The sequence below is a fragment of the Faecalibacterium hominis (ex Afrizal et al. 2022) genome (assembly GCF_049545105.1).
Taxonomy (GTDB): domain Bacteria; phylum Bacillota; class Clostridia; order Oscillospirales; family Ruminococcaceae; genus Faecalibacterium; species Faecalibacterium duncaniae.
In genome coordinates, this window is the sequence record NZ_CP186860.1 from 1828058 (window position 1) to 1942253 (window position 114196).

The 114196-nt window shown below is 55.5% G+C and carries 100 protein-coding genes, 5 tRNA genes, 3 rRNA genes, 2 pseudogenes and 1 riboswitch (2 of these 111 cut by a window edge); of the genes and pseudogenes, 50 read left to right on the top strand and 60 right to left on the bottom strand.

Translation table 11 applies throughout. The features are described from left to right. A protein-coding gene (locus ACKXGA_RS08915; protein WP_423729313.1) for a hypothetical protein crosses the window boundary here: on the top strand, nucleotides 1-286 show its final stretch. 626 nt of this gene lie to the left of the window's left edge; the window shows 286 of its 912 coding nt (coding positions 627-912); the start codon falls outside the window, past its left edge; it ends in the stop codon at nucleotides 284-286. Here the strand turns inward: ACKXGA_RS08915 and ACKXGA_RS08920 are convergent. Continuing rightward, nucleotides 193-1629, bottom strand: a complete 1437-nt coding sequence (locus ACKXGA_RS08920) for a PLP-dependent aminotransferase family protein (protein ID WP_423729314.1) — start codon at nucleotides 1627-1629, stop codon at nucleotides 193-195. The genes ACKXGA_RS08915 and ACKXGA_RS08920 overlap by 94 nt on opposite strands. A gap of 219 nt (nucleotides 1630-1848) precedes the next feature. Here ACKXGA_RS08920 and ACKXGA_RS08925 point away from each other — a divergent pair, with 219 nt between their 5' ends. Then, nucleotides 1849-2502 carry an ECF transporter S component gene (locus tag ACKXGA_RS08925; RefSeq protein WP_117533782.1) on the top strand — a complete coding sequence of 218 codons (654 nt, stop codon included), beginning with the start codon at nucleotides 1849-1851 and terminating at the stop codon, nucleotides 2500-2502. A 346-nt stretch (nucleotides 2503-2848) separates the two neighbouring features. On the opposite strand, the gene ACKXGA_RS08930 is transcribed toward ACKXGA_RS08925, so the two are convergent. From ACKXGA_RS08930 to ACKXGA_RS08950, 5 genes are all read right to left on the bottom strand, one after another. After that, the gene (locus ACKXGA_RS08930; RefSeq protein ID WP_117477067.1) at nucleotides 2849-3325 is read right to left on the bottom strand and encodes a peptidylprolyl isomerase; all 477 of its coding nucleotides are present in this window, start codon (nucleotides 3323-3325) and stop codon (nucleotides 2849-2851) included. Nucleotides 3326-3487: 162 nt separating this feature from the next. Beyond that, nucleotides 3488-4552, bottom strand: coding sequence for a hypothetical protein (locus ACKXGA_RS08935; protein WP_423729315.1), 1065 nt, complete (start codon nucleotides 4550-4552; stop codon nucleotides 3488-3490). Next, complete coding sequence (locus ACKXGA_RS08940; protein ID WP_423729316.1) at nucleotides 4549-5343, bottom strand: TIGR03915 family putative DNA repair protein; 795 nt, start codon at nucleotides 5341-5343, stop codon at nucleotides 4549-4551. Before ACKXGA_RS08940 ends, ACKXGA_RS08935 begins: the two co-directional genes overlap by 4 nt. Continuing rightward, nucleotides 5322-6680 (bottom strand): putative DNA modification/repair radical SAM protein, encoded by a 1359-nt coding sequence (locus ACKXGA_RS08945; RefSeq protein WP_035394627.1) that lies wholly within the window; start codon nucleotides 6678-6680, stop codon nucleotides 5322-5324. Before ACKXGA_RS08945 ends, ACKXGA_RS08940 begins: the two co-directional genes overlap by 22 nt. A gap of 79 nt (nucleotides 6681-6759) precedes the next feature. Continuing rightward, nucleotides 6760-7389, bottom strand: coding sequence for a LexA family protein (locus ACKXGA_RS08950; RefSeq protein WP_005934683.1), 630 nt, complete (start codon nucleotides 7387-7389; stop codon nucleotides 6760-6762). A gap of 230 nt (nucleotides 7390-7619) precedes the next feature. Between ACKXGA_RS08950 and ACKXGA_RS08955 the strand changes: the two genes are divergently transcribed. From ACKXGA_RS08955 to ACKXGA_RS08970, 4 genes are all read left to right on the top strand, one after another. Then, nucleotides 7620-7707, top strand: a tRNA-Ser gene (locus ACKXGA_RS08955). A gap of 33 nt (nucleotides 7708-7740) precedes the next feature. Continuing rightward, nucleotides 7741-7834, top strand: a tRNA-Ser gene (locus ACKXGA_RS08960). Nucleotides 7835-7960: 126 nt separating this feature from the next. Beyond that, nucleotides 7961-8107, top strand: coding sequence for a type II toxin-antitoxin system HicA family toxin (locus ACKXGA_RS08965; protein ID WP_423729317.1), 147 nt, complete (start codon nucleotides 7961-7963; stop codon nucleotides 8105-8107). A gap of 76 nt (nucleotides 8108-8183) precedes the next feature. Next, nucleotides 8184-8612, top strand: coding sequence for a type II toxin-antitoxin system HicB family antitoxin (locus ACKXGA_RS08970; RefSeq protein ID WP_423729318.1), 429 nt, complete (start codon nucleotides 8184-8186; stop codon nucleotides 8610-8612). 58 nt (nucleotides 8613-8670) lie between these two features. Here ACKXGA_RS08970 and ACKXGA_RS08975 read toward each other — a convergent pair whose 3' ends face one another. Further along, nucleotides 8671-9417: a TraX family protein gene (locus tag ACKXGA_RS08975; RefSeq protein ID WP_423729319.1), complete on the bottom strand. Its 747-nt coding sequence runs from the start codon at nucleotides 9415-9417 to the stop codon at nucleotides 8671-8673. Between the two features lie 248 nt (nucleotides 9418-9665). Between ACKXGA_RS08975 and ACKXGA_RS08980 the strand changes: the two genes are divergently transcribed. The 3 genes from ACKXGA_RS08980 to ACKXGA_RS08990 all read left to right on the top strand — a co-directional run bounded on the left by ACKXGA_RS08980 (nucleotide 9666) and on the right by ACKXGA_RS08990 (nucleotide 13715). Further along, complete coding sequence (locus ACKXGA_RS08980; protein ID WP_097773180.1) at nucleotides 9666-10541, top strand: LysR family transcriptional regulator; 876 nt, start codon at nucleotides 9666-9668, stop codon at nucleotides 10539-10541. 136 nt (nucleotides 10542-10677) lie between these two features. Continuing rightward, on the top strand, nucleotides 10678-12225 hold the full coding sequence (locus ACKXGA_RS08985; RefSeq protein WP_423729320.1) for a lipase family protein: 1548 nt from the start codon (nucleotides 10678-10680) through the stop codon (nucleotides 12223-12225). Nucleotides 12226-12344: 119 nt separating this feature from the next. Further along, on the top strand, nucleotides 12345-13715 hold the full coding sequence (locus tag ACKXGA_RS08990; RefSeq protein WP_156066703.1) for a sodium-dependent transporter: 1371 nt from the start codon (nucleotides 12345-12347) through the stop codon (nucleotides 13713-13715). Nucleotides 13716-13776: 61 nt separating this feature from the next. On the opposite strand, the gene ACKXGA_RS08995 is transcribed toward ACKXGA_RS08990, so the two are convergent. The 11 genes from ACKXGA_RS08995 to ACKXGA_RS09045 all read right to left on the bottom strand — a co-directional run bounded on the left by ACKXGA_RS08995 (nucleotide 13777) and on the right by ACKXGA_RS09045 (nucleotide 25874). After that, entirely contained in the window at nucleotides 13777-14622 is an 846-nt protein-coding gene (locus ACKXGA_RS08995; RefSeq protein ID WP_423729321.1) for a putative RNA methyltransferase, read from the bottom strand. Further along, nucleotides 14612-16537, bottom strand: coding sequence for a DEAD/DEAH box helicase (locus ACKXGA_RS09000; protein WP_423729322.1), 1926 nt, complete (start codon nucleotides 16535-16537; stop codon nucleotides 14612-14614). Before ACKXGA_RS09000 ends, ACKXGA_RS08995 begins: the two co-directional genes overlap by 11 nt. Further along, nucleotides 16534-17832: a DUF1015 domain-containing protein gene (locus ACKXGA_RS09005; protein WP_227622219.1), complete on the bottom strand. Its 1299-nt coding sequence runs from the start codon at nucleotides 17830-17832 to the stop codon at nucleotides 16534-16536. Before ACKXGA_RS09005 ends, ACKXGA_RS09000 begins: the two co-directional genes overlap by 4 nt. Nucleotides 17833-17865: 33 nt before the next feature. Continuing rightward, the gene (locus ACKXGA_RS09010) at nucleotides 17866-18975 is read right to left on the bottom strand and encodes a putative glycoside hydrolase (RefSeq protein WP_423729323.1); all 1110 of its coding nucleotides are present in this window, start codon (nucleotides 18973-18975) and stop codon (nucleotides 17866-17868) included. 26 nt (nucleotides 18976-19001) lie between these two features. After that, entirely contained in the window at nucleotides 19002-19610 is a 609-nt protein-coding gene (locus ACKXGA_RS09015) for an electron transport complex protein RnfA (RefSeq protein ID WP_227610946.1), read from the bottom strand. Next, nucleotides 19607-20326 carry an Rnf-Nqr domain containing protein gene (locus ACKXGA_RS09020; protein WP_097773173.1) on the bottom strand — a complete coding sequence of 240 codons (720 nt, stop codon included), beginning with the start codon at nucleotides 20324-20326 and terminating at the stop codon, nucleotides 19607-19609. The genes ACKXGA_RS09015 and ACKXGA_RS09020 overlap by 4 nt, the downstream gene beginning before the upstream one ends. Next, a complete protein-coding gene (locus tag ACKXGA_RS09025; RefSeq protein ID WP_154277106.1) occupies nucleotides 20323-21327 on the bottom strand; it encodes an RnfABCDGE type electron transport complex subunit D in 1005 nt (334 codons plus the stop codon). The genes ACKXGA_RS09020 and ACKXGA_RS09025 overlap by 4 nt, the downstream gene beginning before the upstream one ends. Nucleotides 21328-21340: 13 nt before the next feature. Continuing rightward, a complete protein-coding gene (gene rpe, locus ACKXGA_RS09030; RefSeq protein WP_005934699.1) occupies nucleotides 21341-21991 on the bottom strand; it encodes a ribulose-phosphate 3-epimerase in 651 nt (216 codons plus the stop codon). A 254-nt stretch (nucleotides 21992-22245) separates the two neighbouring features. Then, nucleotides 22246-23760, bottom strand: a complete 1515-nt coding sequence (locus ACKXGA_RS09035; RefSeq protein WP_423729324.1) for a HAMP domain-containing sensor histidine kinase — start codon at nucleotides 23758-23760, stop codon at nucleotides 22246-22248. Next, nucleotides 23760-24458, bottom strand: a complete 699-nt coding sequence (locus tag ACKXGA_RS09040) for a response regulator transcription factor (RefSeq protein WP_005934701.1) — start codon at nucleotides 24456-24458, stop codon at nucleotides 23760-23762. Before ACKXGA_RS09040 ends, ACKXGA_RS09035 begins: the two co-directional genes overlap by 1 nt. Nucleotides 24459-24593: 135 nt before the next feature. Beyond that, nucleotides 24594-25874, bottom strand: coding sequence for a serine dehydratase subunit alpha family protein (locus ACKXGA_RS09045; RefSeq protein ID WP_423729325.1), 1281 nt, complete (start codon nucleotides 25872-25874; stop codon nucleotides 24594-24596). Between the two features lie 176 nt (nucleotides 25875-26050). On the opposite strand from ACKXGA_RS09045, the gene ychF reads away from it, so the two are divergent. Together ychF and ACKXGA_RS09055 are read left to right on the top strand one after the other, a co-directional pair. Beyond that, nucleotides 26051-27184, top strand: coding sequence for a redox-regulated ATPase YchF (ychF, locus tag ACKXGA_RS09050; RefSeq protein ID WP_097771383.1), 1134 nt, complete (start codon nucleotides 26051-26053; stop codon nucleotides 27182-27184). Nucleotides 27185-27251: 67 nt separating this feature from the next. Further along, nucleotides 27252-27935, top strand: coding sequence for a 5'-methylthioadenosine/adenosylhomocysteine nucleosidase (locus tag ACKXGA_RS09055; RefSeq protein ID WP_098924142.1), 684 nt, complete (start codon nucleotides 27252-27254; stop codon nucleotides 27933-27935). 16 nt (nucleotides 27936-27951) lie between these two features. Here ACKXGA_RS09055 and ACKXGA_RS09060 read toward each other — a convergent pair whose 3' ends face one another. From ACKXGA_RS09060 to malQ, 3 genes are all read right to left on the bottom strand, one after another. Continuing rightward, entirely contained in the window at nucleotides 27952-28392 is a 441-nt protein-coding gene (locus ACKXGA_RS09060) for a hypothetical protein (RefSeq protein ID WP_423729326.1), read from the bottom strand. Between the two features lie 60 nt (nucleotides 28393-28452). Further along, nucleotides 28453-29247 (bottom strand): GGDEF domain-containing protein, encoded by a 795-nt coding sequence (locus ACKXGA_RS09065; RefSeq protein ID WP_005934708.1) that lies wholly within the window; start codon nucleotides 29245-29247, stop codon nucleotides 28453-28455. A gap of 194 nt (nucleotides 29248-29441) precedes the next feature. Further along, entirely contained in the window at nucleotides 29442-30983 is a 1542-nt protein-coding gene (gene malQ, locus ACKXGA_RS09070) for a 4-alpha-glucanotransferase (RefSeq protein ID WP_423729327.1), read from the bottom strand. A 124-nt stretch (nucleotides 30984-31107) separates the two neighbouring features. Here malQ and ACKXGA_RS09075 point away from each other — a divergent pair, with 124 nt between their 5' ends. The 4 genes from ACKXGA_RS09075 to ACKXGA_RS09090 all read left to right on the top strand — a co-directional run bounded on the left by ACKXGA_RS09075 (nucleotide 31108) and on the right by ACKXGA_RS09090 (nucleotide 36932). Next, the gene (locus ACKXGA_RS09075) at nucleotides 31108-32295 is read left to right on the top strand and encodes an alanyl-tRNA editing protein (RefSeq protein WP_423729328.1); all 1188 of its coding nucleotides are present in this window, start codon (nucleotides 31108-31110) and stop codon (nucleotides 32293-32295) included. A 177-nt stretch (nucleotides 32296-32472) separates the two neighbouring features. Further along, a complete protein-coding gene (gene trmB, locus ACKXGA_RS09080) occupies nucleotides 32473-33225 on the top strand; it encodes a tRNA (guanosine(46)-N7)-methyltransferase TrmB (protein ID WP_249257615.1) in 753 nt (250 codons plus the stop codon). A 1-nt stretch (nucleotide 33226) separates the two neighbouring features. Further along, nucleotides 33227-34276 carry a putative ABC transporter permease gene (locus tag ACKXGA_RS09085; RefSeq protein ID WP_423729329.1) on the top strand — a complete coding sequence of 350 codons (1050 nt, stop codon included), beginning with the start codon at nucleotides 33227-33229 and terminating at the stop codon, nucleotides 34274-34276. A 242-nt stretch (nucleotides 34277-34518) separates the two neighbouring features. Continuing rightward, a riboswitch (cyclic di-GMP riboswitch) is annotated at nucleotides 34519-34595 on the top strand. A 201-nt stretch (nucleotides 34596-34796) separates the two neighbouring features. Then, complete coding sequence (locus ACKXGA_RS09090) at nucleotides 34797-36932, top strand: leucine-rich repeat protein (RefSeq protein ID WP_423729330.1); 2136 nt, start codon at nucleotides 34797-34799, stop codon at nucleotides 36930-36932. 337 nt (nucleotides 36933-37269) lie between these two features. On the opposite strand, the gene ACKXGA_RS09095 is transcribed toward ACKXGA_RS09090, so the two are convergent. Continuing rightward, nucleotides 37270-38190, bottom strand: coding sequence for a nucleotidyltransferase family protein (locus ACKXGA_RS09095; RefSeq protein ID WP_423729331.1), 921 nt, complete (start codon nucleotides 38188-38190; stop codon nucleotides 37270-37272). Between the two features lie 162 nt (nucleotides 38191-38352). Here ACKXGA_RS09095 and ACKXGA_RS09100 point away from each other — a divergent pair, with 162 nt between their 5' ends. From ACKXGA_RS09100 to thrS, 6 genes are all read left to right on the top strand, one after another. After that, nucleotides 38353-39129, top strand: coding sequence for an SDR family NAD(P)-dependent oxidoreductase (locus ACKXGA_RS09100; protein ID WP_423729332.1), 777 nt, complete (start codon nucleotides 38353-38355; stop codon nucleotides 39127-39129). Between the two features lie 68 nt (nucleotides 39130-39197). After that, nucleotides 39198-39833: an RpiB/LacA/LacB family sugar-phosphate isomerase gene (locus ACKXGA_RS09105; protein WP_423729333.1), complete on the top strand. Its 636-nt coding sequence runs from the start codon at nucleotides 39198-39200 to the stop codon at nucleotides 39831-39833. Nucleotides 39834-39925: 92 nt separating this feature from the next. Continuing rightward, nucleotides 39926-40336, top strand: coding sequence for a DUF1622 domain-containing protein (locus tag ACKXGA_RS09110; protein ID WP_423729334.1), 411 nt, complete (start codon nucleotides 39926-39928; stop codon nucleotides 40334-40336). Between the two features lie 252 nt (nucleotides 40337-40588). Continuing rightward, complete coding sequence (locus tag ACKXGA_RS09115; protein WP_423729335.1) at nucleotides 40589-42331, top strand: ammonium transporter; 1743 nt, start codon at nucleotides 40589-40591, stop codon at nucleotides 42329-42331. Between the two features lie 244 nt (nucleotides 42332-42575). Continuing rightward, nucleotides 42576-43856, top strand: a complete 1281-nt coding sequence (locus tag ACKXGA_RS09120; RefSeq protein ID WP_423729336.1) for a chloride channel protein — start codon at nucleotides 42576-42578, stop codon at nucleotides 43854-43856. Nucleotides 43857-44223: 367 nt separating this feature from the next. Further along, nucleotides 44224-46014: a threonine--tRNA ligase gene (gene thrS, locus ACKXGA_RS09125; RefSeq protein ID WP_423729337.1), complete on the top strand. Its 1791-nt coding sequence runs from the start codon at nucleotides 44224-44226 to the stop codon at nucleotides 46012-46014. Between the two features lie 73 nt (nucleotides 46015-46087). Here the strand turns inward: thrS and ACKXGA_RS09130 are convergent, their stop codons facing one another. Next, nucleotides 46088-46468 carry a hypothetical protein gene (locus tag ACKXGA_RS09130; protein ID WP_238077818.1) on the bottom strand — a complete coding sequence of 127 codons (381 nt, stop codon included), beginning with the start codon at nucleotides 46466-46468 and terminating at the stop codon, nucleotides 46088-46090. Nucleotides 46469-46637: 169 nt separating this feature from the next. Between ACKXGA_RS09130 and ACKXGA_RS09135 the strand changes: the two genes are divergently transcribed. Together ACKXGA_RS09135 and ACKXGA_RS09140 are read left to right on the top strand one after the other, a co-directional pair. Beyond that, on the top strand, nucleotides 46638-46910 hold the full coding sequence (locus tag ACKXGA_RS09135; RefSeq protein WP_097773160.1) for a type II toxin-antitoxin system RelB/DinJ family antitoxin: 273 nt from the start codon (nucleotides 46638-46640) through the stop codon (nucleotides 46908-46910). Next, the gene (locus ACKXGA_RS09140; protein WP_097773159.1) at nucleotides 46907-47188 is read left to right on the top strand and encodes a type II toxin-antitoxin system YafQ family toxin; all 282 of its coding nucleotides are present in this window, start codon (nucleotides 46907-46909) and stop codon (nucleotides 47186-47188) included. Before ACKXGA_RS09135 ends, ACKXGA_RS09140 begins: the two co-directional genes overlap by 4 nt. Before the next feature lie 52 nt (nucleotides 47189-47240). Here ACKXGA_RS09140 and ACKXGA_RS09145 read toward each other — a convergent pair whose 3' ends face one another. The 9 genes from ACKXGA_RS09145 to ACKXGA_RS09185 form a co-directional block, all read right to left on the bottom strand. Further along, on the bottom strand, nucleotides 47241-48116 hold the full coding sequence (locus tag ACKXGA_RS09145) for a hypothetical protein (protein ID WP_005934731.1): 876 nt from the start codon (nucleotides 48114-48116) through the stop codon (nucleotides 47241-47243). Nucleotides 48117-48161: 45 nt separating this feature from the next. Then, on the bottom strand, nucleotides 48162-49784 hold the full coding sequence (locus ACKXGA_RS09150; protein ID WP_044946962.1) for a recombinase family protein: 1623 nt from the start codon (nucleotides 49782-49784) through the stop codon (nucleotides 48162-48164). A gap of 103 nt (nucleotides 49785-49887) precedes the next feature. Continuing rightward, nucleotides 49888-50073: a hypothetical protein gene (locus ACKXGA_RS09155; RefSeq protein WP_009322363.1), complete on the bottom strand. Its 186-nt coding sequence runs from the start codon at nucleotides 50071-50073 to the stop codon at nucleotides 49888-49890. 268 nt (nucleotides 50074-50341) lie between these two features. After that, nucleotides 50342-51610, bottom strand: coding sequence for a VapE domain-containing protein (locus tag ACKXGA_RS09160; RefSeq protein WP_423729338.1), 1269 nt, complete (start codon nucleotides 51608-51610; stop codon nucleotides 50342-50344). Further along, nucleotides 51516-52307, bottom strand: a complete 792-nt coding sequence (locus ACKXGA_RS09165; RefSeq protein ID WP_044946967.1) for a CHC2 zinc finger domain-containing protein — start codon at nucleotides 52305-52307, stop codon at nucleotides 51516-51518. The genes ACKXGA_RS09160 and ACKXGA_RS09165 overlap by 95 nt, the downstream gene beginning before the upstream one ends. Before the next feature lie 47 nt (nucleotides 52308-52354). Continuing rightward, the gene (gene mobQ / locus ACKXGA_RS09170; RefSeq protein ID WP_079746603.1) at nucleotides 52355-53827 is read right to left on the bottom strand and encodes a MobQ family relaxase; all 1473 of its coding nucleotides are present in this window, start codon (nucleotides 53825-53827) and stop codon (nucleotides 52355-52357) included. A gap of 2 nt (nucleotides 53828-53829) precedes the next feature. Beyond that, the gene (locus ACKXGA_RS09175) at nucleotides 53830-54186 is read right to left on the bottom strand and encodes a DUF3847 domain-containing protein (protein WP_004848574.1); all 357 of its coding nucleotides are present in this window, start codon (nucleotides 54184-54186) and stop codon (nucleotides 53830-53832) included. A 247-nt stretch (nucleotides 54187-54433) separates the two neighbouring features. Further along, complete coding sequence (locus ACKXGA_RS09180) at nucleotides 54434-54637, bottom strand: hypothetical protein (protein WP_004614949.1); 204 nt, start codon at nucleotides 54635-54637, stop codon at nucleotides 54434-54436. A gap of 146 nt (nucleotides 54638-54783) precedes the next feature. Continuing rightward, nucleotides 54784-55008 (bottom strand): helix-turn-helix domain-containing protein, encoded by a 225-nt coding sequence (locus tag ACKXGA_RS09185; RefSeq protein WP_005362423.1) that lies wholly within the window; start codon nucleotides 55006-55008, stop codon nucleotides 54784-54786. Nucleotides 55009-55310: 302 nt separating this feature from the next. Between ACKXGA_RS09185 and ACKXGA_RS09190 the strand changes: the two genes are divergently transcribed. The 5 genes from ACKXGA_RS09190 to ACKXGA_RS09210 all read left to right on the top strand — a co-directional run bounded on the left by ACKXGA_RS09190 (nucleotide 55311) and on the right by ACKXGA_RS09210 (nucleotide 61565). Continuing rightward, a complete protein-coding gene (locus ACKXGA_RS09190) occupies nucleotides 55311-56351 on the top strand; it encodes a DUF6076 domain-containing protein (RefSeq protein WP_044946981.1) in 1041 nt (346 codons plus the stop codon). Between the two features lie 69 nt (nucleotides 56352-56420). Beyond that, nucleotides 56421-57104 (top strand): response regulator transcription factor, encoded by a 684-nt coding sequence (locus ACKXGA_RS09195; protein WP_004849790.1) that lies wholly within the window; start codon nucleotides 56421-56423, stop codon nucleotides 57102-57104. Beyond that, nucleotides 57101-58132 carry a sensor histidine kinase gene (locus tag ACKXGA_RS09200; protein WP_004849789.1) on the top strand — a complete coding sequence of 344 codons (1032 nt, stop codon included), beginning with the start codon at nucleotides 57101-57103 and terminating at the stop codon, nucleotides 58130-58132. Before ACKXGA_RS09195 ends, ACKXGA_RS09200 begins: the two co-directional genes overlap by 4 nt. Before the next feature lie 123 nt (nucleotides 58133-58255). Then, a complete protein-coding gene (locus tag ACKXGA_RS09205; RefSeq protein WP_009896684.1) occupies nucleotides 58256-58921 on the top strand; it encodes an ABC transporter ATP-binding protein in 666 nt (221 codons plus the stop codon). 13 nt (nucleotides 58922-58934) lie between these two features. Next, a complete protein-coding gene (locus ACKXGA_RS09210) occupies nucleotides 58935-61565 on the top strand; it encodes an ABC transporter permease (RefSeq protein WP_044946984.1) in 2631 nt (876 codons plus the stop codon). A 143-nt stretch (nucleotides 61566-61708) separates the two neighbouring features. Here the strand turns inward: ACKXGA_RS09210 and ACKXGA_RS09215 are convergent. From ACKXGA_RS09215 to ACKXGA_RS09230, 4 genes and pseudogenes are all read right to left on the bottom strand, one after another. Beyond that, nucleotides 61709-61828, bottom strand: a pseudogene (locus ACKXGA_RS09215) (helix-turn-helix transcriptional regulator); the annotation flags it as partial. A gap of 198 nt (nucleotides 61829-62026) precedes the next feature. Further along, nucleotides 62027-63088, bottom strand: coding sequence for a tryptophan--tRNA ligase (gene trpS / locus ACKXGA_RS09220; RefSeq protein WP_005934814.1), 1062 nt, complete (start codon nucleotides 63086-63088; stop codon nucleotides 62027-62029). Nucleotides 63089-63309: 221 nt separating this feature from the next. Further along, nucleotides 63310-63386: transfer RNA gene (locus ACKXGA_RS09225), tRNA-Asn, on the bottom strand. 41 nt (nucleotides 63387-63427) lie between these two features. Then, nucleotides 63428-63502 (bottom strand) — tRNA-Glu (locus ACKXGA_RS09230). Between the two features lie 448 nt (nucleotides 63503-63950). On the opposite strand from ACKXGA_RS09230, the gene pckA reads away from it, so the two are divergent. Beyond that, on the top strand, nucleotides 63951-65555 hold the full coding sequence (gene pckA, locus ACKXGA_RS09235) for a phosphoenolpyruvate carboxykinase (ATP) (RefSeq protein WP_117477095.1): 1605 nt from the start codon (nucleotides 63951-63953) through the stop codon (nucleotides 65553-65555). 167 nt (nucleotides 65556-65722) lie between these two features. Further along, a complete protein-coding gene (locus ACKXGA_RS09240) occupies nucleotides 65723-65860 on the top strand; it encodes a helix-turn-helix domain-containing protein (protein WP_197037336.1) in 138 nt (45 codons plus the stop codon). A gap of 58 nt (nucleotides 65861-65918) precedes the next feature. Here ACKXGA_RS09240 and ACKXGA_RS09245 read toward each other — a convergent pair whose 3' ends face one another. From ACKXGA_RS09245 to ACKXGA_RS09265, 5 genes and pseudogenes are all read right to left on the bottom strand, one after another. Continuing rightward, entirely contained in the window at nucleotides 65919-67541 is a 1623-nt protein-coding gene (locus ACKXGA_RS09245) for a recombinase family protein (RefSeq protein ID WP_349152154.1), read from the bottom strand. Between the two features lie 96 nt (nucleotides 67542-67637). Beyond that, nucleotides 67638-67931 carry a hypothetical protein gene (locus tag ACKXGA_RS09250; RefSeq protein ID WP_097782879.1) on the bottom strand — a complete coding sequence of 98 codons (294 nt, stop codon included), beginning with the start codon at nucleotides 67929-67931 and terminating at the stop codon, nucleotides 67638-67640. Between the two features lie 17 nt (nucleotides 67932-67948). Next, nucleotides 67949-69214 carry a plasmid recombination protein gene (locus ACKXGA_RS09255; protein WP_349152153.1) on the bottom strand — a complete coding sequence of 422 codons (1266 nt, stop codon included), beginning with the start codon at nucleotides 69212-69214 and terminating at the stop codon, nucleotides 67949-67951. A gap of 375 nt (nucleotides 69215-69589) precedes the next feature. Further along, nucleotides 69590-70907, bottom strand: a pseudogene (locus tag ACKXGA_RS09260) (DNA primase family protein). 73 nt (nucleotides 70908-70980) lie between these two features. After that, a complete protein-coding gene (locus tag ACKXGA_RS09265; RefSeq protein WP_423730397.1) occupies nucleotides 70981-71622 on the bottom strand; it encodes a CHC2 zinc finger domain-containing protein in 642 nt (213 codons plus the stop codon). Between the two features lie 308 nt (nucleotides 71623-71930). Between ACKXGA_RS09265 and ACKXGA_RS09270 the strand changes: the two genes are divergently transcribed. Together ACKXGA_RS09270 and ACKXGA_RS09275 are read left to right on the top strand one after the other, a co-directional pair. Continuing rightward, nucleotides 71931-72761 (top strand): helix-turn-helix domain-containing protein, encoded by an 831-nt coding sequence (locus ACKXGA_RS09270; protein WP_423729339.1) that lies wholly within the window; start codon nucleotides 71931-71933, stop codon nucleotides 72759-72761. Then, nucleotides 72745-73410, top strand: a complete 666-nt coding sequence (locus tag ACKXGA_RS09275; RefSeq protein WP_423729340.1) for a sigma-70 family RNA polymerase sigma factor — start codon at nucleotides 72745-72747, stop codon at nucleotides 73408-73410. Before ACKXGA_RS09270 ends, ACKXGA_RS09275 begins: the two co-directional genes overlap by 17 nt. A 51-nt stretch (nucleotides 73411-73461) precedes the next feature. Here ACKXGA_RS09275 and ACKXGA_RS09280 read toward each other — a convergent pair whose 3' ends face one another. Further along, nucleotides 73462-74049 (bottom strand): DUF2812 domain-containing protein, encoded by a 588-nt coding sequence (locus ACKXGA_RS09280; RefSeq protein ID WP_097782884.1) that lies wholly within the window; start codon nucleotides 74047-74049, stop codon nucleotides 73462-73464. A gap of 1 nt (nucleotide 74050) precedes the next feature. After that, nucleotides 74051-74374, bottom strand: coding sequence for a PadR family transcriptional regulator (locus tag ACKXGA_RS09285; RefSeq protein WP_097782885.1), 324 nt, complete (start codon nucleotides 74372-74374; stop codon nucleotides 74051-74053). A gap of 468 nt (nucleotides 74375-74842) precedes the next feature. On the opposite strand from ACKXGA_RS09285, the gene ACKXGA_RS09290 reads away from it, so the two are divergent. Beyond that, complete coding sequence (locus tag ACKXGA_RS09290; protein ID WP_423729341.1) at nucleotides 74843-75313, top strand: XRE family transcriptional regulator; 471 nt, start codon at nucleotides 74843-74845, stop codon at nucleotides 75311-75313. 98 nt (nucleotides 75314-75411) lie between these two features. Here ACKXGA_RS09290 and ACKXGA_RS09295 read toward each other — a convergent pair whose 3' ends face one another. From ACKXGA_RS09295 to ACKXGA_RS09305, 3 genes are all read right to left on the bottom strand, one after another. Next, complete coding sequence (locus ACKXGA_RS09295) at nucleotides 75412-76824, bottom strand: MFS transporter (RefSeq protein ID WP_423729342.1); 1413 nt, start codon at nucleotides 76822-76824, stop codon at nucleotides 75412-75414. Nucleotides 76825-77162: 338 nt separating this feature from the next. After that, a complete protein-coding gene (locus tag ACKXGA_RS09300) occupies nucleotides 77163-78680 on the bottom strand; it encodes a sodium/proline symporter (RefSeq protein ID WP_423729343.1) in 1518 nt (505 codons plus the stop codon). Nucleotides 78681-78857: 177 nt separating this feature from the next. Continuing rightward, entirely contained in the window at nucleotides 78858-79865 is a 1008-nt protein-coding gene (locus tag ACKXGA_RS09305; RefSeq protein WP_423729344.1) for an asparaginase, read from the bottom strand. Between the two features lie 290 nt (nucleotides 79866-80155). On the opposite strand from ACKXGA_RS09305, the gene ACKXGA_RS09310 reads away from it, so the two are divergent. Next, nucleotides 80156-81010 (top strand): NAD(P)/FAD-dependent oxidoreductase, encoded by an 855-nt coding sequence (locus ACKXGA_RS09310; RefSeq protein ID WP_423729345.1) that lies wholly within the window; start codon nucleotides 80156-80158, stop codon nucleotides 81008-81010. A 56-nt stretch (nucleotides 81011-81066) separates the two neighbouring features. Here the strand turns inward: ACKXGA_RS09310 and ACKXGA_RS09315 are convergent, their stop codons facing one another. The 7 genes from ACKXGA_RS09315 to ACKXGA_RS09345 all read right to left on the bottom strand — a co-directional run bounded on the left by ACKXGA_RS09315 (nucleotide 81067) and on the right by ACKXGA_RS09345 (nucleotide 89200). Beyond that, entirely contained in the window at nucleotides 81067-81528 is a 462-nt protein-coding gene (locus tag ACKXGA_RS09315; RefSeq protein WP_186851183.1) for a hypothetical protein, read from the bottom strand. A gap of 29 nt (nucleotides 81529-81557) precedes the next feature. Next, complete coding sequence (locus ACKXGA_RS09320) at nucleotides 81558-82520, bottom strand: GTP-binding protein (protein ID WP_098924119.1); 963 nt, start codon at nucleotides 82518-82520, stop codon at nucleotides 81558-81560. Between the two features lie 31 nt (nucleotides 82521-82551). Then, entirely contained in the window at nucleotides 82552-83769 is a 1218-nt protein-coding gene (locus tag ACKXGA_RS09325) for a GTP-binding protein (RefSeq protein ID WP_423729346.1), read from the bottom strand. A gap of 318 nt (nucleotides 83770-84087) precedes the next feature. Then, entirely contained in the window at nucleotides 84088-85563 is a 1476-nt protein-coding gene (locus tag ACKXGA_RS09330) for a glycoside hydrolase family 32 protein (protein WP_423729347.1), read from the bottom strand. 24 nt (nucleotides 85564-85587) lie between these two features. Continuing rightward, entirely contained in the window at nucleotides 85588-87258 is a 1671-nt protein-coding gene (locus ACKXGA_RS09335) for an extracellular solute-binding protein (protein WP_423729348.1), read from the bottom strand. 75 nt (nucleotides 87259-87333) lie between these two features. Further along, nucleotides 87334-88269 (bottom strand): carbohydrate ABC transporter permease, encoded by a 936-nt coding sequence (locus tag ACKXGA_RS09340; protein WP_373274340.1) that lies wholly within the window; start codon nucleotides 88267-88269, stop codon nucleotides 87334-87336. Beyond that, nucleotides 88253-89200, bottom strand: coding sequence for an ABC transporter permease (locus ACKXGA_RS09345; protein WP_423729349.1), 948 nt, complete (start codon nucleotides 89198-89200; stop codon nucleotides 88253-88255). Before ACKXGA_RS09345 ends, ACKXGA_RS09340 begins: the two co-directional genes overlap by 17 nt. A 359-nt stretch (nucleotides 89201-89559) precedes the next feature. On the opposite strand from ACKXGA_RS09345, the gene ACKXGA_RS09350 reads away from it, so the two are divergent. The 11 genes from ACKXGA_RS09350 to ACKXGA_RS09400 all read left to right on the top strand — a co-directional run bounded on the left by ACKXGA_RS09350 (nucleotide 89560) and on the right by ACKXGA_RS09400 (nucleotide 101719). After that, nucleotides 89560-90615 carry a LacI family DNA-binding transcriptional regulator gene (locus ACKXGA_RS09350; protein ID WP_186851179.1) on the top strand — a complete coding sequence of 352 codons (1056 nt, stop codon included), beginning with the start codon at nucleotides 89560-89562 and terminating at the stop codon, nucleotides 90613-90615. Nucleotides 90616-90632: 17 nt separating this feature from the next. Next, nucleotides 90633-91283: a YesL family protein gene (locus ACKXGA_RS09355; RefSeq protein WP_005934839.1), complete on the top strand. Its 651-nt coding sequence runs from the start codon at nucleotides 90633-90635 to the stop codon at nucleotides 91281-91283. Next, a complete protein-coding gene (locus ACKXGA_RS09360) occupies nucleotides 91270-91887 on the top strand; it encodes a hypothetical protein (protein WP_423729350.1) in 618 nt (205 codons plus the stop codon). The genes ACKXGA_RS09355 and ACKXGA_RS09360 overlap by 14 nt, the downstream gene beginning before the upstream one ends. A gap of 36 nt (nucleotides 91888-91923) precedes the next feature. After that, nucleotides 91924-92856 (top strand): carbohydrate kinase family protein, encoded by a 933-nt coding sequence (locus ACKXGA_RS09365; protein WP_423729351.1) that lies wholly within the window; start codon nucleotides 91924-91926, stop codon nucleotides 92854-92856. A 3-nt stretch (nucleotides 92857-92859) separates the two neighbouring features. After that, nucleotides 92860-94689, top strand: coding sequence for an amylosucrase (locus ACKXGA_RS09370; RefSeq protein ID WP_423729352.1), 1830 nt, complete (start codon nucleotides 92860-92862; stop codon nucleotides 94687-94689). A 936-nt stretch (nucleotides 94690-95625) separates the two neighbouring features. Beyond that, nucleotides 95626-95961: a hypothetical protein gene (locus ACKXGA_RS09375; protein WP_423729353.1), complete on the top strand. Its 336-nt coding sequence runs from the start codon at nucleotides 95626-95628 to the stop codon at nucleotides 95959-95961. A gap of 763 nt (nucleotides 95962-96724) precedes the next feature. Then, nucleotides 96725-97717: a hypothetical protein gene (locus tag ACKXGA_RS09380; RefSeq protein ID WP_423729354.1), complete on the top strand. Its 993-nt coding sequence runs from the start codon at nucleotides 96725-96727 to the stop codon at nucleotides 97715-97717. A gap of 53 nt (nucleotides 97718-97770) precedes the next feature. Further along, on the top strand, nucleotides 97771-99063 hold the full coding sequence (locus tag ACKXGA_RS09385) for a VapE domain-containing protein (protein WP_423730398.1): 1293 nt from the start codon (nucleotides 97771-97773) through the stop codon (nucleotides 99061-99063). A gap of 212 nt (nucleotides 99064-99275) precedes the next feature. Next, nucleotides 99276-99590, top strand: coding sequence for a helix-turn-helix domain-containing protein (locus tag ACKXGA_RS09390; protein ID WP_423729355.1), 315 nt, complete (start codon nucleotides 99276-99278; stop codon nucleotides 99588-99590). 12 nt (nucleotides 99591-99602) lie between these two features. Continuing rightward, on the top strand, nucleotides 99603-101000 hold the full coding sequence (locus ACKXGA_RS09395; protein WP_423729356.1) for a site-specific integrase: 1398 nt from the start codon (nucleotides 99603-99605) through the stop codon (nucleotides 100998-101000). A 470-nt stretch (nucleotides 101001-101470) separates the two neighbouring features. Next, nucleotides 101471-101719 (top strand): DUF6061 family protein, encoded by a 249-nt coding sequence (locus ACKXGA_RS09400; protein WP_423729357.1) that lies wholly within the window; start codon nucleotides 101471-101473, stop codon nucleotides 101717-101719. A gap of 255 nt (nucleotides 101720-101974) precedes the next feature. Here ACKXGA_RS09400 and ACKXGA_RS09405 read toward each other — a convergent pair whose 3' ends face one another. The 3 genes from ACKXGA_RS09405 to ACKXGA_RS09415 all read right to left on the bottom strand — a co-directional run bounded on the left by ACKXGA_RS09405 (nucleotide 101975) and on the right by ACKXGA_RS09415 (nucleotide 104002). After that, complete coding sequence (locus ACKXGA_RS09405) at nucleotides 101975-102343, bottom strand: hypothetical protein (protein WP_423729358.1); 369 nt, start codon at nucleotides 102341-102343, stop codon at nucleotides 101975-101977. Between the two features lie 179 nt (nucleotides 102344-102522). After that, nucleotides 102523-103188, bottom strand: a complete 666-nt coding sequence (locus ACKXGA_RS09410) for a sigma-70 family RNA polymerase sigma factor (RefSeq protein WP_423729359.1) — start codon at nucleotides 103186-103188, stop codon at nucleotides 102523-102525. Then, nucleotides 103172-104002: a helix-turn-helix domain-containing protein gene (locus ACKXGA_RS09415; protein WP_423729360.1), complete on the bottom strand. Its 831-nt coding sequence runs from the start codon at nucleotides 104000-104002 to the stop codon at nucleotides 103172-103174. The genes ACKXGA_RS09410 and ACKXGA_RS09415 overlap by 17 nt, the downstream gene beginning before the upstream one ends. A 249-nt stretch (nucleotides 104003-104251) precedes the next feature. Between ACKXGA_RS09415 and ACKXGA_RS09420 the strand changes: the two genes are divergently transcribed. The 5 genes from ACKXGA_RS09420 (at nucleotide 104252) to ACKXGA_RS09440 (ending at nucleotide 109745) form a co-directional block, all read left to right on the top strand. After that, a complete protein-coding gene (locus ACKXGA_RS09420) occupies nucleotides 104252-104953 on the top strand; it encodes a CHC2 zinc finger domain-containing protein (RefSeq protein WP_423729361.1) in 702 nt (233 codons plus the stop codon). Between the two features lie 73 nt (nucleotides 104954-105026). Beyond that, a complete protein-coding gene (locus tag ACKXGA_RS09425; protein ID WP_423729362.1) occupies nucleotides 105027-106343 on the top strand; it encodes a DNA primase family protein in 1317 nt (438 codons plus the stop codon). A 374-nt stretch (nucleotides 106344-106717) separates the two neighbouring features. Continuing rightward, nucleotides 106718-107983, top strand: a complete 1266-nt coding sequence (locus tag ACKXGA_RS09430; protein WP_423729363.1) for a plasmid recombination protein — start codon at nucleotides 106718-106720, stop codon at nucleotides 107981-107983. 42 nt (nucleotides 107984-108025) lie between these two features. Beyond that, on the top strand, nucleotides 108026-108340 hold the full coding sequence (locus ACKXGA_RS09435) for a helix-turn-helix domain-containing protein (RefSeq protein ID WP_423729364.1): 315 nt from the start codon (nucleotides 108026-108028) through the stop codon (nucleotides 108338-108340). Between the two features lie 16 nt (nucleotides 108341-108356). Beyond that, on the top strand, nucleotides 108357-109745 hold the full coding sequence (locus ACKXGA_RS09440; RefSeq protein ID WP_423729365.1) for a site-specific integrase: 1389 nt from the start codon (nucleotides 108357-108359) through the stop codon (nucleotides 109743-109745). Between the two features lie 162 nt (nucleotides 109746-109907). Here ACKXGA_RS09440 and ACKXGA_RS09445 read toward each other — a convergent pair. The 4 genes from ACKXGA_RS09445 to ACKXGA_RS09460 all read right to left on the bottom strand — a co-directional run. After that, nucleotides 109908-109983, bottom strand: a tRNA-Lys gene (locus ACKXGA_RS09445). A 38-nt stretch (nucleotides 109984-110021) separates the two neighbouring features. Continuing rightward, a 5S ribosomal RNA gene (gene rrf / locus ACKXGA_RS09450) occupies nucleotides 110022-110138 on the bottom strand. Nucleotides 110139-110262: 124 nt separating this feature from the next. After that, nucleotides 110263-113099 (bottom strand): 23S ribosomal RNA (locus ACKXGA_RS09455). Nucleotides 113100-113370: 271 nt separating this feature from the next. After that, a 16S ribosomal RNA gene (locus ACKXGA_RS09460) occupies nucleotides 113371-114196 on the bottom strand (it continues 685 nt past the right edge of the window). Together the 16S, 23S and 5S rRNA genes with 1 tRNA gene alongside form the textbook arrangement of a ribosomal RNA operon.

Sequence of the window (114196 nt, forward strand, 5' to 3'; positions counted from 1 at the left end):
TTTCCGGCAGGACCTCGCCCTGCTGCCCGCCACCCTGCCGGATGCCCTGCGGGCCAGCAGCACGGCCCTGCTCACCGACTTTTCGGCGCAGGATTACACCCTGCTGGGCACAGTACTGGAGTTTCTGGCCAACAACAGCGCCCTCCCCCACGCCGAGGCCCTGCCCGGGGCGTGGGATGCAAAAGCGGGCACTTACACGGTCACAGACGCTTCCCGGGCGGCGGTGCAGACCTTCCTCAGCGTTTCGCCCGCCTCGGGGAATGATGCCTCGCTCAGGGAGCCATAGCCCAGCACAAACGTACCGGAAAAATCCTGTTCCCCGCCGGTCAGGTCATAATCGCTCAGCAGGCTCAGGGCCACGCCCTGCGCCTTTGCGGCGGCGTGAAGGGCGGCATCCGGCGGGGCATTTTTCAGCCTTGCCAACAGATGCAGGCCGGTGTGCAGGCCGGTCAGGGTCAGTTCGTCCGGCGCAAAGGCAGCGCGCAGAGAGGCAGCCAGAGCATCCCGCCGGGCCTTGTAGGCCACGCGCTCCCGGGCAAGATGCCGGGTAAAGTAGCCCTCGCGGATAAAGCGGGCCAGGGTCTGCTGCTCAAACCGGCTGACGGTGCAGGAATAGATCCGGTACTTTGCCCGCCAGGCGGGCAGCAGCTGCCGGGGCAGCACCATGTAGGCAATGCGGATACCGGGGGCCAGACTGCGAGAGCAGGTGGAGAGGTAGACCACCGGGCCGTCGGCCCCGGCCATGCCCTGCAGACTGGGCAGGGGGCGGGTATCAAAGCGGAACTCCGAATCGTAATCGTCCTCTATGATATACCGCTGGCCCGGGCAGCGGGAGGCCCAGTGGAGCAGCTCCGTGCGGCGGCCCGCCGGCATGGTCACGCCCGTGGGGAACTGATGGCTGGGCGTGACATAGCACACCGCCGCACCCGAGCCGGACAATGCCTCAACAGAAAGGCCGTCCGCATCCACAGGCAGGCAGCAGCACGCCACGCCGTTGTTTTCCAGCACCTGCTTCGCGCGCTGGTAGCCGGGATTCTCCACCGCCGTTTTGCCGGGCAGGAGCGGGGCCAGCAGGCTCAGCAGATACTCCATACCGGCACCCACCACCACCTGCTCGGCGGTGCACCGCACGCCCCGGTATTCCTCCAGATAGTCCGCCAGCGCCTGCCGCAGCTCCACATCCCCCTGCGCATCGCCATGGGTCAGCAGCTGGGGCGAGGAATAGAGCAGCTCTTTCTGCAGCCGGGCCCAGGTGCGGAACGGAAACAGCCCCGGGTCCACGCCCCGGGTGGACAGATCGAACCGGACGGGCGGCTCGGCGGCTTCCGGCGGAGCGGCAGACACCGGGGGCGGCACTTCCTCGGGCCGGGTGGGCAGGGCAAGATATTCCTGTACATAAAAGCCGCTGCGCTCCCGCGGCTCCATGTAGCCCTCGGTCGCCAGGATCTGATATGCCGCGTCCACCGTGTTGACAGACACCGACAGCTCTGCCGCCAGCCGCCGCTTGCCGGGCATCCGGGTGCCCGCCGGAATGGCCCCGCTGCGCATCTCGGCGGCAAGGCTTTCGTAGAGCTGCTCGTACAGCGGCACCCCGCTGGCGGCATCCAGTGCTGTTGTCAGATGAAACATAAGACCTCTCCCCTTTTTGGATGCTTTGCCAAACTGACCCCATAAAAAAACTTTATTCTGGGTATTTTCATGGTGCCAGTTTCGCGTATAATAGGAGCATACCAACCACACACCCAAATGTCAAGTAGTTTTATGGGTAAGTGGCTTTGAAACGGGCGAACGATCCTGCAAAACAGGATGGAGGGGGTTCGCCCCGAAAAAATTTGGAGGGAAAAAATCATGTCTACAACTGCAATGTGGCTGCTGCTTGCTGTGGTGATCGTCGTCATCCTGTTCGGCAGTGTGCTGTACAAGCGCACCTTTACCACCAAGGAGCTGGCCCTGACCGGCGTTATGGCCGCGCTGAGCCTGGTGGCATACCTGTTCTTCCGCGTGCCGTTCTACGGCGGCTCCTCGTTCCATCTGGGCAACACCTTCACCGCCCTGACCGCCCTGCTGCTGGACGGCGTTTCCGGCGGCCTGGCCGGTGCGATCGGTCTGGCTCTGGCCGATATTCTGGCCGGTGACCCGGGCTATGCCGTGACCACCTTTGTGCTGAAGTTCATCATCGGCATCACCTGCGGTGCCGTGGCCCACAAGGTGTTCAAGCTGCGCGATCTCGACCGCCACAGCAAGGGCTACCTGCTCAAGGTCATCGTGGCAGGCGGCTCCGGCCTGCTGCTGAACGTCATCACCGACCCGTTCCTGGGCTATTTCCGCAACATTTACATCTTTGGCCAGGAGTATACCGTGGCACAGGCCCTGTCCAAGATCGCCGGTGGTGTCACCTTTGTCAACAGCGTAGCCTCCACCATCTGCGTAGTCATCCTGTATCTGGCCCTGCGCCCGGCTCTGGAGCGCGCCGGTCTGCTGCCCAAGGGCGAAAAAAAGTAAGCCTCTCATCTCTTTCTGACGCATATATGGAAAGCCCCCGGCCTGTATCCTCAACATGATATGCTGCCCCTAGAGTAGACAGAGTAAAAAGAAAACTCTGCGTACTCTGGGGGTATTTTCATGTCAAGCAAGAACAATCACGATACAGCGGAGGTAAAATATCAAAAAAATGTCCCGTGTTGGACGCTGCAAGCTCACGTCCGTGCCATGAATCGAGCGTCCTAACGCCGATTTGTACAAAAAATTCGCCGTTCCCTTGTGGAAACGGCGAACAAAAATCTTATATTATTTTTTCTGTCTACCTGACGGAGCACTTCACGGGCAGGCGGGACAGAAGCGCAGAAGATCAGCCCTCGATGAGCTCAACGGTCTTCATCTTGACGGGGGTAGTGGGCTTATCGTTCCAGTCGGTGCGGACGGAAGCGATCTTGTCCACAACATCCATGCCGGAAACCACCTTGCCGAAAGCGGCATACTGGCCGTCCAGATGGGGAGCGTCCTTGTGCATGATGAAGAACTGGCTGCCGGCACTGTTGGGGTTCATGCTGCGGGCCATGCTGATCACGCCGCGGGTATGCTTGATGGGGTTGTTCACACCGTTTGCAGCGAACTCGCCCTTGATGTTCCAGCCCGGGCCGCCGGTGCCGTTGCCCAGCGGGCAGCCGCCCTGGATCATAAAGCCGGGGATGACACGGTGGAAGGTCAGGCCGTTATAGAAGCCCTCGCTGACCAGCTTCTTGAAATTCTCACAGGTGATGGGGGCAACTTCCTCATTCAGCTCAATGTCGATGATGCCGCCGTCTTCCATAGTAATGCGAACCATAACGCTACAATACTCCTTTTGTGTTGACCCCGCAGCGGGGGTGTGTGGGGCAGAAATTCCTGCCCGGATATCTCTTATAGTATACCATAGGTTTTACAGGTTGCAACTGCATGGTTGCAACCTTTTTGTAAATTCGGCAAAGTTCCGGGGCCGGGAGCCTGCTTATTCCATCTTCATCCGCTTTGTGATGAGTTGGCCGTTCTGTTCTGTGCCGTCCGAGATATAATACTTCCACTCGGTCGAGCCGTCGGACATCAGGTACTCCACAGCAAACACCTGCCCAGCCTGGATTTTTACAGGGTAGTTGTCGGCTGGCAGAATCTCACGGGGTGTCGGCAGCTCCTTGAAGTCCTCGTATGCGTCTTCCAACCGCCAGAACTTTCGGATCTTGTAGCCCTTTACCATCGAAATATCCTGCTCGCCGAAATAGGAGGCTGTGTAGGTCTTTCCGTTGACTTCCAGCGTGTCGATCCGTTCCGGTTCCTGCGTCAGATCTTTGGTATGGAGATGTTCCCCATAGTTCTCGCTCAACTGTTTTGCCATGCGAAAGTCCGAGTTCCGATACTCCGACTCCACAATATGTGTACTTCCATAGATACCCATGATATCGGTGCGGCGTACCGCTTCCAGTTCCTGATAGCTGCGCCGGAAGTTCTCCACCATCCGGTCCTCCCGGTATCGGACCGAAGAAGCTTCATCCGTCGCCTCGATCTCATAGTACCGTTTGCCCTGTTCCATGTTTTCCTGCGTACGTTTGTACTCTTCGGTATCCTTCTGCCCGTTGGCTTCCAGATAGGCCAGATACCGCGGCCCGGTGCTTTCCCAGGTATGGCCCACGTCGGTGCCGTGGAACACGGTTTCCGGGTACTGCTCCTTGATCTGTTTCAGAAAATTTTTCATGACCTCGGTGCCGCCTTCTGTGCCTCCCCAGTCCTTGAACTGCAGATCCAGCAATTCATCATCGTCGGCCTGCATCCACAGGTTCAGAAATTGTGCATCCGTATACGGGAATTCCACAAACAGATCCCGCATTCCTTTTTCGTAATACTCGCCCCAGATGGAAAGTTCCCGATTCAAAATCTTCTGATTACTGTGCGTTTCTCCGTAAAGATAGATTTCGCTCTTCGGCCCGTTTTTTACATAACTCCAGAACAGCCCCACCAGCAGGGTCACAATCAGCACGATGGCGGCATATTTCCAGCGTCCGGTCTTTGTTTCCTTTTTCATTCCAATTCCTCTTTCATCTCGGTCATATCCGCCCAGAAGCGTTTGGGGCAGTGGGTCATACGGCCTTTTTCGTTATGGCGGGCCCTGATCTCCAGCGTTTTGTAAAACTGCTTCCACAGGTCCTGAAACTGCTGCTCCCGCTCATCGGGCGGCGGAAGCGTCAGCGGTTCGGCCAGCTCCATGAGCTGAGCTTTGTGGTTCTGGTACAGCAGCACCGCCTGATGGACGGCATCATAGATCAGGAAGTTCTCCTCCGGGAAGCGGGCACAGAAATGCCCGCGCAGGAGGGGCAGAATATAGTTTTTGGGGTGGATGACTGCACCCAGCATCCCATCGTGCTCCTGAAAACGGACAAAGCCTTGAAACTTGTCCACTTCCCAGTCCAGGCTCTGCTTCATCTGGTGGAGCGGAGCCACCTCCGGATGACCCCGCCGCTTGACCGTACCCGGCCCCAGCGCAAAGGCCAGATGCAGAAATCGGATGAGCCGCAGCTCCTTATCCTCCCAGCCCGAGAGAAAATCCCGGGTGACGAGGGATTCCGTCTCTTCGCCCAGCTTGGCGCGGAAGCTGGCAAAGACCCGCCGGGCCTTTGCGTGGTCAGTGGGGATCTCCTTCACAGGGTAGAGGGTAGCCGTCTCCCGCTCCGGGGTCCAGACCGCAAAGGGCAGCTCATGCTGGGCAAAGCTCTCAAACACACAGCAGAGAAAGCCCTCGAAGCTGCCATCATAGAGGTAGACCACGTCGGCATCGTGGAGCTTCCGGGCGGGGCTTACAGGGCTCTGGCCAGACATTGCACTGCCTCCTCCCGCACCATTTTCTGGGCTGTGCGGGGCGGCACGCCCTGCTCCACCAGCCGATCCACGGCGGGCGGGCTGAACATGCTCAGCTGCTCCACCCCGCCGCTGAATACGTTGGGGTCGATAAGCGCCCGGGTGATGCGCTCCCGCCCGGCGCTGCCGCGGCCCGGGTGCGCCCCCGCAAAGCCCCGGCAGGTGATGAAATACTGTGCCCGCTTGAGCACCACGCCCATCCGCTTGAGCTCGTCCAGCCCCAGCGCGGCCTGTTTGCGGGCGTGCCAGATGCGCCGGGCGCTCTTGGGGCCGATGCCCGGCACCCGCAGCAGCATCTCAAAGGGGGCGCGGTTCACGTCCACCGGGAACAACCCGTAATGCTGCACTGCCCAGTTGCACTTGGGGTCCAGATAGGGGTTGAAGTTGGGGTTGTCCCTGTCCAGAAGTTCCTCTGCCTTGAACTCGTAAAAGCGGAGCAGCCAGTCTGCCTGATAGAGCCGATGCTCCCGCAGCAGCGGCGGCTTGGTGTCCAGCGCGGGCAGGCGGGTGTCCTCGGTCACAGGGATGTAGGCGGAGTAAAACACCCGTTTCAGGTGATACTTATTGTATAATCCTTCCGTTAATTGCAGAATGTGATAATCCGTTTCCGGGGAAGCACCCACGATCATCTGGGTGCTCTGGCCCGCCGGGGCAAATCTGGGGGCCTTGCGGTAGAGCGCCACCTCTTCCCGGTTGGCGGCCCCCTCCACCGCGATCTGCTTCATGGGCCGGAAAATGGAGTGCCGCCCTTTGTCCGGAGCCAGCAGGTTCAGGCTGCGTTCACTGGGCAGCTCGATGTTCACACTCAGGCGGTCGGCCAGAAAGCCCAGCTGTTCCAGCAGCTCCGGGCTGGTGCCGGGAATGGCCTTGGCGTGGATGTAGCCGCCGAAACGGTACTCCCCCCGCAGCAGGCGCAGAACCGCCAGCATCCGTTCGGTGGTATAGTCCGGGCTCACCAGCACGGCACTGGAAAGAAACAGACCCTCGATGTAGTTGCGGCGGTAGAATTCAATGGTCAGCTCGGCCAGCTCCCGGGGGGTGAAGGTGGCCCGGGGCACATCGTTGGACTTGCGGTTGACGCAGTAGCTGCAATCAAAGGAGCAGCAGTTGGTCATCAGCACCTTCAGCAGGCTGACACAGCGGCCATCGGCAGTAAAGGCGTGGCAGCAGCCCGGGGCGTAACAGCTGCCGACCCCGCCCGCTCCTGCTGCCCGGGAAGCACCGCTGGAGGTACAGGCCACATCATATTTTGCGCTGTCCGCCAGGATCGTCAGCTTATCCATCAGGCTCTGTTCCATGGGACACCTCCGAAAAATGGGTATAAAAAAGAAAGCCATACTGGATGGCTTTTCTTTTTCAGGCGCTGGTGGGGCGTTTTTACCACTTCGCCTTGGTCTCCACCACACGGCCTGCAATGTGCAGATGGTTGAGCTCCTCGCCCTTGATGACCATTTCCTTATAGGCCGGGTTGAAGGGCTGCAGCACCACGCAGTTGCCGCGCTGGAGGTAGCGCTTGAGGGTGCCCTCGCCCTCGTCGCCGTAGATCAGCACGCCTAGGTCGCCGTTTTCCAGCGTGTCCTGGCGGTGCACCAGGGCAAGGTCACCATCGTGGATGCGAGGCTCCATGCTGTCGCCGCGCACAACGAGATAGAAGTAGCTGGAAGGGTCCTTGACCCGGGCATACTCCTTGCCGTAGTCTTCCTCATAGGCCAGCGCGCCGTAGCCCGCCTTGACCGTGCCGATGACAGGGATCAGGCTGTACACATAGCTGCCGAAGAAGCGCTCTTCGGTCTGGCCCTCCGCGGTGGGGTCGAACAGACCCAACAGATAGTCCGCGGTCGTGTCCAGGATCTCCGCCAGCTTTGCCACGGTGGTGGGGTCCGGGGAGCTCTTTCCGCTCTCCCATTTTCCCACGGCCTGCTGAGTCACGCCCAACAGGGAAGCAAGCTCCGCCTGGCTCATGTGCTTTTGCTTTCGGCATTGCCGTAACAGCTCCGGAAACGACATTGTTCAACACTCCTCTGCTTGTACCGGGTCCGGTAAGGTTTTATCTGTATTTATTATACAACAAAAAGATGTTTCCGTAAAGAGGGAATCCCGCTTTTTCTCGAAGAAAAGTTGTCGTTCCGCACAAAAATGCGCACAACGAGCGGAAATTTTGATTTTGGGCTTGACAGCGCCGCTGAAATCTGGTAAATTAAATAGGCATTCGGTACGGCGTGTGCGGGTGCCCACGAGGAGAGATGTCCGAGTGGTTTAAGGAAGCAGTCTTGAAAACTGCCGTACGGCAACGTACCGTGGGTTCGAATCCCACTCTCTCCGCCATTTTTATTGAATAAGTGCAACACACTTTGCTCTGGAGTAGTACTCAAGAGGCCGAAGAGGCGCCCCTGCTAAGGGCGTAGGTCGTCTAAACAACGGCGCGAGGGTTCAAATCCCTCCTACTCCGCCAAGAAAAAGCTCGATGATTCTTTGAAATCACCGGGCTTTTTCCATTTTTGTTCTCATCTTATCTTTCAATCCGTATTTACATAATACGTATAATATGGTATACTCCTCTTGAAAGGATGTGAAGCTTGTGCCGCCAAAACCGCGTGAAATGGAAAAGCTGATTCTTGCCGATGGCTGGGTCTTCAAGGAACAGGTCGGTTCCCACCGTCAGTATGTCCATCCCACAAAACCCGGCAAGGTCACGATTCCTTTTTCACAAGGGAAAAGAACTTGACCGCCGCACAGAGCTTTCCATCCGAAAGCAGGCAGGGCTCAAATAATGCCATATCATCATACAGGAGGGATGAAGGATGTTATCCATGTATCCGGCTTGTTTTTATAAAGAGGCAGAAGGTTATTCTGTCGTTTTTCCTGATTTGAACAATCTTGCAACACAGGGTGATACCTTTGAGGAAGCCATGGAGATGGCAGTGGACTGCCTTGCAGGCTATCTCTACACCTGCAAGCGGGATGGCGAAACGATTCCCACACCGTCTCGTCCGGGTTCCATCGACCCAATCGCTGTGTCTCGGGCACTTGCTCCCGACGAGCCTGTTTCTGAAGCATTTGTCAATGTTGTTTCTGTTGATGTGGCAGAATATGCAAAACAGCACTTCGAGAGATCTGTCAAAAAGACGCTTTCCATCCCTGCTTGGCTGAACGATGCCGCCATGGCACAGGGGATCAATTTTTCCTGCGTCCTTCAGCAGGCACTGAAAGAGCAGCTGCACATGGCTTGAACAGATTTTTACACAAAACGCGCTTTCCGGGGCCTTCCGAAAAGCGCGTTTTGCTTTTTTACAGCAGAAGATTCGTCACCACAGCCAGCACGCTCAGGTGCACCGGGTAGAACCAGTAAAAGGCCTTCTTATGCAGCGGACTGCACGCGCCCCGCTGCCCGTTATAGAACCAGACCAGCACAAAGGCCAGCGGGGCGGTGAGCTCGAACAAAAACAGCAGCGCGCCCACGATGCACTGCCGCTTGCGGTCGCCACGGGTCAGGTACAGCGCACAGATGATGAGCACACCGATGCCGTTGTAGTCCGTACAAGCCAGAAGCGCCGCAAGCGTGCAGCCTGCCGCACACAAGAGCCCTTTCCAGCTGGCAGAGCCGTCCGGCTTTTCAAAATGCTTCAGACCTGCCATGGCCAGCACGCCCAGCGCCAGCGTCCAGTAAACGTTCTGTGCACTGGGGTCAAAGGGGGTGCGGAAGAACGCAAGGTCAAAGGGCACCTCACTGATGAGGGCAAACAGGAACAGCCTCCGGACGTATTTTTTCACATCGTGGGTATGTACAAAGCCCTCCACCAGCAGGAAGCAGAAGATAGGAAAGGCCAGCCGCCCGGTAAAGCGCAACACCATGTCCAGCCGGTACAGCGGATAGGCGGAAAGGGTGTCCCGCGAGAGGGTGCCGCTGTCCAGCCCGGGCGTAAGGATCCCTGCCTCGATGCAGGACGCGCCGATGTGGTCCACCAGCATGGTGATGCAGGCAATGGTTTTAAGGGCGGTGCCGCTGAAGCTGCAGCGCGGGGAAAGTGCGGTCATAAAAAACACCTCGGTCAGTTTGTAAAAAATCGTTATAAGAACTATAACGGAGGAAAGGTGGCATTTCCTGCGTCTGCTGCGGCAAAATCTACACAGAGCGTGCACAAATCCGCCCAAAATGCTTGACAGGACGGGCGCGGGATAGTAAAATCAAGAAGATAATTGAACTATCTCAAACCAAAGATGAAAAAGATTCACAGAGGATCGAGCGTCTCCGAACCAGATCAGACCGGAAGGAGGCATTGGGAATGACGCTGTTTTCTTATGAGATTTTCGACGCAGTTGCACGGCAGGGCAGCTTTAACAAGGCGGCTCAGCAGCTGCATCTGACCCCCTCGGCCATCAGCCACGCCATCGCCGTGATGGAGGCTGAGCTGGGCTTTACCTTATTCAATCGCGGCAAAAACGGCGTTACCATGACCAGCTACGGCGCTTCGCTGTACCCTTCCATCCGTGCGGTGCTGAACAGCGACGAGGCCCTGCAGCAGAGCATTGCCCGCCTGAACGGCCTGGAAAAGGGCAAGGTCAAGCTGGGTGCCTTCAACTCGATCTGCTCCGGGCTGCTGCCCAGCATCCTCAAGGGCTTTATGGCCCACTACCCCCAGATCGAAGTCGAGGTCTATCAGGGCACCTACGACGATGTTAAGGAGTGGCTGCGCACCGGTCAGGTGGACATTGCCTTCCTCTCCAACAACTGCCGGGAGGAGTTTGTTCTGACCGAGCTGTTCCACGAGCCGCTGCTCTGCATCACCCCCATGGACTGGCCCGAGCCGCCCAACGGCGTGATGACCCCCGCCCTGATGAACGGGCAGAACTTTGTGGTGCAGTGGGATGCCACCGACGCGGAGATGCGTCAGTTCCTCAAGAAGTATTCCCTCTCAACGGAGCGCCGCTGCCATGTCATCGATGACCAGTCGAACATTGCCATGGTCGAGGCAGGCCTGGGTATTTCCATCATGCCCCGGATGCTGCTGCGCAACTGCACGGCAGCGGTCAAGATCTACCCCATCGAGCCCGAAGAGGACCGCGTGGTGGGTCTGGCCGTCCAGCGTCCCACCGCCATGGCTCCCGCCGTGGAGCAGATGTTCCACCACATCGTGGAGTGCTGCAAGGATCTGGACTGAACAACAGTGTAACATAACGGGCCGGTGTGCGCAACACCGGCCCGTTTTTTGCCGCCCAGAAAACTTTGGATTGTATCCCCGCCCGGGATACGGTATACTAAGAAAAAATCCATTCTGGTTTTTGAGGGGAAAAATTATGGATCGAAGAAGTTTTTGCAAGGTGCTGGGGTTTGCGGCCGGCAGCACTCTGCTGCCCGGGCTGATGGTCCAGGCCGCCGGGCAGGGCTCCGTGGGCCATGCAGTGCCGGATGGCCGCTACACCATCGGCATCCGCAGCGACCTGAGCGGCTGTGACCTGACCCACGCGTTCTATTACTCCGACAGCTTCTTCACCCACCCGGCCACCCAATATGACCACCAGCTGGCGCTGGCAACGCTGGGTCTGGTCTGTGCTGCGGCCAACACTGTGGCCAGCGATGCGGAATACTGGGTCAACGGCTCTGTGGGGCGGGAAGCCCACATTGCCGCCGCCTACGAGACCCTGGGCTTTGAGGACGCGCTGTTCTACAATTACGACCTCGACACCGGCCGGGCCGGAGACTTTGTGGGCTACTCGCTGGCCCGCAAGACCCTGACCCTGAACGGCCAGCGTACCACCCTTGTGGCGCTTGTCCTGCGGGGCGGCGGCTACGGCGGCGAGTGGGCCAGCAACTTCCACATAGGCGATACCAGCGCGCACACCGGCTTTGTCACGCCTGTGGCGGCGGTGTTTGCGTCCCTCAAGGCCTATCTGGCCCGGGCAGGGCAGGGCGGCACCTTCAAGCTCTGGCTGGGCGGCTACAGCCGCGGCTCCATCATTGCAAATCTGCTGGCGGCAAAGATCGCCCGGGAGCTCCCCCAGCTGGGGCGGGAGAACATCTATGCCTACGGCTTTGCGGTGCCTGCGGCCCTGACTGCCGCCGACCGGCCTGACCTGCAGCAGGATTTCGATGCCAATCACGCCCCGGACGGCACCCTGCTGGAAAACTGGCCCGAGAGCAACATCTTCAGCATCATTTCCAGCGGCGACGCGGTGGCCCGGGTGCTGCCCGCTGCCTGGGGCTACCACCGCAACGGCTGTGACCGCTTTCTGCCCGCCACCCGGAATGCCGAAGAGCTGGCCGACCTGGACGCACTAGGGGCGGAATTCGGCCCCACGCCGCTGGTGATCAGCAGTCTTGCCACCGCCGAGGACACCAGTGCCCTCATCGACATCGTGGCCAAGTTCTGCGTTTCCCGGGAAAATTTCCACCAGAAATACGAAGCCGCTATCATGGACATGATCCAGTGTGCCTTTCTCCGCTCCGAAAAAGAGGTGGTCGATGGCTACGTCCTCAGCGACGGCGAGATCGTGGAGCGGCTGCAGAGCCTTTCCCACATGAAAGAGATCGATTACTGGCAGATCGTGGGCAGCGTCTGGGCCGCCTCCACCATGAGCCGCCCCATCCTTGAGCGGTACGGCCAGAACGTGCCCCTGCTGGCCCGGCAGATCCTCATCCCGGTGCTGGCGGTCGGCCTGTGCTACGGCATCGAGACCGATGTGGTGCAGATGGTGGCCCAGTACATCATCCGTCTGCTCACCGCCCGGGGCGAGCTGGACAGTGTTCTGCGCGCGGCGTTCTGCCACCACCCGGAAAACTACATTTCCCTGATGGAATACTACACCCCCGAGGAGCACGGTATGGAGCCCTTTACCCGAAAGTGATTCACTTTTCTTCACCTTTCGCCTGAAATCTCTCCACCGGTGAAACGCCTGCGATTCGTTGAAATCCCGTTTTTTCTATGTTACACTTGATTTTATCAACTGGAAAAGAGGAAAAGAACATGGAAACTCAACACAAGCGCAGTGCGTTTTCCGGCAAACTCGGATTCGTGCTGTCCGCCGCCGGTGCGTCGGTCGGGTTGGGAAACATCTGGCGCTTCCCGTATCTGGCCGCAAAATACGGCGGCGGCATTTTTCTGCTCATCTACATCCTGCTGGCTGTCACCTTTGGCTACACCATGATCATTGCCGAAACGGCGCTGGGCCGGATGACCCGCAAAAGCCCGGTGGGCGCTTACAGCCATTTTGGCAAGGGGAAGGGGCTGGCGTTCGGCGGCTGGATCAACGCCGTCATCCCCATCCTGATCGTTCCCTATTATTCGGTCATCGGCGGCTGGGTCATCCACTATCTGGCCCAGTATCTCACCGGCCACGGCAGCGCGCTGGCATCGGACGGGTATTTCTCCGGCTTCATCTCCAACGGTCTGCTGGCCGAGATCGCGTTCCTGCTGTTCACCTTTATCACGCTGGGCATCATCTTTGCGGGCGTGCGCAACGGCGTGGAGCGCGTTTCCAAGGTGATGATGCCGGTGCTGGTGGTGCTCTCGGTGGTCATTGCCGTCTACTCGGTCACACGGCCCGGCGCACTGGCAGGCGTAAAGTATTTTCTGGTGCCCAACCCGGCCAACTTCTCGTGGATGACCGTGGTTTCCGCCATGGGCCAGATGTTCTACTCCCTCTCCATTGCCATGGGCATCCTGGTGACCTTTGGCTCCTACATGAAAAAGAACGTGTCCATTGAGCAGTCCACGGAAAACGTGGAGATCTTCGACACCGCCATTGCCATCATGGCGGGCCTGATGATCATTCCCGCCGTGTTCGCTTTTTCGGGCGGCGACCCTGACACCCTGCAGGCGGGCCCGGCCCTGATGTTCATCACCATCCCCAAGGTCTTTGCCAGCATGGGCATGGGCACTGCCGTAGGCGTGCTCTTCTTTGTGCTGGTGCTGTTCGCGGCCCTCACCAGCTCCATTGCCCTGACCGAGAGTGCTGTTTCTACCTTTGAGGACGAGTTGGGCTGGGACCGCACCCGCTCCACCATCCTCATCGGCTGCATTATGATCACACTGGGCAGCCTTTCCGCGCTGGGCTACGGCCCCCTTGCCAGTGTGACCGTGTTCGGGATGCAGTTCCTCGATTTCTTCGACTTCCTGACCAACTCGGTGATGATGCCCATTGCGGCCATTGCCACCTGCCTGCTGGTCTCCCGGATCGTCGGTGTGGAAAAGATCGAGGAAGAGGTCACGCAGGAAGGTCAGCCCTTCCGCCGCAAACCGGTGTTCAACTTTATGCTCCGGTATCTCTGCCCCATCTTCGCGGCTATCATCCTGGCCAGCTCGGTTGCCAACGCACTGGGCTGGATCGCAATGTAACCCTGTTTTCTGCACGCAAAAAGCCCCCGGCCTGTATCCTCACAGGCCGGGGGCTTTTCGATCACTCTTTTTCAAACACAAGGAAGCGGAACGCGATGTCCGTGGTCAGCTCGGGCAGGGCGGCCAGGCGGGCCGCGCCATCCCGTGGCGTTTTCCAGTAATAGGGGGTCATGGCGAACAGCGCCTCCAGCTGCCCGGCAGGCACTGTGATGCTGCCCGAGACTTCCCGCTCTCCGATGGGGCGGAAGCCCTCATAGGCCACCTCCTGCACCGGATTTTTATAAGGCGTGTCGTAGAGGACAGCTTTCATCTGGTAGAGGTGCTCTGCACCGGGCACGACATAGATCATCCGTCCGCCCGGGCGCAGCACGCGCCGGAACTCTTCCTGTGCAAAGGGCGAGAAGCAGTTGAGCAGCAGGTCGGCCCATCCGGTGCGGACAGGCTGGGCAAAGCTGGATGCCACCGCGTATTTTGCGGCAGGCAGTGCCTTTGCGGCCAGACGCACCGCAGGCTTTGCGATATCAAAGCCCGCCAGCTGCACCGACCGGCCCGCCTGCGCAAAGGCCTGTGCAATGCAGCGGTCGTACCAGCCCTCGCCGCAGCCCGCATCCAGCAGATGGAGCGGCATATCTGCCCCGGCGGCAGCGCCGTACGCAAGGCACAGTTCCCCCAGCGCCCTGCCGAAGATGCCGTAATACCCGGCGTTCAGGAAGGCACGGCGGGCGGCGACCATCTCTTTGCTGTCGCCCGGGGCCTTGGTGCGCATACTCTGCACCGGCAGCAGGTGCCAATACCCCTCTTTCGCCCGGTCAAAGCTGTGGTTCCTGCCGCATTTCAGGGCAGTGTCCCCGGTCAGGGGTTCGCCGCAAAGCGGGCACTGCCAGGGGGCAAACGGCTCAGGTTTCATCGGTGTGATCCTCAATGGGTGCGGTGGCACCGCCGTGGGCGGTCATATACTCTTCAAAGTTGGTGAACTTCTGCTGGGGCGGGCGGCGGCTGATCAGCATCAGGCCCGGGTCCTCGTCCCGTGCGGGGGCGGTGTTCCGGCTGCGGCTGCGGGGTGCCTCGCTCTTGGCGGGGCGGCTGCTCTGCACTGCATTGCGATTATTGCGGCTTCCCTGCTGGCTCTGGCCGTTCTGGGCCGGACGGGTATTGCGGCTGTTCCGTTCTGCCCGCTGCTCGGTGCGCGGATCATTGCGGTCGGTGCGCTGCTCGGCACGGGCAGGCTGACCGCCTCGCTGACGCTGGCCGTTCTGGGCCGGAGCAGTCTGCTTTGCGGCAGGCTGCGCAGCCGGAGCCTTTTTGACCGGGCGCAGGGGGGTAGCCTCCGGGGCGCTCACAAAGTGGGGGTCGAATTTGGGCTGGGCGTTGCTGCCGCGGTTGGCCGGCTGCGGGGCATTGCCCTCGCGGCGGGTGCGGCTGTTATTGGAGCGGCGGTTCTCACTGCGTCCGCCGGAAGTGCGCTTCTGGTTTTCCTCCATGGATGTTCCTTCTTTCGGTTCGGTATTCTTGGGGCTGGGCTGTTTTGCAGCCGCTTTTTCCTTCTTGGGGACAGCGGGCTTTTCGGCCTTGGCTGCCTTTTCTGCTTTGGCAGGCTTCTCTGCCTTCACAGGCTTTTCCGGCTGCTCTGCTTCCGCCTTGGGCTTTTTGCCCCGCACCGGGGGCGCAGCCTTGACAGGGGCAGGCACGCCGTCCCAGGGATGGCCGGAGACGACCGGGATCTGGCGGCGGTTCAGCTTTTCGATCCCGGCCAGATATTCCTTTTCCTCCGGGGCGCAGAAGCTGACGGCAGTGCCGTCGGCACCGGCACGGGCCGTGCGGCCAATGCGGTGGACATAGGTCTCGGGCACCTCGGGCAGATCGTAGTTAAACACATGGGACAGCTCGCTGATGTCAATGCCGCGGGCGGCGATATCGGTCGCCACCAGCACCCGGGTCTTGCCCGCCTTGAAATCCTCCAGCGCCGTCACACGGGCGGTCTGGCTCTTGTTGCCGTGGATGGCGGCGGCGGGGATGCCCTGCTTGTTCAGGTCTTTTGCAATTTTATCGGCCCCGTGCTTGGTGCGGCTGAACACCAGCGCGTTCACCACCTCAGGCCTCAGATTTTTGATGAGCCAGGGCAGCAGGAACTTCTTGTTGCCCTTCTCCACAAAATACAGGCTCTGCTGGATGCGGTCCACCGTGCTGGACACCGGGTCCACCTTGACAAAGGCCGGGTCGTGCAGGATGCCTGCGGCCAGCTGCTCGATCTCCTTGGGCATGGTGGCGCTGAACATCAGGTTCTGGCGCTGCCTGGGCAGCTTGGCGATCACCTTTTTCACGTCGTGGACAAAGCCCATATCCAGCATCCGGTCGGCTTCGTCCAGAACAAAGATCTCAATGTTGGAGAGGTCCAGCAGCCCCTGCCCCACCAGGTCGTTCAAGCGGCCCGGGCAGGCAATGAGGATGTCCACGCCCTTTTTCAGGGCCGCGACCTGCGGAGCCTGACCCACACCACCAAAGATGACGGTGCTGCGCAGGGTCAGATACTTGCCGTAGGCCTCAAAGCTCTCGCCGATCTGCAAAGCCAGCTCCCGGGTAGGAGTCAGGATCAGGGCGCGGATGGCACCCTTTTTGCGGGGCGCGCTGGCAGTCAGGCGGTCGAGCATGGGCAGCGCAAAGGCAGCCGTCTTGCCGGTACCCGTCTGGGCGCAGCCCATCAAGTCCCTCCCGGCCAGCACCGGCGGAATGGCCGCTGCCTGAATGGGCGAGGGGGATTCATAGCCCGCCTGTGCCACAGCACGCAGCACAGGCGCGGAAAGATTCAGTTCGTTAAATGTCATTCTTCACCTAAAATGTTTCTGCATTCCATATAATAGCGCTTTTCCTCTGCGTGCCCCATGCTGAAGGTCTTGCGGGGCAGCACACCGCCCATAACGATGCCTTTGAACAGGTCGCTCTTCTCAAAGGGCGGCATCAGGAAAGCCACACCCCCCTGCCTGCACAGGGCGCGGACAGCGGGCTCATCGTGGACATAATCCACCCGGGCCTCGATGTGGCGGGCCATGAAATACTCAATGAATGCGTCAATGGTGCCCACGGTCAGCGGGGCAACGGGATGTTCAAAGCTGAGCACATTGGCCACATGGGGGCCAGCCAGCGTAAAGGACTGCTGTTTTGCATCGCCAAAGCAGATGCCTGCCGCGTGGGAATCGCTCCACGCGATGAGGGCCAGCAGCACGGCACCGCAGTCCACATTGAAGAGGACGCGGTGGATGGGCTCGATCTCAATGGCCGGAGAGTGGACATTGCAGACCTCAGCCAGGCACCAGCGGGCCGGATGGGTCAGCTGCTGCTCCGGGGTCAGGGTCTTTTTCAGCTCCTCCCAGCAGGCCTTGGCGGAAGCCAGCGAATGGTTGCCATCGCCCACGGCCAGCGTCAGGGGCGCGCCGCCCTTTGCCTGGGGATACCGGGCATCAAAGGCCTCCTGGCTGCCCAGAGCGTTCAGGGCGCTGTCGATCTGGGCCAGCAGGGCGGGGTCCTCCACTGCCCAGCCGGCAATGTGGCCGCCGTTCAGCATCAGGTCGCCCTCGTAGACCTTGCGCAGCTGCTCCTTCTTCTCGCCGATGGGCTCGATGAGGGTGCAGCCGGGGTCATCGGCCAGCATCATAATATGGGGCGTTTCCAGCCTTGCCCCCCGGCGCACCGCCATGCGGGGCGGGATGCGGCTTTCCACGGTGTGCTCACTGGGGCGGATGGCAGGCACCGCGCCCTCGGCATAGCTGTATGCCTCCAGGTCGATCCTGCCCACAAGGCCCTGCCGCACCCGGCCGCTCTGCTCAGTGCGCTCCACATAAATGAAGCCGTCCACCGCGCGGGTCAGCACGTTCCGGGTGTAATCGTCCATGGTCGCATGGATGGCACTGATCCTTGCATCCACGTCATCCTCTTCCAGATAGACCTCCGGCAGGATCAGGTCCAGTGTGCTGGGGCCGCCTGCGGCGGCCTGCGCAGCCTTTTCCCAATAGGAGCGGTCACTGGTGAACTGATCGCAGGCCACACAGCCCCACTGCCCCACCGGGATCTGTTCCGACGGCAGCAGGATGTGCGCCGGGGAAAAACAGGGTGTTTTGTTCATAATACTTCCCTCCCTCTCACAAAAACGCAGGGATCACTCAAAATAGCTGGCGGCATCGTCCCGGATGACCACATGCTCCACACCTGCCTCGGTCAGGGAGAGGGTCATCTCCTCCCGGGCCGCTGCATCCAGCGTAGAGGAAGACGGGACCTTCACCAGCAGGTTCTTCACGCCCAGCTGGGCCGCAGGGGCTCCCAGCTGGCTGGAGGAGCCGGTCACCTCGGCCAGCGAATAACCGTACCAGAGCGTCACCGTATCCCCGAAGCGGGCCTGCCAGGCGGCGATATCCGCAGTCAGCTGCCCGGCACGATCCACACCGTTGGTGGTGCCATAGTCCTGCTTGGCGCTGGTGGACGAGGGGAACTGGACATTTTCCAGCAGCACCTGATCAAACCCGGCGGCGTGCACCTCAGCGATCAGATCGCCGATATACTGCACGGTCTCCGCGGCGTAGGGGTTCAGCCAGGGGTTGCCTCCGGCGGAAGCCTTGTTGTCCAGCCAGAGGTACTCCTGCCCCTGATACCGGATGGCCAAAGCGTGGTCGGCCCGGGCACCGGCAGGGTCACGGAAGGCAGTCAGCGCAGCCACCGGCACCAGCCCCTCCTCCTTGAAGATGGATGCCACACTCGTCAGCTCGACCTGCGTGGAGGCTGCATTGGCGGCTCCCACCGCCGTCTGGGAGGCGTAATACACCTGCCCGGCGGTGTCCTTCAGGGTCAGGATGGCATAGGTCATGCCCTGTGCCTTGAGCTGCCGGGCGGCGGAGCGGATGGCGGCCTCGTCGGTCAGGGTGGTCACATCCACCTCTGCCCACAGGCCCGTCACAATATCAGTGCCCTTGACCTCGGGCTCCGGCTCCTTTTCCGGCACCGAGGAAGCTGCCGGTTCGCTGACAGCGGTGCTCTGCGTCCCGGAGGATGCACTCTCGCTGACAGCACTGGATGCGGAAAGGTCACGATCCCGCACCACGGTATACCAGGTGTGGGTGGCCCAGTCCAGCACATGGGGCGCGGCCACCCAGGCCGCTGCCAGCACGGCCACCACCAGCACCGCAATGCCAATGCCCTTTTTCAGCCGCATCTCGCGGGTGTAAAAGCTGCGCCGGTAGCGCTTGACCTTCTGGCGTTTGGGATATCTTGCCATAATCAACCACCCTCCTTGGGGTCAACTTACAGGATCACGGAATGGCCGGTAAAGCCGTAGATGGCCAGCGCCAGCACACCGATATAGATCAGGGTGATGGGCAGGCCGCGGAATGCTTCGGGGATGGCCTTGCTGCGCAGGCGGTTGCCCGCCTCGGTCACCAGCATCACAGCCAGCAGGTAGCCCAGGCCGCTGCCCAGGCCAAAGCCGATGGACTGCGCCAGCGTAAAGCTCTGGGTGCGTTCCACCAGCACGGTGCCCAGCACGCCGCTGTTCACGGCGGCAATGGGCAGGATGCGGATGAGCAGGCCGCTGCGGGGGCCCTTGACCGCCCGCAGGATGGCGTGCTCAAAGATGCAGACCACCGCCACACAGGCCAGGTAGAGCAGCGGGCGGAGCTGGGCACGGTAGGGCAGGTCCACGATCTGGCTGCCCGCAAAATACGCCAGCGGGGCCACCAGCGTCTGGGTAACACAGAGCAGCAGGGCAAACCACCAGCTGCTGGTGCGCTCGTCACCCACCAGCTGGATCAGGCGCGACACGCCCAGACCACGGGTAAAGATGGCGTTCTGGGCAAACAGGGCCAGCACGGCGTAGGCAAAGGCCACACCGATGGTATTCATCACAGCACTCACTGATCCTGCACCTCCTTCCGGGGGTGCGCAGCCAGAGTGCCGCGCGCCTCAGTTTTCAGGTATTCCTTGTGTTTGCGGGCCAGCGCGCGCCAGACGGCACACACCACGCCCAGCACGATGAAACCGCCTGCCGGCATGGATGCCATGGGCAGGACAGAGCGGCTGAGCTGGATCCCAAACACACTGCCCAGCGCCAGCCACTCCCGCAGGCAGCCCACGATGAACAGGATGAGCGCGTAGCCCACCGTGATGCGCAGACCCTTGGAGACAGCCTTGCGCATGGTTTCCTGCACACGGCCAAAGCGGTAGGTCAGCAAGGGCTCCACCACCAGCATGGGCAGGTAGATGCCCAGCATCAGCAGGTCGGTGCCGAACACAGCGTTCAGGATGGGATAAGCGGCGAGGTAGACCACCGCCGCACTGCCGCTGTACACCAGCGCCCGGGGCAGCAGCTTTTTCTCCAGCTCTTCCGGGGCGGGCTGCTCGTCCCGCAGGGGGAACAGGCGGCTGACCAGGCAGGCCAGCATCCGGGAAGGCGTGAGCAGCAGGGCCACAGCCACGGCCAGCATCAAAGCATTTTTGCCTGTGGTGGCAAGCACCACCAGCGGAGCCAGACCCATGCCCTGCATGACAACGGGGTTATTTTTGAACACCCGGTCATGGTGGGCGAACTTTTCAGGATCACGGGTGATCAGTTCTGCAATGGAACGTTTCATTCAGCACCCTCCTTTCCGGCCGCGGGGCGGTGCATCAGCTGATACAGGCGGCTCTCGGTGCGGTCCATCCAGCCGGAAATGCTGTTGACCGTGAGCAGGGCAAAGCAGACACCCGTCTCGTACACGCCGTAATACCGGAAGCCCATGGTGATTGCCCCCACCAGCACACCGTACAGGATGCGGCCCAAATGGTGGTGGGCGCAGGTGTAGGGCTCGTTGAGCAGGAACACCGCGCTGAACAGCATGGCACCGGTCAGCAGTTCGTCCCGCACGCACTGCAGGCGCAGGGCGATGTCCACGCCGTTCACTCCCACCTGACGGGGGAAGAGGAAGGCAATGAGGGCACAGGTGACCACAAAGCTGACAGAAGCGCTCAGACGGACATCCTTCTGCAGCCAGAGGAAAAGCCCGCAGGCCAGAAGGATGAGGGCGGCACCCGTGCCCATGGGGGCGGCGTACTCGCCCAGCACCAGCGAAATTGCGCCGATGTTCAGGCTGCCGCCGCTGCGCAGGGTATCCGAGATGGTGCTGGACACCGGCACGCCGGTGGCATCCCACAGGGGGATGTTGGTATAGGGCTGGGGGTAGCGGAACACCTGCTCCGGCCAGGACACCGCCGCCACGGCGTAGCCCACAGCAGCGGGATTGAAGGGATAGCTGCCGTAGCCGCCAAACACCTCCTTGCCGATGAGGACACCGGCCAGCACCGCCATAATGACCACATACCAGTCCACCGTGGCGGGCATGAGCAGGGCGATGATGAGGGCAAAACTCTCGTTGGAAAAATCCCCGGCCCGATACACGCGGCGGCGCAGCAGGGAGACCAGGCGGTCACACAGATTGCCGGTGAGCAGCGCCGCGCCGCAGAGCAGCAGGGGCCGCAGACCGTACAGGAAGCAGGCCATGCAGAGCAGCGGGATGGTCATAAAGCAGACGTGCAGATAGTACCGCCCCGTCTTTGCAAGCTCCTGCTCCTGCTGCTGGATCAAACGTTCATCCATGGTAAGGCACCTCTCACAGGGCGGCCAGACGGCGCACTGCCGCAGCCGGGTCGGCTGCGCCGAACACGGCACTGCCCGCCACCAGAATATCAGCACCCGCCTCCACGCACAGGGGGGCGGTGGTGTCATCCACGCCGCCATCCACTTCCAGCAGGTAGCGGGCGCTCCGCTTTGCCCGCTCTTCCTTGAGCCAGCGCAGCTTTTCCAGCGCCGAGGGCATGAACTTCTGCCCGCCGAAGCCGGGCTCCACGCTCATCACCAGCACCAGATCCAGCTGGTCGAGATACGGGGCCAGCGCCTCCGGCGCAGTACCGGGCTTGATGGTCAGGCCCACCTTGCAGCCCAGTGCCTTGACCGCATCGATGGTCTGCTGGATGTCGTCCTCGCACTCGAGGTGGAAGTTGTACAGGCTGGCACCCGCCTTGATGAAAGGCTCTGCATACTGCAGCGGGTGGCTGATCATCAGGTGGACATCGTAGAATGCTGCGGGCATCCCCTTGTGCAGGCTTTTCAGCACCGGCACGCCAAAGCTGATGTTGGGCACAAAGTGGCCGTCCATCACGTCATAATGCAGCATCTGCGCACCGGCATCCAGCACCATGCGGCAGTCTGCGCCAAGCTGATTGAAATCAGCCGAAAGGATCGAAGGACTAATGATCGTCATTGTGTTTTATACTCTCCGTTATTTTTCAGAAAGATTATACCATCCGTTCTGCCAGAGCACCTGTTTTGGGGCCGGAATGCAGGGCGGGCATGGTTACTCTTAGTTTACATGAAAACACGCAAAAAATCAAACCCGGAGCCGTGTTTTTCACGGAAAAGTCTCAAACCTGCCCCCGGATCCATCCAAAATCCATTCCAAAACCAAAAACGACCAGACCGCCCCGCCCGTTTCAGGGGGACAGTCTGGCCGCGGATTCAGTTGACAGGCTTCATGCTGGCGGGGTCCTCCACCGGCACGGGCTGACCGGATTCGTCCGGCAGGCGCTTCATGCCGCTGGGGTTGGGGGGCGTGGCGGGCAGGGTGAACACGAACTGACACCACTCGCCCTGCTGGCTCTCCACACGGATCTGGCCTCCGGAAAGGTTGACCAGCACCTTGCAAATATTCAGGCCAAGACCGGCCCCCCGGGCGTGCAGGCCGCGGGACCTGTCCTCTTTGTAGAAGCGCTGGAACACATAGGGCAGCGCCTCGGGGCTGATGCCCTGACCGGAATTCCAGATCGAGACCTCCACCTCGGGGCCCAGCTTCTCCACATGGAACTTGATGGTGCCGCCCGCCGGGGTGAACTTGATGGCATTGTCCAGAATGTTATAAGCCACCTGATGGATGAGGTCGGGGTCCGCGTAGACCAGCACCTTTTCATCCATGGTCAGGCCTTCCAGATCGATCATGCCGTCGTTGATGCGCTGCTCCGCCGAAAGGGCCACACCGGTGAGCGTCTCCCAGATGTTGAACATCCGGGCGTTCACCTGATACTCGCCGCTTTCCAGCTTGGAGAGATCGAGCATGTTCTGGATGAGCCGGGCCAGGCGGCCGGTCTCCTCGCTGACCAGCTGCAGGTAGTGGTTCTGCATATCGGGCGGGATGGTGCCGTCCAGAATGCCGTCCACAAAGCCCTTGATGGTGGTCATGGGGGTGCGCAGCTCGTGGGCGATGTTGCCCATGAACTGGCCGCGGGAATTGTCGTTGGACTGGATGTTCTCCGCCATCTGGTTGAAGGTGTGGGCCAGGTCCACCACTTCGCCCTCACCTTCCACGCCCTCGACACGGACAGAGAAGTCCCCGCCGCCAAACCGCTGGGCGGCATCGGTGATCTTCTGGAGCGGGTCGGTCAGCTTCCGCATCAGGAAGGAGGTCAGCACGCTGGCGCAGAGCAGCATAACGCAGGCAGAGAAGAAGAAGTTCGACCAGAACTCCTCCTTGAAGTCGGTCAGCCGCGCGCCGGAGGAGCAGAGGAAGAGATAGCCGCTGTTGTTGCCCCGGGCATCCTGCATGTGCCGCACCGAGACATAGCTCTTCTCGGTCAGCACACCGTCCAGCGTGCTCAGGGTGTGGTAGGGCTGATCCCCGGCAACTTTTTTCATAAGCTCCGGCCCCACAATATCTGTTCCCACCATCTCGGGGTTGGAGGCAATGAGGATCCGGCCCTCTTCATCGGTGAAAAACAGGTAAGCCTCGGCGCTCTCGCCGATGATCTCCAGCTTGGTGTTCAGGGCATCCAGCTCGGCCCCCTTGGGCAGAGCCGCCTGCTGCACGATATAATCCGCCGCGCGCTGGGTCACATCCGCCACGCTGTCCAGCGTGTCGTACCGCTCCTGGGCAAAATAGCGGCTGAACAGCAGCCACTCGGAGCAGCCCAGCACCGCCGTGCCCAGCACCAGCAGGGTGGCCACCATCGAAAAGAAGGTGACCGAAATACTTTTGCGCATTACTGACGCACCTCGAACTTATAGCCCACGCCCCAGACGGTCTTGAGCTCCCACTTGTCGGAAGCGCCCGCCAGCTTTTCGCGCAGGCGCTTGACATGGACATCGATGGTGCGGCTGTCACCGTAGTACTCAAAGCCCCACACCTCGTCCAGCAGCTGGTCGCGGGTGTAAACACGGTTGGGGTGGGAGGCCAGGCAGTTCAGCAGCTCCAGCTCCTTGGGGGGAGCCTCCACCACCTTGCCCTTGACCCGCAGCTCGTAGCTGTTCATGTCCAGCCGCAGGTTGTCGAACTCGATCACGCCCTCGGTGCTCTCGGTCTGGGCGGTGGTGGTGGTGCAGCGGCGCAGCACCGCCTTGATGCGGGCCACGACCTCCTTGGTGTCAAAGGGCTTGACCATGTAATCGTCTGCGCCCAGCTCAAGGCCCAGCACCTTGTCAAAGGTCTCGCCTTTGGCGGTCAGCATCATCACGGGGGTGTTGCCCAGCTTGCGGATGCGGCGGCAGACCTCCAGGCCATCCATCTTGGGCATCATCACATCCAGCAGCACCATATCGGGCTTGACCTGATTGAACTTGTCCAGACCTTCTTCGCCGTCGTTCGCGGTGGTGACCTGATAGCCCTCCTTGGTCAGATAAAGCCGCAGCAGCTCGCAGATGTTGGTATCGTCGTCCACGACGAGGATCTTTTCGTTGGCCATAGTGGTTTCCTCCCCAATTCTGTATGTTCCGGCCCTTTCGGGCCTTGTGACAAAGTATCCACTTCTTATTATACGGAATAGTTATGACAAAATAAAGAAGGTTTTGTATGATTTTTGGGACGCAGGCTCCGCCGCTCAGCTCATCATCAGCCGGATGATCTCCTCATTGGTCTGCCGCATCCCGTCCTTGCCCAGACGTCCGATGCCCTTGATGGTGGTCTCGATGTCCTTCATCACGATGCCATCGCCGCCCTTGAACTCCTGATTGCACTTGTACATGTTGTAGCCCAGCAGCGCCGCATCCACCGAAGATGCGATCTTTGCGGCGCAGGAAGCCTTGGCTCCGTCGCACACGATGCCGGACACAATGGCAAGGGCGTTGACCACCGTGTGGATGGCAGCCTGATAGCCGTCGCCGCACAGGTACACGATGCCTGCGCCTGCACCCGCACCCGCGCTGACCGCGCCGCAGTAGGCAGACAGGGTGCCGATGCCGGTCTTTTCGTGGATGGCCACCAGATTGGAGATGATGAGGGCGCGGTAGAGCTTTTCCTTGCCGCTGTGCAGCTCCTTGGCGTACTCGATGAGGGGCACCGAGCAGGTGATGCCCTGATTGCCGCTGCCGGAGTTGATGATGACCGGCAGCTCGCAGCCGTTCATACGGGCATCGGAGCCGGCGGCGGCCTTGGCTTTTGCGCGGTTGGAGACATCGTTGCCGTAAGTGGTCAGCAGCACCCGCCCGATGTTGGCACCGTAGTCGCCCAGCAGGCCCTCTTCTGCAATGGCGTTGTTGTAGCGGATCTGCCGTTCCAGCAGGTCTGCCACGTCCCGCAGGTCGGCGGTCTCGGCAAAGTCCCAGATGTCCTGCATGTTCAGCAGGCCGCGGTCGGCGCGGGCATCCTCCTGCACGGTCTCGTCCAGCAGGGGCACCTCGTACAGCACCGTGCCGTTCTTCTCGATGCGGCAGATGTTGGTGTGGTAGTCCGCGATGCGCACCCGGGCGTAGTCCTGCCCGCAGCGCTCGGTGACGACGATGTCAAACACATGCCCCTGCTCGGTGTGCTCGATGGTGATGGGCACCGTCTGCAGATAGTCCCGGATGGCAGACTTCTTTTCCTCGCTGACCTCCGAGATGACCTCCAGCTCCTTCTCGGCAGAACCGGCGATGATGCCTGCCGCCACCGCCGCCTCCATGCCCTTCAGGTGCCCGGTGTTGGGCACGATGACGCTTTTCACGTTCTTGATGATGCTGCCGCTCACCTGCAGCTGCACGCTGTCCGGCAGCACCCCCAGCACCTCGCGGGCTTTTGCCGCCGCATAGGCCAGCGCGATGGGCTCGGTGCAGCCCATCGCCGGGATCAGCTCCTCCTTCAGGATCTCCACATAAGCCTGATAGCGCGGGTCGTTGCGTTCCATAACATCCTCCTGCCTTCCCTTCTGGAAATCGGTTCGTATTTTAAGAACAGTATAATATAGAACTCCCGCCGTGTAAATCCGTTGTTTTGCGCCCATCCCCTTGCGCTCCGGGTTTTCATCGCGTATAATGATAGTTGTATCGTTATGCAAAAAAACGTGTAAGGAGCGTATTTTATATGAAGTTAGGTATCGTCGGTCTGCCGAACGTCGGCAAGTCCACTCTGTTCAACGCCATCACCTCCACCAAAAACGCGGAAGCCGCCAACTACCCCTTCTGCACCATTGAGCCCAACAGCGGCATCGTGGCCGTGCCGGACAAGCGGCTGGACAAGCTGGCTGAGATCTGGCAGACCAACAAAAAGACACCTGCCATCGTGGAGTTTGTAGACATCGCCGGTCTGGTCAAGGGTGCCAGCCAGGGTGCAGGCCTGGGCAACAAGTTCCTGGGCCACATCCGCGAGTGTGATGCCATCGTGCACGTGGTGCGCTGCTTTGATGACGACAACATCATCCATGTGGTGGAGGACGTGACCAAGGCCGAGGCCGTGGACCCCATCGCTGACATCGATGCCATTGACTACGAGCTGATTCTCTCTGACCTCGAGGTCGTTCAGAACCGCGCGGGCCGGATGGCCAAGGCCGCCAAGAGCGGCAACAACAAGGGCGCTGCCGCTGAAGCCGCCTGGCTGCAGAAGCTGGCCGACCACCTGAGCGCAGGCAAGCCCGCCCGCAGCTTTGACTTTGACGAGGGGGATGCCGAGCAGCAGGCCGTGCTGCACGAGATGGGCCTGCTGAGCTCCAAGCCCGTGCTCTACGCCTGCAACGTGGGCGAGGATGACCTGATGGAGGGCATCGAGAATAACCGCTATGTCCCGCTGGTGGCCGCCCGCGCCGCCGAGGAGGGGGCCCGCTACATTCCCATCTGCGCCAAGACCGAAGAGGACATTGCCGACTACTCCCCCGAGGAGAAGAAGGCTTTCCTGGCCGAGATGGGCATCGAGGCCAGCGGCCTGGACAACCTGATCACTGCCAGCTACGACCTGCTGGGCCTCATTTCCTTCCTGACCGACGGCAAAAAGGAGTGCCGCGCCTGGACCATCCGCAAGGGCACCAAGGCTCCTCAGGCCGCCGGTAAGATCCACAGCGATTTCGAGCGCGGCTTCATCCGCGCCAGCGTCATCGGCTATGGCGACCTGGAAGCCAACAACTTCGATTATGCCGCTGTCAAGGCCAAGGGCCTGCAGCGCACCGAGGGCAAGGAGTACGTCGTGAAGGACGGCGACGTGATCGAGTTCCTGTTCAACGTCTGATGTATGATAAAAGTGTCTCCCGCGCGGCGCGCGGGAGACACTTTTGCCCAGGAGAAAGGACATCTATATGATTATCGGAATTATGGGCGCAATGCCCGATGAAGTCGATCAGCTGTGTGCAAAACTGGAAAACGTCACCGTGGAGCCCTACGGCGGCGTGGAGTACCACAGGGGCACGCTGGCAGGCAAGCAGGTCGTGGTCTGCTGTGCAGGCATGGGCAAGGCCAATGCCGCCGCCACCACTCAGGTGCTCATCACCCGATACGGTGCTGAGAAGATCATCTTCTCCGGCATTGCAGGCAACATGACCAGCAAGATCGGCATTGGTGATGTGGTCATTGGCAAGACGGTGCTCTACCACGATGCCCAGCTGGACATGATCTGCCAGAACCCGCCCTACCTGAAGGAGTACGCCGGTGACCCGGCCCTCATCGCCGCCGCTGAAAAAGCCTGCGCCGAGGCCGGGGTCAAGGCCCTGACCGGCAAGATCGCCACCGGCGACCTGTTCGTGGGCGACAGCGAGACCAAGGCCGCCATTGAGGCCAAATGCGCCCCCGACTGCGTTGAGATGGAGGGTGCTGCTGTGAGCCAGATCGCCGCCAAGAACGATGTGCCCTGCGTCATCCTGCGGGCCATGAGCGACAATGCCGACGAGGACGGCCACGAGGTGCTGGTGGTGAAGAAATTCAGCATCGCCGAGTACGTGGCTACCGCCACCCGGATCGTGGCGGCCATGGTGGAAGCACTCTGAGCAGACGGAGCCGCCTTTACAGAAACTGCTCCAGTTTCAGCCGGTTCTCTTCCTCCAGATCCTGCAGCTTCTGCATCAGGCGCTTGGAGCCGGGGGCCGCATTGGGATAATCTTTCTGGCTCTTGATGCAGTCCATCACGCCCTGACTGCTTCCCTCGCTGAGCATTTCGGCCAGATTGCGGGTGGATTTGTCGGTGAGCGTTTTCATGCCGATGCCCATTTTGGTGTTGAGCTTTGCCATGATGCTCTGGCCCTGAGCCGTGCCGCCGCAGGCCTCGATGGCGGTGTGGGCCTCCTGATTCAGTTCCCGGTAGAGGTTCCGCTCCCGCAGAAGCTCGGCCCGGAAGGCAGGATCCTCGGTCATGGGCACGATTTGTTCCAGCGTGTTCTTGCCCATCTCCGTGTTCTGCACCACCGCTTCCAGCAGATTCAGGTTATCATTTTTCTGATTTTCCATACAAAAATCCCCCTTTGTGGCACTAGCTTGTACCGCAAAGGGGGATTTTATGCATTCGGTTTATTTGCTGCAGATCTGGTCGCCGCCGGCGGTCTGGGCCGCCTTCAGGCGCTGCTCACACAGCTGATACAGTGCGTCCCAGTTCTTGCCCCGCACCTCGCCGGTGCAGGCGCAGCCGATGGACTGGGTAAAGGGCACCCGGCGCATCAGGCCCACCGATGCCACACACGCGCGGGGCATCTCGGCATAGATGCCGTTCAGCTCCTCGGCCAGCTCTGCGCAGTTCTTATCCGCACAGCCGATGGCGAACAGCGTGTCCGTCAGGCGGCAGACCACCCGCTCTGCAGGGCGGTCGTAGTACTTTTTCCACTGGTTGGCCACAAAACAGACCAGCTGGTTCATCACGGCATCGCCCTGCCGGGTGCGCATCCCGTCCTCATCGTCCAGCGCCACCAGCGCCAGCGAAGCACAGCGGTGAGCATCCGTCCACTCATCCAGCCGGGTGCAGAACTCCGTTTCAAAATAGCGGCGGTTGAACACGCCGGTCAGGAAATCGTGATTCATATCGTCCCGGCAGAGCTCCCGCTCCCGCGCGGTCATCCGATCCTCCGGCAGGTCGCTGCCCGCCAGCGGAGCCGTCATCTGCAGCTGCCAGAGCTTGCCGTCCGCCTCGATCAGGCGGCGCAGCACGCAGTCCACCTGCCCATTGCGCAGGACATAATCCACCTGCAGGCCATCGTCCTGCCAGGTGTCCGCAGCCTCCTCATCGGCTTCCGTCAGGGTCACGTCCTCAAAGGCGGTCTGTGCGTTTTCTGCAAAGGCGCGCAGATCCTGTTCCGTCCATTCTTTTTTCATGCGTTTTTCCCCATTATCCGGTGCCGGACTCTCTCCCTTCCGGCACAGCTTTGCCACACGGCCGCTGAAAGCGCAGCCCCATTACCGGAATTATACCATCTTGTGCCAGGCGTTTCCAGCAAAACGCACAAACTTTAACGTAATTTTTTACATTTTCGTCAAACTGCTAAACACACTCCGGGTTTCCGGCCCGGTTATGTACGGCAGTACACGGCGCACTCCGCCAGAATGCGCTTGGCCAGCGCGGCAGTGTCGAACCCATCGGCGGCGCGCCAGCTCCAGTTTCCGCCCAGCTTGCCGGGGCTGTTCAGGTGGGCTTCCTCGCCCAGGCCCAGCCAGTCGGCCATGGGGATGATGGCACGGTCGGCCACAGAGCCCAGCGCAGCCCGGAGCAGCGCGGTGCGGGCCGCCTCTGTTTTGACAGCGGCCACCTCCTTTGCGGTGGGCTGATAGCCGGTCAGATGCAGGTAGGCGGCGGCCACAGCCTTCTCCTTGGCCGATGCGCTCTCGTCCCACCAGGCGGTCAGCGTCGTGTTGTCATGGGTGCCGGGGTAGACCACGCTGTTCTTGACGTGGTTGTGGGGCAGGTACTCGCTGTCCCCGCCGCCGAACGCGAACTGCAGCACCTTCATGCCCGGGAAGGTGCTGTCTGCCAGCAGCTCCCGCACACTGGGGAACAGCTCACCCAGATCCTCGGCGATGATGGGCAGCTTGCCCAGCGCACCTTCCAGCGCGTTGAACAGCTCCATCCGGGGGCCGGTCTCCCACTTGCCGGTCTTGGCGGTAGTGCTGTCTGCCGGGATGGCCCAGTAGGTGTCGAAACCGCGGAAGTGGTCGATGCGGAGCAGGTCATAGATGCCCAGCGCATGGCGGACACGCTGGATCCACCAGGCATATCCGGTCTGCTTATGGTAGGGCCAGTTGTACAGCGGGTTGCCCCAGAGCTGGCCTTCTGCCGAGAAGTAATCCGGCGGGCAGCCTGCCACCCGGGCAAAGCCGCCGTCTGCATCCAGCTCAAACAGCGGGCCGCCCACCCAGGCATCCACGGAATCTGCCGAGACATAGATGGGGATATCGCCCAGGATCTGCACGTTGTTGGCGTTGGCGTAGGCTTTCAGCTTCTTCCACTGGATGCTGAACTCGTACTGCAGAAACTTCCAGAAGCCGATCTCTTCCTCGTTCTCTGCCTTAAAAGTTTCCAGCGCCTGCGGCTCCCGCTTGCGGTACTCCCGGGGCCACTCGGTCCAGCTCTTCATGCCGTTGGCGGTCTTGAGGGCCATGTAGAGGGCATAATCCTCCAGCCAGCCCTCGTTTTCCAGCGTGAAGGCATAGTACGCATCCGGATAGTAATGGGCACAGCCGTGCTGGCCTGCACACTGCCTGCGCCAGGCGGCGTAGGCGGCGCGCAGGATCTTGTAGCGGCTGGTGTACAGGGTGCCGTAATCCACGTTCAGCGGGTCCTTGCCCCAAGGCTCGGCCTTGAGCTGGGCAGCTGTCAGCAGCCCCTCGGCTTTCAGAGCATCCAGATCAATGAAATAGGGGTTGCCCGCAAAGGCAGAGCAGCTCTGGTAGGGGCTGTCCCCATAGCCCGTGGGGCTCAGGGGCAGGATCTGCCAGATCTTCTGGCCTGCCGCCGCAAGGAAATCCACAAATTTTTCTGCCTTTTTGCCAAAGCAGCCGATCCCGTAGGGGCCGGGCAGGCTGGACACCGGCATCAGAATACCACTTTCACGCATTGTAAATCCTTCCTCGTCTCAAACTTTTTGCTGGGGCTTGTCTGTTTTCTATCATAACATAACTGCAGACTATTTTCCACAGGCAAAAAACGTGGTATACTTGTTTTTATATTAGGAGGTGCTTATGCAGCCAACCGAAAAATACTATGAACACGATGCCTACCGCCGGGAGGCGGTGGGGCATATTTTAGCCGCAGAGCCGGACAGCCGGACCGGCGGCGGGCGCATCGCGCTGGACGGCACGGTGTTTTACCCCGAGGGCGGCGGCCAGCCTGCCGACCGGGGCACCCTGACCCTTGCCGACGGCACGGTGCTGACCGTCACCGATGTCCACGAGCAGGCGGGTGTCATCTGGCACATGGTCACTTCCCTGCCCGCCGGGGCGGTGCCCGGGGCCGAAGCGGCACAGGCCATCGACTGGGCATGGCGGTTCGATAAGATGCAGCAGCACACCGGCGAGCACATCCTCTCCGGCATCCTGCACAGCATGTTCGGGGCCGAGAACGTGGGCTTCCACATCGGCTCCGATGCCGTGCGGATGGACACGAACATCCCCATCTCCGCCGAGGGGCTGAAAGCGGCCGAGACTGCCGCCAACCGTATCATCTGGGAGAATGTACCGGTGAGCATCACCTACCCCACCCGGGAAGAGCTGGCCGCCCTGACCTACCGCTCCAAAAAGGAGATCGAGGGGCAGGTGCGGATCGTGACCATCCCCGGGGCGGATGTCTGTGCCTGCTGCGGCACCCACACCGCCTTTACCGGCGCGGTGGGCCAGATCAAGATCCTGGCCGCCGAAAACTATAAGGGCGGCGTGCGCCTGAGCATCGTCTGCGGCGGACGCGCGCTGGAAGCCGCGCAGGCCATGCGGGCACGGCAGGCAGAGATCGGTGCCCTGCTCAGCGCCAAGGCCAGCGAGACGGCCAACGCAGTGCACCGGGTGTATGACGAGTACACCGCCCTGAAATTCACCCACTTCGGGCTGTGCAGCCAGCTCTTTGACGCGCTGGCCGCGCAGGTAACGCCCGGTGCGGATGCCATCCGCATCGTGCCGGGGCTGGACCCGGACGGCCTGCACCGGCTGGCTAGCCGCCTGAGCGAGGCCACCACCGGCCTGTGCGCGGCCCTGACCCCCAACGAAAAGGGCACCGGCTACTGTATCGCCCAGGCGGGCGGTGATGTCCGCGCCCTGACCAAAGCCCTGAACGCCGCCCTCAATGGCCGCGGCGGCGGCAAACCCGGCATCTGTCAGGGAAGCTGCGCCGCAGAGCCGGAACAAGTGAAAGAATTTTTGAGAAAGACGAAATTGTAAGCATCCTCACCCTCTCAGTCAAAGCCTTACGGCTTTGCCAGCTCCCCCGAAGGGGGAGCCCTTGGCAAAACCGGTAAGTTTTCCGCACTGCCAAGGCCTCTCCCTTTGGGAGAGGTGGATTTGCGAAGCAAAGACGGAGAGGGCGAGCCACGTTAATTTTAAGGAGAATTACAAACTATGAGAATGCGTTTCAAACCCTACGCCCACGATGAGCTGATGGCCGCCGATTTCCACGTCCACGAGCCCCTGATCTGGGGCGGCAAGTGGCACGCACAGTATGCCCGCCCGGAGCAGCCCTTTGTGCTGGAGCTGGGCTGCGGCAAGGGCGGCTTTATCTCCCAGCTGGCCTGCGCCCACCCGGAAAACAACTATCTGGGCATCGACATCACCGACAAGGTGCTGATCCTTGCCAAGCGCAAGATCGAGGCCGCTTACACCGAGGCAGGCCGCCCCATCGACAACGTGAAGATCATGAGCACCGACATCGAGCGCATCAAGGGCGTGCTCACCGCCGAGGATACCGTCAGCCGCATCTATATCAACTTCTGCAACCCGTGGAGTAAGAACGCTTCCTCCAACAAGCACCGGCTCACCTATCCCCGCCAGCTCATCCAGTACCGCGAATTCCTGAAGGACGGCGGCGAGATCTACTTCAAGACCGATGACGACGACCTGTTCCGCGACAGCCTGGAGTATTTCCCCGCTTCCGGCTACGAGATCACCTGGAAGACCTTTGACCTGCACGAGAACGAGCCGGAGTGGAACATCCGCACCGAGCACGAGGGGATGTTCACCGAGATGGGCATCAAGATCAAGGCCCTGATCGCCAGAAAGCTGCCCGGCGATGCCGCCGTGACCTGGATCGAGCCCAAGGTCCTGAAAAAGAGGAAGGCTGCGGAGGAAGCCGCTGCCGCCGCAAAGGAGGAGTAAGATGTCCTTTTTTGTCAACACCATGGTCTGCGGCTTTTCGCTGTATCAGATCCTGGCGTTTTTCCTGATCTACTCCTGCCTGGGCTGGTGCCTGGAGGTCATCTATGCCGCCGTTTCCACCGGCCAGCTGGTGAACCGCGGCTTTCTGAACGGCCCGGTCTGCCCCATCTACGGCTTTGGCATGATCATTGTGCTGTTCACCCTTTCGCCGCTGGCAGACAACCTGCTGCTGCTCTATCTCGGCGGCGTGATCCTGCCCAGCGTGCTGGAGCTGGTGGGCGGCTGGGCGCTCTACAAGCTCTACCACACCCGGTGGTGGGATTACAGCGACTTCCCCTTCAACATCGGCGGATATATCTGCCTGGAGTTCTCCCTTTTGTGGGGCGTGGGCACCGTTGTGGTGATGAAGGCCGTTCACCCCGTGATCGCGGGTTTTGTGGAGATGGTCCCCCAGATGGTGGGCTTTGTCCTCATGTGCATCCTGTACGCCTGCTACGCCGCCGACGTGGTGGTGACCGCCTTTGCGGCCTCTGACCTGGCCCGTGAGCTGGATGCCCTGGAAAAGGTTGCCGACAGTATGCACGCCGTGTCCGATGCCATGACCGAGCTGCTGGGCACCACCGCCATGGATGTGGACCAGAAGATGGACGAGAGCCGCCTGCAGCTCAAGCTGGCGGCTGCCGAGGCCCGGGACAATGCCGCCAAACTGAGCCCCCGGGATGCCGCTGCCGCCCTGCGCGCCAAGGCCGACGAGGCCATGGAGGCTGCCCGCAAGTCCTCCCAGGAGGCCCGGCTCAATGCCTCTGAGGCCGCCACTGCCGTCAAGCTGGCTGCCAAGGGCACCGCAGAGCGCACGGCAGAGCTGCTCCGACTGGAACAGCTGGCCGAGGAGCTGCAGGCCCGCAGCGAGGAGATGCGCGCCCGCACCCGGAGCTCCAAGTACTTTGGCAAGGGCCGTATGCTCCGCGCTTACCCCAAGCTGCGCCACGGCGAAAAGCACCGCTCTCTGGACGAGCTGCGGGAGCGCCTGAAGTACGAGCGCAAGCACTGACCCTGCCCTTTGCAGCAACCCCAAATGCCCCTGACCGGCTTCTTTCGGTCAGGGGCATTTTTCCTGCACTGCATTCTCCATAAAATCAGGCAGATCTTGTGCTGCCGCACGCTTTTGTTTTCGTTATGTTTTCCACATTGTACGCTCCTTTTTTGTACACTCTTCCAAATCTATTTTCGTCATATTGACAAAAAAAAAAAAAGAGTATTTTATCCTGTGCAATATGCTATTCCCGCTAAAAACTGAAGAATCGGCAAACCAGTCGAAAGGCTGCGACGCAAAGCTAAAAGGGCCTGTAATATGGCAGCCAGCCGCACGTTATTCTCTCCGGGTAAGGTAATACGAAACCTTGCACCTCCTTGTGAAGATGCGTCGGCTTCCCTTCAGGAGAGCGAGCGCGCAGCGGGTCTACAAGGGTTCAGAGCGTTGTACCAGCCGTTTGGCCGGTGCGGCGCTTTTTTGTTTTGGCTGAAATAGAGAGAGTTTTTTGGGGAAAATTATGGAAAAGGAGTAAAGAATTATGAAACCCAAGCGTTTGATCAGCTTATTGGTTGCGGTCTGCATGATGATCACCATGCTGCCCCTGTCGGCAGTCACGGCATTTGCAGCAGACACGTCAACTGTACTTACAGCCATCGTTGACGGTTACAAGTATGAGTATAAGGTAAATGCAGACGGTGCTACTGCAACCATCACAGATTTTCGTGGCCCTGTTGATCCAGCGAAAACCCCTGCCCCCTACGACATCCACATACCCTCAGAGTTGGGCGGCTACCCTGTAACCGGTTTGGGAACATATTCATTTTCCGGCTATTTGGATGCTTCTCCCTACCTCCACAACTCGTACCAAATTGGTCGCAACATTCGCTCCGTCGACATTCCACAAGGCGTTACTTCCATCGGCAATCATGCCTTTGAAGAATGCTTTGCTCTGGAGGAGGTCACCATTCCACAAAGCGTTACTTCCATCGGACTAATAGCCTTTGGTGGTTGCTGTAAGCTTACAACGCTTTCGTTAGGTGAGAATGTTGAGACGATCGGCGGGGGTGCCTTTTTTAGATGCTCCAGCCTGAGCAATATCACCATCCCGAAAAAAGTAAAAGTAATTGAATCCGGGTACAGTGGTACACCTTCCTTTTATAGGACCTTTGCCTATTGCTCCAGTCTGAAATACATTATACTCCCTGCTGAATTGACTACTTTCGAAGCCCGTCTGGATGATTGTCCGGCATGTGTCATCTACTACAACAACGACGAGGACCACGCAAAGGATCTGCTTAAAAATAATTATTACCTGCGGGATGCTGTACAGAACGGACACCAGCTTCTTTGCCTCTGCCATGTGACCTTTGATGCCAAGGGCGGCAACCTGACCTACGATAAGGTGCCGGTTTATGAGACCGAAAAAATCACTGAGACCTTGGCAAACAATCTGGAGGAAACCGATCTGGATGCCATCAATCATCCCACCCGTACGGGTTACAATTTCATCGGCTGGTACACCACCCCAGATGGCAAGCCCGAAGATGGCAAGTTTGATGTGAAAGAAACCGCAATTACGAAGGACATCACCCTCTATGCCCGTTGGAAGTTCGACCCCAATGCTCTGGACTGCCACCAGCTGACCGTGACCGGCGGCACTGTTACTGTGAAATACGACGGCAGCGATGTGACCAGCAAGCTGAACAGCAACATTGACGCAGCCACCGGCAAAAAGACCTACTCTGTACCGGACGGCGCAGAGGTGACCGTGACGCTGGACCAGACCGCAGTGCCCAAGGACAAGGTGTTTGACAGCTGGTCTACCGGTGATTTCTCCCTGCCCACAGGTGACTACAAGGCAGAAAGCATCACCTTTACCATGAGCAGTGGTGTGAATGTCTCTGCAAAGTACCGTGATGCCGCCGCTGACGACACCCACGATACCGATACCGCAGTCTGCCACCCGCTGACCGTTACCGGCGGCATTGTTACCGTGAAAAAAGGTGACAAGGATGTGACCGATACCCTGACCGTCACCACTGACGAGACCACCGGCAAAAAGACCTACTCTGTACCGGACGGCGCAACAGTGACCGTGACGCTGGACAAGACCCTGATCCCTGAGGGCATGGTGTTTGACATCTGGTCCACCGGCAAATTCTCTCTGCCGCTGGGTCAGGATTACAAGGCAGAGACCATCACCTTTACCATGAACACCATGAGCAGTGATGTGGATATTGCCGCACAGTACCGCGATGCCACCATTGAAGATGATGGGCCCAATGTGCTGGGCACTGCCGCGATCATTGGTACTGCTGCTGTGGGTACCGCAGTGCTGGGCTATCAGGCCTATTCTCTGGGCGCTGAATTTGCAGGCAAGCTGATGGCTCTGCCCTACTTCCCCAGCAACCGCAGCGCCCTTGCCATGATGCTGTGGGAGGATGCAGGCAAGCCCATGCCCGAATCCGAACTGCTCTACCCCGATGTCGGGCAGGAAGAGCAGGATATGGACCTGCAGCACGCCGCCCGCTGGGCCATGGAAAACGAGCTTATCCCTGACCTGAACGATGAGGGCACGGCTCCGGAAGAGATGAAGTTCTTCCCGGCCAATCCCGTAAGCAAGCTCGATGTGCTGAATGCATGGCAGAAGGCACAGGAGCTCAAGAACAACTAACGCCATCCCCGAATATTCCCAAATATACGTAGAAGCGCCTCATCCTTCACCGGATGGGGCGCTTCTGCGTTGTAATGAGTTAATGAGTCGCAGCGGGTGTGGTCAGCTACTACATCTGCAAGTGGCTTGAGGAACAGTTCAAGGCCGGTAAGCACTAACCCACAGCAAGCAGGAAGCCCCCTTGGTATTCGCAGTACCGAGGGGGCTTCTTGTTGCTTTGGTGGAACCATGGAATGGTTCCGTAGTCTCATCTACAACTTTAGTATATGCACTCCTGCGCAAAAAGTCAAGAGGGCCGCCACAGATTTTGTTTCGCTCCTGCGCCTGTTTCAGCTTATCACGCCCACAGATCCTCGGGGTACAGGCCCTCCTGGGTTTTCTGGGCGATGGCGGCCACCACGGTGGGCTTATCTTCGCGGTAGGTCACACCGTACCACTTATCGGTGCTCTTGAGCACAGTGACTGCCGCCTTGCCCTCATCGATGAGCTCGCTGGCCACAGTGGGCAGGAAATACTCGCATTTGAGGGGGTTCTTGGGCAGATTCTCACGCAGCCAGCCTGCAAAGCGGCGGTCAGCCTCGTTCAGGAAGCTCTTGCCAAAGCCCCACAGGTTCATGCTGACCGGTGCTTCCACCGGCAGGTCATCCGTGCCCTCACCGGTGAGGGAGGTGCAGCGGATGCCGCCCTCATAGGTCTCGATGCCGGTGCGCTCGGTCACGCTGTGCAGGGTGCCGTCCGGGTTCACCACGCAGACACCGCGGGAGACGGTGCCGTTCTCGGAGACGGTATTTTTGAGCAGGTAGCTCACCATGCAGTAATCGTAAACTGCGCCGTCCTGATGGGTGGACAGATACTCATAGATGACCTTGAAGGCCTCGGGGCCGTAGTAATCGTCCGCGTTGATGACGGCGAAGGGACCATCAATGAGGTCTTTTGCGGCCAGCACGGCGTGGCAGGTGCCCCAGGGCTTGACACGGCCCTCGGGGATGGTGAAGCCTGCGGGCAGCTCATCCAGCTGCTGGAAAGCGTATTTCACGTTCATACCCTGAGAGACGCGGTCGCCGATGGCGGCTTTGAAGGCCTCCTCGATCTCGTGCTTGATGACAAAGATCACGGTCTCAAAGCCTGCGCGGTGGGCATCGTACAGGGAGTACTCCACAATGGGCTGACCCTTGGGGCCCACCGGGTCGATCTGCTTCATGCCGCCGTAACGGCTGCCCATGCCGGCAGCCATGACCACCAATACCGGTTTGTTCATTTTTCTTTCCTCCTGCGTCAGTGCGCTATTCTTTGAGTCTATTATACTCCAAATTTTCCCGGGCAACAAGGGATAGCTTTTCCTTGAATTTTTGCATGGATTCTCACCCACTGCCGTGATAGAATAGAGGCAATGGAGTTTCCGCAGAAAAGGAGAATGCTTATGTCAACCAAAACTGTCTGGATCACCGGCGCTTCTTCCGGCATCGGGCGGGAGTTTGCCCGCCGCTATGCCCGGCTGGGCTTCCGGCTCATTCTGACCGCCCGCCGCCGCGACCGGCTGGAGACCCTTGCCGCCGAGCTCCGGGCGAAACACGGCACCCTCTGCCGCATTGTACCCGCCGACCTTGAGCAGGATGCGCAGGTCGCCGCCCTGTGCGAAGCACTGGCAGACGAACGCATCGACCTGTTCATCAACAACGCGGGCTTTGGTGCCTGCGGTGCCTTTTCCGAGACGGACGAGGGCAAGGAGCTTTCCATGCTGCGGGTGAACGTGCTGGCCATGCACCGGCTGTTCAAGTTCACCCTGCGCAAGATGGAAGCACAGGGCTTTGGCACCATCCTGAACGTGGCATCCTCGGCGGGCCTGCTGCCGGGCGGGCCCTATATGGCGGGCTACTACGCCTCCAAGGCATACGTTGTCAGCCTGACCCGCGGCGTGGCCGAGGAGCTGCGGGAGCAGCACAGCCCGGTCTATGTCTGTGCCCTCTGCCCCGGCCCCGTGGACACCGAGTTCAACGACCGTGCCGACGTGGTGTTCGCCCTCAAGGGCATCACCCCGGAGCTCTGCGTGGAGGAAGCCATGCGCGGGATGCTCCGCCGCAAGACCATCATTGTGCCCAGCACCCTGATGCGCCTTGCCACCACGGCCCAGAAGCTCGTTCCCACGCCCCTGCTCATGCCCATCGTGGCCCACCAGCAGAAGAAAAAGCTGGGCTGATGGCTGCTTGACAGCGCACCGCCGCTCATGTATCTTAGAGGTATCCGAAAAAACAGGAGGAATGTTCCATGAAAATTGCACTCATCAACGAAAACAGTCAGGCCACCAAGAACGGCATCATTGAAGCCGCCCTGAAAAAGGTGGTGGAACCCATGGGCCACGAGGTGGTCAACTACGGCATGTACACCGCCGAGGATGCCGCCCAGCTGACCTATGTTCAGTGCGGCATTCTGGCCGCCATCCTGCTGAACAGCGGCGCGGCCGACTACGTCATCACCGGCTGCGGCACCGGCGAGGGTGCCATGCTGGCCCTGAACAGCTTCCCCGGCGTGATCTGCGGCCATGTGGAGGACCCCGTGGACGCTTACACCTTTGCCCACGTCAACGACGGCAACGCCGTTTCCATGCCCTTTGCCAAGGGCTTTGGCTGGGGCGGCGAGCTGAACCTCGAGTACTGCTTCGAGAAGCTGTTCGGCTTTGGCCACGGTCAGGGCTACCCCAAGGAGCGCGTTGTGCCCGAGATGCGGAACAAGGCCATTCTGGATGATGTGCGCGCTGCCACCTTCAAGCCCCTGATCGAGTGCCTGCAGAGCATCGACCAGGATCTGCTCAAGGGAGCCATTGCAGGCGAAAAGTTCAGCGAGCTGTTCTTCGCTTCCTGCAAGGACGAGCAGCTGGCCGCCTACATCAAGACCCTGCTGTAAGCAGAAGCAGCAGGATATCCGGATCCTATCCAAACACATCCTGCTCACCCTGAAAAGGGTGGTTTATGATACGAAACACGAGGAAGTCTAATATGGCATGGTTATACCATTTCAATCAGATCGTCACCCACGGCATGGAGGGGTTTCTGGAGACAGCGGTGCCGATGATCTCCGGGCTGGCTGAGATCATCGGCCTGTTCATCATCGTCACCAGCCTTGTCAAGGCCACCTACCACTATGTGCGGGTCACCTTTTTCCATGGCCAGCACGATTTCCTCCACGAGATGTCCAGCGGCCTGACCACGGCGCTGGAGTTTCTGATGTCGGCGGAGATCGCCAAGACCTTCCTGTTGCAGAATCTGGAATCGGTGGTGCCGCTGGCGGCCACCTTTGCCCTGCGGGCCATGATGAGCCTGATGCTCCACTGGGAGATGGAGGGCGGGCACCGCTCCGGCCGCAAAAAGGAAGAAACGCCCGCCGGTGAGACCAAGAAAAAAGAATGACTTGTAAAGCTTTCCTCTTTTTTCTCGGTTCTGGGTTGTGTAAAACGTAAAAATCGTGCCCCGGCTCTTGACAGTTTTGCACAAAGGGGCTATACTCGTGCCATCGAAAGCAAAGGCGCTGACGGAAGTGATTCCGCCAGCGCCTTTTGTGTTTTCGCTGGATATTGCTCGGGAGGAATAGAGGGCCTCCTGAACAAGGCTCCCGCGCACATTCGGTGCGGGGAGCGCATTACAAACCGGGGAGGTATTATAATGTTCAGTTCCATAAACACCTGTTGGGTGCTGGTTGCGGCATTCCTGGTCTACTTTATGCAGGCCGGTTTTGCGCTGTGTGAGGCGGGCTTTACCCGCGCCAAAAACACCGGCAACATCCTGATGAAAAACATGATGGACTTCTGCATCGGCACACCGTGCTACTGGGTCATCGGCTTCGGCCTGATGTTCGGCGGCACAAGCGCGCTGATCGGCGGGTTCGATCCGTTCATTCAGGGCGATTACAGCCACCTGGGGCTTGATATCCCGCTGTGGGTGTACATCGTGTTCCAGACCGTGTTCTGTGCCACGGCAGCCACTATCGTGTCCGGCTCCATGGCCGAGCGCACCAACTTCAAGGCTTACTGCGTTTATTCCGCTGCCATTTCGCTGGTGGTCTACCCCATCTGCGGCCACTGGATGTGGGGCGGCGGTTGGCTGCAGAGCATGGGCTTCCATGATTTTGCCGGTTCCGCAGCCGTTCACAATGTGGGCGGCGTGATCGCCCTGCTGGGTGCCGCAATGCTCGGCCCCCGCATCGGCAAATACGATAAGGACGGCAACCCCCACGCCATTCCCGGCCACAACCTGACCGCCGGTGCGCTGGGCGTGTTCATCCTGTGGTTCTGCTGGTTTGGCTTCAACGGCGGCTCTTCCCTGAGCCTTGCCACCGATGAGGCCATGACCCTGACGGGCCTTGTCTGCTTCAACACCAACCTGGCCGCTGCCGTTGCCACCTGCGTGACCATGATCTTCACCTGGCTGCGCTACGGCAAGCCCGATGTCTCCATGACCCTGAACGGCTCTCTGGCCGGTCTGGTCGCCATCACCGCAGGCTGCGACGCGGTCTCTCCCTTCGGTGCCTTCATCATCGGCTTCGTGGCCGGTGTCCTCGTTGTCCTGAGCGTTGAATTCTTTGATAAGATTGCAAAGATCGATGACCCCGTGGGTGCTGTCTCCGTTCACTTTGCAAACGGCGTGTGGGGCACCATTGCCGTGGGCCTGTTCTCCAACGGCGGCGACGGCGTGGGCAAGGGCCTGTTCTACGGCGGCGGCTTTGCACAGCTGGGCACCCAGCTGCTGGGCCTTATCACCGTTGATGTGTACGTTGTGGTCGTGATGTTCATCATCTTCAAGATCATCGACAAAACCATCGGCCTGCGCGTCCCCGCTGAGGTGGAGATCGACGGCCTGGATATCCACGAGCACGGCCTGGCTTCCGCTTACGCCGGTTTCTCCATCTCCGATGCCAACGCCGCTGCCATGGTGCCCAACGAGAACACCGATCTGGGCGAGGATGATGCCTCCAAGGCAAGCGCCGTGCAGATGAACGCTGCCGTGCCTGTGGTTAAGGAGCCTGCCGTCATCCACGATGGCATCTACGACACCGGGATGCACAAGGTGTCCATCATTGCAAAGCTCTCCAAGTTCGATCAGCTCAAGACCGCGCTGAACGATCTGGGTGTGACCGGCATGACCGTGACCCAGGTGATGGGCTGCGGCATCCAGAAGGGCACCACCGAGAAATACCGCGGCGTGCCTGTGGACAGCACCCTGCTGCCCAAGATCAAGGTCGAGGTCATTGTTTCCAAGATCAGCGTGGACGCTGTGGTGGATGCCGCCAAGAAGGCCCTGTACACCGGCCACATCGGCGATGGCAAGATCTTTGTCTACAACGTGACCCGCGTGGTCAAGATCCGCACCGGCGAAGAGGACTTCGCCGCCCTGCAGGATGTGGAGTAACGCTCCGCACAATTTCACCCGCTGTCCCGCTTTGAAAGCGTGACGATATTTGTTCTCCTTGTTCTCCTTTTCCTTTTTCTGAAATCCATTTGGCAGAACCCCTGCTTCCTCCGCACAAGGAAGCAGGGGTTTGTCGTTGTCACCACGATGTGAGCCCCCCTGCAATGGTTCCGGGTTGACATCCCCGTGCGGGCGTGTTATTTTGGAGTGTAAAATTTTCAGTTTTTTTGTATCAGGAGTTTCTATGAGCAACTTGAATGATTTTAACCGCGAGGCCAAAGCCGCCCTGTGGGTGGTCCTGCAATGGCTGCTGCTGGCCGTGCCCACGGGTCTGGTCTGCGGCGCAGTCGGCACAGCGTTCCACCTGAGCGTGGAGTACGTCACCGAGCTGCGGGCCACGCAGAGCTGGCTGCTGCTCTGCCTGCCGCTGGCGGGCCTTGCCATCGTGGCACTCTACAAGGTCACAAAGTGCGAAGGCGTGGGCACCAACAATGTCATCCGCGCCGTGCAGAGCGGCGAGCCGGTCAGCCTGCTGCTGGTGCCCGCCATCTTTCTGGGCACGGTGCTCACCCACCTGTGCGGCGGTTCTGCCGGCCGCGAGGGTGCCGCTTTGCAGATGGGCGGCAGCATCGGCTGGAACGTGGGCAAACTGCTCCATCTGAGCGATTACGTCCGCCGCACCGCCACCATCAGCGGCATGGCAGCGTTCTTCTCCGCCCTGTTCGGCACCCCGCTGACCGCTGCCCTCTTCGCCATGATGGTGGAGGACGTGGGGCTGACGTTCACTTCGGCCTTTATGCCCGCGTTCACTTCGGCCCTCATTGCTTACGGCGTATCCCTGTTCTTCGGGATCGCCCCGACCAATTTTGTGCTCAATTCCATCCCGCACCTGACGCTGGAAACCGCGCTTCAGACCGCCCTGCTGGGCATTGCCTGTGCCGCCGTGACCCGGCTGTTCTGCTGGACGCTTCACACCCTGGAACACGGGATCCCCAAACGGATCCCGAATCCCTGGCTCCGGGCTTTTGCGGGCGGTGCAGCCGTGGTAGCGTTCTCGTATCTGTTCGGTGTCGGGCGGTACAACGGGGCCGGAATGGCCGTCATTGCCGATGCCGTGGAGCAGGGCGCCGCGCTGCCCTGGGATTTTCTGTGCAAGATCTTCCTGACCGCCCTGACCCTGGCAGTAGGCTTCAAAGGCGGCGAGGTGGTGCCCAGCTTCTTCATCGGTGCCACCTTTGGCTGTGTGGCTGGCCCCCTGCTGGGCCTGCCCGCCGGGTTTGCCGGTGCCATCGGTCTGGTCTGCGTGTTCTGCGGAGCCACAAACGCCCTGATCCCCTCCATCCTGCTGGGATTCGAGCTGTTTGGCGGGCAGGGGCTGGAGCTTATTGCGCTGGGCTGCGGCGTGTGCTACATGCTCTCGGGCCACCACGGCCTCTACAGCAGCCAGACCTTTGTCACCAACAAGCTGCGGCCGGAGTACGCCTCCCACAAGTGGCGGATCAAGCTGAAGAAAAAAGAAGAATGATTTTTCGCAGATTTTCGCCGCGGAGAGCTTGATTTTTTGCCGCCATCGTGCTACAATCAGCGTAGTTTCATCCTGACCAAAGCGATGATGCGGACAAACCGAAGCTCGTTCCCCATGACGCAGAGAGGGCTGCCCCGGATGCCGGGTGCTGCAAGCAGCCTGCCGTGCATCGGGCTTCTACCACCGCAGAGCGCAGAGGAGAACCTCTGCCGGGTGCGCCCGTTACAGCACAGCGAGTGGCGTGTTTTCAAGGGCACGCAATTCGGGTGGAACCGTGGAACGCGTGAAATCTTCAGGCGCTTCATCCCGTAAATTTGAGCGGGATGGAGCGCTTTTTGTTTTAACTTTCATCAAAAGGAGAACCACTATGAAGATCATCTACAAAGACGGCCATGTGGACGAGTGCCCGCTGGACCAGGAACTGCATGTTATCCGCCACACCGCTGCTCACATCATGGCGCAGGCCATCAAGCGCCTGTACCCCGAGGCTGACTTCGCCTTTGGCCCTGCCACCGAGAACGGCTTCTACTACGATGTCGATCTGGGCGACACCAAGCTCACCGATGACGATCTGGCCAACATCGAAAAAGAGATGCGCAAGATCTGCAAGGAAAATCTGGCCATCAAGCCCTTCATCCTGCCCCGTGACGAGGCTGTGAAGCTGATGGAGGAGCGCCAGGAGCACTACAAGATCGAGCACATGGCTGATCTGGCCGACGAGACCGAGTTCAGCTTCTTCCAGCAGGGCGAGTACGTTGACATGTGCATCGGACCCCACCTGACCTACACCAAGGCGCTGAAGGCCTTCAAGATCACCCAGCAGTCCGGCGCATACTGGAAGAACGACAAGGAAAACAAGATGCTGACCCGTATCAACGGTGTGGCATTCCACAACCAGGAAGAGTTGGAAGCCTGGGAGAAGGAGCAGCAGGAGGCCCGTGAGCGCGATCACCGCAAGATCGGCAAGGAGATGGGCCTATTTATGACCGACGACCTGGTGGGCCGCGGCCTGCCCATGTTCCTGCCCGCAGGCTACACCGTCTGGCAGGAGCTGGAGAACTATATCAAGGAGAAGGAGCGTGCACGCGGCTACCTGCACGTGATGACCCCCTGCATCGGCACCGTGAACCTGTACAAGACCTCCGGCCACTGGGATCACTACCGCGAGAACATGTTCCCTGCCATGGAGATGGAGGGTGAAAGCTATGTCCTGCGCCCGATGAACTGCCCCCACCACATGATGATCTACGCAAATCGTCCCCACTCTTACCGTGACCTGCCCATGCGCATCGGTGAGATCGCACACGATTTCCGCTACGAGTCCTCCGGCACCCTGAAGGGCATTGAGCGCGGCCGCCACTTCTGCCAGAACGATGCCCACCTGTTCTGCACTCCGGAGCAGATCAAGAGCGAGGTCGCCGATGTCTGCAACCTGATCTTCGAGACCTACAAGGATTTCAAGATCACCGATTACCGCTGCGTTCTGTCCCTGCGCGACCCTGCCGACAAGAAGAAGTACCACGACGACGATGCCATGTGGAACCACGCCGAAAACGCTCTGCGCGAGGTGCTGACCGAGCTGGGCATCCACTTCACCGAGGAGATCGGCGAGGCCGCCTTCTACGGCCCCAAGCTGGACGTGAACGTCAAGCCCGCCGTGGGTGCTGAGTATACTCTGTCCACCTGCCAGCTGGACTTCTGCCTGCCCGCGAAGTTCCACCTGACCTATGTGGACAAGGACGGTTCCGAAAAGACCCCCGTTGTTCTGCACCGTGCGATCCTGGGCTCCCTGGACCGCTTCATGGCCTACCTGATCGAGGAGACCAAGGGCAAGTTCCCCACCTGGCTGGCACCTGTTCAGGTCAAGGTCCTGCCCGTTTCCGAAAAGACCCTCGAGTATGCGGAGAGCATCACCGAGAAGCTGGTGGAGGCCGGTGTCCGCGTGGCTCTGGACGATGACAACCAGAAGATCGGCTACAAGATCCGTGCCGCACAGCAGGTGGACCGTGTGCCCTACATGCTGGTTCTGGGTGCAAAGGAAGCCGAGGCCGGCAACCTCTCTGTCCGTGACCGCAAGGGCGAGACCACCACGATGGAAGTGGATGAATTCATCGCAAAGGTCACCGAGGAGATCAAGACCCGCGCATATAACAACTGATTTCGCCTGAAATAAACAGCAAGCGCCGCGTTCCCAAACCGGGAGCGCGGCGCTGGTTTTATAATATCCTGTTTCAAACCCCGCTGCTGCCACGGGAGCTGATGCTCATAGGCGGCACCCCGCTGAACACCGCCTGACCATTTACGGTGTTCTGGGTCATGCCGATAATATCCAGCAGCTGACTTTCACTGTACGTCGTCGGATAGTGGAGAATCGTTTCATTCTGGCAGATGCATTTTCCTGCCGCCGTTTCAACTGCGCCTGCACGTTCCAGCTTTGCCAGAATTTTTCCCAACTGTTTACGATCCAGCCGGGTTCCCTTTTCTGTCAACGCCGCAGAGAGCTGCTGCGCTGTCAGTGGCTTTTCCCGCACCAGCAGCGCCAGCGCCAGTTCGGACGGGGCCAGGTGGTACAGTGCCAGACCTTTTCTCAGCCAGATGCCTTTTTGTTTCATTTCGCAGCCCTCCTTTTATGATTCTGGCCTAAGTATATCATATTCTCCTGTTTTTGCAAGAATCGAACAGTTGATTTTTGCCTTTCCGAATTTTTGTGTTAATTTTTCGTGCAATGCATTGATTTTTTCGTGCAATGCATTATAATTCAATTGAAAGGAGTTGATTTTTATGGCAACCACGAATATCAGCATCCGGATGGATTCCGACCTGAAAGCACAGGCAGAAGCCCTGTTTGCAGAGCTGGGCATGAATCTTTCCACCGCATTCAACGTCTTTGTCCGTCAGTCTCTGCGTGACGGCGGCATTCCCTTTGAGATCAAGATGGATCAGCCCAACAAGGAAACCATGGCCGCCATGTTGGAAGCGGAACGCATTGCAAAAGACCCGAATGTAAAGCACTATTCTGATGTAGAAGAGGCTCTTCGGGAGTTGAAGCGATGAACCGCGATATCGTCTGGACGAACCAATTCAAGAAGGACTACAAACTTGCTCAAAAACGGCATCTCGACATTGATCTTCTGGATAATATCATCCGCACCTTATCACATGGGGAACCGCTCCCAGAGAAAAACAGAGACCACGCTTTGACCGGCGATTGGATCGGCCATCGCGAATGCCACATCCAGCCAGACTGGCTGCTCATCTACCGCATCGAAGACAATGTGCTCGTTTTGACTTTGGCCCGCACCGGCAGCCACAGCGATTTATTCAACAAATAATGCGAAACAAACAGCGCCGCTTTCCCATGACCGGGAGAGCGGCGCTGTTCGTTTACTGATTTTTTCGGTCTGCCCACGCACGGACGGCGGAGTAGAGGGCGGCGAAGACAAGCCCGGCCACGGCCCAGATGATCCAGCTCTTTTCCCAGTTGTTGTTCCAGAAGCTGACAGCGAGGTACACCGCCGTTACAAGACACCAGTAGGCCCCGGCAAACCAACCGACGCGGCGGTTCGTCCACTTTTCGCGGACGGTGTATTCCCCCGTTTGCAGCAGCTTATCAAAGCTGCCCTGGGTCATCCCGGCCCGGATGAACAACTGTACTGCACCGGCCACAATGGCCAGCAGCAGGCCGACTGCGGCAGCGACCCAGAAGTCTGGTACTCCCAGCATGGCCGTACCCAGGATCGGCACCACGGCCAGCACACAGAGCACCACGCCCTGGGTCATGCTGCGGCGGTAGGTGGGCGCATACTCCTGTTTCTGCCGCTCCACGATGCCCTCCACACCATAGGCAAGGGCGATCTGCTCTTTTTCCAGATATTCAAACGCTTCCAGCCGGATGGCGGCGGGCAGGATGAGCAGCAGCCCCAGCGCGACGAAGAGCAGCAGGAAGATGACACCGAGCCCTGTCATCCGCTCTTCGCTGGGTGTACCATCGCTCCATGCGCCCAGAACAAGCAGCGTGATGGGGCTGAGGATGCACAAGCTCACACCCGCCGCCATCTTCCCATGCACGGCCTGCACCGTGCTGAGATATGCGTTTGCCTCGTCAAATGAGACGGTGCGGCAGGGTTCCGTCACCCGCTCTTCCTTCGGCAGCGGGGCCGTGGCATCGGGCTGTTCCAGCTCATCTTTTAATAAGTAGTCGGTGCTCACTTCAAACAGAGCACTCAGCTTCAGTATTTTATCCAAGTCGGGGATGGACATTCCCGTTTCCCTTAATTAAAGATATTGTTGGGTAAAAAAGAAAGGTCAGTCGATTTTGCCGATGAAGCGGTAGTAGATTTCTACTTCCTGCTCACGGCTTCCGTCCTCGCCCTTGACAGCTTCGTGGACGGTTATTTTTTCAATTAGAGTGTTCAGAAGTTCGGCGGTCAGCTCCGTAGGGTTGACATACTGCTTCATCAGTCCTACCCACTTTTCAGCGTCAACGGCGGTCTGCGCAGCGGCTTCCATTGCTTCGTGAAGCTGCTGGATTTTCTCGTCCAGCTCCTTTTGTTCGCCCTGATACTTCTCGGACAGCATATTGAAGTTGTACTCTGTAATGCGTCCGGCAGACCAGTCCTCGTACATCTTGGCAAACAGCCCGTCAACCTCTGCTTTGCGCTTCTCGGCTTTTTTCAGTTCGGATGCCTGTTTCTTCCTCGCAGAACTGCGTTCCTTATCGCTGGCATTGAGCAGCCGTTTCAGCAGCTTGTCCTCGTCTTTCTGTGCCAGCATAGACCAGTATTGCAGTCTTGCAAGCACATAGGCATACAGTACATCATAGCGAATATAGTGCATGGAACACTGGCGTAATCCCTGTCCGTACTTACTGCAATGGTAGTGTGCATAGGGATTTTTGTTCTGGCTGTTTACACCATAAGCCAATGACCATCCGCAGTCCGCACATTTTACCAGCCCGGAAAATATCTGCGTTGTGCCATTCTTCTGTCGTCTGCGTCTGCTTGCAATCAGCTCCTGAACTTTTTGGAACACTTCTTCGGAAATGATGGCTTCGTGGGTATTTTCCACACGATACCATTCTTCCTGCGGCTTCCGCACCTTTTTCTTGTTCTTGAATGAAATGTTGCTCTGCTTGTTGTGAACACTGTGGCCGATGTAGGTTTCCTCTTTCAAAATGCTCTTGACCTGTGCTATCGTCCACGCATAGGCTTTTTCTGCGGGCGCACCGGCGTAGATATTGGCGAAAGTCCCATATCTTTCATAGTTCAGCCAGCCGGGGGTAGGTACTTTTTCTTCCACCAAAATCCGTGTGATACTGGCCGCTCCTCTGCCATGAACGGCAAGGTCAAAGATCTTTTCGATAATCCACCTTGTTTCCGTGTCAACCAGAAGATGCCCTGTCTTATCCGGGTCTTTGATATAACCCAGCGGGGCGTAGGCTCCGTAGTGTGCGCCGTTTGCAAACCGTGTCCGCATAGCTGCCTTGACCTTTTTGCTGGTCTGGCGGGCGTGCATCTCGTTCAGAATATTCAGGAATGGGGCAAGTTCGCTTTCTCCGTTGAGGGTGTCCACATTGTCGTTGATCGCAATGTAGCGGACGCCTTTGCTTGGGAAGTAGATTTCTGTGTATTGGCCGGTCAGAATGTAGTTTCTGCCTAAGCGGGATAAGTCCTTTGTCACAACGCAGTTGATTTTCCCGTCCTCAATGTCGTCGATCATCCGCTGGAAGCTCGGCCTGTCGAAGTTCGTGCCGCTCCATCCATCGTCGATATACTCGTCTACTACGGTCAATCCATGCTCGGCGGCGTACTGCCGAAGCATCATGCGCTGTGTCTGGATGCTGCCGCTTTCGCCTTGCAGCTCATCGTCACGGCTCAATCTCAAATAAAGTGCGGTGTTATAAATCGTTGTATTGTATGGTTGTTTCATCAAAAATCCTCCTTAAAAAGAAACAACCCACGCTTATACAATACTCGCTGGTACAAGTATATCATAAGCGTGGGCTGATTGACAGTCACAAATCTATCTTTTTTCAGGAAGCAGCGGCGGCGTGCTGGATTACATCTTCCAGCAGGCTGTTCAGCGGCTTCCCGTTCTCTGCAAAATGCTCCGATACTTTGATACGGATTTTCCCCATGACAAAATACTGGGTGCCGTCCGCAGCGGTAAGCATCGTGCCGCTGTTGTTGGTGTTATTTTCGCTCTTGGCTTTTACCATAGGCATTTACCTCCATAAATGAAATATGCCCGACAAGGCAATGTCAGGCTGGTGTGGCGCAGGCTGTTCCAATGTCAACCAAACCGTGTCAACCGGCACAAAAGACTTTGAAAACAATCCGCAGGCGCTCTATTATTCTATTTTACTTTTTCTTTGATTTCTTGGTTGACATGGTTGACAAAGGGGAGAAGTGCCTGAAATATCAGGTTTTTTCCTGTCAACCGGCTGTCAACCGAAACGTCAACCAAACTGTCAACCGGCGGCTTTTTCAGAATGGAAGCTCCATCTGCCGGGCTTCTTCCTCCGTGATCTCCCGAAAACCGTCCTTGTCTGCTGGGGGCTGGTTGACACGCTCCCAGCCTTTTTGTGAACCGTATTTCTTATATCTCTTAGGGCTTTTGTAGGCTGTCCAGCCCTGTATGCTGCCGTTTGCAATGCCGGTATTCATAATCTCGCAGATTGCCCGTGTTTCCCACTCTGCCGGGGGATTGCTGTTCCCCAACGCTTCCTCGTAAAGCTGTTTGGAACATACCCTGTCGCCGGTGTAGTCCTCCAAATAGGCGTAGATCATACCGGCCTGCGTGTCCTCCTGCATAAAATCCTGCTGGTGGGCTTTTAAGTATGCGTTCATTTCTGCGCTGAATGACAGCTTATATTTCCCGCTGCGGTAGATCGTCATGGCTTCCGCCCACATCTGGCTGATATACGCCCTCGCCGCCGCTTCATCGTCCAGTATGTGAACCTCCGCCCGTTCCGGGTACACGGTCACGGGGATAAAGCGCCGGTTGCCGGTGCGGTCACGGGGAAGAAAGTCCTGCCGGTTGGTGGTTCCGCCAAACACGCATTGACGAAGCCGGTCTGCCGGATGGGTTTCATACGGTACTTTGTAGGTTTCTTTCTGGCGGCTTAAAAACGACTTGATTTCCTCAATGCTTCTGGCGTTGGCGGTGGCGATCATCTCCGACATTTCCATAATCCAATGCCCTTGCAGCTTTCGGTACACGTTTTCATCGTCCAGCTTCTTTAGGTCGTCTGAAAACCATTCGTCCCTGACTGCCAGAAGCCGGAAAAAGGTGGATTTTCCGGCTCCCTGACCGCCTACCAGACAGAGCATGACTTCAAACTTGCTCCCCGGCTGAAATACCCGCCGGATGGCTCCCATCATAAACAGCTTCAGGGCTTCAAAGGTGTACTCGTCCGTATCTGCTCCCAGAAAGTGATGCAGAGCATAGCGGATGCGCTCGGTTCCGTCCCATTGCAGGCTGTTCAGGTAATCCCTGACCGGATGGTAGCGGTTTTCATTGGCAACAATCTTGATGGCGCTCTGCACCTTTTTCTCGCTGGTAAGCCCGTAGTTTTCTTCCAGATACAAAAGCAGGTAGTTCATGTCCATGTCGGTCAGAGTGGTACTGGTGCGCTCCCAGCCCAACGGCTTCACAATGTCAATCTGCTCCGTCAAAAGGTTCAGGCGCAGCGCCCCACGAAACAGCGGGTCGCGCTGGAACACCGTCAGGCAGTTTCGGATGCTGTTCTTCACGCCGCCTTTCTGCGTCCCCTCTAACGTCTCCCGGATTTCTGCCGGTGTCTGCGCTGGCTCTATTGTATCCATCGTCCTTTTGACCGCTTCCTGCGTTTCCGGCGGCAAGCTCTGAAATTCGCTGTTCAAGCCGCAGCACCTCCTTTCCCTGTGCGGCGATCAATGCCGCTTTTTCTTCTATTTCTCCGTATAACAAAATATCCAAAAGGTATTCTGTGTAGCTTATCCTCTGCAACGCTTCCACAAAAAGAGGATGCCAGATGGCATCCTGCGGCTGTGGGGCGTATGCTGTTTTCCAATGCTCCAGCAGGCGCAGATAATCGCATAGCACCCGGAAACAATACCGTTCCGTTTCCTGAAATCTCTGCTCCGCTGATTTTTGTCGGGGCTGTGACCTGTTGTGACGCTTCCTATCTGGTGGCGCATTGCCGGATTTCTCATAGGAAACGCCGAAGTCCTCCGCAAGCCTGACCGCAGCTTCCCGCTTCCCCAATCCATGCAGCAAAGCGGCAAAGTCGATCACATCCCCGGAAGCCCCGCAGCCGAAGCAATAAAAGCGGCTGTCCACTTTCATGCTGGGCGTGCGGTCATTGTGGAATGGACAGCAGACCATGCCGTTTCTCCCCACCCGGATTCCATAGAATGAAGCAGCCTGCCGGGTGGTAACAGACTGTTTCACCGCTTCAAATACATTCAAATGCTCCCTCCATAAAAATACCGATAGCGGTAAAGCTGCCGGTTATATCATAGCTCCATCTCATGTTTCTTTCTCTGTACTTCCTGTGGCTGCTCCCTCCGGCGCAGTGCGGTATCTACGGCGTTCTGCACCTGCCGCAGCCGTATGACTTCCTCCCGGAGTGGCTTGTGCTGCGGAGACAGTTCGGCATACTCTGTTTTTAACTGTGCATATTCCTGTTTCCATGCTTTCAGGGCAATAGGTTTTCCGTCCAGTTTTTCTTTCAGAATACGGCGGGCGGCATAAAACAGCCGTAACTCCGCATCGTGGGATGTTTCAAATTTCTCCCTCTGTTTCTTAAACTTGATATTGTTCAATTCCGTATGGACAGGTTTTAGCCGCTGGTAATTCTCGCCCTCCCGTATCAATTCCTGCAATTCCTTTATCCGGGCAGATTTCTTTTTCATGGAGCCGCTTAATGCTTCAAATTCTTCACTGACAGAGGAAAGACGCTCCTGCAAATCCTCTAATGTGAGCAGCTTGTTTTCCGTCAGATAATTGACGGCTTCGGCAAACTGCTTTAAGTTTCCGGTTCTGGCTTTATTGCTCCATGCCCCTGCGTTGCGCTGGTTGTAATAAGCGATCAGTAGGTCGGCAAGGCTCGGTGTCTGCGGTTTGGAAAGTTCTTCTTTTACCTCTGCCATCCAGACAAACAGGGCTTTGATCTTCTTCCTCACATCCTGCATGAGCCGGTTGGTGGCTTTAATCCAGCGGTTCAGTTCCCCTTTCTCGGTGCGGATGCCCTTTGCTTCCATCTGCCGGACATTAGCTCCCTCGTGGACAGTAGGTATCAGGTCAAGCCCCTGCCGCACATAGGAACGGTGGTCGATACGCACATCCAGCCCTTTTTCCTCAAATTTTGTATTAACGGCAGCCGCCCACTGCTCCCGCCAGTGTTCCAGCGTTTCCGGCTCATGCCAGTCTGTTGTATGGACAGCGTTAAACATATAATCGCCATTTTTATCCCGGATTCGGTTTCCATCTTCATCAAGAAGATATTCCCGCCGCTGTTTTTGTCCCCATGTGCCATCCGGGTTCAAAGGGCGCATGGTTGTCATCACATGGAAATGCGGGTTAGGGATGCCGCCGTCCTCTTTCTCCGGGCTGTGAAAAGCAAGGTCGGCAATCATGCCTTTTGCCACAAACTGCTCCTGTACGAACTTCCTCGCCAGCTCCATGTTTTCTTCCAGCGTCAATTCATTCTGCATGGCAATGTCAAAGGAATAGGCAAGCTGTGCTTTTGGATGTTTCTCGCAGCTCTCCACAGCATTCCAGAGGGTCGCCCGGTCAAGATATATTTCCGGCGCATGGGGCGGCAGCATGATTTCCGAAGCGATCACGCCTCCCTTTTTGGTGTAATCGCTGACTTCTCCATAGTAGCTGCTGTAAAGACGCTCCCCGGCTCGGTAGGCTGCGCTGGCAATGGCGCTCTGACCGGCGCTGCGCTTTATCTGTGCGATTGAAAAATGATAAAGTGCTATCCTTAGTCACCGCCTTTCTCCTGCCCGGAAATACGGGCGTGGTTCTCTGCGGCAGACCGGATGAAATGCTCCGCCTGCGGCAGATTCAAAATGTTTTCCATGAGGGAATAAAATTCCGCTTCGGATAGCTCCTTTGTCTGTAGTGCAATGCTCTCAACGGCTGCCCCACGGGTAATCAGCCGGTGCGTCCTCTGTTTCCGGGAACCGCTTTCCAGATACGCCTGCCGGTTTTTCAAACGCTGCATTTTCCGTTTTTCCCGTTCCAGCAGGACAGTGTTTTTTTCATATTCCTGCTTCAACTGTTCCAAAGATTTTTCCGTGTTCTCACATCCTTTGCTTATAAGATAAAGAAAGACCATCCGCAGACAGTCCGTGTGTCAGTGCTTCTATAAAACCCGATGAAAAGGGAAAAACGCAAAGCGGATTTCTCTTTTTGGCGGGTACACAGGGGATAGCCGCTTTAGCGGCGCAAGGGGGTGTAGCCACCTTGTCGGAGCGAAGCGAACGCAGACCTCGGATTGCTGATTTTATCAGCGGCAGAGGTAAGCTCCGCAGGACGCACGATACATGGTCTTTAGACTATGTATAGAAGTGCGCCCTTAGTTCCTAAGGGATTTTGCCGTTTCCGGCAGTCTTGTCCTTTTTCTTGGAACGCTTGGAAAGATACTTCGGGCAGTCAACCACAACCGCCCGGAAGCTCTGTTTACATTCGTGCTGGCATTTCCGGCACAATTCGTTGTAAGTGATACGGCTGCGGTCATTTAAGAAGAAAGACCATTCCAGCCGTCGCTTGTTACTCATTCTTGCCATAACCGGCTCCTTTCTCCGTTTCTATCTGATGTACGCAGATAGGCTGTTTTGGTGTAGCGTCTCGGTATTATTTTTAAGGTTTTTTCCCTCTGTATGCCCCTTTGGAAAGTACGGCAGTATTGCAGTCAGGGAATGATACCTCACGCTTATTTGTCGCTTCCCGGTACGGTTTCGGAGCCTTTTGCCATCCATTCAAAGAAAGCAATTTTGCTGACCTTGATAAGCCTGCCCCTGCGGAACGCCGGAAAGCCGGGTGTGTGTACCAGCTCATAGGCGCTCGCTCTTGAAATTCCCATAATCCGCTGAATGTCCGCCACATCCAGAACCAGCGGTAAATCCTCGTAGCTGTTCAATCTCTTTTTATCGTTCATTCTGTTCCTCCCATAAATCAAATAGGTTAAAATGCTTCCTGCTGCCGTTCTCCCCAAAAGCCGTTTTCCTGCCCCATTCCTGCGGTGTTTCCCTGCATTGGTGCGCCGGATGCGTCACTTCTCCTGCCGGTCATATCCCTTTTGGACGGTCATTCACTTGTCAAGGTACTGTGTGGCACGAAATTACCAACTGCAATCATCATAGCGGACTATCCTTGACAAAACAATGCTTCTGCGATACCATGAGTGTAACAGATATAACCGAATTATATAATTACCATAAACAAAGGCAGGGGATAGGGATGGAGAATCAGTTTATACGGCATGAGCCATGTTTTGAGAGGATTTTGTTTGTCCTGACGCTGGACAGGAAGAAAATGAAAGAGCGGATTTTGATTGGGGAAGAACAGCAGATCCGCTTCCGGCTGAACGGGAGCCAAAACGCAGAGGTGCTTTGTGATATGACACGCCCACTGGGAACTTTTTTGATAAACTTTGAGCATGACACGGACAGAGATTGGAACTTATATGGGCTTTCTCCGCTGCGGCAAGCCCTCCACTCCAACAGATGGAAACAGCCGGAGCTGGAGCAGGCGGCAAGCGAATTTCTCTGGGGAAAATATCTTAGCAACGATCCTCTGAAAATGTATGTAGCGTTCCGTATCTGGAACAGCTATCTGCTTGCCAGAGAACCCCGTGACCGTAACGCTGCCTGTGACCGCTTCATGGATAAAATGAGCAGCCTGACCGGGGTATTCCATAACGAAGCCATGAGCTTTGACAGGGAGACAGGAAAACCGAAACATTTTCAAGCTGGCAGCCTTTATTTCAAAGGCGCACCGTCAGAAGATACCCGGCTTGACCTCTGGTTCCCGGACAACCGGCGCACAGAAGAATGTGTGTCTGCCTATGCGTCCCTCTACCCGTTGATTACCTATTATTTGAACCGGCTGAATGACTGGGGGCTTTGCTTCCGGCAGTGCAAGGTCTGCGGGAAATATTTTCTGGCAAAGAGCCAGCGGTATGAGCTGTGCAGCGACAAGTGCCGCAAAGCACAGGCGCTTCAGAACAAACGGGAATTTGACGAGAGGGCAAGAGAAAATAACTATGACCTGCTTTATAAAAATGAATGCCAGAACTGGCGCAACAAAATAAGCCGGGCAAAAAATACCGCAGGCTTTCCGGCTGACCGTCTGGAAAAAATACAGGCTGCCTTTTCCGACTTTAAGAAAGAAGCCTTACAGAGAAAAAAGGCTGTAAAAACAGGAACAGCCAGCCCGAAAGAATTTACGGACTGGCTGTATCAGCAGAGTAATGTAATTGTGGAACTGACAGAATATTAAATTTTTTTCTCGTTGTGAGGTTTCTGTGACATTTTGCTGATACTATAAAAAGAAAAAGGATGTGATACTATGCGAATACTGGTTGTTGAAGATGACCAGCTTTTGAATAAGACATTAAGCTATAATCTGTCGGCTGTCGGATATTCCGTGGATGGGGCTATGTCAAAGGCTGTTGCCATAAGATTTCTTGAAAAACAGGATTATGATTTAATCGTTTTGGATGTCAATCTGCCAGATGGGAACGGGTTTGATATATGCCATGAGGTAAAAGAACGCCGTCCTGATACCGCCGTGATTTTTCTAACCGCAAATGATATGGAAAGCGATATGCTGAAAGGATTTGAATTGGGCGCAGATGATTATGTAACAAAGCCCTTTCCTATCAGCGTGTTCCAAAAGAAAGTATCTGCTTTACTGAACCGCATTTCAGCACAATCCGGCGGCGATTTCTACGATGACGGGAATTTGTATATCAATTTTTCCGAATTATCAGCCTGTCTCGCAGGACAGCCGATTACCCTTACATCGTTGGAATATCGTTTATTAAAAGTGCTGACAAGAAATTCTCAAACTGTCCTGACACGTCAGGTATTGCTTGAAAAGCTGTGGGATGTAGATGAAAATTATGTGGATGAACACGCACTAACCACAACGATCAGCCGCATCCGCAGTAAAATTGAAACGAACCAGCATTCCTACATCAAAACCGTTTACGGTATGGGCTATATGTGGATTGGAGGAGCGCAAAAATGATTTCAAAAAAACTCTCCTTAAATAAAGTCTGCATAATACTGGCAACTACCATTTTACTTTTATCAGTGGTCATGTTTTCGGTTCTATATATCCTGACCAAAGAAATGTCTGTGGTATTTTGTAGCATGGCTTTTGGTCTGCTTTTTCTACTTTGTGTTACTGCTTTTGTGATACTGATACGGCGAAAGCTGACTTTGTTTTCTGAAATGCTTTGCTGCACCTTAGACGAAATGATGAATGGAAAAATAGATGTATCACAGGTTGCCGAAGAAGAAAACCTATTTTATAAAATCAATCATCGGCTGGTGCGTCTTTATGAGGTTATGCAGGAAAGCAAAAACAGCGTTGCCAGTGAACGAGCTGACTTACAGGAGTTAATTTCCGATATTTCTCATCAGGTAAAGACACCGATAGCAAACTTAAAAATGATAAATGCCACCTTATTAGAACAAGAAGTGCCACCGGATAAACAGCGGGAATTTCTACTTGCCAGTGGCACACAGCTTGATAAACTGGATTTCTTAATGCAGGCTATGATAAAAACTTCCCGACTTGAAACTGGCGTTATCTCACTTGAAAAGAAACAGCAGCCTATCTATGATACTCTTGCTATGGCGCTGGGCGGTATTTTTCTGAACGCTGAAAGAAAGCACATACAAGTTGAAGTAAACTGCCCGGAAACATTGGTTGTTTCCCATGACCGCAAATGGACAGCAGAAGCCTTATTTAACATATTGGATAATGCAGTTAAGTACACGCCGGAGTACGGTTCTATTCGTGTTTGCGTTGAAAGCTGGGAAATGCACCTGAAAGTCAGCATTACCGATACCGGCAAAGGTATTCCCGAAAACCAGCAAGGAGCAATTTTTAGGCGCTTTTATCGGGAAGAAGATGTCCACGATATAGAGGGAATCGGCATTGGGTTGTATCTTGCAAGGGAAATTATTAGCTTACAGAACGGTTATATACAAGTAACTTCTCAAGTAGGAACAGGTTCAACATTCTCCGTTTTTCTTCCCCATGAATAACCTGTTTTTTTGAAATGTCACAGGATTGTGACATTTCAGGGCAATTTATTATGCTGGCTGTGACATTTCTGTGAGGTTTGGTCGTTATAATGGATTTATCAAAAAGAAAGGATGGTGTTCTTTATGAGCATTTTGCAAACGACTGAACTGAAAAAATATTATGGTGCAAAGCCGAACATTACCAGAGCCTTGGATGGTGTGACCCTCTCCATTGAAAAGGGCGAATTTGTTGCTATCGTAGGAACCTCCGGCAGCGGTAAATCTACACTACTGAATATGATTGGCGGGCTGGATGTGCCTACCTCCGGCAAGGTTATTGTGGATGGGCGTGAACTCTCCACATTAAAAGATGAGCAGCTTACTATCTTCCGTAGGAGAAAGATCGGCTTCATCTTCCAGAACTACAATCTGGTTCCGGTGCTAAATGTCTATGAAAACATCGTGCTGCCTGTGGAGCTGGACGGAAACAAGGTAGACAAGAAGTTTATGAAAGAAGTTGTTCAGATGCTGGGGCTGGAGGATAAGCTGAACAATATGCCCAATAACCTCTCCGGCGGTCAGCAGCAGCGCGTAGCCATTGCCCGCGCCTTGGTGTCAAAACCCGCTATTGTTTTGGCTGATGAACCCACCGGCAACCTGGACAGCAAGACCAGCGCTGATGTGCTGGGGCTTTTGAAAACCACAAGTCAGAAATTCCACCAAACCCTCGTGATGATTACTCATAATAATGAGATTGCCCAGCTTGCCGACCGTATCATTCGGATTGAGGATGGCAAGATCGTGCAGTAAAGGGGGCGGGACTATGAATGACATTCTATTTGGCAATAATAATACAAAAACCATCAAGCGGCTGTCTAAACAATATTTCAAGAAGAATAAGGTTCGTAATCTGGCGGCGATTCTTGCGATCGTTCTGACAGCATTTTTGTTTACATCCATCACTTCACTGGCATTTAACATGGTATCCTCCATGCAGCTCTCTATGCAGATGCAGAAAGGCAGCAAGGGAGATGGAACCTTCGGCTATATGACAGAGGAGCAATTTGAGCAACTGAAAAACAGTGATTTTGTGGAGCAGGCAGGTCATCGGCGGACGATTGGATATGCAAGCAACGCCGTGGGTCATTCTGTTGAATTAAACTATGCTGACAGCATACAGCAGGAACTTACATTCTGCGTGCCAACGCATGGTTCAGCGCCGGAAAAGGCGAATGAAATTGCTACTACCGAACTGGCTTTGAAGGCCCTTGGTGTGGAACCGGAGATCGGAGCAGAAGTTCCTCTGGAATTTGAACTGCGGGGAAAAACCTATCATTATGATATGGTGCTTTCCGGTTGGTGGGAAGCAAGCAACGATACGGTCAGCGTGGCGATTCTCTCAGAGCAGTTTGTAAAAGATAATCCGGATGTGGTGAAAAATACCCACGCAGTGGATGGAGAAATCTCAGGGGTTACTTTTTCTGAAGTTGTGCTGAAAGACAAGACGAACATTCAGGAGCAGATGGATAGCTTTGTCTACTCCATCGGCGGCAATCCAGAGGATATGTCTGCCGATAACTTTATCCTCTCTGTTGAAAACCAGATGGGAAAAGCCATGATTTCTTCGGAGTCCATCTTATTTGCCGTAGTATTTGTTTTGATGTTTGTATTGTGTGGCTATCTGCTGATTTATAATATTTTTGATATTTCCGTTATGCAGGATGTTCGGCAATATGGCTTATTGAGGATGATTGGTACTTCTACACGGCAAATTAAAAGCATCGTCAATCGGCAGGCGGTATGGCTGACCCTAATCGGTCTGCCGATCGGTTTAATTGCCGGGTTCTTTGCAGGCAGGGCGTTGCTTCCGGTAGTAATGCGAATTTTCAGTTATGAGTATTCTACGGCAAGTTTGCAGGCATCGGCATCTCCTATGCTATTTGTTATAGCCGCATTGTTTACGATTTTGACAGTGTTTATCAGTACCCGCAAACCGGCCAAAAAGGCATCAAAAGTATCTCCCATGGAGGCAATTCGTTATACGGAGCAGGATGATTATAAAAAGAAAACGGTTACACGAATCAGTGGAGCAAAGCTCTCTCACATGGCATTTTCTAACTTAGGACGTAACAGACGCCGTTGTGTATTCATTGTTGTTTCTATGCTTTTGTGTATCGTTCTGTTCAACTCTATTATCATCGTGACACAGAGTATGGATGAAGAAAAGTGGATTACCCGCACAACAAAAACAGATTTTACCGTCTACAATTCGATTGCAGTCAATGTTCAGGAGGGCTTTAGACATCACGAAGATGCACTTCCACAGCAAGTAGTAGATATGATCCGTGAGCAGAACGGTCTGGAAGAAGAACGGTATCTTTATCGTAACACCGTAGATGACGGTAACGTGCTTGTGGATTACGGCTTTGAGGGACTTACTTGCACAAATACTTTTGAATATGAAAATGGGATTAGCAAGTCTTTCGGGAATTATGCGCTGAATACTGCCCCGGATGCAGAAAATCTTTTCTTTGGAAATGTCTATGGCGCTTCCGAACATTTTTGGTCTGACATGATGATTTATGATGGTGAAACAGATCCTAATGTACTGAAACAGAAAATGCTAACCGGAGAATATGTCATTATCGGAAACCGATTAGACCGACTGAGTGGTGGCCCGAAAACAACATCCCTGTCAGAGCAGTTGCAGATCGGTGATAGCATTTCTTTTTACAGGGATGGTGAGTTAGTCAAAACCTGCACAATTCTGGCAAAAGCCTGCACCGTTGGGACTGAGGACGAAACGCCGACAACAACTACGGCTACGATGCATATTGGCGGCGATGCGCCTTTTGTGTATTTACCAGACACCGTATTCAAACAGATTTACACGACCCCGACCCTGTTGAACTATGGATTTAATATGGATGCTTCTCTGCATCCGCAAATGGAGGACTTTCTGAGCAGTTATGTTGAAAAGAACCCCTCAGTTACCTATACCTCAACAAAATTACTGAAAGAACAATTAAATTCTGTTGCAAGTATGGTTTGGGTTGTAGGTAGTCTGATTGGCTGTATCATGGCATTGGCAGGATTGATTAACTTTACAAATATGATCATCACCAATATTATTACCCGTCGCCATGAGTTTGCGACTATGCAGAGTATCGGTATGACAAATCGCCAGCTTCAAAGGCTGATGGTTTATGAAGGCGTTTACTATGCCGCTGGTGCAGACATCATTGGTGGAGTGGTTGCGCTGCTGCTTGCTGTGACGGTGCTGAAAAATGTCTTGAACTCGCCATCTATGTGGTTCTTTACTCTGCACATTACATTGGTTCCAGCTTTGGTCATCGGCGTGCTTTATCTGTTGCTGGCTGCGGTCATTCCGCTGATCGTTCTCCACTTCTTTAACAAAGGAACTGTGGTGGAACGATTGAGGACTTCGGAATAAGAGTAATTCTCTTAATAACCATGTAAAAAACAAATCAAAAAGGTACTTGATATTGCGCTTCATTGCTTTTATCAAGTACCTTTTTTCATGCAGTATCATATAAGCGTGGATTCGTTATATTTGGTGTGGTATCTTTAACTATGGGAAACTCCGCCCTCCCACTTCGAGACCGCCTGGCGCGAGACATTCAGCTGATTGGCCAGTTCCTCCTGGCTCCATCCATTCTGGCGGCGGAGAAGGGCAATTTTTTCTGCTAAGATCATAGTGTTCTCTTTTCTGCCGCAGGGCGGCGTATCAATGGATTCCGGCGGACGTCCTCTATGCTGTTATCATAGCAGATTTTCCAGTTGACAACCACCAATTGCGGCTTGAAATTTGTCAACCAGCGGTTGCAGCCACGCAAAAACCGCCTGCACCCAGCATAATCGCATGGGCACAGGCGGTTTTGTTTCTACCATTTGTTACTTCAGCAGGTTATTATCCGCGAAGTAGTCAATGCGCATGGCTTTGCGGACATTGGCCAGGGTGGCGGCAGCGGTCTTTTCGGCCACGGCGCTGCCTTCCTTCAGGATCTCCACGACCTCGGGCAGGCGCTGCTCCCACTCCTTGCGGCGGTTGCGGATGGGCTCCAGCTCGGCCTGCATGACGGCGTTGAGGAACTTCTTGATCTTCACGTCGCCCAGACCGCCACGCTGATAGTGGGCCTTGAGCTCATCGAGGTTCTGGTACTCCGGCAGGAACTCGGCGAAGTGCTCGGGGCGGCTGAAAGCGTCCAGATAGATGAACACGGGGTTGCCCTCCACCTTGCCGGGATCCTGCACCCGCAGGTGGTTGGGGTCGGTGTACATGGACATGATCTTCTTCTTGATGTCCTCGGGTTCATCCGACAGGTAGATGCAGTTGCCCAGGCTCTTGCTCATCTTGGCCTTGCCATCGATGCCGGGCAGGCGCAGGCAGGCGGCATTCTGGGGCAGCATGATCTCAGGCATGGTCAGGGTCTCGCCGTAGACGGCGTTGAACTTGTGCACGATCTCGCGGCACTGCTCCAGCATGGGCATCTGATCCTCACCGGCCGGCACAGTAGTGGCACCGAACGCCGTGATGTCCGCTGCTTGGCTGATGGGGTAGGTGAAGAAGCCCACCGGGATGCTGGTCTCGAAGTTCCGCATCTGGATCTCGCTCTTCACGGTGGGGTTGCGCTGCAGGCGGCTCACCGTGACCAGATTCATATAATAGAAGCTCAGCTCGGTCAGCTGAGGCACCATGGACTGGATGAAGATGTGGACCTTGTTGGGGTCCAGACCGCAGGCCAGATAGTCCAGTGCCACCTGCAGGATGTTCTGGCGAACCTTCTCCGGGTTATCGGCGTTGTCCGTCAGGGCCTGCGCGTCAGCGATCATAATATAGATCTCGTCGAACTTGCCGGTGTTCTGCAGGCGCACGCGCTCCTTCAAAGAGCCAACGTAGTGGCCAACATGCAGGCGGCCCGTGGGACGGTCGCCGGTCAGAATGATCTGTTTCATGGTAATGATTCTCCTTATCGTACACGAACCTCTCCGTCAATGCTCCGCATTGCCACCTCTCCTGCTAGGAGAGGCAAGCCAGCTTTTCTTGGCTCCCCTACCAGGGGAGCTGGCCGCCGCCAGGCGGACTGAGAGGTTTAATCGTTATTTATAAGTATATCCCCCGCCGCATTCGCTGTCAACAAAAAGAAAAAAGCGATGGAACATTTCCATCGCTTTACTGGCGCCTCTTGCCTGACTCGAACAGGCGACACCCTGATTAACAGTCAGGTGCTCTAACCGACTGAGCTAAAGAGGCATCTATATAAAACGGCATACAGCCGTTTTACTACTATAAAATGGTGACCCGTACCGGAATCGAACCGATGTTAAAGGCGTGAGAGGCCTCTGTCTTAACCGCTTGACCAACGGGCCATACGTCCATTTTCGCATCGGGGTTTCGCTCCCGACTCGATTATTTTAGCATAGCAGTCGTACTTTGTCAACAGGAAATTTCAAGTTTTTCAGAAATTTGTGCTGCGGGCCTCCCGCCCCGGTTTTTCCGCTCTGGGATACCCAGTTGCATCCAGAATCGACAAAATATTATCAAAGTTGTGTTTTGGGTCTCTTTTCTTTATTTTGTTCGCCGCGGTTCCCCTTCCTTCTTATGAAATCACTTCAAACAGCTAAGATTCTGAATGAAATTTGTTACATTTATAAGAACCTTTTGTTCCCTCTGGTTGATTTTGGAATGTTTTTATGTATAATGATAAACAGGAGAATACGCATCTGTATTTCTTCATCGCCCGCGCTGCCCATTGGCTAAGGGCCTGTGCGTCGCGCGATCAGAATTGATCTGAACGAAAGAAGAGGTATAAGTATCATGGCAAAGGTAGATCTGAGCAAGTACGGCATTACCGGCACGACCGAGGTCGTGTATAACCCCTCTTACGAGCAGCTGTTCGAGGAAGAGACCAAGCCCAGCCTGGAAGGCTACGAAGTGGGCAAGGTCAGCGAGCTGGGCGCTGTGGACGTTATGACCGGCATCTACACCGGCCGTTCCCCCAAGGACAAGTTCATCGTGATGGACGAGAACTCCAAGAACACCGTTTGGTGGACCAGCGACGAGTACAAGAACGACAACCACCCCGCTTCTGAGGAAGCCTGGGCTGCCGTGAAGGAGATTGCAAAGAAGGAGCTGTCCAACAAGCGCCTGTACGTTGTGGATGCTTTCTGCGGCGCAAACAAGGACACCCGCATGGCTGTCCGTTTCATCATGGAAGTGGCCTGGCAGGCACACTTCGTCACCAACATGTTCATCAAGCCCACCGCTGAGGAGCTGGAGAACTTTGAGCCTGATTTCGTTGTTTACAACGCTTCCAAGGCCAAGGTCGAGAACTACAAGGAGCTGGGCCTGAACTCCGAGACTGCTGTTATGTTCAACATCACCAGCAAGGAGCAGGTCATCGTCAACACCTGGTACGGCGGCGAGATGAAGAAGGGCATGTTCTCCATGATGAACTACTTCCTGCCGCTGAAGGGCATTGCTTCCATGCACTGCTCCGCCAACACCGACCTGAACGGCGAGAACACCGCCATCTTCTTCGGTCTGTCCGGCACCGGCAAGACCACCCTGTCCACCGATCCCAAGCGTCTGCTGATCGGCGATGACGAGCACGGCTGGGACGACAACGGCGTGTTCAACTTCGAGGGCGGCTGCTACGCAAAGGTCATCAACCTGGATAAGGACTCCGAGCCTGATATCTACAACGCCATCAAGCGCAACGCTCTGCTGGAGAACGTCACTCTGGATGCTGAGGGCCACATCGACTTCGCTGACAAGTCTGTCACCGAGAACACCCGTGTGTCCTACCCCATCAACCACATCCAGAACATCGTCCGCCCCATCTCTTCTGCACCTGCTGCAAAGAATGTCATCTTCCTGTCTGCTGACGCATTCGGCGTTCTGCCTCCCGTCTCTATCCTGAGCCCCGAGCAGACCCAGTACTACTTCCTGTCCGGCTTCACCGCCAAGCTGGCTGGCACCGAGCGCGGCATCACTGAGCCCACCCCCACCTTCTCCGCTTGCTTCGGCCAGGCTTTCCTGGAGCTACACCCCACCAAGTACGCTGAGGAGCTGGTCAAGAAGATGAAGATGAGCGGCGCTAAGGCTTACCTGGTCAACACCGGCTGGAACGGCACCGGCAAGCGCATCTCCATCAAGGACACCCGTGGCATCATCGACGCTATCCTGAACGGCGATATCAACAACGTGCCCACCAAGAAGATCCCCTACTTCGACTTCGAGGTTCCCACCGTCCTGAACGGTGTTGACACCGGCATCCTGGATCCCCGCGATACCTACGCCGACGCTTCCCAGTGGGAGGAGAAGGCCAAGGATCTGGCTGGCCGCTTCATCAAGAACTTCAAGAAGTACGAGGGTAACGAGCACGGCAAGGCTCTGGTCTCTGCCGGCCCCCAGCTGTAAGCTCTGATCCCAGCATTTTTCTTCTGAACTCCATATAAAATATCCCCCGCTGCCTGTCCATTGACCGAACAGGCAGTGGGGGATTTGTGTTTTGGAGCAGGTAAACAAAGCGTCGATTGCCTTTTGGTGCGTGGTATGCTATCCTTTTTCCAAAGGATGTGAGCACAATGGATGCGAAAACGTTCGGGGCATTTCTCGCCCGGATGCGCAAGTCACAGGGATTAACACAGGCAGAGCTGGCCCAGCAGCTGCATGTAACAGATAAGGCTGTCAGCCGATGGGAACGCGGAGAATCCCTCACTTAAAGATATTGGTTATGTACTAGGTGTGCAACCGTTCGATTGCACACCCTTTTATAATGCGTCACTCGACTTTGCCGATAAAACGGTAAAAAATTTCAACTTCCTGTTCTCTGGTGCCATCTTCATGCTTGACAGCTTCGTGAATGAGAATCTTTTCAATCAGAGCATTTAGAAGTTCGGCGGTCAATTGTGTGGGGTTGACGTACTTTTTCATCAACTCAATCCACTTTTCAGCGTCAACAGCGGTCTGAACGGCTGCATCAAGTTCGGCTTGAAGTTCTTGAATCTTTTCGTCCAGTTCATGCTGTTCTGCCTGATACTTTTCGGACAGCATATTGAAATTGTACTCCGTAATACGTCCAACAGACCAGTCCTCATACATTTTGGCGAACAGGTTGTCCACCTCTGCCTTACGCTTTGTGGCCTTTTTGAGTTCGGCAGTCTGTTTTTTCTTGGCGGTGTTGCGTTCTTTGTCGCTGGCATTCAGTAAACGCTGCAAGAGTTTATCTCCATCCTGCTGTGCTTGCTGCGACCAATACTGCACTCTTGCCAGAATATAGGTGTACAGCACATCATATCGAATATAGTGCATGGAACATTGGTGAAAGCCCTGTCCGTTTTTGCTGCAATGGTAATAGCCGTAGGGCTTTTTGTTCTGCTTATTCATACCATAGGCCATCGACCAGCCGCAATCCGCACATTTTACAAGCCCGGAAAAGATTTGCGTTGTTCCGTCTTTCTGTTTTCTACGGCGATGAGCAATCTGCTCCTGCACCTGTCGGAACACATCCGCAGAGATAATAGCTTCGTGGGTGTTCTCCACACGATACCATTCCTCCTGCGGCTTCCGCACCTTTTTCTTGTTCTTGAAAGAGATGTTGCTCTGCTTATTGTGAACGCTGTGACCGATATAGGTTTCTTCTTTCAGGATACTTTTGACCTGCGCTACCGTCCATGCGTAGGACTTCTCTTCCGACGCTCCTGCATAGATGTTAGCAAATGTGCCATACCGCTGAAAATTCAACCAGCCGGGAGTGGGAACCTTTTCATCTACTAAAATATGGGTGATGCTGGCCGCACCGTGTCCATGCACCGCAAGATCAAAGATTTTCTCAATGATCCACTTCGTTTCCGGGTCTACCAGAAGATGCCCTGACTTGTCGGGGTCTTTGATATATCCCAGAGGAGCGTATGCACCATAGTGCGCACCGTTCGCAAATCTTGTCCGCATAGCGGCCTTGACTTTTTTGCTGGTCTGGCGAGCGTGCATCTCATTCAGGATGTTCAGGAACGGAGCGAGTTCGCTTTCGCCGTTGAGAGTGTCCACATTATCGTTGACAGCAATATAGCGGACACCTTTACTCGGAAAGTAGATCTCCGTGTACTGACCTGTCAGAATATAGTTTCGACCTAAACGGGATAAATCCTTTGTTACAACGCAGTTGATTTTGCCTTCCTCAATATCGTCGATCATCCGTTGAAAGCCCGGTCTGTCAAAGTTGGTGCCAGACCAACCATCATCGATATATTCGCCAACAACGGTCAACCCGTGTTCCTCTGCATACTGACGAAGCATCATGCGCTGGGTCTGGATGCTGCCGCTTTCACCCTGCAATTCATCGTCACGGCTTAGTCTAAGGTACAGTGCAGTGTTATAGATCATCGTATTGTTAGGCTGTTTCATAGTAGAGCCTCCTTCTTAAAAGAAACAGCCCACGCTTACAATACTTCTGCTTCCATTATACCGTAAGTGTGGGCTGGATTCAATTCGTTTTTATCATCAGGCGCATCGGTTAGCTGAATACTGAATCACATCTTCCAGCAGTGTGCCGACTGATTTTCCATTTTCTGCGAAATGTTCGGTCATTTTGATTTTGGTGTTGCCACAGTAAAAATAGAGCGTACCGTCTGGCTCTTTAACATAGTAAGACGTGTTCTCAAGAGTAGGTTCGGGACCCGCGTACTCCGAATCCTGCCATTCTTCGAGTAAATTGACAGGTGGTTCACAAATAGGCTCATAACAGGAGCAAAGGTCAATCGCATCGTTCATCATATCAGTGCTTCTATTATCCATTCAGTATCCTCCGAAAATCAAAGTTCCATATCCTGCCCATGCCTGCGGTTTCGCTGTGGCACATTCATGGTGCACTCCTGCTTGGGGGCAAGAATCTTTTCCAGAAAACCGCGCACCAGTTCTGGCGCACGGCGCATAGCATCCAGATAGGGTTTCACGTCGTACCACAGGTCGTGGTACTTGTTGCTCCAACGAACGGCCTCCTTCTTGGCCGTGGAAAGTTCTTCTTTCAGGCGACGGTTCTCCACGTCCATCATATAGCCGTGGTCAGCCTGTTTTTTCAGTTTGGAAAATTCTTCTTCGGTCAGCGAGTAGTTGCCGAGAAAGGTGCGCTTGCCGATATAATCCAGATCACGCGCATGAATGAGGGCTTCTTTTGTGAGCGTGGCCTTTTTCTGCACAGCGGCAAGTTCCTTTTCGGTCTTGGAGAGGGTTTTGTTGGTTTGGATGAGGTGCTGCTCTTTCTGGTCAATCTGGGCGGTCAGGCTGTCCAGCCGTTCCTGCTCCCGTTGAACTTTGAACTGGGTGACGGTCAGGTGTTCTTCGGTGCTGCCACGTTCGCCGCGCTCTATATCGGTGTACCCGGCAGCGCGCATAAAATTGAAGAAGTTGTCCTGCAAGACGCTGTACGACTTCTTCAGGATAGGCTTGCCGTTCTTTTGCAAAACAGGCTTTCCCGATTCGTCCAGCAGAGGTTTGGATGCCCACTTCTTGCTCCGGCTGACCTGCATGACAGTCTCCTTGACGGTGCCGACCAGTGCCTTGTCCTTGCAGCGTTTCGACCACAGGATCTGCTTTTCCACCACAGGTACATAGACCACATGGAGGTGGTAGTGGTAAACTTCGCGGCCTAATGCTTCGGTCATGGCACGGTTGATCTCATCGGCGTGCATGACTGCCGAGAGGATATACTGCTCACCGCCCACGATTTGAACGGCAGCTTGGTAGGCATCCTCATAGAACTGCTTGGCGAACTCGTAGCCGCCGTGGTTGTCAAAGTAGGCCGAGTTGACATCAAAGACAAGCTCGCAGTAATGGGTGGCATCCGGCTTCAAGCCGCGCGTGGAGATGGTTCCGGCGGCTTCCAGTTGGGCGAATAGGTCGGTGTAGCTGGCAGTTGGCTTTTTGAAGTGGACGTTCCATGCAGTGCGCTGGGGGATAATGTCGGGGTTCCGATAGCTGTCCTTTTCACGCTCATTGTGCTGCTGGGTGTTGCCAACGGCCTTGTCCGAAACGGCGAGATTCCGGACACTGGTGCGGTCAACGCCATCGTTTCTTGCCAAAGGGCATCCCTCCTTTCAAGGTTCATCGAAAGGTGACGGGGAACGAAGATGCACTTCTTCGGAAGTGTAATAACCCACTATAACACTTTCATCCCTATGGGCTGCAAAGTGTAGTGGGCTCTTCGAGGACTCTCCGAGGGGGAACGCCTCCTGCGGGAGAGCTACAATCAAGTTCGCACAATGCGAACTTGATTGCTCCGTACGCATCTGAAAAAATTGCGTACGGACTTCAAATAACCTGTACGGTTCGTACGACGTACGGAAATGCGAAATATAAACGATAACACGTTTTAAAACGCTTTAATTCGCCGTACAGATGCGTACAAGTACAGACCGTACAGGTTGTACGAACTTCTTCTGTGAAAAATGCACTTTTTACGGGCAGGGGTGGACAAGCGGTTCGATGCCTACAAAACCCCGCACCCTGCGGCCACCGGGCAGATAGATGTTGTTGGTGGCTTCAAGGTTATAGCGGCGGTCATTCTGGCGCAGTTCGGCGCTGAAACGGATCGCCGATACGCTGTGGCATGCGTTGTCCTCGCACCACTGCTTATAAATGTCGTAGAACTCCTTGGAACTGATGGAGTAGTCCGCCTTGAAGCGGAAGTAGCCCTCGGATTCCATGAAGTCGATGACATTGTTGCTGCTGCGTTTGATGGTGTCCACGTTGGCGGCGGCTCGTTCGCTGACCGTGAAGCGGAAGTTGTTCTGCACCAGCCGGTGCAGCCCTTCCAGACACCAGAGCAGGATGCCCTCCAATTCGGCGCACATCTTCTCCACAAGGAAAGGGTCGTCCGTGCGGTCAGCAGGCTTGTCCTTGGTGGTCAGGATGAGTTGGCGGCGGAAGAAGCCATCCGAATGGTCGTACAGCGAGGTCAACGCACCGTTGCCGAAGCAGAGGAACCGGGCGTAGATGTCCCGCTGGTAGCTCTGGACACCCTTGCGCTCCAAGTCCAGCTTGGCCTCGGCGGTCACGATGGTCTTGATATAATTCGTCTTGGGCAGGGCGTTCATATCCATATCATCATCGATCATCAGCAGGCGGCGTTCCAGATCGGCGCGGGCAAAACGGTTGTTCTCCACTTTCTGGACGCTGCCGTTGCTGGCGGCATCTCCCATGAGCCGTTTCAGTACCAGCCCGATGCGAGATTTGCCCTCGCCGCCCTTGCCGACAATGAGCATCATCTTCTGCCCCTTGGTGCTGGGGATCGAGGCAGTAGCCCAGATACTCCTGCAAGGTTGGAATGTCAGCATCGTCCAGCAGCTCGTGCAGGAAAGTTAGCCAGCGGTCAGGGCTGGCGGCTTTGGGGTCATACCTCACAGGTAGGCGGTTCTGGCAGAACAGGCGGCTCTCCTGAAAAGAGCCGTCCGGCAGATGGTACACGCCGTTCTGGAGGTGGATGCAGTCCTGTTCGATGGGGAACGGGTCGGAAAAAGCCAGCAGCTTGATGGTCTCCAGAATGTTGGTGACCTTTTTGGACAGGCCAGAGGTGACATATTCCTCGATGTTCTCCAAGATGCGCTGCTTGATCTCGCTTTCGTCTTCCACCGGGCCGTCCAGCGTGTACAGCGTACCGTTGACGCATTTCAGCGGCCACTGTTCCAGAAAGGCACGGCCAAACTGGACTTCATCGATCTTCTTACCGTTGTACCAGTCCGGCCATAAGGGATTGCGGGAAATGTTTTTCTTCATGTGGTGGTTCTACTTTAGGAAAGTGAAGTGGTAGGTCTCACGGTGAGACCCACCACTTCGGGTGAATAAATTATCAGGCGCACTTTGCCAGAGCAAGGCGGTCGGTGCGCTCCTCCAGCATCAGCAGGTACGACCCGGACAGCAGCTGTGCGGCGGCAGCGGCTTTCTGCTGGGGTGTCCCAAATGCAACGCAGTCCGTCAGGTGCTCGACGGTCTCGGTCATGTGGAGAGCTTCCACGAACCGCTCGTCCAGCGGCTCCTCCGGGGTGGTGGGCTTGTAGCGCTCTCGCCAGTCGTGCAGCAGGTCGAGATAATCGGTCAGCACCCGCAGGCAGTAGGCGATGTCTGCCCACTGCTCGTCTGTCAGGCCACGCTTGGGCGGCGGCAGAGCGATGGCATTGGCGGGCGGCTTGTCCGGGTCAAGCCAGAGCTTGTCGGGGCGGGGCCCCTCCATCTTGCTGACGCAAGACCGCTCTGTCACTTGCAGTCCCCACTGGGGACTGCATTGCTTCGCAAACGCGAAGTCATTTATCAGCTTCTCGGCGGCTTGCCGGGGGTTCAGGTCGAACAGCTTGGCGGTGAGGTCGATGGCATCTCCGTTGGCTCCACAGCCAAAGCAATAATAATAGGTGTCGTTCAGCTTCATGCTGGGGTCGCTGTCGGAATGGAATGGACAGCACACCATGCCATGGCGGTCTGGCTCCATGCCGTACATCTCTCCCACCTGCCGAACGGTGATGGCGGACTTGACAGTTTGATACAGGCTCAAGGGCATTCCTCCTTTGTTTCGTGCGTTGCACCAGAGTCCCTAGCGTGGGAACTCTGGTGTTTTTTGCTTCCTGCCTGAATATACGGAAAATTTTGCAGAAAAGGCGAAAAAGCGGCAGAACTGCAACGGAAAAAGAAAAAAGCCCTTACTGGTTGCAGAGTTGCAACAGCAAGGGCAGAGAGGAAACCGTATATTGAACAAAACGGCAGAGCGTATTATAATGAGGAAAAAGCTCAAAAAGGAGGGCCGACCACATGGCACAGGAATATCTGCCCGCACCGTCCAACGTCCGTCTTGCGGACTTGATGAAAGAGCACAATATCAGCCAACCGGAGCTTGCCAAGGAAATCGGCTGCTCCAAAAGCACTATCAGCCGTTTTATCAGTGGTGCGAAAGGAACCCTGACCCATGAGCAGGTGTTGAAGATCGCAAGGTTGTTCAACGTGTCCACAGATTTCCTGCTGGGAGAAACCAACATCCCCGATCGCAAGAATTATGACATTGCCGAACTGGGTTTGTCCGTAGAAGCCGCAAAGAACCTCTACACGGGGCGTATCAATACAGAGGTAGTCAATCTGCTGCTGGAAAATGCCCGTTTCGCAGAGCTTACTTACCGCATAGCGCAGTATTTTGATGATACCTTTGCGTCCGGTATTGCGGCACAGAACGCCATGCTCACGACATTGAGCACCCTGCTGCGTACAAGGGTCAAGACCCCGGAGGCAGCCAAAGCCGCAAAGGACATCAGCCTTCGGAGAAAGCCCGTGTACCAAGGCGACCTTGATGATATTGAGATGTACTTCATGGCAACGGTCAAAGAAATTAAAAAGGGCATCGGGAGCCATTACGCCGAACAGGAAGCCATGAGCAAGAAAGTGGCAGAGAAGATGTTCACCGAATTGACCAAAGGGCAGGATGTGCAGCACCCAACGATCACGGCAGAGCAGTTGACGGATGCAATGTTGGACAGCGTTTCGGGCATGAAAGGAGCCACGCCGGAAGCACTGGAACAGCTGCGAAGCGGTCTGTTGGGAATCTTGCAGTCTGCCGCAGAGCAGGAAAACGCCCATGAAGCAGACGAATGAACGGCTTTGTGCGCTGGCACAGAAAGGGGATGCCACCGCACTGGACAGCCTGATCGAAAACAACAAGTCCTTTATTGGCAAGGTGGCAAATGACCTTTTCCGCAGCATGAATCTGGCACAGTCCGGCCTGAACCTTGACACGGACGATTTGAAACAGGCGGGCAATCTGGGCTTATGGAAAGCTGTGCCGAAGTTCGATGCAGCGCGCGGCATGAAGTTCCTGACCTATGCGGCTCCTGCCATCCGCAACGCCATGATGGACATGGTGCGGGATGCCTTTGCCGCTTTTGAGCAGCGGATGGTGACGGAGGACAAGGACGGCGTCTGCTACCAGCGCGTTTCGCTGGACGATGTTCTGCCGGGAGAGGAACAACTGCGGCGCATTGAAGCCATAGCCGACCCTTATGCCATGCAGCCGCAGAGCATTATAGAGGAACAGGAATCGCGCCGGGAGCTGTACGATGGCCTGAAACGGCTGACCCAACGGGAGCAGACCTATCTGCTGTACCGCTATGGCTTCACCGATGGCGAGGAACATCCGCTGATCGGCACGGCGATATACTTTCACCTGACGAAAGGCCGCGCCCAAAAGACCGAGGAACAGGCTATGGATAACCTGTGGCTGGAATTGCCGTGGTGGTTTATATGAATAGGCAGAGAGATTGTATTAAATTGAGTGAATTACGATAGAGAACAAAAGCTAATCTTCCCTTGTTCGACGCTCTTTAATAATCTTATAAATTGGAAACCAATAGACAATAACGATGATAAGGCATGTGATTGCTAACGCACTATAGATGAAAGATTTCATAAGCACAGCCATAATCATAAAGATGAAAAAAAAGAATATCCACGCCGACTGTGCTGATTTATACAAAGCTAGTTTATCTTCAAGGGTAGTATATAATTCAAATGGCTTTCCATCATTCTTTTTTTCGACAATCAATAATTCTTTGTTAAGTGTCGTCTTAGGCGTTGATAGCTTTCCACCTGATTCAGCCCACGGACGAAATTGTACTTTGGCAAGAGAGTAGTTTAGATTAATGTTCTTGAAAAAAACAACGTATCCTAAGCTTTGAAGAAATTCAACATACTTGTCTGAGCTTTCACGACTCCTGTGACCAATATAATCAATCTTATATTGATATTCCCCCGGAGTGCATGTTTCAAACTCATAGATAGCCCGTGATGTATTTATTAAGTGATACCCTTGTTGGGACATTCTATTAAGCCATTTCTCTTGTAAGGATAATAGACAACCAAAAAAACGTACCTTTTTGTAGCGCATATTAAATCTCCTTTGAAATCCTTTCCGCTAAGTCGATTAATTGATGAAGTCGATCTATTTCGGTTTGGACAGCCTCCTTTCCAGAAGGTGTTATTAAATATACTTTTTTTCTGCTTGTACTTTCAGTGCTTTGTAATTTAATCCATCCTTTTTGTTCTAACGAGGATAGAGCACCATATAATGTCCCTGCTCCTAATAATACCCTTCCGTTTGTTACTTCCTCAACAAATTGAATGATTGCATATCCATGCCTTGGTTCATAAAGGGACAAAAGTATTAAATCTGTAACTTCTGTAAGGGTTCCCCCTTGCACATAGTCTTTCATAGAACCTCCGCTTCGAATATGTGCCCTTTATCCAAATTGATTGTCACATCGGCTAAATACGCATTACCAAGGTGTTCAGTTTCCATGAGAAATCTCCTTTTTTTGTGCGTGAAACTATTCATAGGAAGCAGCTATGCTATGTGGCTTAGTCACTATGAAAGCTCATTTACGATGAGGTTGATGCTTCACGAAACCGTTCGGCATGGAGAATCGTACACATTGATTCGTCCAAGCTAATTATATCGTTAACCGTAATAGTAATCAAGAGTTTATAAAGCGTGTCTTTGAATTTTGTGACATTGAACAGGTTATAGAAAAGCTTTTTGTGAAATATCATGTCAAATATTGTAAGCGTGGGTTACACTTAGTAAGTGATATCTTTAATTAAGGGAAACGGGGGTCGGCCTGCCGGACATCAACACGCTGGAACCACTGGCCGACGCGCTGGGGCTGACCCTTGCCGACCTGATGCACTGCCGTGACCCGCAGGAAGCAGATATTGCACCGGAAGTCCCGCTGGAAGATTTCTTTACCCTGCTGCGCCGTCAACAATCCATTGACTGGCGCTCGGTACGGGCAGTTTTGTTTTGGCTCAGTGCCGCACTGGCCATCTGGGGCATCCTCGCCTGCCCGGGCCGGATGGCCGTCCACTGGCGTACCCTGAGCAATGGGAACCTGCAGGCAGACGGCTGGCTTCCCTCCTGGGTGTTTTTCCCATTGTTCGTCGGGATAGAATTTCTCTCGCTGGAGCTCTGGAACAACTTTGAGCAGACCGGCTACTACCGACACTGGGGTGAGATAGGTGCCTCCGTCACCCGCTCCATGAACTTCTGCTCCCCTGCTGTCCGGCTCTGGAAGTTTGTGCTCGATCTGCTGTTCTTCTTCGGGTTCGGCTTCGCGATCCCCTGCGCTGAGATGATGGCGATTCTGATCAACTGAAAAAAAGAAAGCCCTCCCGTCGCTCAAGCGAAAGGAGGGCTTTCTATCATCTTATCAGAAGTTTCCCCGTTCTTCTATTCCTCTGATTATAAGATCATTTACTTTTCGTTCTTTGCCCGGCGTTCTTTCAGATCGCTTTCCATCTGCGCCAGGGTCTTTTTGTCCAGATTGAACACCACGCCGTACGCAATGATCATCACGATATAGCTTCCCAGATACATGACCGGCACCAGATAGCGCATCCGGGTTGCCACTTCGATCGTCTGTGCAGCCTTCAGAGATGCATCATAGCCCAGTTTGGTTGCCAGAACAAGGCCCAGAGAAGGTCCGATGCCCTGTGCAAGCTTACGGAAGAAGGAGTGCAGTGCATAGGTAGTGCCTTCTTCTCGCACACCAAATTTCCACTCGTTATAATCGATCGCATCTGCCATCAGAGACCAGCTCAGGCAGCTTCCGATGCCACCGCCCAGCATTGCAATGACCTGACACAGGACATAAAGGCTGAGGCCCCGGCCGTCCGGTGTGATGGGCAGAACCAGCATCAGGACGTACGCCAGCGCACAGACGACTGAACCAAAGGTCACAGCTTCTTTCTTGCCAAAGCGCTTGACGATACGGCTCACAAAAGGACTGAAGATGAAAACGCCAAAGTAGGAGATCATACCCACAAGGCCGGAGATCTTTGCATTCTTGAAATAAGCCTGGAACAGGATCTGACCTGCAGTAGAGGCACCATACATACCAATAAACGTTGCGATAGGTGCCAGCGTTGCGCCCACAGCCGGGCGATTATGGATAAAGTTGTTGAACGCCTTCACGATGTTGAACTTCGGTGCATCCTCTTTCAGAGTGATCGTGGTGTCCACACGCACCTTTGTGTTCGTGACCATAAAGCGGAAGCAGATCAGACCGATCACACCCATGATCAGAGCAATGACAAACATCTGCTCACCACGCAGGTTGTTCTGGTTATCATAAATGATCACCGGAATCAGCATACCGGTCAGAAGCGCACCGCCCATAGAACCAATGGAGCGGAAAGTCGACAGCTGTGCACGCTGGATCGGGTCATCCGAGATCAGAGACAGCATCGAGCCATACGGCACATTTGCAACGGTGTAGAAAGCATCCCAGATCATATAGCCTGCCACAAACAGAATATTCTTGACCATACCGGGAGCCTGCGGGAACGGCAGATAGCAAAGTGCACCGGCCACGGTCAGTCCGATCGCACCGAACCAGATATAGGCAAGGAACTTGTTCCGGCGGTATTTATGCGTATCCGCATCTACCATTGCTCCGATAATCGGATCGTTGATTGCGTCCCAGATCTGCACGATCAGCAGAAGGGATGCCATCAGGTAGTTGTCGATCCCCATAAACTGCGTCCAATAAATCGTCAGGTAGCCTTTGAGTGCAAAACTCATATTGCAGCCAAAGTCACCCGCTGCGTATGCAAGTTTATCACGCAATCCAAACCCTGCAGACGCATCCACTGTTGATTTCCCCATGAAAATACTCCTTTCTGAATTTTCCGGACAATTTTGGCACACCGCCCGCAAGCCGTATGCATATTTATGAATCCATGATACGGCATCTCTTTCCAAAATGTTAGAATTTTTTTACGATTCCGCCTGAATAATTTACGATTTAAAAGTATTTCTTGTTGTATTCTTTAATTCGTGCAGCGTTTTCGTGATTCTGCACAAGCAATCTTTTCTTTTTTTGTATGCAAAATATTTTTTCTTAGCCGAATCTTTTCTTTGTTGAGAATGGCGTTGTGCGCCGAACATAAAGCAAGGGCCATTGCACGAGAATCTGTGCAATGGCCCTTGCTTTCTATTGCTTCTTATTTCGCCGCCTCAAACTCGGCTTCGATCTCCTTCGAGGGGGCGGGGGTGACCAGGCTGACCACCATGCAGACGAGCAGCGAGGTCAGGAAGGCGGGCAGCAGCTCATAGATGCTGAACACGCCGCCCAGCGGACTGATGAGGTACTTCCAGACAAAGACCATCAGGCCGCCGGCGAGCATCCCGGCCAGCGCACCCTGCCAGTTGCAGCGCTTCCAGAACAGGGCGCAGAGCATCACGGCACCATACGCGCCGCCGAAACCGGCCCATGCAAAGCTGACGATGCCGAACACGCTGGAATTGGGGTCACGGGCCAGCACCACGCCCACCACGCTGACACAGATGATGGTCAGGCGGGCGGCAAACAGGCTCTGGCGTTCGGTCAGCTTCATGTGGCCGAACTCCTGCAGGATGTTCTGGGAGACGCTGGACGCGGCGGCAAGCATCTGGCTGTCGGCGGTGGACATGGTGGCGGCAAGGATGCCCGCCAGGATCAGGCCCGCCAGAACGGCTGCCAGAATGCCGTGCTGTGCAATGAGGTTTGCAATGCGGACGATGACCGTCTCGCTGGAGGAGCCGCTCAGGTACTCCAGCGCGCCTGCCTTGGTCATGCCAAGGCCCACCATGCCGATGATGATGGAGGCGGTCATGGCAATGACGACCCACACGCTGGCAATGCGGCGGCTGAGTACCAGCTTCTTTTCATCCTCAATGGCCATGAAGCGGAGCAGGATGTGGGGCATTCCGAAGTAGCCCAGGCCCCACGCCATGGTGGAGACGATGTCCAGCAGGCTGTACGAGGTGGCCGTGCCCTCGGCGGCGTTGTGGCTGGCCATCATGGTCAGGTAACCGGGCAGGCTCTGGGCGTTGGCTACAACGGCATCCCAGCCGCCTGCCGCGCCAATGCCGTACACCAGCACAGCCACAAGGGCCAGACTCATCACGATGGACTGGATGAGGTCGGTGGTGGTAACGGCGCGGAAGCCGCCCGTGATGGTATAGCCCACGATGACGCAGGCCGAGACCACCATGGCCGCCATGTAATCCACGCCGAAGAGGCTGTGGAACAGCTTGCCGCAGGCGGCAAAGCCCGAAGCCGTGTAGGGCACAAAGAACACGATGATGATCACCGCGCCCAGTGCGTTGAGCAGATTGCGCTGGTCGTGGAAGCGCAGGGACAGGAACTGCGGCACGGTGATGGCTTCCAGATTGGCCGAATACCGCCGCAGCCGCCGGGCCACGATGAGCCAGTTCAGCCAGGTGCCCAGCGCCAGGCCGATGGCGGTCCAGCCGGGCGAGGCGATGCCGGTGAGGTAGGCAAGGCCCGGCATTCCCATCAGCAGCCAGCTGGACATATCGCTGGCTTCGGCGCTCATGGCCGTGACCAGCGGGCCCATTTTGCGGCCGCCAAGGTAGAAATCGGTGCTGTCGTTGTTGGACTTGCTGTATGCAAACCCAACCAACAGCATTGCCACCAGATAGATGATGATGGTGGCGATGATGCAGATGTTGGTCATATACTTTTTCCCCCTTGTCTTTCCAAATGAAAGTACGCTTCGATTTTACCACAGTAAAGCATCAAAGTGCAAGCCTTTTGGCAAAACTTTGTCCTGATTCGCCAAAAGTCCACGAGTGGCGGACAAAAAGTTTTCAAACAGAAACGGGAGGTGCCGGTGGGGCATCTCCCGTTTGTTTCAATGATAGAATGTATCAAAATTGATCTGCCGGTAGAACCGCTGCTGGAGCTGGTCAAAATTCTCGCAGTCCTGGGCCAGCAGCCACATGACCTTAGTGACAACGGCCTCAATGGTCATATCGTGGGCCTCCAGGAAGCGGAAGCGATTCTTGACCCGCTTGCCCACCTCGTAAATGCCCACATCGCTGCCCTCATAAGTGACCTGCGTGGTCAGGATCAGGATCTTGTGGGTCTGGTCGTAATCGCCCAGCTCCTCGGCAAAGGCATCCATGAGCCGCTGGGGAATGCCGCCCACGCCAAAGCTTTCCACAATGACACAGTCATATTGTTGAAAGATAGCCGGGATAAGCTCCGGCCCAAGGCCGGGGGTCAGCTTGAGCAGGAACACTTTTGGGTTCAGCGCCCGGCCAAACTCCACAGGGCCGGTGGGCCAGGGCGAAGCCACATACCGTACCAGCCGGTCGCCCTGCACCAGCGCCAGCGCCGGGAAGTTGACCGACGCAAAGGCATCGTAGCTGATGGTCTTGTTCTTCTTGGCGCGGGTGCCCGCAATGACGTGCCCGCCAAACACCACCATCACACCCCGGCTGCCCGGGTCAAGGGCACAGATCACGCTGTCCCGCAGGTTCTTCTTGGCATCGGTGATCTCGTTGGAAATGGGCTGCTGGGCACCCGTGAGGATGATGGGCTTGTCCGCATTCTGAATGAGGTAGGACAGCGCCGCCGCCGAGTAGGCCAGCGTATCGGTGCCGTGGCAGATGATGAAGCCATCGTAAAGCGCATAGTTTTCCTGCACGGCCTTGGCCATCATCAGCCAGTGCTCCGGGCCAAGGTCGGTGCTGTCGATGCTGCACAGGTTGAGCGTTTCCGGGCAGCAGAGCTGCTGCAATTCCGGCAGATGGGCCAGCAGCTCCTCGCTGGTCAGAACAGGCTTGAGCCCCTGTGCGGTGCGCACGCTGGCAATGGTGCCGCCGGTGGTGATAAAAAGCAGTCGCTGCTTGGACATAGGTTTTTCCCCTCCATGGTGTCGATTTTTGCGATATTTTCAGTATAGCACAGTTCATCGGAGATGAAAAGTGCGGGGAGTTGAGGTATAATAGTTATCATAAGATCAATCCGTCCTTTGTACAACCCCTCAGTCTCGCATCCGCTCGACAGCTCCCCTAGTAGGGGAGCCCTTGGCATTGCGTAAAGCCTTGCCTCTTTGCCAAGGCCTCTCCTACTAGGAGAGGTGGCATTGCGAAGCAATGACGGAGAGGTTGGACAAAAGCAAACCTACCACAAGGAGAAACTGCCATGTCTAACATTGTGATTATCGGTTCCGGCCCCGCAGGTGTCTCGGCGGCATTGTATGCCGCGCGCGCCGGGGTGCAGACCACCGTTCTGACCAAGGGCCCCGGCGCACTGGACCGGGCCGAGCTCATCCAGAACTACTACGGCTTTGCCGAACCCATCACCGGTGCCGAGCTGGAACGCCGGAGCATCGAGGGTGCCAAGGCCGTGGGGGTGGAGTTCGTCACCACCGAGGCCGTGGGCCTGACCTACACCGACAAGCTGACCGTGGAGACGCTGGCCGGGGATTTCCCTGCCGATGCCGTCATTCTGGCCACGGGGGCTTCCCGGGCAGCGCCCCGCATTCCGGGCCTTGCCGGGCTGGAGGGCCACGGCGTGAGCTACTGCGCCACCTGCGATGCCTTTTTCTACCGCGGCAGGGATGTGGCCGTGCTGGGCAGTGGAGAGTACGCCCTGCATGAGGTACAGGCCCTGCTGCCCGTGGCCCATAGCGTCACCCTGCTCACGGGCGGAGCCCCGCTGACGGCACAGTTCCCGCCGGAAGTGGCCGTGCGGACGGAAGCCGTGGAAGCCATCCTCGGTGAAGAGCGGGTCACCGGCGTGCAGCTGAAAGACGGCGGGACACTGGAAGTCTCCGGCGTGTTCGTGGCGCTGGGCGTGGCAGGCAGCACTGCCCTGGCCCGCAAGCTGGGAGCCGAGGTGAACGGCAGCCGGATCGTGGTGGATGACCACATGCAGACCTCCCTGCCCGGCCTGTATGCCGCCGGAGACTGCACCGGCGGGCTGCTGCAGGTCGCCAAGGCCGTGTACGAGGGTGCCGTGGCAGGCACCGAAGCCGCCAAAGCCCTGCGGAAATGACCCAGACAGAAAAAGGACGCTGTGCCCTGCGGTACAGCGTCCTTTTATTGCTTTGCTCAGCTCTTGCAGCCGGATTCCTCTTCGATGCCGGTGAAATCGCTGGCCTCCGCGATCTTGGTGGTATCGAACTTGCCGTTCTCATCCTTGGGGGCAACGGCAGGGCCTGCCTCCACAGGATTCACGGTCGTTTCCTCTGCCGCAGGCTTTTCCTCGGCAGGCTCCTCTGCCCGGGCAGCTTCCACCACCGGGGCTGCAGGAGCAGTCTCGGGCTCGGCAGGAGCCTTTTCAAAGGCAGGGGGCCATGCGTCACCGGGAGCGGTCTCCTTGGCCTCGCCCTCGGCGTAGGCTTCGGCAGTCTTTTCGGCCTCGGCGGGGTCCTTTTCAGCTTCCTCGGGGAACTCCACGTTTTCGACGTGGAGCGGGTCCTTGTCGTTCAGAACTTTGTCCAGCACGACGATGGCGGCACCGGTAACAGCCACAGCGGCAGCGGCACCCAGAACACGGAACAGAGTTTTCATGGTGAAGTCCTCCCTGTATAAGATAGGATTTAAGAGAATGTTACGACATCGTTCTGCGGCTTTTCGGCGGGCTCCACCGAGATAGCGGTCAGCACCGGGCCCTTGCCGCGGTAGATGTTGTGGAACTTGTAATTGACCTTGGCGGTCACAGTGACCCAGGCGCGCTGCTCCAGTGCCTTGTAGCCATCATAGCTGCAGGGGAAGCCCACGAACTGGATATCCTGCACACAGCAGGTCATTGCAAAACGGCCGGGCACAAAGCTGTTTTTGCCAGCGCGGTTGGTCTGGCAGACCTGCGCCAGGAACCGGACGGTCTTGCCCACATACTTCTGGGGCTCGTCCTGGCAGTCCATATACCAGATGCCGAAATCGTCCTCGCCGATCTCAACGATCGGGGCGTTCAGATCGAAGGGCAGCGGGTCGGGGATGTCATCGTATGCCACGCTGCCGTCGGCGAACTCATAGGCGATATCGCACTTGCGGGAGGCCTGACGCACCAGCTTGTGCAGCTCCTGACGGGCGGCATCGTTGTTCACGGCCTCGGCGCGGTTGAACACGATCAGCTCACTGCGGGCGATTTTGTCCAGCAGCAGAGAGCGCATGGAGTTGTCGCGGGCGTAGGTCAGGGCCGTGGTGCCGTCGGCCGTGGCGATGCACTGGTAGACGATCCAGTTCTCGGGCAGGTTGTTGGCCAGATCCTGCAGCAGCCACATGCCGTTGTACTCAATGACCACACGGCCTGCACCGGATTCTTTTTCGAGCCTGGCCAGATTCTGGGGGTTCAGCTCCGCCTTATCCTCAAGGACCTTGAGGGTCACGCCGGGGAAGGCGAACTTCTTCTCGTTATATTCTTCCTCGCCCTCTTCGCAGACCAGCAGCAGGGTTTTGTCGCCAGAGTCGAAATTGGGGTCTTCAAAGGTCTCCTGAATGAACTTGGTCTTGCCGCTTTCGAGGAAGCCCACAAACAGGTAAACCGGGATCTCGTTTGCCATAATCGGTTTTTCTCCTTACACAACTTGCAGCTCAGCAGCCAAACAGTGCGGCGATGGCCTTTTCGTCCAGCTTGGAGCCGATGACGACCAGCTTGCCGCCCACGTCGGCACCGCGCTGACGCACTTCCCACTCGCCGGGGACGTAATCGAACTCCAGCCAGCCGTCGGCACCGCCGTCCACGATGCCCTTGGAGCGCAGGATCATGCCGTACTTGCCGCCGTCCAGCTCGGTCAGTGCATGCTCGATGTCTGCCTTGCTGAACTTCTTGGCCGTCTCGACACCCCAGCTGGTGAACACCTCATCGGCATCGTGATCGTGGTGATGGTGGTGATGGCCGCAGCAGCAGTGGCCGTCCTCATCGTGGTGATGATGCTCATGCTCATCATGGTCATCGTCATCCTCATGGTCGTGGTCGTGATGGTGGTGGCAGCAGTGGTCCTCGTGGTCATCCTCTTCGTGGTCGTGGTGATGCTCGTGCTCGTCCTCATCATCGTCGTCATCGTCATCGTGATCATGGTGGTGATGGCCGCAGCTGCACACACCGTTCTCATCGTAATGATGGTGATGATGCTCGTGCTCTTCTTCCTCGTCCTCCTCGGCGTGCTTCTCATTGGCCTTGGCAGCCATGGCGATCAGCTCTGCCTTGAAATCGTCCTTGGAGGACATGGCCTTCAGGATCTGCTCACCGGTCAGGGAATCCCATGCGGTGGTCACGATGGTTGCGGTGGGGTTCTTCTCGCGCAGCATGGCAACCGCAGCGGCGATCTTCTCCTCGCTGGCGGTCTGGGTGCGGCTCAGGATGATGCAGCTTGCGTGGCTGATCTGATCATCATAGAACTCACCGAAGTTCTTCATATACATCTTGACCTTGTTGACATCGGCCACGGTGACAAAGCTGTTCAGCTTCACATCCAGATGCTCAGCCACACCCTCCACAGCGCGGGTGACATCGCTCAGCTTGCCCACACCGGAGGGCTCAATGACGATGCGGTCGGGGTGGTACTGCTCCACCACCTGCTGCAGAGCGGCACGGAAATCGCCCACCAGAGAGCAGCAGATGCAGCCTGCGTTCAGCTCGTTGATCTGGATGCCGGACTCCTTCAGGAAGCCGCCGTCGATGCCGATCTCACCGAACTCGTTTTCGATCAGGACCACCTTCTGGCCCGCAAAGGATTCCTTGATGAGCTTCTTGATCAGGGTCGTCTTGCCGGCACCAAGGAAGCCGGAGAAAATATCGATATTCGTCATAATGCTGTATGCCTCTTTCTTTTTCCAAAAGCCCGCAAGGGCCGTTCAGCAATCAGAGCCGCAGAGTGCTGGCTCAAAAATCTTACACTCCTATTATAACAAGGCTGTCAATGGGAAACCGCCTTTTTTGATGAGAAAATTGTAACTTTTTTTGCAGTTTGGCTGCGTTTTCAGAAAACGCTGCCTCCCGGACACAAAAAAGCCCCCGGAACGGGGGCAGAACGCATAGAACCCATACAAAAACACAGCCCCGCTTTGGCGAAGGAGAAGCCAAAGCGGGGCTGTATTCAATGAAGGAGAAATGATGGGAATATCAGGTTACAGATTCAGCTCAAACTGTTCTGCCGTAACAGTTGCTTTGCCATCGGCAGCAAAGGTGATGCCGTCGGCAGACTGGGGGGTGTAGATCCACGCGGTCATGGTCTGCTCACCATCGTTGGCGAAAACTTCGATGCTGTTCTTATCCAGCAGGATGCGGAGCTTGAGCGCACCGTTCTGGCTGCGCACCTTGCAGCTGCGGCGGTGAACGATGTCGGCACGGGAACCGGCATAGCTGCGATCCAGCGTCAGCTCGGAGGTGTAGGGATCGTAGGTCAGGCTGGTGTGATGGTCTGCGTCAACAGCCAGTTTCAGGGTGAAGGAGCGGTATTCGCCGGGCTGCACCGTGACGGTCAAATCGGCCACACGGCCCTTGATGCCTTCCAGAGAAGTTTCGCTTTGCACCGTCACATTTTCGTGGAAGGTGCGCTTACCGTGGACGGCATCCAGCTCCCGCACGGGGGTCTGAAGAATGCGTCCGTCCTTGATGTGCAGCTCCCGGGGGCAGATGGTCTGCCCGAACCACTTGCAGCCCTGGGGCTTATCCTCGGTGTCCGACCAGGTCTGCAGCCATGCGGTCATGATCCGGCGGCCATCCGGGGCAAGGGTGGTCTGGGTGGCGTAGAAGTCGATGCCGCCGTCCATCAGCTGCACATTTTCCTTGGTGAAAGTGTGGGTGGCTTGGTCGTAGCTGCCGATGAAGGCAATCACGTTGTGACCGTTGTGGAACTCGCCCTTGGGCAGCATCTCCATGGGTCCCAGCATCAAGACCTGCTTGCCATCCAGCGGGAAGAAGTCCGGGCACTCCCACATTTTGCCGTACTGATTATTGCAGCGTTCCAGCACCGTGACAAAGTGCCAGTCGAAACCGTCCTTGCTCTGGAACAGTGCCGCTGCGCCGCTGCCGTCCTCGGTCAGGCAGACGGTAACGACAGAGTAGGTGCCGTCGGCCTCACGCCAGATCTTGGGGTCCCGGAAGTCGAACCTGCTGAAGCCTTCCGGCAGGTCTTTCTGGGTCAGCACCGGGTTGCAGGCGGGCTTTTCGTAGTTGAGACCGTCACCGATGGCAATGCTCTGGGTCTGGATATCCCGCATCTCCCCATTGGGCTGCTTTTCTGCAATCACGCTGGTGTACATCAGCAGCTGCTTGCCGTCATCCATCTCGGTGGCAGAGCCGGAGAAGCAGCCGGGGCCGTTGTCCACCGGGGAATCCGGGGCAAGTGCACAGGGCAGATACTCCCAGTGCAGCAGGTCGGTGCTGACGGCGTGACCCCAGTGCATGGGCGCCCACCGCACATCGTAGGGATTATACTGATAGAACAGATGATACTGCCCCTTATAGTAGGAGAAGCCGTTGGGGTCATTGAGCCAGCCCACATAGGGGGTCATGTGGTAAGCAGGGCGTTCCGCCGGGGTAATGGCAGCGCCGTGCTCGGCCTCGTAGGCACGGGCTTTTTGTAAAGTCAAATCGTTCATGGAATCCTCCAAAGGAAAGAATTCTTATGCGTAGTAAGCATCCAGATATTTCTGCATAATGCCCAGATAGTCGGACAGGCCGTAGGCTTCCAGCTTGCTCAGATAGTCGTTCCACTCTGCATCCTTAGTGCCGTTCATGATCCAGTTCGCCTTCTGCGTATTCATGTAGGTCTGCAGATCTGCCTGCAGGTTAGAGACCTGCTCGGTATCCTCGTTGCTCATAAAGACATTGGGATAGACATAATCGTTGTTCATATCCGGGGTGTAGATATCCTTGATCCAATCCAGACGGTACTGTGCATCGTCCGGGCAGGTAACGTATACACCATAGTAATCATCCAGAACCGCCAGAGGCCCGCCGACACACTGCGCCTCACGGACTTCCACGGGAGAAGCATCGCCCAGAGGAGCGTGCTTCAGCATGGGCTCGCCCTTATCGTTGGTGGACAGTTCAAAAATGTTAAAGCCTTCTGCATCGCCGTAAGTACCCCAGTTGTTCTGAGGAGACTGGAGAGGTGCGTACATCTGATCCAGCCATGCACAAACCAGTGCAGGATTAGTCGCCTTTGCGGTGACAACGCACTTGCCGCGGGCAAAGCCGCTGGTGAAAGAGCCGTTCTGCGGAGTGATATTCCGGGTATCGGCGGTCAGGGCAGGCAGCGGCTCCCAGTCGGTCAGGTTGTCAATGTTGGCAACATCCCAGCTGAAGCAGACACCATAGCGGCCAGCCTTGCCCTTGGAAACATAGGTGGACCACTCCTGTGTGAAGCACTCCGGGTCAATAAGCTTTTCGGCATACAGCTTGTGCAGCCAGTCCAGACCATCACGGTAGCCCTGCTGGGTGGCGGCACAGATGACTTTCCGGTCGTTGGTAACAGCGATATGGCGGTCTTTGTCTGCATCGCCGTAGCCTTCGCCAAAGCCATTGATGAGGATGCTGGGGTCCTGATCGCCATTGTTGACGATGCAGGACATGGGGATGATGTCGCCGTCAATGCCATACTCTGCCTTGATAGAAGCGGCGTTATCACGGAATGCCATCAGCACCTGCTCAAACTCGTCCACCGTGGTGGGCATCGACAGACCGAGGAAGTTCAGCCACTTGGTATTGATGAAGCTCATGTTGCCAATGGTCTGGATGGCGGTCTTTTCTGAGCCGAGCTGCTCGATCCAGGGCAGTGCCCAGATGTGGCCATCGCTGTCGGTGCACATGGTGCGGTACTCCGGGTACTGCTCAAAGACCTTCTGGAGATAAGGCATATTGTTGTCAATGTAGTCTTCCAGATTGAGGATGACACCCTGATCTGCGTAGCGCAGCAGATTGCTGTCGGTAAAATCAGCAGTAAAAACAAAATCCGTCAGGGTGTTGGGGTTGGACATATTCAGGGTGATCTTATCGCTCCACTGGTCGGACTGGATGGCGGTCCAGTCGATGTGCACATTGGTCTGCTCTTCCAGACGCTTGAAGATGGTGCGGTTGTTCGGCTCGGGTTCGCTGCCCACAGGGAAGCTGGTCATACCGGTAAAGGTGACCTTTTCGGACAGCGGAAATGTAACGGCACCGGTCACGTCCACAGCTGCGGCAGCAGAATCGCCGCTGCCGGTGGATTTGCCGCCACAGGCAGACAGAGCAGCGGCAGAGCCCGCCAGAGCGCAGACCTTGAGGAAGTTGCGGCGAGAGATCAGCTTTTTCATGGTATTTTCTCCTTTTTTATGTTTCTTTTTCGTGTAACAGATGAGCGTACCGGCTCATAAAAATCTGGAATATCCTCAGCCCTTAATGGAACCAGCCATGATGCCGGCATCAAAATACTTCTGGAAGAAGGGATACATCACCAGCAGCGGCAGACTGGAAATAATAATGGTTGCATATTTGAGCAGCTCTGCCATCTTCGCACGTTCGGCAGTGCTCTGGATATCTGCGATCATGCCGGATTCCGGCTGGCTCTGGATCAGGATGGAACGCAGCACCAGCTGCAGCGGCTGCTTCGATGCGCTGTTCAGGTAGATCATGGCGTCAAAGTAGCTGTTCCACATTGCCACGAACTGCCACAGGGCCAGAACTGCCACCACCGGCATACAGACGGGCAGCAGGATCTTGAAGAAGTAAAGCATCTCGCTGGCTCCATCCACATCCGCAGCTTCGCGCAGCTCACGCGGGATGCCTTGATAATAGGTACGGGCAATGATCATGTTCCACACGCTGAATGCTCCCGGCAGAATGACCGCCCACATGGAATCCAGCAGACCCAGATTGTTGATGAGCAGGTAGGTGGGGATCAGACCGCCGCTGAAAAACATCGTGATCACAAACAAGGTGTTGAAGATCGTTTTGCCTTTGAAGTCCGGCAGCGACATGGGATAAGCGGCAAGCATCGTCACAGCGACCGAGATGATGGTGAAGATGATCGAGTAAAGTACTGCGTTCTTGAAGCCGACCCAGATCTGCTTGTCCGAAACGACACGCTGGTAAGCATCCAGGCTCCACTTGCTGAAATCAAAGGAAATGCCCTTGTTTTGCAGAGTGACCGGGTCCATAAAGGACGCGATGACGATGTAGATCATCGGAACGATGATCGCCAGCAGGAACAAGCCCAGAAGTGCGTAGCCGCAGTACAGGATGATCTTATCTTGTCTGGTGTAGAGGGCCATTTTTGATTTTTTCTGTTTTGCCATGGTAAACCCCTCCTTACAAGCCCTTGCCATCGTTCATTTTGGCAACGATCTTGTTCACTGCGATCAGCAGGATGACGTTGACAACGGTGTTGAACAGACCGACTGCCGTGGAAAAGCTGTAATCGCCGTCCAACAGGCCCTTTTTATAAACGTACGTTGCAATGATCTCGGCAGTGTTCAGGTTCAGGTCGGTTTGCAGGGCATAGGCTTTTTCAAAACCGATGCTCATGATGTTGCCTGCCTGCAGGATAAACTGAATCACGACCATATCCTTAATGGCGGGCCACTCCACCGTCATGATCTGCTGGATCAGGTTTGCGCCGTCGATCATCGCAGCTTCCTTCAGATCTTTGCTGGCGTTAGAAAGAGATGCGGTGTACATGATGGATGCCCAGCCGGCACCCTGCCAGATGCCGCTGATGATGTAGATGGGGCGGAATGCTTCCGGCAGCGTCATAAAATTGATGCTGGTGTGAAGCAGGCCGTTCACCGGGCCGGTGACACTCAGCAGCACCCGGACGATGCCGCACAGCACGATGACCGAGATGAAGTTGGGCATATACAGCACCAGCTGCACCTTCTGCTTGATCTTCTTGCTCTCGATACGGTTGAGCAGGAATGCCAGCAGGATGGGGATCGGGAAGCCCCACAGCAGGCCGTAGACGCTCAGCTTCAGGGTGTTGATCAGATAGCGCTGGAAGTCCGGCGAGGACATGAAGCGGGTAAAGTTTTTGAAGCCTACCCACTCGCTGCCCCAGATGCCCCTGAAGGGATTGTACTTCTGGAACGCGATCAGCACACCGCCCATGGGAGCGTACTTGAACACCAGCGTCAGCGCCACGGCAGGCAGCAGGAACAACAGGTAAAGCTGCCAATGCCGTTTGATGTAGACCCATGTGTTGTGCAGCTTGCGTTCTGCTGCCAGCACAGCCGTTTCCGACGAGGCTGTCTTTGCTTTCATGAATCATTCTCCTCCTTTTTGATTTGTTTGCCGCTTGATTTGCATTTTACATTTGCACCTTTGAGTTTTGCACTTTTTACTTTGATTGTGCAAATGTAAAACTCTGTAATTCATTTATACCACGCAAGCAAGCGAATGTCAACGATAATTCATAGTATATATCAAGAAATACTGTGGATTTGTACAGATGCACAAATTCGAACGTGCGCAAATATGCAAAATGATGATTTGCATTTTTACGTTTGACTAATTTGTGCATTTGCACTATACTGGAGTCATAAAGAACAAGATCCGTCACCAGACTTTATCTATAAAAGAAAGAACATCCGCTCCTATATTATAAAGAAAGAGGATGACTTATGGCAACCAAGGTCACCATTCAGGATATTGCAAACGAACTGCAGCTTTCCCGCAACACAGTTTCAAAGGCCATCAACAACACCGGTGTGCTGGCAGATGCCACACGGGAGAAGATCCTGCGCAAAGCCGCCGAAATGGGCTATAAGCAGTTCGCCTATCTGCCGCTGTTTCAGGAAGACGCTGCAAAAGCAGCAGAGCCTTTCATTCTGCCGAGTGACAAACGGGAGATCGCCATGCTGACGACCCAGTTTCTGAGCAGCTCTCACTTTTCCTCCACGATGCTGGATCGTTTCCAGTCGGAAATCAACCATCTGCACAGCGGCATGACCATTCATCGCATTTCTCCCATAGAGCTGAAAGAGAAAAAACTTCCATCTTCTCTCAACATCCAGCGCACAGCCGGCATCATCTGCTTTGAAGTATTCGACTATGACTACGCACAGATGCTGTGCGATCTGGATGTTCCGCTGCTGTTTGTAGACAGCCCTGTGATGAATATGCGTCCTCCTCTTAAAGCTGACCGCCTTTATATGGAAAACCGCATTGAAATCCAGAATGCGGTGACCCACATGGTCCAGCGCGGCAAAAAACGCATCAGCTTCGCGGGGGATAAAAACCACTGTCAGTCCTTCTTTGAGCGTTATATGGCTTATAGGGATGCAGTGGAGTATTTTGGTCTGACAGAGGGCCTGAGCACCTGTGCGATGCCATCTGGACAGCAGAACTATCCGGCATCCCTGTACGAAACCATCCGTCGGTTCAAAACGATGCCGGATGCCTTTGTCTGCGCCAATGACTTTGTTGCCATGGATCTGGTCAAGGCATTGAATGAGCTGGGGTATTCGGTCCCCGATGATATCTGGGTCTGCGGCTTCGATGACAGTCAGGAGGCTTCCTACTTTGCCCCCCGTCTGACTTCGATCCATATCCATGGACAGATCATGGGCTACACCGCTGCCAATCTGCTTATGACCCGCATCGAAGAGCCATCGCTGAACTATCGCACCGTCTATACGGAAACCAACCTGATCCTGCGCGAATCCACAGGAGATTGAGCGAAAGGAGAACCCCCATGCGTGACCTGTGCAATACGGACAAGCCGTTGTTTGCTGTGCTGACGAAATTGACTTACAGTGCTTACCTGAACATCTTATGGCTCGTGTGCAGCCTGCCCATCGTTACCATAGGGGCTTCTACGACCGCATTGTTCTACGTCACGCTCAAAATGGCGGAAGATCGGGACGATGGTCTGACCCGGATGTTTTTTAAGGCGTTCCGGGAAAATTTTAAGCCTGCCACAAAACTCTGGCTTATCCTGCTGGCAGTCGGCAGTTTCCTGGCTGCGGATGGCTTTGTGCTGCGCCGAATGTGGAGCGAAAACATTTTCTGGACGCTGCTCACTGCAGTGCTTATTGGTGCGGCAGTTCTGTACGGCATCGTTCTGCTGTATGCCTTTCCTCTGCTGGCACGGTTTGAAAACACCACCTTCGGCATCCTGAAAACAGCGTTTCTCGTGGGTGTCCGGTATCTGTTTTGCACCCTGCTGATGGCGGCGATCTATGGCATCATGGGGTACGTCATAGTGTTTGTGTTCACGCCTGCATTCCTGCTGGGCATGGGTTTCTGCGCCATGCTCTGCTCCTTTCTGATGCTTCGGATCCTCTATCTGATCGGTGGAGACCCTGATGCAGTACACGAGGAATACGACCATGACGAAAACTGACCTGGATACGCTCCGCTCTCTCCATGGGCGCAAAAAGTGGGAGCACATCTGGGCATATTACAAGCTGCCCATTGCGATCGTGCTCATCGTCGTCTATATCCTCGGGTATGCAGCCTACCGCCATGTGACGAAAAAAGAGGATGTGCTTTACCTTGGTCTGGTAAATATCACTGCCGGGTCTGATCTGACGGAACAGCTTACCACCGGCTTTGCCGAGGCGCAGGGTCTGACCAAAAAGCAACAGGTCGATCTGCTGTCCGGCTTGCTGCTCAGCGAGAGCGAACGCGCAGAGGAGCAGTATGTATATGCTTCAGAGATGAAGCTGCTGGGCGCAGTCAGTGCCCAGCGGTTAGATGTTGTTCTGATGGACGAATATGCACGGGACCGACTGTTGGCAGATGATTATTTTCTCGATCTGCGGACGCTGGATGCGTCTTTCCATGCACTGCCGGGTCTGAACGCCGGTGGGACCGTGCTGGATATTTCGGACACGCCGTTTGTCAGGCAGGCAGGTTTTTCTGGCAAAGTCTATCTTGGGGTAGTGCAGAATGCACCACACCCGGAGCGTGCAGCCGCTTACATTCATTATCTGTTCCAGCGGTGATCGTTGGGTTTCACATCAAGAATAAGGAGAATTATCATGGACATTGTAACGATTGGTGAAGTTTTGATTGACCTGACCCAGACCGGCAAGGATACGCGCGGCATCCCTCAATTTGCCGCAAACCCCGGCGGTGCCCCGGCAAATCTGGCGGTGGCTGCCGCCCGGCTGGGCGCACAGACCGCCTTTATCGGCAAGGTGGGTGCGGATGCCTTTGGCCGCTACCTGAAAGAGGTTCTGGCAGAAAATAAGGTAGACGTTTCCGGCATGGCGGTGGATGCAGACCACCCCACCACCATGGCGGTGGTCTCGGTGGATGCCACCGGTGAGCGGGATTTCAGCTTCTACCGCAGCGCCAATGCCGATGTGATGCTGAGCAAAGAGGACATTTCGGAGGGCGCTCTGAAAGCTGCCAAAATCGTCCACTTCGGCTCGGTCAGCCTGACCGCAGACCCTTCCCGCACCGCGACACTGGACGCCGCCGCCCGTGCCAAAAAGCTGGGTGCTGTCATTACTTATGACCCCAATTACCGTGCCAACCTCTGGAAGAACAAAGAGGAAGCCATTGCCCAGATGAAAGCACCCCTGCCGCTGGTGGATATTCTGAAAGTTTCCGATGAAGAACTGCCCCTGCTCACCGGCACCACCGACTGCGAAAGCGGCACAGCCCAGCTTGCCCAGAACGGAATCCGGCTGATTTTTGTCACCTTGGGTGCAAACGGCGTATTCTACCGCTTTGGAGAGAAAACCGGCCGTGTGGCTGGCGTTCCCTGCAAGGTGGGCGACACCAACGGCGCAGGCGATACCTTCTTTGGTGCGGCACTTTCCAAGCTCTGCAAGGAAGAGCTGGACACCCTGACGGTGGACAAGCTGGAAGGCATTCTGGCTTTTGCCAACAAAGCGGCCAGCATCACCACCAGCCGCCACGGCGCTATCCCCGCCATGCCCACCCTTGCAGAAGTGGAGGGCTGAACCATGGCAGCGAAACAGGAATTTGAGTCCCGGTTTGCCAAGCGCAAGGACGAACTGGAATGGTTGTTCATGGAACTGTACCACAACCGGGAAGGGCTGGAGGTTCTGGAGCGGGAGATGGTAGAAGCCTACAACGCCCGCAGTGCCGAGCTGAAAACACTGGACAAGGCGCGCTCTGCCGACCCGGAGTGGTACAAGCGGGGCAATATGTTCGGCATGACCATGTACACCGACCTCTTTGCCGGAAATCTGAAAGAACTGGCAAAGAAGCTGCCCTACCTCAAGGAGCAGAAGCTGACTTATCTGCACCTGATGCCCCTGCTGCAGATGCCCCACCCCCACAACGATGGCGGCTATGCGGTGGAGGATTTCGACACCGTAGACCCTGCCCTTGGCACGAACAAGGATCTGGAAAACCTGACCCGTGAGCTGCGCAAGGCGGGCATCAGCCTGTGTCTGGATTTTGTCATGAATCACACCGCCAGTACCCACCGCTGGGCCATGGCGGCAAAGGCGGGAGACCCGTGGTTTCAGGCCTATTACCACCTCTACGAGGACCGCACCATCCCCGACCAGTACGAGCAGACTGTGCCCCAGGTGTTCCCCAACACCGCGCCCGGCAACTTTACATGGTGTGAGGAAATGCACAAGTGGGTGCTGACCACCTTCCACGACTATCAGTGGGACCTGAACTATGCCAACCCGGCAGTGTTCGTAGACATGACCAAGAGCATCCTGCATCTGGCAAATCTGGGTGTAGAAGTGTTCCGCATTGATGCGGTGCCCTATATCTGGAAGCAGCTGGGCACTACCTGCCGCAATCTGCCGCAGGTGCACACCATTGTGCGGATGCTGCGCATGGTATTGGAATGCGTCTGCCCGGCGGTCATCCTCAAGGGCGAGGTGGTCATGGCTCCCAAGGAGCTTGCCGCCTACTTCGGCACCCCGGAAAAGCCGGAATGCCACATGCTCTACAACGTGTCCACCATGGTCAATCTGTGGGGTGCCCTTGCCAGCCGGGACACCCGGCTGCTGAAAGCGCAGTTGGATGCCCTCCACGCCCTGCCGAATAACTGCTGGTTCGTGAACTATCTGCGCTGCCACGATGATATCGGCTGGGGTCTGGACGAGGCGGTGGAAAACCGGCTCGGCATCGACCCGCAGAAACACAAGGAATATCTGTACCACTTCTATGAGGGCAACTTCCCCGGCAGCTGGGCAAAGGGTGAGCTGTACAATTACGACCCCGCTACTGGCGATGCCCGAAGCTGCGGCACCACTGCCAGCCTGTGCGGTATCGAACAGGCACTGGAAAAGGACGATAAAACCGCACTGGACTACGCGGTGAAGCGTGACCTGCTGCTGCACACTGCCATGGCATTCTTGCAGGGCTTCCCCATGCTGAACTGCGGCGATGAGATCGCCCAGCGCAACGGCTGGGATTACAAAAACGACCCCGACCGTGTGGAGGACAGCCGCAATTTGCATCGCAGCAAATTCAACTGGGAGGACGCAAAGCAGCGCACCCAAAAAGGCACGTTGCAAAACCGGCTGTGGCAGGGCATGGAGCAGCTGCGCCAAATGCGGGCAGATCCCTGCTTTGCCCCGGATGCGTGGGTGACCACATGGGACAGCCACAACCCCGGTGTGCTGGCGCTGATACGCAAGCGCGGCGAGGAAACGCTGGTGGGACTGTTCAATTTTACCGAGTACCCGGCAGGGGCCAGTCTGGACGCGCTGGGCGGCGAGTATCACACCCCGGAGGGCACTTCCGTCTGGCTGGCGGATGTGGAACTGGAACCCTATCAGGCGCTGTTGGTAAAAAACAAATAAGTAAAACGAGCCATCCGGCTCTCTCTTTTCGCCAAAGTTTTCAGAGCATTTTCTCGCAATCTGCCGAAAGTAGCGTGTTTTCAAAACTTTTTGTTGACACGGCTCGATTTTTGTGGTAATCTATCCCAACAATTTAATATAACATATTTATTTAGAGTTCCAGCTCGGCTCCCGGAGGAGCCGGAGCAAGTTTTTGACTTTCTTATCGCTACATAGCAAACCCGAACCAAGGCCATCCCGGAAAGGATGGTCAGGTTCAGGTTGTTGTGTGGCGATTTTTTATTGCCAAATCCAGCACTGAACCTTGAAAACAGAAAGACCGTCTGCATGGGATACCCAGCGATGACCCCGCAAGGGAGAGCCGGAAAACGCCGCCGGAAGGGGGCAGGAAAGCCATGCAGGGAGAACGGCGCACCCAATATCAACTGGTCAAAATGGCCAGTTGATGTGGTGAATGACACAAAGCGTCATTTCCCAGAAGGATCTTCTGCGTTATGGCTCACCTCATGTAGACATTTTGTCCACACGAGGTGAATTGCCGCAGCCTAAATCAATGTGGACAAATTGTCCACATTGACTCTGTCCGTGTTACAGCTGACCTCGACTTGACATTTTGTCAAGCCACGGTGAAATCCGGTAAGTGCTGCTTTTCAGTACTTACCAAATGACCGTAACACGGTCGCTCTGTGGTGGGTTACGAAAACCGTAACTCACCACTTGGAAGTGGTAAATGGACAAATTGTCCACTTACCACCCAGCTATAACGCACAGATTTTAGTTGGTGATCATTTTTGATCACCAACCAGACAATCGTAACGCTTTATTGTGCGAAAGTGGCTGTTACCATTTTGATAACCGCCACGCATCTGTAACGTTTGGGCAAATAATGCTTTTCATTATCCACCACACACCCGTAACAACCAAAGGAGGATTTCTATGACAACAGAACAATGGGAACGCGAAAATCAGGACACTCTGATGGAATATTTCATTGATGGCGACCCCAGTGTGCGCAGAATCCAGTGTGAATACTGCCGCAAGGTCATCTACACCCAAACCCGAAACCGCAAATATTGCAGCTTTCAGACCTGCGGTCACAAGATGTTGAATCTGCGGAAAAGCCTTAAAAAGCGTGCCGAACGTGGAACGTACACCTGCGCTTGCTGCGGGGAGCAGTTCTTACCGATCCGGGCAGATGCCAGATATTGCAGCAATGCCTGTCGGCAGAAAGGCTACCGCCAGCGTAAAGCGAAGGCTGCTTCTATCCTGTAAAGGGGTGCTTCCCATTTTGGAAAATACTACTTTACCGTAACGCCTAATTGCTCACCCCCAAATCCCCACAGTGGGAATTTGGGCTGTCCTCTGAAATCAAGTTCCGCTTTCCGTAACTTGATTTTAGCCGTAACGAAGCCACCGGAGTTATCATTTTGAGAACTTCGGTTTTATCTGTAACACGTCACCCCCCACTCCGTAAAAATCAGGTGCCGCTACCCGGCACTTGATTTTACCGTATCGCCTCAAGGTCGTTGAAAATCAGGTTGCCAAGAGGACAACCTGATTCTACCCGTAACAGAATCAGTGGGTCAAAATGGCCCACTGAAAAAGCCGGACGAGCTGTCCATCGGGACAGCTTGCCCGGTGCAAGAGTGCAGAGGATGCAGTCCTTTGCCCCAGTGATATGATGCTGTGCGTCATATCCTACTGGGTATTATCTGGCGCAAAACGGCGGCAGATCCAGCAGCTCCGCTGCTGCGCTTTCCCCGCCAAGCTGTTGAAACGGAGGGATGTCTAGCTGAAATTAACACGACACAACGGACGAGCCGGAGCACACGGCACTTACAACCCCAAGCACAATGACCGCAGTTTCAACCTTGCTAACAGTGAGCACATCGACCCGGAACGAGCCAAGGGCAACATCTACTGGGACTGTTTCCACGGTTTCCGTTCGGCTCTCACTCCACCTGACCCGGACGATTTAGCCGCGACCTTCTCGGAGGTAGAACGACAATTTTACGAGAGCCGCTATTCCAATTTTGTGGAAAGCCAGAACGAGCGCAACGCCAAGATCCGGCACACGGAGCGCAACCGCTCCATTCCTGACCTGCTGTCCAGCCGTAAGACCTGCCCGGAAGAGACCATCTACCAGCTGGGAACGCTGGATGAACACGCTTCGGCGGAGGACTTGCTGAACATCGTCACCGAGTTCATTGACGAGTTCAAGTCCAAGTTTGGCGACCATGTTCATGTGCTGGACTGGGCGTTGCATCTGGATGAAAGCACTCCCCACATCCATGAGCGTCATGTGTTCGACTGTGAGAACAAGTACGGCGAGGTTGCTCCCCAGCAGGAAAAGGCATTGGAAGCACTGGGATTCGACCTGCCCGACCCGGACAAGCCCCTCAGCCGCCGCAACAACCGCAAGATCACCTTCGATGCCGCCTGCCGGAAAATGTTGTTTGAAATTGCAAAGCGGCATGGGCTGGATCTGGAGGAAGAAGCGGAGTACGGCAGCCGCAAATATCTGGAAAAGCAGGACTTCATCCTTGCCAAGCAGAAGGAGCAGCTTGCCGTCCAGCAGAACAAGCTGGACGAACTGACCCTGAAAGTTTCGGATATGGAGACCCTTCTGGATGATGTTTCGGCAGCAGCCTATGACAAGGCGGTGGAGGTCGTGACGGATGTGGTGCGTATCGAAACTCGGAAGGAAGATATGCGGATGATCGAGGACACGAAGAAGTGGGTGCTGTCCCCGGAGCGTAAGGCTCCCAAAGCCACGAGGGAATATGCCGCCCACCGTCTGGACACTGTGCTGGACAAGTTCCTCAAGACCATGCAGACCACCGCTGCCCGCTTGCAGGAGAAGCTCCTGAGGCCAGAAGTCCGGCAGAAGGGCAAGGAGCAGGTCAAGGAAAAGGCACGGGATTCCGTTCTGCAACTGCTGAACCGCTTGCAGGCGGAACAGACCCAGCGGAAGCCCGGAGAGCAGCATACTGCGGAGAAATCAGAAACACGAGGTGATGTTTATTGAGCAAAGAAGCCAACGAAGAACGCACTCCACGAACCGTTGGAGATGTGAAGGAAATGCTCACCAAGCACTCCAACGGAGAGATCCAGCGGACGATTCAGAACTGCATCACGATTTTGCAGAACGACCATGTGCTGGCCGATGCCATCCGGCTGAACCTGTTGAGTGAGCGCATCGACATCGTAAAGCCTGTGGGGTGGCCCCGCTCCGGCAAGACCCTGAACGACACCGACATGAAGTATATCCTGCGGAGGATGGAGAAATACGGCATCTCCAGCGAGAAGAAAATCGAATCTGCTATCCGCATTGTTGCCAATGAGAACCGCTACCACCCCATCCGGGACTACCTGAACGGCCTGCAATGGGACGGCACGGAACGGATAGCCCACGTCCTGCACCACTTCCTCGGTGCTGCGGAGGACGAGTACACTTGCGAAGCCATGAAGATCTTCCTGCTGGGAGCCATCAAGCGGGTATTCCAACCGGGATGCAAATTTGAAACTATGCTCTGTCTGGTAGGCGGGCAAGGTGCTGGGAAGTCTACTTTCTTCCGGCTGCTGGCTGTCAAGGATGAATGGTTCTCGGATGACCTGCGGCGACTGGACGATGACAACGTGTACCGTAAGCTGCAAGGTCACTGGATCATCGAAATGTCGGAGATGATCGCCACCGCCAACGCCAAGAGCATTGAGGAGATCAAGAGCTTTCTCAGCAAGCAAAAGGAAACCTATAAAGTCCCCTACGAGACCCATCCTGCCGACCGTCTGCGCCAGTGCGTCTTTGCTGGCACGACCAACCGGCAGGATTTTTTGCCCCGTGACCGCACAGGCAACCGCCGCTTCGTTCCTGTCCCGGTAGATGCAGAACTGGCCGAAGTCCACATTCTGGACAACGAGGATGAATCCCGTGCCTATATCGACCAGCTCTGGGCAGAAGCTATGACCATCTACAACAGCGGCAGCTACAAGCTGGCGTTCAGCCCTACCATGCAGGAAACGCTGCAAGCTCACCAGCAGGACTTCATGCAGGAAGATGCACAGGCTGGAATGATCTACGCCTTTCTGGAGGACTACACGGGTGACCGGGTGTGTTCCAAGCAGCTTTACGCGGAAGCACTGGGCAACACCAATATCCCGGCAGAGTGGGAGACCCGTGCTATCTGCGAGATTATGAACACCGGAATTTCGCGCGGCGATATCCAAGGCTGGCAGGCTCACAAGACCGCCAAGCGTTACCCGAAGTACGGTGTTCAGAAAGGCTGGGAGCGCGTAACCAGCCCCGAAACCGGGGCTGAAGATTTCTCCGAAATAACGGATGCGGAAGCCCAGCAGCTGGGCTTTCCCTTCTGACGAGCAGCGGTTACACGTCTGGTTACAGATTCGGTTACACCTCAGTTACGGCGCAAAAGCCGCATAACCGCTGCGTTTTCCTCTTTCTGTAACCATGTAACCTTAAAAGAATAAGAAAAAGTATAAAGTGCATCGGACAGCCTGTGTGCAGAAAAAGAGAGTTTTCCTACCCGGTTACAGGCGTTCGGTTACAAGGAATTGGAGGTCTGCCTATGAATATGAATCGGCCCGACATGACCGAAGATGTGAAATATAAAGATTATACGAATAAGTCCTTGCAAATGGACTCGAACCTCGCTACAATGGAGATGTCTAAATCCCCTGCCATTGGATCTTCTGACCAGACCAAAGCAGCCAAGCACGAACCCCTTGTTTACCGGGTAGAGGAGATTGCCCAGCTTTTGGCGATTTCTCCCCGTGCGGCGTACAACCTGTGCAACACCACGAAGGATTTCCGGGTACTACGCATCGGCACCAGCATCCGGGTGAACAAGCAGAGTTTCGACAGCTGGTTTGCGGCGGTCTGAGGGAGGTAATCTATGGCATCTATCATGAAGCGCGGAGATTCCTACTCCGTCCGTTATAAGTACAAAGACCATTCCGGCAAACCCTGCGAGGGATGGGAGAGTTTCAAGACCAGGAAGGAGGCGCAGGAGCGGAAGATCACGGTCGAGAAAGAATTGCTGGACGGCACATTCCTTGTCCCCGACACCATGACGGTGGAGGAGATGCTGTACAAATGGATCCCGATCCAGTCCACCAAACACAAATGGTCTCCCAAGACCTACACCCAATCTGTGGCGATGGTGCAGAATCTTATCGTGCCGTATATCGGGAAACGGAAGGTGCAGGAACTGCGAACCTACGACATCGAGAAGTTCTATGCTACCCTTGCCAAGACTCCCTGCGGGCAGTACGTCCACGGCGTAAAGCAGCCCCTGACTAATAAGCAGAAGAAGCGGCTGCTGTCCAGCACCTCTATCCACGAAGTCCACACGCTGCTCAAGACCGCATTCTCCTATGCGGTGGAATGGGACTTGATCCACAAGATTCCCCTGCCCCGTGATGCCCCCAAGGTCAATATCGAGGAGCGCACCATCTGGGACGAGAAAACCATGCTGGCAGCGTTGCAGACCATCGAGAATCCTGCCCTGCATCTGGCGGTGCACATGAGCATGATCCTTTCGCTCCGTGAGGGCGAAATTCTCGGCTTGCAGCCGAGTGATCTGGACTTTGATGCCGCCGATGGGCGTGGCACCATCTCGGTCAGCAAGACCATGCAGCGAGCCAACAAGGACGCTCTGGAAAAGCTCGATCCAAATCAGGTCTACTACACCTTCCCGGACAGGCGTGAGGGAAGCAAATCCTCCCTCATCCTGAAAAAGCCCAAGACCAAGAAGTCCAACCGCATCCTGTATATGACCAAGCCTCTGAAAGCCGAGCTTCTGGCATGGTTGGAAAAACTCAAGCAGGACGAGCAGAACGCCCCAGAAAAGTACAACAACTGCGGGCAACTATTCCGGCTCCCGGATGGTCTGCCCATTGCGCCGGAGCTGCTGACAAAGTGGTACCGCCTGTGGAGAGCCGAGCACCCGGAGTTTGAGCAGATCGTGTTCCACGGTCTGCGGCATTCCAGTGCCACCTACCAGCTCTTGCAGTCGGACGGTGACTTCAAGTCGGTGCAGGGCAACACAGGTCATTCAACGGCATCTGTCCTGATGGACACCTATGCCCACACGCAGGACAAGCCCCGGTTAGAGCTGACCGAGAAGATCGAAGCAAACTTCTACTCCCAAGACCTGACCCCAGCAGCATCCCAGCCCCGGCAAAACGAAAAGCCGGCGGCAACAAAAATCTCCGGTAAGGAGATCCTTGAAGCCATCCAGCTGATGGACGCAGACGAACGCAGAGAATTGACGAGAGCCTTGTTCGCCTAAAATTTCTTCTTTTTATGCAAAGGAAAGCAGGCTGTGCAAACCTTGCGCAGAAAAGCCCCTGATTCGGGCAAATGTGCAAACGGTGTGCAGAAAGTGTGCAGCCGCTTTCCTACATAAAGAAAAAACGCCAAATCTTACGATTTGACGTTCAAAATCTGGTGCACCTCCAGGGACTCGAACCCTGGGCCCACTGATTAAGAGAGCAAGCCGCCGGTTCGTCTCAATTTATGGAAGTTTCGAGTCATCGTTATTTTTGAGCAAAGCAGCGTAGTTTTTCACCCGGCAATTTCTGCACCCTTTGTCGGATTTTGCAACGAAAAGCACCTTCTGCACGTTTTGAAACCGTGCAAAATCCGTGCAGAAACCGTGCACTTACTCTCCGACAAATAAAATCACCCTATCCCCCATCGACTTGACGGCATTGGTTTGAGTGACCGCACGCCAAAAATCAAGTCTTGGAGGATACGACTATGACGAAACTGCTCTCCTGCCGCTACAACATGGACACCAACCGGGTGGAAGCCCGGTCCGAGGATGGCACCACTCTTGCCATCGATTGCATCGCCGTGGAGGACGAATACGGCAACACTCCGGTTCAGCGGACGGAACTGGACTGGCTGCTCTACAATAAGCCCTTGGAGTACGCACAGCTTGTACTGGGTGGAGGGTTGGAGCATTATCTCTCGCTCGGCTGCGAACATGGCAGATTAGAAGATTGACCTTTAATTAGAATATTCTAAACAGCCCCCTACTTGCAGTCGTTGCAAATAGGGGGCTGTTGATTATTAGCTACACACTCTAACCACGTTTTTTCTTTTCAACAAGCATTCCGATAATAAACGAAAGTAAGAAAACGAGCAGCCAAATCAAAACTCCATAGTGTGTCTTGAGCTGCCATACTTTTCCTATATACATATCCGGCGTGATTTTTGTGGCGTTTATTTTAATAATGAAATCGCCCAACACTTGTCCAATCAAAATTCCTGCCCAGTTTCCAGCCGTTGTAATAAGAGCCGCTTTATACATTTCCAGAAAACAGAAAGTAACGGATCCTCATCGGCAAGGTGGTAGGTACTCATATGAAATTTTATATGTACCCGTTTTGTTGCTGTAACCTTTCCGATGATTCTTGTTCCATTTTTCAAAAGTTCTGCCTTTTTATAGTCAGAAATAATCGCCAATCCGATAATTATACCTGCTACAATCCATGCTAATATCGCAGCCACCCAAATACCAGACTTACACGCTCCAACCGATATAATTGCCGCCACGAACATTCCGACATATGCCATTGTATGAATAAGATCTTTTGAAAAAAACATTTTATCTCGTGTAATTTTCATAAAACGGCATCCTCCTCAAATCCTACAGTCGGTAATCAGCGGCTCCGTGAAATCAACGTTCCTTAGATACTTAGATTTAATCCTATTTTGTTTCATCCGTCTACAAAATTTCTCAAAATCGTATAGTTGCACATAAATTCCCATAAAGCTTGTAGCACAATCACGATTTTTCTTTTCATTCAATCAAACCACCACGGCAGTTCCAGCCACAGGTTATCCATGGCCTGTTCCTCGGTCTTTTTGGCGCGGCCTTTTGTCAGGTGAAAGTATATCGCCGTGCCGATCAGCGGATGTTCCTCGCCATCGGTAAAGCCATAGCGGTACAGCAGATAGGTCTGTTCCCGCTGGGTCAGCCGTTTCAGACCATCGTACAGTTCCCGGCGCGATTCCTGTTCCTCTATAATGCTCTGCGGCTGCATGGCATAAGGGTCGGCTATGGCTTCGATGCGCCGCAGCTGCTCTTCTCCCGGCAGAACATCATCCAGCGAAACGCGCTGGTAGCAGATACCGTCCTTATCCTCCGTCACCATCCGCTGTTCAAAAGTGGCAAAGGCATCCCGTACCATGTCCATCATGGCGTTGCGAATGGCAGGAGCCGCATAGGTCAGGAACTTCATGCCGCGCGCCGCATCAAATTTCGGCACGGCTTTCCATAAGCCCAGATTCCCCGCCTGTTTCAAATCGTCCGTGTCAAGATTCAGACCGGACTGTGCCAGATTCATACTGCGGAAAAGGTCATTTGCCACCTTGCCGATAAAGGACTTGTTGTTGTCGATCAGGCTGTCCAGTGCGGCGGCATCGCCTTTCTGCGCCAGCGCACAAAGCCGTTCATTCGTCTGCTTCATGGGCGTTTTCCTGCTCTGCGGCAGACTGCAAGATTCCCAGCAGACCGTTCCGCAGCTGTTCCAGTGCTTCCGGCGTAGCTCCCTCCATGCCCGAAACACTGTCCAACATTGCATCCGTCAGCTGCTCTGCCGTGATTGTTGGGTGCTGCACATCCTGCCCCTTGGTCAATTCGGTGAACATCTTCTCTGCCACTTTCTTACTCATAGCTTCCTGTTCGGCGTAATGGCTCCCGATACCCTTTTTGATCTCCTTGACCGCTGCCATGAAATACATCTCAATGTCATCAAGGTCGCCTTGGTACACAGGCTTTCTCCGAAGGCTGATGTCCTTTGCAGCCTTGGCTGCTTCCGGGGTCTTGACCTTTGTGCGCAGAAGGGTACTCAATGTCGTGAGCATAGCGTTCTGTGCTGCGATGCCGGATGCAAAGGTATCATCAAAATACTGCGCTATGCGGTAAGTAAGCTCTGCAAAGCGGGCGTTTTCCAGCAGCAGGTTGACCACCTCTGCATTGATGCGCCCTGTGTAGAGGTTCTTTGCGGCTTCTACGGACAAGCCCAGTTCGGCAATGTCGTAATTTTTGCGGTCAGGGATGTTGGTTTCTCCCAGCAGAAAATCCGTGGACACGTTGAACAGCCTTGCAATTTTCAGCACCTGCTCATGAGTCAGGGTTCCCTTTACACCGCTGATAAAGCGGCTGATGGTGCTCTTGGAGCAGCCGATTTCCTTGGCAAGCTCCGGTTGGCTTATGTTGTGCTCTTTCATCAAGTCCGCAAGACGGACGTTGGATGGTGCGGGCAGATATTCCTGTGCCATGTAGTCGGCCCTCCTTTTTGATCTTTTTCCTCATTATAATACGCTCTGCCGTTTTGTTCAATATACGGTTTCCTCTCCACCCTTGCTGTTGTAGCCCTGCAACCAGTGAGGGCTTTTTTCTTTTTCCGTTGCAGTTCTGCTGCTTTTTTGCCTTTCCTGCAAAATTTCCCGTATATTCAGGCAGGAAGCAAAAAACACCAGAGTTCCCACTTTGGGGTACTCTGGTGCAACACACGAAACAAAGGAGAAATGCCCTTGAGCCTGTATCAAACCGTCAAGTCCGCCATCACCGTTCGGCAGGTGGGAGAGATGTACGGCATGGAGCCCGACCGCCATGGCATGGTGTGCTGTCCGTTCCACTCCGACAACCACCCCAGTATGATGCTGAACGACACCTATTATTATTGCTTCGGCTGTGGAGCCAACGGAGATGCCATCGACCTCACCGCCAAGCTGTTCGACCTGAACCCACGGCAAGCCGCCGAGAAGCTGATAAATGACTTCGCGTTTGCGAAGCAATGCAGTCCCCAGTGGGGACTGCAAGTGACAGAGCGGTCTTGCGTCAGCAAGATGGAGGGGCCTCGCCCCGACAAGCTCTGGCTTGACCCGGACAAGCCGCCCGCCAATGCCATCGCCCTGCCGCCGCCCAAGCGTGGCCTGACGGACGAGCAGTGGGCAGACATCGCCTACTGCCTGCGGGTGCTGACCGATTATCTCGACCTGTTGCACGACTGGCGAGAGCGTTACAAGCCCGCCACCCCGGAGGAACCGCATGACCCACGGTTTGAAGAAGCCCTCCACACGACCGAGACCATCGAGCACCTGACGGACTGCGTTGCATTTGGGACGCCCCAGCAGACGGCCGATGCCGCTGCACGGCTGCTGTCCGGGTCGTACCTGCTGATGCTGGAGGAGCGCACCGACCGCCTTGCTCTGGCAAAGTGCGCCTGACAATTTATTCACCTGAAGTGGTGGGTCTCACGGTGAGACCCACCACTTCACTTTTCTAAAGGAGAACCACCCTATGAAGAAAAACATTTCCCGCAACCCTTTATGGCCGGACTGGTACAACGGCAAGAAGATCGATGAAGTCCAGTTTGGCCGTGCCTTTCTGGAACAGTGGCCGCTGAAATGCGTCAACGGAACGCTGTACACGCTGGACGGCCCGGTAGAGGATGAGAGCGAGATCAAGCAGCGCATCTTGGAGAACATCGAGGAATATGTCACCTCCGGCCTGTCAAAAAAGATCACCAACATTCTGGAGACCATCAAGCTGCTGGCCTTTTCCGACCCGTTTCCCATCGAACAGGACTGCATCCACCTCCAGAACGGCGTGTACCATCTGCCGGATGGCTCTTTTCAGGAGAGCCGCCTGTTCTGCCAGAACCGCCTGCCTGTGAAGTATGACCCCAAAGCCGCCACCCCTGACCGCTGGCTGACCTTTCTGCACGAGCTGCTGGACGATGCCGACATCCCTACCTTACAGGAATATCTGGGCTACTGCCTGATCCCCAGCACCAAGGGACAGAAGATGATGCTCATCGTTGGCAAGGGCGGCGAGGGCAAGTCCCGCATCGGACTGGTGCTGAAACGGCTCATGGGGGATGCCGCCAGCAACGGCAGCGTCCAGAAAGTGGAGAACAACCGCTTTGCCCGTGCCGATCTGGAACGCCGCCTGCTGATGATCGACGATGATATGGATATGAACGCCCTGCCTAAAACGAATTATATTAAGACCATCGTGACTGCCGAAGCCAAGTTGGACTTGGAGCGCAAAGGTGTCCAGAGCTACCAGCGGGACCTTTACGCCCGGTTCCTCTGCTTCGGCAACGGTGCGCTGACCTCGCTGTACGACCATTCGGATGGCTTCTTTCGTCGCCAACTCATCCTGACCACCAAGGACAAGCCTGCTGACCGCACGGATGACCCCTTCCTTGTGGAGAAGATGTGCGCCGAGTTGGAGGGCATCCTGCTGTGGTGTCTGGAAGGACTGCACCGGCTGGTGCAGAGCGATTTCCACTTCACGGTCAGCGAACGAGCCGCCGCCAACGTGGACACCATCAAACGCAGCAGCAACAACGTCATCGACTTCATGGAGTCCGAGGGCTACTTCCGCTTCAAGGCGGACTACTCCATCAGTTCCAAGGAGTTCTACGACATTTATAAGCAGTGGTGCGAGGACAACGCCTGCCACAGCGTATCGGCGATTCGTTTCAGCGCAGAGCTGCGCCAGAATGACCGCCGCTATAACCTTGAAGCCACCAACAACATCTACCTGCCCGGTGGCCGCAGGGTGCGGGGTTTTGTAGGCATCGAGCCGCTTGTCCACCCCTGCCCGTAAAAAGTGCATTTTTTCACGGAAGAAGTTCGTACAACCTGTACGGTCTGTACTTGTACGCACCTGTACGGTAGATTTTAAGAAAATCAAGCGTTTTATCGCTTGTATTTTGCTTGTCTGTACACCGTACGAACCGTACAGGTTATTGAACTCCGTACGCAATTTTTTCAGATGCGTACGGAGCAATCAAGTTCGCATTGTGCGAACTTGATTGTAGCTCTCCCGCAGGAGACGTTCCCCCTCGGAGAGTCCTCGAAGAGCCCACTACACTTTGCAGCCCATAGGGATGAAAGTGTCATAGTGGGTTATTACACTTCCGGGGAAGTGCATCTCCGTCCCCGTCACCTTCCTCTGAACCCCGAAAGGAGGGATGCCCTTTGGCAAGAAACGATGGCGTTGACCGCACCAGTGTCCGAAATCTCGCCGTTTCGGACAAGGCCGTTGGCAACACCCAGCAGCACAATGAGCGTGAAAAGGACAGCTATCGGAACCCCGATATTATCCCCCAGCGCGCTGCATGGAACGTCCACTTCAAAAAGCCAACCGCCAGCTACACCGACCTGTTCGCCCAGTTGGAAGCCGATGGAACCATCTCCACGCGCGGCCTGAAACCGGATGCCACCCACTACTGTGAGCTTGTCTTTGATGTCAACTCAGCCTACTTCGACAACCACGGCGGCTACGAGTTCGCCAAGCAGTTCTATGCGGATGCCTACAAAGCTGCTGTGCAGATTGTGGGTGGTGAGCAGTATATCCTCTCGGCAGTCATGCACGCCGATGAGATCAACCGTGCCATGACCGAAGCATTAGGCCGCGAAGTTTACCACTATCATCTCCATGTGCTCTATGTGCCCGTGGTGGAAAAGCAGATCCTCTGGTCGAAACGCTGCAAGGACAAGGCACTGGTCGGCACCGTCAAGGAGACCGTCATGCAGGTCAGCCGAAGCAAGAAGTGGGCTTCCAAGCCCCTGCTGGACGATGCCGGAAAGCCTGTGCTGCAAAAGAACGGCAAACCAGTCCTGAAGAAGTCGTACAGCATCCTGCAAGACGATTTCTTCAACTATATGCGTACTGCCGGGTACACGGATGTGGAGCGCGGTGAGCGCGGCAGCACCGAAGAACACCTGACCGTCACCCAGTTCAAAGTCCAGCGGGAACAGGAACGGCTGGACACCCTGACCACCCAAGCCGACCAGCAGGCACAATCGCTTGCTAAAACCAGTCAGACCCTCTCCCAAAAGGAGAAAGAACTTGCCTCCATTCAGAAAAAGACCACGCTCACGAAAGAAGCCCTCATTCATGCGCGTGATCTGGATTATATCGGCAAGCGCACCTTCCTCGGCAACTACTCGCTGACCGAAGAAGAATTTTCCAAGCTGAAAAAGCAAGCCGACCACGGCTATATGATGGACATGGAGAACCGCCGCTTGAAAGAAGAACTTTCCACCGCCAAGAAGGAGGCCGTTCGTTGGAGCAACAAGTACCACGACCTGTGGTACGACATGAAACCCTATCTGGATGCTCTCCACCGTGCGCCCGAACTGGTGCGTGGCTTTCTGGAAAAGATTCTTGCCCCCAAGCAGGAGCACACCATGAATGTGCCGCAGCAAAACCGTAAGCGTGGGCAAGATGTAGAACTTTAAGCTGAATTTTTAGATGATATGACAATATAAGGAGCAACGCTTATGGATTTTGACCGTAATTCTATGACCGTCCCTGTGCAATCTTCCGATTATACGAAAAAGTTCTTGCAAAAGGGCTCGAATCCCACTACAATGGAAGTGGTCACTCAAACCAATGCCGTCAAGTCTCCGACTGACAGCCCGGCAACCACGAAACTGGTGTACACGGTGGAAGAGATCGCACGAATGCTGGCCATCAGCCTGCGCTCTGCTTACAATCTGTGCAACAGCACTACCGAATTCCGTGTCCTGCGAGTAGGCGGAAGCATCCGTGTGCCGAAGGACAGCTTCGATGCGTGGCTCTACCGGGCAGCTTGATAAGGAGGCAAACAGTATGGCATATATTACGAAGCGCGGCAACTCTTACAGCGTCCGCTACACCTACGAAGATGAGCACGGCAAGAGCTGCGACAAATGGGAGAGCTTTCCCACAAAAGAGGAGGCAACGAACCGAAAAAAGCAAATCGAGCATGAACTGGCCGCTGGCACTTTCCTGATTCCGTCCTCGGTAACGGTGGCAGAGTTCCTGATGGACTGGCTGCCGAAACAGTGCAGCAAGCACAAGTGGGCACCCAAAACCTACGAATCCAACCTTTCCACCATTCAGAATCTCATTATCCCCTATATCGGTAGCATGGAGATGCAGAAGCTCAAGCCCTACCACATGGAGAACCTCTACACGACCCTGAGCAAAACGCCCTGTGGTTCGTATATCGAGGGCAAGAAGCAGGAACTGACCGAAAAGCAGAAGCAGCGTTTCCTTTCCGGCACAACGATCCATGAGGTGCACCGGCTGCTGGGCACTGCCTTCCAGTATGCCGTAGAGTGGGGCATCCTTGTCAAAAGCCCTGTTCCCGTGGACAGCCCCAAGAAGTCTACGCAGGAGCGCACCATCTGGACGGTAGAGGAAATGAGGGCGGCTCTGGACAGCATGGAGGACCCCATCCTGCATCTGGCAGTCCACCTCACACTGGTGGGCGCACTGCGAGAGGGCGAGATCGTAGGTCTGACCCCGGAAGACTTCGATTTTGACGCAGCAGATGGCATCGGAACCTTCCGTATCAACAAGTCCATGCAGCGGGTGCGGAAAGAAGCCCTAAATCAAGTGGACGATGGCTGCATCATCAAGATATTCCCGGACAAGCTGGAGCGCAGCACCACTTCCCTCATCCTGAAAAGCACCAAAACCGCATCCTCCTGCCGTACCATCTTCATGACCTCTGCACTGAAAGAGGAATTGAAGAAGTGGCTGAATCAGTTGGCGGCAGACGAGATGAAAGACCCGGCACGCTACCATGATAGCGGAATGCTGTTCCGTCTACCCAATGGTCTGGCAGTGGAGCCGGTGCTGATCCGCAAGAAGTTCCTCAAATGGCAGGATGCCCACCCGGAATTCCCCCGCATTGTGTTCCACGGTTTGCGGCATTCCAGTGCCACCTATCAACTGATGATCTCCGGCGGCGATGTGAAAGCCGTTCAGGGCACCACAGGGCACGCCACGGCGGATATGCTGGTGAACACCTACGCTCATATCCAGCAGTCCTCTCGTGTAGAACTGGGCAGGAAATTTGAGGAAGGGTTTTATGCTAAACAGGAAAGCCCCAGCCCGCAGGCTGTACCCGCCGCAGGCGAACCGACCATCTCCATGACCGCTCTGCTGGAACTTCTGAAGGACGCAGACCCCGAAGTAAAGGCGCAGCTCCGTCTGGCTCTGCTGACCTGATGCAAAATTTACCACGCATTTCAAAGCAATTCCAGCCCATGCAGAGGATTCCCACGAAAACGCCGACCGTGCAAAAACCGTGCATTGACCGTGCAAGCCCCGATTTTTCGGGGTTACATAACAAAAAAGAACGTCAAATCTTACGATTTGACGTTCAATATCTGGTGCACCTCCAGGGACTCGAACCCTGGGCCCACTGATTAAGAGTCAGTTGCTCTACCAACTGAGCTAGAGGTGCATATTGTCGAGATGCGGTTTCAAACATCCCGACATTTGAGTCGGCGACTACCTATTTTCACGCGCCGTTTCCAGCGAACTATCTTGGGCACGAGTGAGCTTAACTTCTGTGTTCGGAATGGGAACAGGTGGAACCTCACCGTCATCGTCACCGACCAATATGACTGGTTCAGTATAACATTTCTGTTTTACTTTGTCCAGTATTTCTTGAAGGACGTGCCTTCAAAACTGAATAATCACTGCTCACATTTTATCATTGACTTGAGAATTCAAGCGAATTGTGGTCAAGCCCTCGATCTATTAGTACACACTTGCTGAATGGATCACTCCACTTACACATCGTGCCTATCAACCTCGTAGTCTACAAGGGATCTTACCTGATTGAATCAGTGGGATATCTTATCTTTGGGTCGGCTTCACGCTTAGATGCTTTCAGCGTTTATCCGATCCGTACGTAGTTGCCCAGCTATGCTCCTGGCGGAACAACTGGTGCGCCAGAGGTACGTCCGTCCCGGTCCTCTCGTACTAGGGACAGCTCCCATCAAATATCCTGCGCCCACGACAGATAGGGACCGAACTGTCTCACGACGTTCTGAACCCAGCTCGCGTACCGCTTTAATTGGCGAACAGCCAAACCCTTGGGACCGAATACAGCCCCAGGATGCGATGAGCCGACATCGAGGTGCCAAACCTCCCCGTCGATGTGGACTCTTGGGGGAGATCAGCCTGTTATCCCCAGGGTAACTTTTATCCGTTGAGCGATGGCATTTCCACTCACATACCACCGGATCACTAACTCCAACTTTCGTTACTGCTCGACCCGTCAGTCTCGCAGTTAGGCTCGCTTCTGCGTTTGCACTCTTTTGCTTGATTTCCGTTCAAGCTGAGCGAACCTTTGAACGCCTCCGTTACTCTTTAGGAGGCGACCGCCCCAGTCAAACTGCCCACCTAACAATGTCCCCCGACTCGATTCAGAGCCGCAGGTTAGAATTCCAATATCGCAAGGATGGTATCCCAACGGCCTCTCCGCCAAAGCCAAAGCCTTGGTTTCCCAGAGTCCCATCTATCCTGTGCATGCAACATCGAAACCCAATATTAGGCTACAGTAAAGCTCCATGGGGTCTTTCCGTCTTGTCGCGGGTAACCGGCATCTTCACCGGTACTACAATTTCGCCGGGCGGGCTGTTGAGACAGTGCCCAAATCATTACGCCTTTCATGCGGGTCAGAACTTACCTGACAAGGAATTTCGCTACCTTAGGACCGTTATAGTTACGGCCGCCGTTCACTGGGGCTTCGATTCAATGCTTGCACATCTCCTCTTAACCTTCCAGCACCGGGCAGGCGTCAGCTCGTATACGTCATCTTTCGATTTAGCACAAACCTGTGTTTTTGGTAAACAGTTGCTTGGGCCGATTCTCTGCGGCTCCATCTCTGGAGCACCCCTTCTCCCGAAGTTACGGGGTCAATTTGCCGAGTTCCTTAACAACCCTTCTCCCGTTGGCCTTAGAATCTTCTTCCTACCTACCTGTGTCGGTTTGCGGTACGGGCACCTCAGAAATACACACAGCTTTTCTCGCCATCTTCCATCTCAGACTTCGGTACTAACTTCCCTCGATCTCTACCGGAACCAACACCCGGCTCTGAGACTTCATATGTGTCCCTGTGCTTAACTCTTTTGGTGGTGACGGAATCTCTACCGTCTGTGCATCGGCTACGCCTTCCGGCCTCACCTTAGCTCCCGACTAACCTGGAGCGGACGAACCTTCCTCCAGAAACCTGAGGCTTTCGGCCATGCAGATTCTCACTGCATTCGCGCTACTCATTCCGGCATTCTCACTTCTATACACTCCACAGCCGCTTGCGCTACTGTTTCTCCGCGTATACAACGCTCCCCTACCCAATACACTTACGTGCATTGCCTAAGCTTCGGTGTCAGGTTTAGCCCCGTTAAATTCTCCGCGCAAAGACGCTCGACCAGTGAGCTATTACGCACTCTTTGAATGAGTGGCTGCTTCTGAGCCAACATCCTGGTTGTCTGCGTATCTTCACATCGTTTTCCACTTAACCTGACTTTGGGACCTTAGCTGTAGATCTGGGCTGTTTCCCTTTTGACAATGACATTTATCTGACACTGTCTGACTCCCAAGCATCAATACTCTGGCATTCTGAGTTTGATAAGCTTCGCTAACCTCTCGGCCGCTAGGCTATTCAGTGCTTTACCTCCAGGTATCTAACTTGAGGCTAGTCCTAAAACTATTTCGGGGAGAACCAGCTATCTCCGGGTTCGATTGGAATTTCTCCGCTACCCACAGTTCATCCGCCGCCTTTTCAACGGAGGTCGGTTCGGTCCTCCATGGAATTTTACTTCCACTTCAACCTGACCATGGGTAGGTCACCCGGTTTCGGGCCCATTATATGCAACTTAACGCCCTTTTCAAACTCGCTTTCGCTTCGGCTCCAGACCTTAAGTCCTTAACCTTGCTGCATACAATCGCTCGCCGGACCGTTCTACAAAAAGTACCCTATCACGCTTTGACGCGCTCTAGGTGCTTGTAGGCACAGGGTTTCAGGTTCTTTTTCACTCCCCTCCCGGGGTGCTTTTCACCTTTCCTTCACAGTACTATACGCTATCGGTCACTGGGTAGTATTTAGGGTTGGAGGGTGGTCCCCCCGTATTCCGACCAGGTTTCACGTGTCTGGCCGTACTCTGGATCCTGCGCAGCTCTCTCCGTTTTCACCTACGTGGTTCTCACACTCTCTGACCGGCCTTCCCATGCCGTTCGGTTAACAGATTAAGTCTTAAAAGCAGTCCGTACCCCGAAAGTATTTCTACTCTCGGTTTGCCCTCTTCCGCGTTCGCTCGCCACTACTTACGGAATCTCGTTTGATGTCTCTTCCTCGCCCTACTTAGATGTTTCAGTTCAGGCGGTTCCCTCAATACACCTATTTTAAATTTCAGTGCATTGTACCTGAGTATGAACCCAGGTGAGTTTCCTCATTCAGAAATCTCCGGATCAATGCTTATTTGCAGCTCCCCGAAGCTTATCGCAGCTTATCACGTCTTTCATCGGCTCCCAGTGCCAAGGCATTCGCCCTGCGCCCTTGTTCGCTTGACCTTTCAAACGTTCTTTCAGAACATTTGGTATCCTCTTGATTCTCTCTTTTGCCAACGAAGATTATTGTTACCCTTCCTTTTGAAATTGCAATATTTCTTAAAAGAACTTACTATAATCTTTGTTTCGCAGTTATTATTCAGTTTTCAAGGTACGTCTTTGAGTGTCCTTTTCAGGGCCCTCAAAATCGAACAATATCTACTCTGCTTGTATCTGTCACCTGTTCCAGATGGCTGACCATCTTTGATGTTCTTCCATCTGCCTGACTCCTTAGAAAGGAGGTGATCCAGCCGCAGGTTCTCCTACGGCTACCTTGTTACGACTTCACCCCAATCACCAGTTTTACCTTCGGCGGCGTCCTCCTTGCGGTTAGACTACCGACTTCGGGTCCCCCCGGCTCTCATGGTGTGACGGGCGGTGTGTACAAGGCCCGGGAACGTATTCACCGTGGCATGCTGATCCACGATTACTAGCAATTCCGACTTCGTGCAGGCGAGTTGCAGCCTGCAGTCCGAACTGGGACGTTGTTTCTGAGTTTTGCTCCACCTCGCGGTCTTGCTTCTCTTTGTTTAACGCCATTGTAGTACGTGTGTAGCCCAAGTCATAAAGGGCATGATGATTTGACGTCATCCCCACCTTCCTCCGTTTTGTCAACGGCAGTCCTGCCAGAGTCCTCTTGCGTAGTAACTGACAGTAAGGGTTGCGCTCGTTGCGGGACTTAACCCAACATCTCACGACACGAGCTGACGACAACCATGCACCACCTGTCTCCTTGCTCCGAAGAGAAAACATATTTCTATGTTCGTCAAGGGATGTCAAGACTTGGTAAGGTTCTTCGCGTTGCGTCGAATTAAACCACATACTCCACTGCTTGTGCGGGCCCCCGTCAATTCCTTTGAGTTTCAACCTTGCGGTCGTACTCCCCAGGTGGATTACTTATTGTGTTAACTGCGGCACTGAAGGGGTCAATCCTCCAACACCTAGTAATCATCGTTTACGGTGTGGACTACCAGGGTATCTAATCCTGTTTGCTACCCACACTTTCGAGCCTCAGCGTCAGTTGGTGCCCAGTAGGCCGCCTTCGCCACTGGTGTTCCTCC

Bases quoted from the DNA above. Each gene is read 5' to 3' on its own strand.
- ACKXGA_RS08920 (WP_423729314.1), bottom strand. From the start codon at position 1,629: ATGTTTCATCTGACAACAGCACTGGATGCCGCCAGCGGGGTGCCGCTG.
- ACKXGA_RS08925 (WP_117533782.1), top strand. From the start codon at position 1,849: ATGTCTACAACTGCAATGTGGCTGCTGCTTGCTGTGGTGATCGTCGTC.
- ACKXGA_RS08930 (WP_117477067.1), bottom strand. From the start codon at position 3,325: ATGGTTCGCATTACTATGGAAGACGGCGGCATCATCGACATTGAGCTG.
- ACKXGA_RS08935 (WP_423729315.1), bottom strand. From the start codon at position 4,552: ATGAAAAAGGAAACAAAGACCGGACGCTGGAAATATGCCGCCATCGTG.
- ACKXGA_RS08940 (WP_423729316.1), bottom strand. From the start codon at position 5,343: ATGTCTGGCCAGAGCCCTGTAAGCCCCGCCCGGAAGCTCCACGATGCC.
- ACKXGA_RS08945 (WP_035394627.1), bottom strand. From the start codon at position 6,680: ATGGAACAGAGCCTGATGGATAAGCTGACGATCCTGGCGGACAGCGCA.
- ACKXGA_RS08950 (WP_005934683.1), bottom strand. From the start codon at position 7,389: ATGTCGTTTCCGGAGCTGTTACGGCAATGCCGAAAGCAAAAGCACATG.
- ACKXGA_RS08970 (WP_423729318.1), top strand. From the start codon at position 8,184: ATGTTATCCATGTATCCGGCTTGTTTTTATAAAGAGGCAGAAGGTTAT.
- ACKXGA_RS08975 (WP_423729319.1), bottom strand. From the start codon at position 9,417: ATGACCGCACTTTCCCCGCGCTGCAGCTTCAGCGGCACCGCCCTTAAA.
- ACKXGA_RS08980 (WP_097773180.1), top strand. From the start codon at position 9,666: ATGACGCTGTTTTCTTATGAGATTTTCGACGCAGTTGCACGGCAGGGC.
- ACKXGA_RS08985 (WP_423729320.1), top strand. From the start codon at position 10,678: ATGGATCGAAGAAGTTTTTGCAAGGTGCTGGGGTTTGCGGCCGGCAGC.
- ACKXGA_RS08990 (WP_156066703.1), top strand. From the start codon at position 12,345: ATGGAAACTCAACACAAGCGCAGTGCGTTTTCCGGCAAACTCGGATTC.
- ACKXGA_RS08995 (WP_423729321.1), bottom strand. From the start codon at position 14,622: ATGAAACCTGAGCCGTTTGCCCCCTGGCAGTGCCCGCTTTGCGGCGAA.
- ACKXGA_RS09000 (WP_423729322.1), bottom strand. From the start codon at position 16,537: ATGACATTTAACGAACTGAATCTTTCCGCGCCTGTGCTGCGTGCTGTG.
- ACKXGA_RS09005 (WP_227622219.1), bottom strand. From the start codon at position 17,832: ATGAACAAAACACCCTGTTTTTCCCCGGCGCACATCCTGCTGCCGTCG.
- ACKXGA_RS09010 (WP_423729323.1), bottom strand. From the start codon at position 18,975: ATGGCAAGATATCCCAAACGCCAGAAGGTCAAGCGCTACCGGCGCAGC.
- ACKXGA_RS09020 (WP_097773173.1), bottom strand. From the start codon at position 20,326: ATGAAACGTTCCATTGCAGAACTGATCACCCGTGATCCTGAAAAGTTC.
- ACKXGA_RS09025 (WP_154277106.1), bottom strand. From the start codon at position 21,327: ATGGATGAACGTTTGATCCAGCAGCAGGAGCAGGAGCTTGCAAAGACG.
- rpe (WP_005934699.1), bottom strand. From the start codon at position 21,991: ATGACGATCATTAGTCCTTCGATCCTTTCGGCTGATTTCAATCAGCTT.
- ACKXGA_RS09035 (WP_423729324.1), bottom strand. From the start codon at position 23,760: ATGCGCAAAAGTATTTCGGTCACCTTCTTTTCGATGGTGGCCACCCTG.
- ACKXGA_RS09040 (WP_005934701.1), bottom strand. From the start codon at position 24,458: ATGGCCAACGAAAAGATCCTCGTCGTGGACGACGATACCAACATCTGC.
- ACKXGA_RS09045 (WP_423729325.1), bottom strand. From the start codon at position 25,874: ATGGAACGCAACGACCCGCGCTATCAGGCTTATGTGGAGATCCTGAAG.
- ychF (WP_097771383.1), top strand. From the start codon at position 26,051: ATGAAGTTAGGTATCGTCGGTCTGCCGAACGTCGGCAAGTCCACTCTG.
- ACKXGA_RS09055 (WP_098924142.1), top strand. From the start codon at position 27,252: ATGATTATCGGAATTATGGGCGCAATGCCCGATGAAGTCGATCAGCTG.
- ACKXGA_RS09060 (WP_423729326.1), bottom strand. From the start codon at position 28,392: ATGGAAAATCAGAAAAATGATAACCTGAATCTGCTGGAAGCGGTGGTG.
- ACKXGA_RS09065 (WP_005934708.1), bottom strand. From the start codon at position 29,247: ATGAAAAAAGAATGGACGGAACAGGATCTGCGCGCCTTTGCAGAAAAC.
- malQ (WP_423729327.1), bottom strand. From the start codon at position 30,983: ATGCGTGAAAGTGGTATTCTGATGCCGGTGTCCAGCCTGCCCGGCCCC.
- ACKXGA_RS09075 (WP_423729328.1), top strand. From the start codon at position 31,108: ATGCAGCCAACCGAAAAATACTATGAACACGATGCCTACCGCCGGGAG.
- trmB (WP_249257615.1), top strand. From the start codon at position 32,473: ATGAGAATGCGTTTCAAACCCTACGCCCACGATGAGCTGATGGCCGCC.
- ACKXGA_RS09085 (WP_423729329.1), top strand. From the start codon at position 33,227: ATGTCCTTTTTTGTCAACACCATGGTCTGCGGCTTTTCGCTGTATCAG.
- ACKXGA_RS09090 (WP_423729330.1), top strand. From the start codon at position 34,797: ATGAAACCCAAGCGTTTGATCAGCTTATTGGTTGCGGTCTGCATGATG.
- ACKXGA_RS09095 (WP_423729331.1), bottom strand. From the start codon at position 38,190: ATGAACAAACCGGTATTGGTGGTCATGGCTGCCGGCATGGGCAGCCGT.
- ACKXGA_RS09100 (WP_423729332.1), top strand. From the start codon at position 38,353: ATGTCAACCAAAACTGTCTGGATCACCGGCGCTTCTTCCGGCATCGGG.
- ACKXGA_RS09105 (WP_423729333.1), top strand. From the start codon at position 39,198: ATGAAAATTGCACTCATCAACGAAAACAGTCAGGCCACCAAGAACGGC.
- ACKXGA_RS09110 (WP_423729334.1), top strand. From the start codon at position 39,926: ATGGCATGGTTATACCATTTCAATCAGATCGTCACCCACGGCATGGAG.
- ACKXGA_RS09115 (WP_423729335.1), top strand. From the start codon at position 40,589: ATGTTCAGTTCCATAAACACCTGTTGGGTGCTGGTTGCGGCATTCCTG.
- ACKXGA_RS09120 (WP_423729336.1), top strand. From the start codon at position 42,576: ATGAGCAACTTGAATGATTTTAACCGCGAGGCCAAAGCCGCCCTGTGG.
- thrS (WP_423729337.1), top strand. From the start codon at position 44,224: ATGAAGATCATCTACAAAGACGGCCATGTGGACGAGTGCCCGCTGGAC.
- ACKXGA_RS09130 (WP_238077818.1), bottom strand. From the start codon at position 46,468: ATGAAACAAAAAGGCATCTGGCTGAGAAAAGGTCTGGCACTGTACCAC.
- ACKXGA_RS09135 (WP_097773160.1), top strand. From the start codon at position 46,638: ATGGCAACCACGAATATCAGCATCCGGATGGATTCCGACCTGAAAGCA.
- ACKXGA_RS09140 (WP_097773159.1), top strand. From the start codon at position 46,907: ATGAACCGCGATATCGTCTGGACGAACCAATTCAAGAAGGACTACAAA.
- ACKXGA_RS09145 (WP_005934731.1), bottom strand. From the start codon at position 48,116: ATGTCCATCCCCGACTTGGATAAAATACTGAAGCTGAGTGCTCTGTTT.
- ACKXGA_RS09150 (WP_044946962.1), bottom strand. From the start codon at position 49,784: ATGAAACAACCATACAATACAACGATTTATAACACCGCACTTTATTTG.
- ACKXGA_RS09155 (WP_009322363.1), bottom strand. From the start codon at position 50,073: ATGGTAAAAGCCAAGAGCGAAAATAACACCAACAACAGCGGCACGATG.
- ACKXGA_RS09175 (WP_004848574.1), bottom strand. From the start codon at position 54,186: ATGGTCTTTCTTTATCTTATAAGCAAAGGATGTGAGAACACGGAAAAA.
- ACKXGA_RS09180 (WP_004614949.1), bottom strand. From the start codon at position 54,637: ATGGCAAGAATGAGTAACAAGCGACGGCTGGAATGGTCTTTCTTCTTA.
- ACKXGA_RS09185 (WP_005362423.1), bottom strand. From the start codon at position 55,008: ATGAACGATAAAAAGAGATTGAACAGCTACGAGGATTTACCGCTGGTT.
- ACKXGA_RS09190 (WP_044946981.1), top strand. From the start codon at position 55,311: ATGGAGAATCAGTTTATACGGCATGAGCCATGTTTTGAGAGGATTTTG.
- ACKXGA_RS09195 (WP_004849790.1), top strand. From the start codon at position 56,421: ATGCGAATACTGGTTGTTGAAGATGACCAGCTTTTGAATAAGACATTA.
- ACKXGA_RS09200 (WP_004849789.1), top strand. From the start codon at position 57,101: ATGATTTCAAAAAAACTCTCCTTAAATAAAGTCTGCATAATACTGGCA.
- ACKXGA_RS09205 (WP_009896684.1), top strand. From the start codon at position 58,256: ATGAGCATTTTGCAAACGACTGAACTGAAAAAATATTATGGTGCAAAG.
- ACKXGA_RS09210 (WP_044946984.1), top strand. From the start codon at position 58,935: ATGAATGACATTCTATTTGGCAATAATAATACAAAAACCATCAAGCGG.
- trpS (WP_005934814.1), bottom strand. From the start codon at position 63,088: ATGAAACAGATCATTCTGACCGGCGACCGTCCCACGGGCCGCCTGCAT.
- pckA (WP_117477095.1), top strand. From the start codon at position 63,951: ATGGCAAAGGTAGATCTGAGCAAGTACGGCATTACCGGCACGACCGAG.
- ACKXGA_RS09240 (WP_197037336.1), top strand. From the start codon at position 65,723: ATGGATGCGAAAACGTTCGGGGCATTTCTCGCCCGGATGCGCAAGTCA.
- ACKXGA_RS09245 (WP_349152154.1), bottom strand. From the start codon at position 67,541: ATGAAACAGCCTAACAATACGATGATCTATAACACTGCACTGTACCTT.
- ACKXGA_RS09250 (WP_097782879.1), bottom strand. From the start codon at position 67,931: ATGGATAATAGAAGCACTGATATGATGAACGATGCGATTGACCTTTGC.
- ACKXGA_RS09265 (WP_423730397.1), bottom strand. From the start codon at position 71,622: ATGTACGGCATGGAGCCAGACCGCCATGGCATGGTGTGCTGTCCATTC.
- ACKXGA_RS09270 (WP_423729339.1), top strand. From the start codon at position 71,931: ATGGCACAGGAATATCTGCCCGCACCGTCCAACGTCCGTCTTGCGGAC.
- ACKXGA_RS09275 (WP_423729340.1), top strand. From the start codon at position 72,745: ATGAAGCAGACGAATGAACGGCTTTGTGCGCTGGCACAGAAAGGGGAT.
- ACKXGA_RS09280 (WP_097782884.1), bottom strand. From the start codon at position 74,049: ATGCGCTACAAAAAGGTACGTTTTTTTGGTTGTCTATTATCCTTACAA.
- ACKXGA_RS09285 (WP_097782885.1), bottom strand. From the start codon at position 74,374: ATGAAAGACTATGTGCAAGGGGGAACCCTTACAGAAGTTACAGATTTA.
- ACKXGA_RS09290 (WP_423729341.1), top strand. From the start codon at position 74,843: ATGCACTGCCGTGACCCGCAGGAAGCAGATATTGCACCGGAAGTCCCG.
- ACKXGA_RS09295 (WP_423729342.1), bottom strand. From the start codon at position 76,824: ATGGGGAAATCAACAGTGGATGCGTCTGCAGGGTTTGGATTGCGTGAT.
- ACKXGA_RS09300 (WP_423729343.1), bottom strand. From the start codon at position 78,680: ATGACCAACATCTGCATCATCGCCACCATCATCATCTATCTGGTGGCA.
- ACKXGA_RS09305 (WP_423729344.1), bottom strand. From the start codon at position 79,865: ATGTCCAAGCAGCGACTGCTTTTTATCACCACCGGCGGCACCATTGCC.
- ACKXGA_RS09310 (WP_423729345.1), top strand. From the start codon at position 80,156: ATGTCTAACATTGTGATTATCGGTTCCGGCCCCGCAGGTGTCTCGGCG.
- ACKXGA_RS09315 (WP_186851183.1), bottom strand. From the start codon at position 81,528: ATGAAAACTCTGTTCCGTGTTCTGGGTGCCGCTGCCGCTGTGGCTGTT.
- ACKXGA_RS09320 (WP_098924119.1), bottom strand. From the start codon at position 82,520: ATGGCAAACGAGATCCCGGTTTACCTGTTTGTGGGCTTCCTCGAAAGC.
- ACKXGA_RS09325 (WP_423729346.1), bottom strand. From the start codon at position 83,769: ATGACGAATATCGATATTTTCTCCGGCTTCCTTGGTGCCGGCAAGACG.
- ACKXGA_RS09330 (WP_423729347.1), bottom strand. From the start codon at position 85,563: ATGAACGATTTGACTTTACAAAAAGCCCGTGCCTACGAGGCCGAGCAC.
- ACKXGA_RS09335 (WP_423729348.1), bottom strand. From the start codon at position 87,258: ATGAAAAAGCTGATCTCTCGCCGCAACTTCCTCAAGGTCTGCGCTCTG.
- ACKXGA_RS09340 (WP_373274340.1), bottom strand. From the start codon at position 88,269: ATGGCAAGGGCTTGTAAGGAGGGGTTTACCATGGCAAAACAGAAAAAA.
- ACKXGA_RS09345 (WP_423729349.1), bottom strand. From the start codon at position 89,200: ATGAAAGCAAAGACAGCCTCGTCGGAAACGGCTGTGCTGGCAGCAGAA.
- ACKXGA_RS09350 (WP_186851179.1), top strand. From the start codon at position 89,560: ATGGCAACCAAGGTCACCATTCAGGATATTGCAAACGAACTGCAGCTT.
- ACKXGA_RS09355 (WP_005934839.1), top strand. From the start codon at position 90,633: ATGCGTGACCTGTGCAATACGGACAAGCCGTTGTTTGCTGTGCTGACG.
- ACKXGA_RS09360 (WP_423729350.1), top strand. From the start codon at position 91,270: ATGACGAAAACTGACCTGGATACGCTCCGCTCTCTCCATGGGCGCAAA.
- ACKXGA_RS09365 (WP_423729351.1), top strand. From the start codon at position 91,924: ATGGACATTGTAACGATTGGTGAAGTTTTGATTGACCTGACCCAGACC.
- ACKXGA_RS09370 (WP_423729352.1), top strand. From the start codon at position 92,860: ATGGCAGCGAAACAGGAATTTGAGTCCCGGTTTGCCAAGCGCAAGGAC.
- ACKXGA_RS09375 (WP_423729353.1), top strand. From the start codon at position 95,626: ATGACAACAGAACAATGGGAACGCGAAAATCAGGACACTCTGATGGAA.
- ACKXGA_RS09385 (WP_423730398.1), top strand. From the start codon at position 97,771: ATGCTCACCAAGCACTCCAACGGAGAGATCCAGCGGACGATTCAGAAC.
- ACKXGA_RS09390 (WP_423729355.1), top strand. From the start codon at position 99,276: ATGAATATGAATCGGCCCGACATGACCGAAGATGTGAAATATAAAGAT.
- ACKXGA_RS09395 (WP_423729356.1), top strand. From the start codon at position 99,603: ATGGCATCTATCATGAAGCGCGGAGATTCCTACTCCGTCCGTTATAAG.
- ACKXGA_RS09400 (WP_423729357.1), top strand. From the start codon at position 101,471: ATGACGAAACTGCTCTCCTGCCGCTACAACATGGACACCAACCGGGTG.
- ACKXGA_RS09405 (WP_423729358.1), bottom strand. From the start codon at position 102,343: ATGAAAATTACACGAGATAAAATGTTTTTTTCAAAAGATCTTATTCAT.
- ACKXGA_RS09410 (WP_423729359.1), bottom strand. From the start codon at position 103,188: ATGAAGCAGACGAATGAACGGCTTTGTGCGCTGGCGCAGAAAGGCGAT.
- ACKXGA_RS09415 (WP_423729360.1), bottom strand. From the start codon at position 104,002: ATGGCACAGGAATATCTGCCCGCACCATCCAACGTCCGTCTTGCGGAC.
- ACKXGA_RS09420 (WP_423729361.1), top strand. From the start codon at position 104,252: ATGCCCTTGAGCCTGTATCAAACCGTCAAGTCCGCCATCACCGTTCGG.
- ACKXGA_RS09425 (WP_423729362.1), top strand. From the start codon at position 105,027: ATGAAGAAAAACATTTCCCGCAACCCTTTATGGCCGGACTGGTACAAC.
- ACKXGA_RS09435 (WP_423729364.1), top strand. From the start codon at position 108,026: ATGGATTTTGACCGTAATTCTATGACCGTCCCTGTGCAATCTTCCGAT.
- ACKXGA_RS09440 (WP_423729365.1), top strand. From the start codon at position 108,357: ATGGCATATATTACGAAGCGCGGCAACTCTTACAGCGTCCGCTACACC.